The 115,343-nt window shown below is 37.6% G+C and carries 95 protein-coding genes, 17 tRNA genes, 3 rRNA genes, 1 other RNA gene, 1 pseudogene, 3 riboswitches and 1 other annotated feature (2 of these 121 cut by a window edge); of the genes and pseudogenes, 33 read left to right on the top strand and 84 right to left on the bottom strand.

What is annotated here, in order from left to right:
- A protein-coding gene (locus tag NP781_RS24425; RefSeq protein WP_257521027.1) for a zf-HC2 domain-containing protein crosses the window boundary here: on the top strand, nt 1-43 show its end. It extends 470 nt beyond the left edge of the window; the window shows 43 of its 513 coding nt (coding positions 471-513); the start codon falls outside the window, past its left edge; the stop codon is at nt 41-43.
- Between the two features lie 51 nt (nt 44-94).
- Here the strand turns inward: NP781_RS24425 and NP781_RS24420 are convergent, their stop codons facing one another.
- Nucleotides 95-433 carry a zinc ribbon domain-containing protein YjdM gene (locus NP781_RS24420; protein ID WP_048393229.1) on the bottom strand — a complete coding sequence of 113 codons (339 nt, stop codon included), beginning with the start codon at nt 431-433 and terminating at the stop codon, nt 95-97.
- 247 nt (nt 434-680) lie between these two features.
- On the opposite strand from NP781_RS24420, the gene ssrS reads away from it, so the two are divergent.
- A non-coding RNA gene (gene ssrS, locus NP781_RS24415) (6S RNA) lies at nt 681-873 on the top strand.
- Nucleotides 874-1,051: 178 nt separating this feature from the next.
- Nucleotides 1,052-1,516 (top strand): hypothetical protein, encoded by a 465-nt coding sequence (locus NP781_RS24410; RefSeq protein WP_232735603.1) that lies wholly within the window; start codon nt 1,052-1,054, stop codon nt 1,514-1,516.
- Nucleotides 1,517-1,538: 22 nt separating this feature from the next.
- On the opposite strand, the gene ytxJ is transcribed toward NP781_RS24410, so the two are convergent.
- The 5 genes from ytxJ to NP781_RS24385 form a co-directional block, all read right to left on the bottom strand.
- Complete coding sequence (gene ytxJ / locus NP781_RS24405) at nt 1,539-1,883, bottom strand: bacillithiol system redox-active protein YtxJ (protein ID WP_221679027.1); 345 nt, start codon at nt 1,881-1,883, stop codon at nt 1,539-1,541.
- A gap of 93 nt (nt 1,884-1,976) precedes the next feature.
- Nucleotides 1,977-2,390 (bottom strand): VOC family protein, encoded by a 414-nt coding sequence (locus NP781_RS24400; protein WP_257521026.1) that lies wholly within the window; start codon nt 2,388-2,390, stop codon nt 1,977-1,979.
- Nucleotides 2,391-2,460: 70 nt separating this feature from the next.
- Complete coding sequence (locus tag NP781_RS24395) at nt 2,461-3,102, bottom strand: 3-oxoacid CoA-transferase subunit B (protein ID WP_274771321.1); 642 nt, start codon at nt 3,100-3,102, stop codon at nt 2,461-2,463.
- Complete coding sequence (locus NP781_RS24390) at nt 3,099-3,806, bottom strand: CoA transferase subunit A (RefSeq protein WP_004229828.1); 708 nt, start codon at nt 3,804-3,806, stop codon at nt 3,099-3,101. The genes NP781_RS24395 and NP781_RS24390 overlap by 4 nt, the downstream gene beginning before the upstream one ends.
- Nucleotides 3,807-3,889: 83 nt before the next feature.
- Nucleotides 3,890-4,798 carry a LysR family transcriptional regulator gene (locus NP781_RS24385; RefSeq protein ID WP_221679024.1) on the bottom strand — a complete coding sequence of 303 codons (909 nt, stop codon included), beginning with the start codon at nt 4,796-4,798 and terminating at the stop codon, nt 3,890-3,892.
- A 241-nt stretch (nt 4,799-5,039) separates the two neighbouring features.
- Here NP781_RS24385 and NP781_RS24380 point away from each other — a divergent pair, with 241 nt between their 5' ends.
- Nucleotides 5,040-5,723 (top strand): hypothetical protein, encoded by a 684-nt coding sequence (locus NP781_RS24380; protein WP_004229831.1) that lies wholly within the window; start codon nt 5,040-5,042, stop codon nt 5,721-5,723.
- Between the two features lie 257 nt (nt 5,724-5,980).
- Here NP781_RS24380 and NP781_RS24375 read toward each other — a convergent pair whose 3' ends face one another.
- Nucleotides 5,981-6,619 carry a LysE family translocator gene (locus NP781_RS24375; protein ID WP_221679023.1) on the bottom strand — a complete coding sequence of 213 codons (639 nt, stop codon included), beginning with the start codon at nt 6,617-6,619 and terminating at the stop codon, nt 5,981-5,983.
- Between the two features lie 224 nt (nt 6,620-6,843).
- Between NP781_RS24375 and NP781_RS24370 the strand changes: the two genes are divergently transcribed.
- Entirely contained in the window at nt 6,844-7,266 is a 423-nt protein-coding gene (locus NP781_RS24370) for an SRPBCC family protein (protein ID WP_221679021.1), read from the top strand.
- Nucleotides 7,266-7,586, top strand: coding sequence for an ArsR/SmtB family transcription factor (locus NP781_RS24365; protein WP_257521025.1), 321 nt, complete (start codon nt 7,266-7,268; stop codon nt 7,584-7,586). Before NP781_RS24370 ends, NP781_RS24365 begins: the two co-directional genes overlap by 1 nt.
- Nucleotides 7,587-7,625: 39 nt before the next feature.
- Here the strand turns inward: NP781_RS24365 and NP781_RS24360 are convergent, their stop codons facing one another.
- The 3 genes from NP781_RS24360 to NP781_RS24350 form a co-directional block, all read right to left on the bottom strand.
- Nucleotides 7,626-8,405 (bottom strand): YqhG family protein, encoded by a 780-nt coding sequence (locus NP781_RS24360; protein WP_257521024.1) that lies wholly within the window; start codon nt 8,403-8,405, stop codon nt 7,626-7,628.
- Nucleotides 8,406-8,418: 13 nt separating this feature from the next.
- Nucleotides 8,419-9,933, bottom strand: coding sequence for a DEAD/DEAH box helicase (locus NP781_RS24355; protein ID WP_255600290.1), 1,515 nt, complete (start codon nt 9,931-9,933; stop codon nt 8,419-8,421).
- A 449-nt stretch (nt 9,934-10,382) separates the two neighbouring features.
- The gene (locus NP781_RS24350; protein ID WP_221679013.1) at nt 10,383-11,432 is read right to left on the bottom strand and encodes an NAD(P)/FAD-dependent oxidoreductase; all 1,050 of its coding nucleotides are present in this window, start codon (nt 11,430-11,432) and stop codon (nt 10,383-10,385) included.
- Between the two features lie 278 nt (nt 11,433-11,710).
- Here NP781_RS24350 and NP781_RS24345 point away from each other — a divergent pair, with 278 nt between their 5' ends.
- The 4 genes from NP781_RS24345 (at nt 11,711) to NP781_RS24330 (ending at nt 14,956) form a co-directional block, all read left to right on the top strand.
- Nucleotides 11,711-12,298 (top strand): dienelactone hydrolase family protein, encoded by a 588-nt coding sequence (locus NP781_RS24345; protein ID WP_221679010.1) that lies wholly within the window; start codon nt 11,711-11,713, stop codon nt 12,296-12,298.
- Nucleotides 12,299-12,300: 2 nt separating this feature from the next.
- The gene (locus NP781_RS24340; protein ID WP_257521023.1) at nt 12,301-13,257 is read left to right on the top strand and encodes a LytTR family transcriptional regulator DNA-binding domain-containing protein; all 957 of its coding nucleotides are present in this window, start codon (nt 12,301-12,303) and stop codon (nt 13,255-13,257) included.
- A 146-nt stretch (nt 13,258-13,403) separates the two neighbouring features.
- The gene (locus tag NP781_RS24335) at nt 13,404-14,252 is read left to right on the top strand and encodes an ABC transporter ATP-binding protein (protein ID WP_221679006.1); all 849 of its coding nucleotides are present in this window, start codon (nt 13,404-13,406) and stop codon (nt 14,250-14,252) included.
- A complete protein-coding gene (locus NP781_RS24330; protein ID WP_221679004.1) occupies nt 14,249-14,956 on the top strand; it encodes an ABC transporter permease in 708 nt (235 codons plus the stop codon). Before NP781_RS24335 ends, NP781_RS24330 begins: the two co-directional genes overlap by 4 nt.
- On the opposite strand, the gene NP781_RS24325 is transcribed toward NP781_RS24330, so the two are convergent.
- Together NP781_RS24325 and NP781_RS24320 are read right to left on the bottom strand one after the other, a co-directional pair.
- Nucleotides 14,953-16,125 (bottom strand): L-aspartate--L-methionine ligase LdmS, encoded by a 1,173-nt coding sequence (locus NP781_RS24325; RefSeq protein WP_257521022.1) that lies wholly within the window; start codon nt 16,123-16,125, stop codon nt 14,953-14,955. The genes NP781_RS24330 and NP781_RS24325 overlap by 4 nt on opposite strands.
- A 118-nt stretch (nt 16,126-16,243) precedes the next feature.
- Nucleotides 16,244-16,828 (bottom strand): GNAT family N-acetyltransferase, encoded by a 585-nt coding sequence (locus tag NP781_RS24320; RefSeq protein WP_257521021.1) that lies wholly within the window; start codon nt 16,826-16,828, stop codon nt 16,244-16,246.
- Between the two features lie 98 nt (nt 16,829-16,926).
- On the opposite strand from NP781_RS24320, the gene NP781_RS24315 reads away from it, so the two are divergent.
- The 3 genes and pseudogenes from NP781_RS24315 (at nt 16,927) to NP781_RS24305 (ending at nt 20,671) form a co-directional block, all read left to right on the top strand.
- Nucleotides 16,927-18,288: a MocR-like pyridoxine biosynthesis transcription factor PdxR gene (locus NP781_RS24315; protein WP_257521020.1), complete on the top strand. Its 1,362-nt coding sequence runs from the start codon at nt 16,927-16,929 to the stop codon at nt 18,286-18,288.
- Between the two features lie 105 nt (nt 18,289-18,393).
- On the top strand, nt 18,394-19,200 hold the full coding sequence (locus tag NP781_RS24310; protein WP_257521019.1) for an EcsC family protein: 807 nt from the start codon (nt 18,394-18,396) through the stop codon (nt 19,198-19,200).
- A 248-nt stretch (nt 19,201-19,448) separates the two neighbouring features.
- Nucleotides 19,449-20,671 (top strand): annotated as a pseudogene (locus tag NP781_RS24305) (IS110 family transposase).
- 332 nt (nt 20,672-21,003) lie between these two features.
- On the opposite strand, the gene NP781_RS24300 reads toward NP781_RS24305, so the two are convergent.
- Nucleotides 21,004-21,972 (bottom strand): quinone oxidoreductase family protein, encoded by a 969-nt coding sequence (locus tag NP781_RS24300; protein WP_221678998.1) that lies wholly within the window; start codon nt 21,970-21,972, stop codon nt 21,004-21,006.
- Between the two features lie 64 nt (nt 21,973-22,036).
- Here NP781_RS24300 and NP781_RS24295 point away from each other — a divergent pair, with 64 nt between their 5' ends.
- The gene (locus tag NP781_RS24295) at nt 22,037-22,660 is read left to right on the top strand and encodes a hypothetical protein (RefSeq protein ID WP_221678997.1); all 624 of its coding nucleotides are present in this window, start codon (nt 22,037-22,039) and stop codon (nt 22,658-22,660) included.
- A gap of 52 nt (nt 22,661-22,712) precedes the next feature.
- Nucleotides 22,713-22,977 (top strand) — a binding site (T-box leader).
- A 66-nt stretch (nt 22,978-23,043) separates the two neighbouring features.
- A complete protein-coding gene (locus tag NP781_RS24290; RefSeq protein WP_221678996.1) occupies nt 23,044-24,288 on the top strand; it encodes an MFS transporter in 1,245 nt (414 codons plus the stop codon).
- 97 nt (nt 24,289-24,385) lie between these two features.
- Here NP781_RS24290 and NP781_RS24285 read toward each other — a convergent pair whose 3' ends face one another.
- On the bottom strand, nt 24,386-25,114 hold the full coding sequence (locus NP781_RS24285; protein ID WP_257521018.1) for an IclR family transcriptional regulator: 729 nt from the start codon (nt 25,112-25,114) through the stop codon (nt 24,386-24,388).
- A gap of 437 nt (nt 25,115-25,551) precedes the next feature.
- On the opposite strand from NP781_RS24285, the gene NP781_RS24280 reads away from it, so the two are divergent.
- Nucleotides 25,552-27,156, top strand: a complete 1,605-nt coding sequence (locus tag NP781_RS24280; RefSeq protein WP_257521017.1) for a M20/M25/M40 family metallo-hydrolase — start codon at nt 25,552-25,554, stop codon at nt 27,154-27,156.
- A 100-nt stretch (nt 27,157-27,256) separates the two neighbouring features.
- The gene (locus tag NP781_RS24275) at nt 27,257-28,753 is read left to right on the top strand and encodes an alanine/glycine:cation symporter family protein (RefSeq protein ID WP_221683387.1); all 1,497 of its coding nucleotides are present in this window, start codon (nt 27,257-27,259) and stop codon (nt 28,751-28,753) included.
- A gap of 96 nt (nt 28,754-28,849) precedes the next feature.
- On the opposite strand, the gene NP781_RS24270 is transcribed toward NP781_RS24275, so the two are convergent.
- The 6 genes from NP781_RS24270 to NP781_RS24245 form a co-directional block, all read right to left on the bottom strand.
- A complete protein-coding gene (locus NP781_RS24270; protein ID WP_255601754.1) occupies nt 28,850-29,809 on the bottom strand; it encodes a methyl-accepting chemotaxis protein in 960 nt (319 codons plus the stop codon).
- 131 nt (nt 29,810-29,940) lie between these two features.
- Nucleotides 29,941-31,125, bottom strand: coding sequence for an NAD(P)/FAD-dependent oxidoreductase (locus NP781_RS24265; RefSeq protein ID WP_257521016.1), 1,185 nt, complete (start codon nt 31,123-31,125; stop codon nt 29,941-29,943).
- Nucleotides 31,126-31,170: 45 nt separating this feature from the next.
- Entirely contained in the window at nt 31,171-31,599 is a 429-nt protein-coding gene (locus tag NP781_RS24260) for a helical membrane plugin domain-containing protein (protein WP_004227758.1), read from the bottom strand.
- Between the two features lie 83 nt (nt 31,600-31,682).
- Nucleotides 31,683-31,814 carry a hypothetical protein gene (locus NP781_RS24255; protein WP_255349861.1) on the bottom strand — a complete coding sequence of 44 codons (132 nt, stop codon included), beginning with the start codon at nt 31,812-31,814 and terminating at the stop codon, nt 31,683-31,685.
- Between the two features lie 534 nt (nt 31,815-32,348).
- On the bottom strand, nt 32,349-32,645 hold the full coding sequence (locus NP781_RS24250) for a cupin domain-containing protein (protein ID WP_221683383.1): 297 nt from the start codon (nt 32,643-32,645) through the stop codon (nt 32,349-32,351).
- A gap of 193 nt (nt 32,646-32,838) precedes the next feature.
- Nucleotides 32,839-33,459 carry a TetR/AcrR family transcriptional regulator gene (locus NP781_RS24245; protein WP_257521015.1) on the bottom strand — a complete coding sequence of 207 codons (621 nt, stop codon included), beginning with the start codon at nt 33,457-33,459 and terminating at the stop codon, nt 32,839-32,841.
- A gap of 124 nt (nt 33,460-33,583) precedes the next feature.
- On the opposite strand from NP781_RS24245, the gene NP781_RS24240 reads away from it, so the two are divergent.
- The 3 genes from NP781_RS24240 (at nt 33,584) to NP781_RS24230 (ending at nt 37,963) form a co-directional block, all read left to right on the top strand.
- Nucleotides 33,584-35,770 (top strand): MMPL family transporter, encoded by a 2,187-nt coding sequence (locus tag NP781_RS24240; protein WP_257521014.1) that lies wholly within the window; start codon nt 33,584-33,586, stop codon nt 35,768-35,770.
- Nucleotides 35,771-35,913: 143 nt separating this feature from the next.
- Complete coding sequence (locus tag NP781_RS24235) at nt 35,914-36,774, top strand: PucR family transcriptional regulator (protein ID WP_257521013.1); 861 nt, start codon at nt 35,914-35,916, stop codon at nt 36,772-36,774.
- Nucleotides 36,775-36,880: 106 nt separating this feature from the next.
- Complete coding sequence (locus NP781_RS24230; protein WP_221683379.1) at nt 36,881-37,963, top strand: ABC transporter ATP-binding protein; 1,083 nt, start codon at nt 36,881-36,883, stop codon at nt 37,961-37,963.
- Between the two features lie 119 nt (nt 37,964-38,082).
- On the opposite strand, the gene NP781_RS24225 is transcribed toward NP781_RS24230, so the two are convergent.
- The 8 genes from NP781_RS24225 to NP781_RS24190 all read right to left on the bottom strand — a co-directional run bounded on the left by NP781_RS24225 (nt 38,083) and on the right by NP781_RS24190 (nt 46,808).
- Nucleotides 38,083-38,964: a MurR/RpiR family transcriptional regulator gene (locus NP781_RS24225; RefSeq protein WP_257521012.1), complete on the bottom strand. Its 882-nt coding sequence runs from the start codon at nt 38,962-38,964 to the stop codon at nt 38,083-38,085.
- A gap of 51 nt (nt 38,965-39,015) precedes the next feature.
- Nucleotides 39,016-39,921: an N-acetylmuramic acid 6-phosphate etherase gene (murQ, locus tag NP781_RS24220; RefSeq protein ID WP_221683377.1), complete on the bottom strand. Its 906-nt coding sequence runs from the start codon at nt 39,919-39,921 to the stop codon at nt 39,016-39,018.
- Between the two features lie 20 nt (nt 39,922-39,941).
- Nucleotides 39,942-40,940, bottom strand: a complete 999-nt coding sequence (locus NP781_RS24215) for an N-acetylglucosamine kinase (protein ID WP_257521011.1) — start codon at nt 40,938-40,940, stop codon at nt 39,942-39,944.
- Entirely contained in the window at nt 40,927-41,754 is an 828-nt protein-coding gene (locus NP781_RS24210; RefSeq protein WP_004227733.1) for a carbohydrate ABC transporter permease, read from the bottom strand. The genes NP781_RS24215 and NP781_RS24210 overlap by 14 nt, the downstream gene beginning before the upstream one ends.
- Before the next feature lie 12 nt (nt 41,755-41,766).
- Complete coding sequence (locus tag NP781_RS24205) at nt 41,767-42,714, bottom strand: carbohydrate ABC transporter permease (protein WP_257521010.1); 948 nt, start codon at nt 42,712-42,714, stop codon at nt 41,767-41,769.
- Between the two features lie 86 nt (nt 42,715-42,800).
- Nucleotides 42,801-44,114 (bottom strand): ABC transporter substrate-binding protein, encoded by a 1,314-nt coding sequence (locus tag NP781_RS24200; protein WP_221683374.1) that lies wholly within the window; start codon nt 44,112-44,114, stop codon nt 42,801-42,803.
- On the bottom strand, nt 44,111-45,130 hold the full coding sequence (locus NP781_RS24195) for a serine hydrolase domain-containing protein (RefSeq protein WP_257521009.1): 1,020 nt from the start codon (nt 45,128-45,130) through the stop codon (nt 44,111-44,113). Before NP781_RS24195 ends, NP781_RS24200 begins: the two co-directional genes overlap by 4 nt.
- Nucleotides 45,131-45,293: 163 nt before the next feature.
- A complete protein-coding gene (locus NP781_RS24190) occupies nt 45,294-46,808 on the bottom strand; it encodes a DHA2 family efflux MFS transporter permease subunit (protein ID WP_221683372.1) in 1,515 nt (504 codons plus the stop codon).
- A 157-nt stretch (nt 46,809-46,965) separates the two neighbouring features.
- Between NP781_RS24190 and NP781_RS24185 the strand changes: the two genes are divergently transcribed.
- Nucleotides 46,966-47,877, top strand: a complete 912-nt coding sequence (locus NP781_RS24185) for a TetR/AcrR family transcriptional regulator (RefSeq protein ID WP_009373341.1) — start codon at nt 46,966-46,968, stop codon at nt 47,875-47,877.
- Nucleotides 47,878-47,983: 106 nt separating this feature from the next.
- On the opposite strand, the gene NP781_RS24180 is transcribed toward NP781_RS24185, so the two are convergent.
- Nucleotides 47,984-49,627, bottom strand: coding sequence for a sensor histidine kinase (locus tag NP781_RS24180; protein ID WP_202342935.1), 1,644 nt, complete (start codon nt 49,625-49,627; stop codon nt 47,984-47,986).
- Nucleotides 49,624-50,325, bottom strand: coding sequence for a response regulator transcription factor (locus tag NP781_RS24175; RefSeq protein WP_257521008.1), 702 nt, complete (start codon nt 50,323-50,325; stop codon nt 49,624-49,626). Before NP781_RS24175 ends, NP781_RS24180 begins: the two co-directional genes overlap by 4 nt.
- A 103-nt stretch (nt 50,326-50,428) precedes the next feature.
- Here NP781_RS24175 and NP781_RS24170 point away from each other — a divergent pair, with 103 nt between their 5' ends.
- From NP781_RS24170 to NP781_RS24160, 3 genes are all read left to right on the top strand, one after another.
- On the top strand, nt 50,429-51,574 hold the full coding sequence (locus NP781_RS24170) for a DUF418 domain-containing protein (RefSeq protein WP_257521007.1): 1,146 nt from the start codon (nt 50,429-50,431) through the stop codon (nt 51,572-51,574).
- 207 nt (nt 51,575-51,781) lie between these two features.
- Entirely contained in the window at nt 51,782-52,336 is a 555-nt protein-coding gene (locus NP781_RS24165) for an SLOG family protein (protein WP_257521006.1), read from the top strand.
- Between the two features lie 100 nt (nt 52,337-52,436).
- Nucleotides 52,437-52,751: a hypothetical protein gene (locus NP781_RS24160; RefSeq protein WP_004227712.1), complete on the top strand. Its 315-nt coding sequence runs from the start codon at nt 52,437-52,439 to the stop codon at nt 52,749-52,751.
- Between the two features lie 41 nt (nt 52,752-52,792).
- On the opposite strand, the gene NP781_RS24155 is transcribed toward NP781_RS24160, so the two are convergent.
- The 3 genes from NP781_RS24155 to NP781_RS24145 form a co-directional block, all read right to left on the bottom strand.
- On the bottom strand, nt 52,793-54,187 hold the full coding sequence (locus NP781_RS24155; RefSeq protein WP_004227708.1) for an L-cystine transporter: 1,395 nt from the start codon (nt 54,185-54,187) through the stop codon (nt 52,793-52,795).
- 420 nt (nt 54,188-54,607) lie between these two features.
- Complete coding sequence (locus NP781_RS24150) at nt 54,608-55,558, bottom strand: GGDEF domain-containing protein (RefSeq protein ID WP_257521005.1); 951 nt, start codon at nt 55,556-55,558, stop codon at nt 54,608-54,610.
- The gene (locus NP781_RS24145) at nt 55,536-56,417 is read right to left on the bottom strand and encodes an EAL domain-containing protein (protein WP_004227704.1); all 882 of its coding nucleotides are present in this window, start codon (nt 56,415-56,417) and stop codon (nt 55,536-55,538) included. The genes NP781_RS24150 and NP781_RS24145 overlap by 23 nt, the downstream gene beginning before the upstream one ends.
- A gap of 296 nt (nt 56,418-56,713) precedes the next feature.
- Between NP781_RS24145 and NP781_RS24140 the strand changes: the two genes are divergently transcribed.
- From NP781_RS24140 to NP781_RS24125, 4 genes are all read left to right on the top strand, one after another.
- Nucleotides 56,714-56,899 carry a hypothetical protein gene (locus NP781_RS24140; RefSeq protein WP_009373346.1) on the top strand — a complete coding sequence of 62 codons (186 nt, stop codon included), beginning with the start codon at nt 56,714-56,716 and terminating at the stop codon, nt 56,897-56,899.
- Nucleotides 56,889-58,307, top strand: coding sequence for an amidase (locus NP781_RS24135; RefSeq protein WP_257521004.1), 1,419 nt, complete (start codon nt 56,889-56,891; stop codon nt 58,305-58,307). The genes NP781_RS24140 and NP781_RS24135 overlap by 11 nt, the downstream gene beginning before the upstream one ends.
- Nucleotides 58,308-58,468: 161 nt before the next feature.
- Nucleotides 58,469-59,629 carry a PucR family transcriptional regulator gene (locus NP781_RS24130; RefSeq protein WP_257521003.1) on the top strand — a complete coding sequence of 387 codons (1,161 nt, stop codon included), beginning with the start codon at nt 58,469-58,471 and terminating at the stop codon, nt 59,627-59,629.
- Between the two features lie 104 nt (nt 59,630-59,733).
- The gene (locus NP781_RS24125) at nt 59,734-60,630 is read left to right on the top strand and encodes a DMT family transporter (RefSeq protein ID WP_221683362.1); all 897 of its coding nucleotides are present in this window, start codon (nt 59,734-59,736) and stop codon (nt 60,628-60,630) included.
- Between the two features lie 33 nt (nt 60,631-60,663).
- Here NP781_RS24125 and NP781_RS24120 read toward each other — a convergent pair whose 3' ends face one another.
- Nucleotides 60,664-61,233: a YitT family protein gene (locus tag NP781_RS24120; protein ID WP_257521002.1), complete on the bottom strand. Its 570-nt coding sequence runs from the start codon at nt 61,231-61,233 to the stop codon at nt 60,664-60,666.
- Between the two features lie 181 nt (nt 61,234-61,414).
- On the opposite strand from NP781_RS24120, the gene NP781_RS24115 reads away from it, so the two are divergent.
- Complete coding sequence (locus tag NP781_RS24115) at nt 61,415-62,704, top strand: DUF2252 domain-containing protein (RefSeq protein WP_257521001.1); 1,290 nt, start codon at nt 61,415-61,417, stop codon at nt 62,702-62,704.
- Nucleotides 62,705-62,753: 49 nt separating this feature from the next.
- Here the strand turns inward: NP781_RS24115 and NP781_RS24110 are convergent, their stop codons facing one another.
- From NP781_RS24110 to NP781_RS24045, 13 genes are all read right to left on the bottom strand, one after another.
- A complete protein-coding gene (locus NP781_RS24110; protein ID WP_004227692.1) occupies nt 62,754-63,275 on the bottom strand; it encodes a DUF2179 domain-containing protein in 522 nt (173 codons plus the stop codon).
- Between the two features lie 308 nt (nt 63,276-63,583).
- The gene (locus tag NP781_RS24105; protein WP_257521000.1) at nt 63,584-64,882 is read right to left on the bottom strand and encodes a nucleobase:cation symporter-2 family protein; all 1,299 of its coding nucleotides are present in this window, start codon (nt 64,880-64,882) and stop codon (nt 63,584-63,586) included.
- On the bottom strand, nt 64,882-65,466 hold the full coding sequence (locus NP781_RS24100) for a xanthine phosphoribosyltransferase (protein ID WP_221683358.1): 585 nt from the start codon (nt 65,464-65,466) through the stop codon (nt 64,882-64,884). The genes NP781_RS24105 and NP781_RS24100 overlap by 1 nt, the downstream gene beginning before the upstream one ends.
- 135 nt (nt 65,467-65,601) lie before the next feature.
- Nucleotides 65,602-65,703, bottom strand: a riboswitch (purine riboswitch).
- A 164-nt stretch (nt 65,704-65,867) separates the two neighbouring features.
- Entirely contained in the window at nt 65,868-67,691 is a 1,824-nt protein-coding gene (locus NP781_RS24095; RefSeq protein ID WP_257520999.1) for an APC family permease, read from the bottom strand.
- Between the two features lie 118 nt (nt 67,692-67,809).
- A riboswitch (cyclic di-AMP (ydaO/yuaA leader) is annotated at nt 67,810-67,959 on the bottom strand.
- A 188-nt stretch (nt 67,960-68,147) separates the two neighbouring features.
- Nucleotides 68,148-68,672 carry a PepSY domain-containing protein gene (locus NP781_RS24090; RefSeq protein ID WP_054548692.1) on the bottom strand — a complete coding sequence of 175 codons (525 nt, stop codon included), beginning with the start codon at nt 68,670-68,672 and terminating at the stop codon, nt 68,148-68,150.
- A 90-nt stretch (nt 68,673-68,762) separates the two neighbouring features.
- The gene (locus tag NP781_RS24085; RefSeq protein WP_257520998.1) at nt 68,763-69,434 is read right to left on the bottom strand and encodes a PepSY domain-containing protein; all 672 of its coding nucleotides are present in this window, start codon (nt 69,432-69,434) and stop codon (nt 68,763-68,765) included.
- Nucleotides 69,431-70,726, bottom strand: a complete 1,296-nt coding sequence (locus NP781_RS24080; protein ID WP_221683354.1) for a HAMP domain-containing sensor histidine kinase — start codon at nt 70,724-70,726, stop codon at nt 69,431-69,433. The genes NP781_RS24085 and NP781_RS24080 overlap by 4 nt, the downstream gene beginning before the upstream one ends.
- Nucleotides 70,716-71,411: a response regulator transcription factor gene (locus tag NP781_RS24075; RefSeq protein WP_009373358.1), complete on the bottom strand. Its 696-nt coding sequence runs from the start codon at nt 71,409-71,411 to the stop codon at nt 70,716-70,718. The genes NP781_RS24080 and NP781_RS24075 overlap by 11 nt, the downstream gene beginning before the upstream one ends.
- Before the next feature lie 118 nt (nt 71,412-71,529).
- The gene (locus NP781_RS24070) at nt 71,530-71,814 is read right to left on the bottom strand and encodes a hypothetical protein (protein WP_257520997.1); all 285 of its coding nucleotides are present in this window, start codon (nt 71,812-71,814) and stop codon (nt 71,530-71,532) included.
- Nucleotides 71,815-71,912: 98 nt separating this feature from the next.
- Nucleotides 71,913-74,930 carry a leucine-rich repeat protein gene (locus NP781_RS24065; RefSeq protein WP_257520996.1) on the bottom strand — a complete coding sequence of 1,006 codons (3,018 nt, stop codon included), beginning with the start codon at nt 74,928-74,930 and terminating at the stop codon, nt 71,913-71,915.
- 150 nt (nt 74,931-75,080) lie between these two features.
- Nucleotides 75,081-77,522 carry an InlB B-repeat-containing protein gene (locus NP781_RS24060; protein ID WP_257520995.1) on the bottom strand — a complete coding sequence of 814 codons (2,442 nt, stop codon included), beginning with the start codon at nt 77,520-77,522 and terminating at the stop codon, nt 75,081-75,083.
- Between the two features lie 137 nt (nt 77,523-77,659).
- The gene (locus NP781_RS25580) at nt 77,660-80,182 is read right to left on the bottom strand and encodes a winged helix-turn-helix domain-containing protein (RefSeq protein WP_306829065.1); all 2,523 of its coding nucleotides are present in this window, start codon (nt 80,180-80,182) and stop codon (nt 77,660-77,662) included.
- 29 nt (nt 80,183-80,211) lie between these two features.
- Nucleotides 80,212-82,755 carry a winged helix-turn-helix domain-containing protein gene (locus tag NP781_RS24045; RefSeq protein WP_257520994.1) on the bottom strand — a complete coding sequence of 848 codons (2,544 nt, stop codon included), beginning with the start codon at nt 82,753-82,755 and terminating at the stop codon, nt 80,212-80,214.
- A gap of 221 nt (nt 82,756-82,976) precedes the next feature.
- Here NP781_RS24045 and NP781_RS24040 point away from each other — a divergent pair, with 221 nt between their 5' ends.
- A complete protein-coding gene (locus NP781_RS24040) occupies nt 82,977-84,242 on the top strand; it encodes an Nramp family divalent metal transporter (protein WP_257520993.1) in 1,266 nt (421 codons plus the stop codon).
- Nucleotides 84,243-84,287: 45 nt separating this feature from the next.
- On the opposite strand, the gene NP781_RS24035 is transcribed toward NP781_RS24040, so the two are convergent.
- The 5 genes from NP781_RS24035 to NP781_RS24015 form a co-directional block, all read right to left on the bottom strand.
- Nucleotides 84,288-84,977 (bottom strand): ABC transporter permease, encoded by a 690-nt coding sequence (locus NP781_RS24035; RefSeq protein WP_257520992.1) that lies wholly within the window; start codon nt 84,975-84,977, stop codon nt 84,288-84,290.
- Entirely contained in the window at nt 84,970-85,893 is a 924-nt protein-coding gene (locus tag NP781_RS24030; RefSeq protein WP_257520991.1) for an ABC transporter ATP-binding protein, read from the bottom strand. Before NP781_RS24030 ends, NP781_RS24035 begins: the two co-directional genes overlap by 8 nt.
- A 131-nt stretch (nt 85,894-86,024) precedes the next feature.
- Complete coding sequence (locus tag NP781_RS24025) at nt 86,025-86,960, bottom strand: sensor histidine kinase (RefSeq protein WP_257520990.1); 936 nt, start codon at nt 86,958-86,960, stop codon at nt 86,025-86,027.
- Between the two features lie 4 nt (nt 86,961-86,964).
- A complete protein-coding gene (locus tag NP781_RS24020; protein ID WP_306829059.1) occupies nt 86,965-87,657 on the bottom strand; it encodes a response regulator transcription factor in 693 nt (230 codons plus the stop codon).
- A 153-nt stretch (nt 87,658-87,810) separates the two neighbouring features.
- Nucleotides 87,811-89,274, bottom strand: a complete 1,464-nt coding sequence (locus NP781_RS24015) for an amino acid permease (RefSeq protein ID WP_257520988.1) — start codon at nt 89,272-89,274, stop codon at nt 87,811-87,813.
- A gap of 82 nt (nt 89,275-89,356) precedes the next feature.
- A riboswitch (Lysine riboswitch) is annotated at nt 89,357-89,533 on the bottom strand.
- 177 nt (nt 89,534-89,710) lie between these two features.
- On the opposite strand from NP781_RS24015, the gene NP781_RS24010 reads away from it, so the two are divergent.
- Nucleotides 89,711-90,919, top strand: coding sequence for a CynX/NimT family MFS transporter (locus tag NP781_RS24010; protein ID WP_257520987.1), 1,209 nt, complete (start codon nt 89,711-89,713; stop codon nt 90,917-90,919).
- 67 nt (nt 90,920-90,986) lie between these two features.
- On the opposite strand, the gene NP781_RS24005 is transcribed toward NP781_RS24010, so the two are convergent.
- From NP781_RS24005 to hutH, 31 genes are all read right to left on the bottom strand, one after another.
- On the bottom strand, nt 90,987-91,478 hold the full coding sequence (locus NP781_RS24005) for a hypothetical protein (RefSeq protein ID WP_257520986.1): 492 nt from the start codon (nt 91,476-91,478) through the stop codon (nt 90,987-90,989).
- Between the two features lie 88 nt (nt 91,479-91,566).
- Nucleotides 91,567-92,613, bottom strand: coding sequence for a nitric oxide synthase oxygenase (locus tag NP781_RS24000; protein WP_257520985.1), 1,047 nt, complete (start codon nt 92,611-92,613; stop codon nt 91,567-91,569).
- A 159-nt stretch (nt 92,614-92,772) separates the two neighbouring features.
- Nucleotides 92,773-92,943, bottom strand: coding sequence for a hypothetical protein (locus NP781_RS23995; RefSeq protein WP_257520984.1), 171 nt, complete (start codon nt 92,941-92,943; stop codon nt 92,773-92,775).
- 399 nt (nt 92,944-93,342) lie between these two features.
- Nucleotides 93,343-93,414 (bottom strand) — tRNA-Glu (locus NP781_RS23990).
- Between the two features lies 1 nt (nt 93,415).
- Nucleotides 93,416-93,492 (bottom strand) — tRNA-Asn (locus NP781_RS23985).
- A 7-nt stretch (nt 93,493-93,499) separates the two neighbouring features.
- Nucleotides 93,500-93,573 (bottom strand) — tRNA-Ile (locus tag NP781_RS23980).
- Nucleotides 93,574-93,577: 4 nt separating this feature from the next.
- A tRNA-Gly gene (locus NP781_RS23975) sits at nt 93,578-93,651 on the bottom strand.
- 5 nt (nt 93,652-93,656) lie between these two features.
- Nucleotides 93,657-93,732, bottom strand: a tRNA-Phe gene (locus NP781_RS23970).
- A 6-nt stretch (nt 93,733-93,738) separates the two neighbouring features.
- A tRNA-Ser gene (locus NP781_RS23965) sits at nt 93,739-93,831 on the bottom strand.
- A gap of 13 nt (nt 93,832-93,844) precedes the next feature.
- A tRNA-Ala gene (locus NP781_RS23960) sits at nt 93,845-93,920 on the bottom strand.
- A gap of 15 nt (nt 93,921-93,935) precedes the next feature.
- Nucleotides 93,936-94,012 (bottom strand) — tRNA-Pro (locus tag NP781_RS23955).
- Between the two features lie 15 nt (nt 94,013-94,027).
- A tRNA-Arg gene (locus tag NP781_RS23950) sits at nt 94,028-94,104 on the bottom strand.
- 18 nt (nt 94,105-94,122) lie between these two features.
- A tRNA-Lys gene (locus NP781_RS23945) sits at nt 94,123-94,195 on the bottom strand.
- Nucleotides 94,196-94,208: 13 nt separating this feature from the next.
- Nucleotides 94,209-94,283: transfer RNA gene (locus NP781_RS23940), tRNA-Gln, on the bottom strand.
- A 9-nt stretch (nt 94,284-94,292) separates the two neighbouring features.
- A tRNA-His gene (locus NP781_RS23935) sits at nt 94,293-94,368 on the bottom strand.
- A gap of 48 nt (nt 94,369-94,416) precedes the next feature.
- Nucleotides 94,417-94,490: transfer RNA gene (locus NP781_RS23930), tRNA-Trp, on the bottom strand.
- A 4-nt stretch (nt 94,491-94,494) separates the two neighbouring features.
- Nucleotides 94,495-94,578: transfer RNA gene (locus NP781_RS23925), tRNA-Tyr, on the bottom strand.
- 7 nt (nt 94,579-94,585) lie between these two features.
- Nucleotides 94,586-94,661 (bottom strand) — tRNA-Thr (locus tag NP781_RS23920).
- A gap of 8 nt (nt 94,662-94,669) precedes the next feature.
- A tRNA-Asp gene (locus tag NP781_RS23915) sits at nt 94,670-94,745 on the bottom strand.
- Between the two features lie 4 nt (nt 94,746-94,749).
- Nucleotides 94,750-94,825: transfer RNA gene (locus NP781_RS23910), tRNA-Val, on the bottom strand.
- Between the two features lie 11 nt (nt 94,826-94,836).
- Nucleotides 94,837-94,952 (bottom strand): 5S ribosomal RNA (gene rrf, locus NP781_RS23905).
- A gap of 67 nt (nt 94,953-95,019) precedes the next feature.
- Nucleotides 95,020-97,947, bottom strand: a 23S ribosomal RNA gene (locus NP781_RS23900).
- 181 nt (nt 97,948-98,128) lie between these two features.
- Nucleotides 98,129-99,680 (bottom strand): 16S ribosomal RNA (locus NP781_RS23895).
- Together the 16S, 23S and 5S rRNA genes with 17 tRNA genes alongside form the textbook arrangement of a ribosomal RNA operon.
- A gap of 390 nt (nt 99,681-100,070) precedes the next feature.
- A complete protein-coding gene (locus NP781_RS23890) occupies nt 100,071-101,924 on the bottom strand; it encodes an SLC13 family permease (protein WP_257520983.1) in 1,854 nt (617 codons plus the stop codon).
- Nucleotides 101,925-102,092: 168 nt separating this feature from the next.
- Nucleotides 102,093-102,707, bottom strand: a complete 615-nt coding sequence (gene nadD, locus NP781_RS23885) for a nicotinate-nucleotide adenylyltransferase (RefSeq protein ID WP_257520982.1) — start codon at nt 102,705-102,707, stop codon at nt 102,093-102,095.
- A 26-nt stretch (nt 102,708-102,733) separates the two neighbouring features.
- Nucleotides 102,734-104,209, bottom strand: coding sequence for a nicotinate phosphoribosyltransferase (locus NP781_RS23880; RefSeq protein ID WP_257520981.1), 1,476 nt, complete (start codon nt 104,207-104,209; stop codon nt 102,734-102,736).
- 1 nt (nt 104,210) lies between these two features.
- On the bottom strand, nt 104,211-104,765 hold the full coding sequence (locus NP781_RS23875; protein ID WP_221681387.1) for a cysteine hydrolase family protein: 555 nt from the start codon (nt 104,763-104,765) through the stop codon (nt 104,211-104,213).
- A gap of 80 nt (nt 104,766-104,845) precedes the next feature.
- A complete protein-coding gene (locus NP781_RS23870) occupies nt 104,846-105,646 on the bottom strand; it encodes an NUDIX hydrolase (protein WP_257520980.1) in 801 nt (266 codons plus the stop codon).
- A gap of 152 nt (nt 105,647-105,798) precedes the next feature.
- Nucleotides 105,799-107,076, bottom strand: a complete 1,278-nt coding sequence (gene hutI, locus NP781_RS23865; RefSeq protein WP_257520979.1) for an imidazolonepropionase — start codon at nt 107,074-107,076, stop codon at nt 105,799-105,801.
- The gene (gene hutU, locus NP781_RS23860; RefSeq protein ID WP_257520978.1) at nt 107,073-108,743 is read right to left on the bottom strand and encodes a urocanate hydratase; all 1,671 of its coding nucleotides are present in this window, start codon (nt 108,741-108,743) and stop codon (nt 107,073-107,075) included. Before hutU ends, hutI begins: the two co-directional genes overlap by 4 nt.
- Before the next feature lie 167 nt (nt 108,744-108,910).
- Complete coding sequence (gene hutH, locus NP781_RS23855; protein ID WP_257522572.1) at nt 108,911-110,416, bottom strand: histidine ammonia-lyase; 1,506 nt, start codon at nt 110,414-110,416, stop codon at nt 108,911-108,913.
- Between the two features lie 290 nt (nt 110,417-110,706).
- Here hutH and NP781_RS23850 point away from each other — a divergent pair, with 290 nt between their 5' ends.
- Both NP781_RS23850 and NP781_RS23845 read left to right on the top strand, forming a co-directional pair.
- Nucleotides 110,707-112,161: a helix-turn-helix domain-containing protein gene (locus NP781_RS23850; RefSeq protein ID WP_257520977.1), complete on the top strand. Its 1,455-nt coding sequence runs from the start codon at nt 110,707-110,709 to the stop codon at nt 112,159-112,161.
- A gap of 298 nt (nt 112,162-112,459) precedes the next feature.
- Nucleotides 112,460-113,965: a catalase gene (locus NP781_RS23845; protein ID WP_257520976.1), complete on the top strand. Its 1,506-nt coding sequence runs from the start codon at nt 112,460-112,462 to the stop codon at nt 113,963-113,965.
- A gap of 121 nt (nt 113,966-114,086) precedes the next feature.
- Here the strand turns inward: NP781_RS23845 and thiC are convergent, their stop codons facing one another.
- On the bottom strand, nt 114,087-115,343 hold the 3' portion of the coding sequence (thiC, locus tag NP781_RS23840; protein WP_257520975.1) for a phosphomethylpyrimidine synthase ThiC. 522 nt of this gene lie beyond the right edge of the window; 1,257 of the gene's 1,779 nt are visible here — the last part of the coding sequence; its start codon lies off the right edge, out of view — the gene reads right to left on this strand; the stop codon is at nt 114,087-114,089.

Raw genomic sequence — 115,343 nt, 5'->3', positions numbered from 1 at the left:
TGGCGCAGCTTTTGCCATTCTATTACGTAGGGTTTTTCAATAAACAAAAAAGCACCTCGAACTTTCTTACCAAAGTTGAGGTGCTTTTTGTTTGTTAGGCCTTTTTCACAAATTCTGATTTTAATTTCATGGCACCAAAGCCATCAATTTTACAGTCAATGTTATGATCGCCTTCCACTAAACGGATACTTTTTACCTTTGTCCCAATTTTTAAAGTGGAAGAACTACCCTTCACCTTTAAATCCTTAATAACAGTAACTGAATCGCCGTCAGCTAACAGATTACCATTTGCATCTTTTACAATAAGTGCATCTGATTCTTGTTCAGTTGCGTCCATACTCCATTCATGCGCACATTCTGGACATACATAGTTTGCTCCATCCTCATATGTATATTCAGAATGACATTTTGGACAATTCGGATAAGCTGCCATTTTTGCTTCCTCCTTTTACATTTTTACTAGGAAAATCCTCTTTATGCTCCTATCTTTACATAGTCGACCTTATTTAGCAAAGGTTGTTCGTATTTTACGTTCGCATTTGTGAAAAAAATATGAAACATCAGCACCCTTTTGAAGGTAGTGCAAGATGTTTATACCGCGATTTGGAACACTTGCCCATTGACTAATTTTCCATTATCATCTTACTTGCATGTTTATCGATCATGCTTTATTATATCCATAAAGGCTGCATTGTTCGTATAATATTAAGTTTTAACCTTTAAGCTGTAAAAGGGAGTTTTATTATTGGAGTTGGAATGACGGGCCTCACACTACGGTGCATGAGGATAAGCAGGAAAACTTCTGCGAACACCCACTTTGAGGAGTGGTGGTTTAAAACTTTCTATAATAACTACGGCATACGCGGCTTTTTATACATGATTGATACAGCACCTTAGCTATTTTGGTTAAGGTGCTTTTTTATATTCAGGCTATTCTCCGCTTCTCCTTATTCAATCACTTCCTAACCATTCATAAAAAGTAAGGATAACCTTCTTGTATTTTGTATAATTCCCTCCCATTTTGCACATAGATGGAGTAACAAGGGAGGTTATGACATTGAAGAAAATAATTTATCTATTGGTTTTTACTTCACTACTGTTAGTAGCTTGTGGAAAGAGTGCTGAACCAAAGGAAGTGGCAGTCGATCAAAATACGAATGTTGAAGATATTGTAGGCGCGATTGTGAAAAACGAATTCTCTGTGGATGAATCGAAAGACGGTGTTGTCACAATTTCCATTCAAGATACAGATGTAACAGAAGGATCGAAAAGCCAGATGCTAAAGGATTCTACTAAAATTTTCGCTGATTTGTCCAAATTAAAAAATGTGAAGACACCGGCTATTACTTGGTATGCTCCTCTCACTGAACCTGATGGGGACAAAACAATGACTGAGGTTTTGAATATTTATTTTAGTGAAGAGGATTTTCACAAAATAGACTGGGCCAATTATCTACAGGTCGATATCGAGTCTAGCGCTACAAATTATCATGAAGATGAGGCTTTGGAAGATTAATCACATAAAGATACCCCACAGCCTATTGTGGAGTATCTTTTTTTACATATTGTTCTATAGCGTTTTCTAAAAGAGAGTGCTTTATTTTGTAGTGAGTTGCTTGCCAAATTCCTTTCCCACCCTGCAGGATTATTAGTTGAGGTGATTCGTGCTTCACTTGAAGATCACAGGCAATAGCATTTGAAATTACCCGATCCATCTGCACAATGACAAGATATTTAGGCAATTTCGTTTGTAATACTTTATATTCCTTTAAAGCTGAAATACTACTTATACATGTCATGCTAATTTTTAACACAAGGCAAGGTTTGAACTTCGATTGCTCCAAAACCTCACACCATTTGTTTAATGTCATTATTCGTTGCATTTAGTAACCCCCTAAACAGATTATATACTACAAGGGGTATTTTAGGTTACAAAAAACACGAGACTACATACGTGCTCGTGCTTAAAATTTTGTTTAAATGCCTTCCGTATTCATGAATACTAGACGCCAGCCATCCGGGTCTTCAATGGTTACCCCTTTTTCAGCCCAATATGGATTTTCAGGCTCAACTTCGGGATATCCCATGACCGCAAGACGTTCGGCAATATGACGAATCGTATCTCTATTTGGGATATAAAGTACGAGTAGATTGTCCTTACTTGGTGCTGGACAAGGGCTACCGTCAATATGCTCTGTAAATTCTAAGTGATAACCTGCATTTGGAAGACCAATCATTAAACCATTATAGCCATGATGTTCTGTAAACGAACCAATTTTCTTTAATCCAACACCTTCACAGTAAAACCGTTCTACTTCCTTTAGCTGATCGGTTGGTCTTGCTACACGCACCTGTGCGACTGCTAATTCATTTGTCCATTGTTGTTCCATTGTTATGAAATCCCCTTTTAGATTATTGTAAAATGAGACCATAACGCTGAAAACAGTCCTAGGTCTGAAGTTATTGTATAAGAGCAACGCTAAAAGAAGCAGCTGTTTTCTCTTTTACTTCCTCTAAAGAAACACCATCTGCTAATTCTATCAGTTGCATGCCATCTTTCGTAAAATCAAATACAGCCAAATCTGTAATTAATCGATGTACGACACCTTTACCCGTTAGTGGAAGTTCACATTGTTTTTTAATTTTAGATTCACCATTTTTATTTACATGCTCCATGACGACAATCACTCTCTTGGCACCAACGACGAGATCCATTGCGCCACCCATGCCCTTCACCATTTTCCCAGGAATCATCCAGTTAGCAAGGTCTCCTGTTTCAGATACCTCCATACCTCCTAAGATGGCAAGGTCAATATGTCCACCGCGAATCATTGCAAATGATTCTGCACTGTCAAAGAAGGATGCCCCTGGAACTGCCGTAACTGTTTCTTTACCTGCATTGATTAAATCAGGATCTACTGCATCTTCTACTGGATAAGGACCAATACCGAGAAGTCCGTTTTCGGATTGTAAGAGTACGTCATAATCGGCTGGGATCGCATTGGCAACAAGTGTTGGAATACCTATGCCTAAATTGACATTCATACCGTTGGCTATTTCTTTTACTGCACGATTAACAATTTTTTGTCTTGTATCCATCATGCTTCCCCCTTTTTCACCGTTAAACGCTCAATACGTTTCTCGTAATTTTCACCTAATAATACACGTTGTACAAAAACCCCTGGTGTATGAATGTGATCGGGATCTAGCTCGCCTACTTCTACAATTTCCTCCACTTCAGCTATTGTAATTTTCCCTGACATAGCAGCTAATGGATTAAAATTGCGTGATGTTTTTCTATAAACTAAATTTCCTAGCTTATCGGCTTTCCATGCTTTGACCAGAGCAAAGTCAGCAACAATACCTTCTTCCAAAATATATTCTTTGCCATCAAAAACCTTCACTTCTTTTCCTTCAGCAATTGGCGTTCCAACCCCTGTAGCTGTGTAAAAACCAGGAATTCCCGCTCCACCTGCACGCAAACGTTCTGCAAGAGTTCCTTGCGGTGTCAACTCTACTTCTAGCTCACCACTTAAAAATTGTTGTTCAAAAATCTTATTTTCTCCTACATAAGAAGCAACCATTTTTTTTATTTGCTTGTTTGCTAATAGTAGACCCAATCCCCAGTCATCTACACCACAGTTGTTACTGACAACGGTTAAATCCTTTGTTCCCTGTTGCACTAATGCTGCGATTGATTTTTCGGGTATACCACATAGCCCGAAGCCACCTACAGCTAATGTATCTCCATCCTTAATATCCGCAATCGCTTCTTCAAACGAACTCCATACCTTACCATTCCCCATCTCGAAACCTCCCTGAATTGCTCGTTTATTAAGGAAAATTCTACATCATTGCTATTTTACAAGTAAAGGAATTAATTAGAATACTACTTATTCCTATATGGAATAAATCTATTTTCCCCATTCCTATCTATCATTTCAAGTAACTGTTTTAATGCATAAGATTGATATGTATTTTTCTTCGTAATAACCCCTAAACGCCACGGCATTTCAAAATCATCTAATGGAATTATTTTCACATTGGTATTTGTTTGCTTGGCTGCAATGGAATGGGGTAACAATGTAACCCCTAAATTGGAGGATACTAACTCTACAATCAAGTCCCACTGTGAACTTTTATAGCCGATTGTAGGTGTAAAACCAACACTTTCACAGGATTTAATTATATAGTCGTGAAGCGTGAACTCCTCTGCAAAGATAATGAACGTTTCATTTTTTAAATCTTGTAAAGCTATGGATTTCTGGTGTGCATAGGGGTGAGATTCATTCATAAAGACATAAAACTGGTCTTCTATAAAGGATTGAACAGCAAACTTCCTTTCATCTACTGGTAATACAACGATGCCCATATCAACATCACCATTTTCAACTAGCATTTCTACCATTTTTGCACCACGTTCGATAAGTGCTAAATGTACTTCAGGATATAGCTGATGAAATCCCCTAGCGATTTCAGGGAAAAATAATGTTCCAATTAAAGGTGGGATCCCTAACTTGATAGCACCTGTTTTAATATTTAATAAATCGTCTAGCAAAATATGTAGTTCTTGAACAGCATGCATTATTTTTTGTCCTTGATTATAAACAATACTACCTGCATCAGTAAGTTCTACATTACGCGTTGATCTGTTCAACAACTCAACTTGTAATGATTCTTCTAATTTTTTAATACTTTTGCTTAATGAAGGCTGAGATACAAAGGAATCATGTGCAGCCTTTGTAAAACTCCTATGCTCAACAACAGCCATAAAGGCTTTTAAATCTCTTAATTCCATCACTATCTTCTCCATTTATTTGTATTTGTTATAAAAGCAACTACAAGTACTACCCTTCAGCAATAAATTCTCCATTCTTTCTTTTTAATCCTTTGCAATGTGTTGAACTATAAAATTTAGATATTTTCACCCCTGCCATTATACGCATCTTTTCGACTTTTGGAGAGTTTTTTGAGAGTTATATGACCTACAATCAATTATAAATATTGTCATAATTTATCAAAGATTGGAGATGTAACAGATGTTGAAGCAATTGCTTGAAAATCGAATAGTTAATAGGCATTATTTAGGTCTTACATTTCAGCAACATGTTTATGAATTAAAGAACTGTGAGGAAGTTTTAGGAGTGAAAGCAAAATCGCTACATATTGAGAATCGTCATATTGCTGTTGGCTATATTGCTGATGACAGTATTTTCTTTAAAAGTGCTCATTTCGGAAATACCATGGTCACTTTAACAGATGGAATTCATCAAGCAATTATTCAGCTATTTGTACAACATTCTGGTGAAATCTGCATTGAGGTAAAGCCTTATATTAAACATGCCAACATCGTGCCTGTTTATTTTCGCACAATTCTAGCTGATACAGCCATCGCCATTGACCTAAAAGGCGCGTTAAAAAAATTTCTAGTAACTCATCATTATATGATTGAAGCAGATACGATCATGGAAGTTCATTATCAATCCATGCATCCCTATGTGCTCAAGAATTCTTACGCTGGGCATTTTGTTTTAGGGTGTACCCCCGATGGTAGACAGGTAACAGGAGCCGAGGAGTATACATTGGCTAACCGTATAGCTAATTTAAAGTTTTCTCACATTATTATTCAGCAACAAGGCAGACCAAAATTAATTGCTTTAAATATATTATTAACCTTTGTTATTACGAATAAAATTTTTGTTACTAACGAACTTTCTATGTAACTAATCGGATAGAGGATTTTACGATGTTATTTTCATTTATTTCATTGATTGTCATCATACTAGTTGCTTTATTTGTTATAAAATCTTTTTCTATCTATAAAAAGCGTGCAGAAAAGAAAAAATTTTTACAAGAAAGACTTAAAAATCTTCTACTGACAAATATAAGCCAACCTAAATAGAAATTTTTCAAAGAGAGAAACGACCCTATCTTAATAACTACCAACAAAAAATACACCACCTTTATAGTGGTGTATTTTTTAGTGCGCTTTTTCTAATGCTAATTTAATGCCAAACGCAATTAATATTGCACCTGTTAATCCTTCAATTACTGCCTTAGTTGATGGTTTTTTCATAAATGCACTAATTCGATCTAAAAGGTACACGTAGAAGATAAACCATAGCATTGTTAATGCTGTATAAATGAGACCCATTATTAAAAAGGGAAAAAATGTTCCACTATTTCCATCTACAAATTGAGGGAGAAATGTTAGGAAAAATACTGCGACCTTTGGATTTGTCACATTTGTGAGAAACCCTTGTTTAAAGCAGGATTGTTGAGAATATTTGTGTTCTATACTTGCTTCATCTTGTACAACTGGAGATTGTGTTCGAATTGCTCGCAGTGTCCACAAGGTCTTGATTCCTAAATAACATAAATAAACCGCACCAACATATTTTAAAACAGCAAATATATAGGCAGATTTCACAATGATCGCCGAAAGGCCAATAACAGCCGCACAAGTATGAATTAATAAACCGCAACAAGAACCAATGATTGTTTGTAAACCGCCCTTTCTACTTACAGTCAGTGTGTTTTTTGTTGCAATCGCTGTATCAGGGCCAGGTAAAATAATAAGTAAAATGCACATAACTAAGAATACAGATATATTGACCATATTACGCCACCCTTTCTGTCAGAAAATTATAAAAGTAATTGTAACATACGCCAAGACCAACAGAAAGATACGAAATTTTTCCGTTGACATATAACCATAAGGTGTTATATATTCATAACACCTTATGGTTATATTTTATACAGATTCCTCTGCTAGTGGACTTAATAACGTTGAATACCATTACACAGAGGTATCATTCATCAATCAAAAAGGAGTATTGGAACATGACTGAAAAATTACAGGATATTGTCAAAACAATTACATTGAATGCCCCTATCGAAAAAGTTTGGGAGACTGTCGCAACAGCTGACAAAATAGCTTCTTGGTTTATGCCAAATGATTTTCAACCTATCGAAGGGTACGAATTCACTATTCAATCACCGTTCGGCCCATCACCCTGTAAAGTAGAACGTGTAGATGCACCGCACTTTCTACGGTTTGCTTGGGATCAAGATGGCTGGTTCGTAACTTTTGAGTTAAAAGAAGTAGGCAAGCTTACTGAACTTACTTTAACACATGGTGGCTGGAAGGAAGCTTCACATATTATTCCTAAAGTAAACACTGCTACTGAAGCCGTACGTACTAATATGGATAACGGATGGACAATGATTATTAATCATAAATTAAAAGAGGCTGCTGAATTCTAATGACTGAAGCAGCCATAAAGTATGATGTTTTTCAAGCAATCGCTGATCCCACAAGAAGAAGTGTTTTACAGCTCCTTGCAGCAAGCGACAGACCTATTTCCAATATTACTGAGCATTTTACGATTAGTCGAACGGCTGTTGTAAAGCATTTAAAAATATTGGAACAGGCGGAGCTAATCTCTGCTCAAAAAAAAGGTCGTGAAAAAATCTATACGCTGCATAGTGAGCGTTTAAAAGAGATTGAAAATTGGCTCCAATACTTTCATTTATTTTGGGATAATAAATTGGCTCAGCTTCAAAGCATGGTTGAAGATCATTAAAGTAAAAAAGAGCTGTCCCTTTGTCAGACAGCTCCCCATTTAAAAGAGATAAAATAATCCCCCATTAATGACTTCTATTTTAATTTTTGCTTCATATTGCTCCTCTAATGCTTTTCTTTCAATTTCATAACACTCTGGTTTTTCCTCTATATCCTCATAAAAATAATCTAATACACGTTGATCACGTTGCCATCGTTTTTGTGCTTCCGTTGCCCAGAAATGATCATCCTGCTCAATAATTGACTCAATTGTAGCTTTCAATCTTTCCAGTGCTCTGGCAGGCTTAATAATATATTGCACATGAAATACATTTTCTTCAGGTTCTATGTTAAAGTCCGAAGAACAAATCGTTTCATGAAAATCCTCCTTGATGACGCCAGTCAATAAATTAATGCCAAATGAGTAAAGCATTTCTTTTGTACGATCACAGCAATACGAAACTTTAAAGTTAACACCTAACCAGGGCGTTAAAATAACCTGCCCCATATCACGATCCACTTTTTCATACAATTGAACATAGGCTCCTAGTTCCCTTGTAGCTAAAAATATCTGATTTAAACGTGGTGAGCCGTAATGAATAGCTTCCCCAAATAGGTTACCAGCCATTTCGGTTTGATTTGTAATGAAGGTTACTAGCGCTGGGTTTGGTTCACTATTTGTTGCTTCAACATATTGCCAATAAAATGGCCTATTCATAATTCTTTTATCTATGTCTATCGTTAATTGAACGGTTAGATAATGATTCTCTTCTCCTAAGATTTCACAGTCATTCTCCATAAAAAATTCCTTTAAATAGTGGTGAACTTGCTGCGGATACATAGCTGCACCTACCTTATACAGATTCTTTAAAGTTTGTTAAAATAGCATCTAAATCGCCAACCACCTTCTCGAACACATCAATCTTTGTATGAAGCAATTCCAAGATTTTCTCTTCAATTGTATGTTCAATGGCAAGGTTATAAATATGGACATCATGCTCCTGTCCCAAACGATGGACACGACCAATACGTTGCTCTAGCTTCATTGGATTCCAAGGTAAATCATAGTTAATCACATGATGACAAAATTGAAGGTTTATCCCCTCTCCTCCTGCCTCGGTAGCGATGAGCACCTGGGCTCTTTCTTTAAATAGGTGCTTCATATAATCTCGTTTACTTTTATTAAATTTACCATTAAACAGCACGCTTGATATGCCATTAGAATGTAAGTACCATTGCAAATATATTTGCGTAGCACGATATTCTGTAAAAATAATAACCTTGTCATTCGCTTGCTTAACAATTTCCAATGTCTTTTCCGCCTTTGAATTCACTTCCAAGGTCATTAATTTAGTAATAATCGCTTCAATTTCTTGTGGTTGCACATGATCCTCTAGCATATTCGTTAATGTTAAGGCTGTAGCTTCCTTACTACTACACATTTCTTTTTGCAACGTAATTAATGAAAATGACCCTGTGTTTTGAAGGTTGCCAAGCATTTCGTAAACTTCTCTTTCTTCGTTCGTAAATGTAATCGGTACAATTTGAACACGACGATTTGTCCAATCAATCCCCGTATCTTCCCTACGATTTCTGACCATTACCTGATTAACCAACTCTTTTAAATAATCATCATGTTCTAAATCATGCTTGCTAGCAGAGAAAGCCGATTGGAAGGCGTCATAGTTACCTAGATGTCCAGGCTTTAATAAGGAGATTAAATAATACAATTCAAAGATATCATTTTGAATAGGTGTGGCAGTTAATAATAAGCAGAACTTTTTCTTTAAGCCTTGTACAAACTCGTAAATTTGTGTTTTATTATTTTTTAATTTATGTGCCTCATCAATAATTATCATGTCATAATCCTGCTCATAAATGCGCTCTCTATGTGGACTCTTTTTTGCCGTATCCATACTCATAATGAGGACATCATAGCGCTCTATCGGGCAATTTTTTTTATATGCAACGGCAGGAATATGAAATTTTATGTTTAGCTCTTCAATCCACTGATTAATTAAAGAAGCAGGTGCCAAAATTAATGCTCTTTTCACAAGCCCTCTAATAAGGTATTCCTTTAAGATTAAGCCCGCTTCAATTGTTTTACCTAGCCCCACCTCATCAGCTAAAATAGCTTTCCCATTCATACGTTCAATAACTGTTTCGGCTGCTTCTAACTGGTGTTTCAAAGGTTGTAAATTAGGTAAATACTTTGTAGCCTGCAATCCTGTAAAATCAGGAATTAGTTTCATTTTCACAATATCATAGTTCATCTTGTACAATGTCCAGCTATCCCATTTTTCAAGATGATTTAATCGATCGATAAAGCCCTCTTCCCACTCGGACGACCTTTCTATTTTCATGATCATCACCCCATGTCATTTTTTCTAGTTTAGGGTGTCCAAAAAAGGAAAAGCTATGTTCTTTCTAGATGAAAAACACCTAATGAAAGTTATTTTTCATTAGGTATTTGATAATTCATATATTTACGGAAGCGTCTTGGAGATTTTTCAGCAAATTCTTTAATGGATAAATGAGATTTTCTCAGGTATATTTTAGATTTTTGATTAATCACATCCGTGAGATAAGCATTTGACGAACACTCATTTTTTTCTCAAATAAATAGGTTCTTTATAAAAATGTTTCGCGATATCCATGACAATCATATTCTCTGTATAATTTTCTTATATATACTCCATAATCAGCGATATGTTTACTTTTTTATATTGACAGTCCATCAGAAGTATTTCTTCTAAAATATATACATCAAGACAAAAAGAAAGGAACACCAACAATATATTAGTGCTCCTAAAAATGATTATTTTAAACTTTCCTGTAATAGTTTACGATTACGTTGTTTGAAAATGTCATTATGTGAGGAAACAATACCTCCCTCAGAAGCATCAGGTTGAATATACTTCTTCGCACTATTCACTGCATGAAGTGCATCATGAAAGGCTGCTGCAATTAAATGAATTTTACCATCATGGCTCAAAATATCACCAGCAGCATAAAGGCCTGGGATCGATGATTCACTATTAATCGTACCAGCGATAAAATAATCATTTTTGCGCTCAATGGCTAATGGACTATTATCTAACAATTCTTTATCACGCACATACCCATGACTAATAACAACTTCATCAATAGGAATTTCTGTTACAGTCCCTGTTTCATGATTTGTTAAAGCAATAGCTTTAATCATTCCTGCTTGATCATCTGCAATCAGCTTAGTAATTTCAGAATTGAAATGGCATTCGATCAAACTATTTGCAAGCTCTGTAATTTGAGCCTCATGTGCAGACAATGTATCTTTTCGATAAGTTAAATAGACCTTGGATGCCACCTCCGTTAATTCTAATGCCCAGTCTACCGCTGTGTTGCCACCACCAGAAATAATAACTGCCTTATCTTTAAATTTTTCATAGGATTTAATTGTGTAATTTAAATTAGATACTTCAAAGCGTTCAGCCCCCTCAATTTCAATTTTTTGAGGATTTAGAATGCCACCACCAATAGCAACGATAACCGTTTTGGAATAATGAATATTCCCTGACTCTGCTGCAATGACAAAAATGCCATCTTCATTTTTAGTAATGGACAGCACTTTTTCATTTGTATAAATAGAAGGATTAAAGGTTAAGGCTTGCTCAACTAATTGTTTAATTAGTTGTCCCCCTGAAATAGGCGTTACACCTCCAACATCCCAAATCATTTTCTCTGGATAAACATGAATTTTACCGCCTAGCTGTGGTTGTGATTCAATTAGCTTGGTTTTCATTTCACGTAAACCACAATAAAAGCTTGAATATAAACCCGCTGGCCCACCACCAATAATGGTTACATCATACAATTCTTGTTCTAACAATTCCTAACACACCTTTCATTTGGTCATTACTATCTCAACAATTGGACTAACTCTAAACTGCATGACAGCTCAATCGTAAATGTCTAAATGTAAATATTGCTTTGGAAAATCCTCCTTAACTCTATTATACGATAATGATAATCATTATCAAATAAAATTATAACAAATCGTGATATTAATAACAGATGTGGTCACCATTTACTGTTCATTCTAAAAGCAGATTATACGTTTTACTTACTTTTTGATACACTATTGGAAAAAAGATATTAGAGGGCACAATGAAAAGAAAAATTTTTATATTACATGAAATCTATGGAGTTAATCATTTTATTGAAGAACAAATACAAGTATACGGCAATGAGGACACTGCCGTTTCCCTTATTTCACTTTATCCAGCAGGGCTTTCCTTTCCATATGAGCAGGAAAAACAAGCCTATGACTTTTTCTTACAGACAGTTGGCTTTGATGCTCCTCTTGAGTTGCTTTCACAAAAAATATTGGAGGCTTGTGAAAATTACAACGAGGTAATACTAATTGGATATAGTGTAGGTGCAACTTTAGCCTGGAGATTAACTACACTCCCCCTATACCGTGTCATTTGTGTGTATGGCTCACGGATCCGCCAATACCTTGATCACATTCCATCTTGTCCAACTTTGGTTGTTTTACCTAGCCATGAAGATAGCTTTGATGTTCAATCATTGAAGGATACACTTGCAAGCATACCGAATGTTCAGATCAAACAATATCAAGGCTTACATGGCTTTATGGATGCCTCTAACGCAAATTATTGTCAAATGAGTCACTCACAAGCACACACTGATATCAAATACTTTTTACAAACTAGCAAAATTCAGGAGGAATGAACATGGAACAAAATATTGATATTCAGGTTGATCCATATATTGAAGCAGGCAATGTTATTTATCCAAGCTTCCATCTTTCTCTACAATCTGGCATGATTATAGGCATCTATACAGATGTTTCCAAAATACATACATTAATGCAATGGTTTATGAAACGAGATGATACTTATACTTCTTTTCGTGAAAGCGCATTATATGAGCGACTAACAGCTCGCGAATATATCCAATTCATTTTAAAGCTTTTTAACCGCCCAGCTAATGAAACAGAGAATATATTGAAGCTTTTTAAGCTTACTGAACAAAATAATAATAGAATTAGTAAGCTTTCTAATAGCGAAAAACAGCGATTAAAGCTATTGAATATGTACCTACATCCGACATCTATTCAAATTATAGAGGAACCCTTTCAAAATATAGATGAATTTTCGAAGCAAACTATCCAACAATTATTAAAAAATCTCTCAAAAGAGCGTAAAATTATTATTTTATTATCAAATAATCTCGAAGATTTAATGGTTTCAAGTACCACTATATATCGATTAGATGGGGCAGCCTTACATGCTTTAGATGTAAAAGAGGGTAGCCTTGAACAAGCTCCAAGGCCTCTTGAAAATGCACCAATTCGACTAGATAAAATCCCAACAAAGAAAAATGATAAAATTATTTTATTTAATCCACCAGAAATAGATTATATCGAAAGCGTAGAAGGAGAAGTGTCCATTTATGTAGCTGGTGAAGCCTATCCATGTACTCTATCACTAAACGAGCTGGAGCAAAAATTGACACCATTCGGCTTTTTTAGAAGTCACCGTTCTTATATTGTTAATCTACAAAAGGTTCGAGAGATTATTACTTGGACACGCAATAGCTATAGCTTAGCACTCAACAGTACAGAAAAGACAGTTGTTCCATTGTCGAAAAATAAACTTGCAACCTTAAAGGAAATACTCGGAATTTAGTAGATTTCCCAGGAAATAAACGACTCCTGTCACCTTCAATATTGTTCTTCTCATGCTTTTTTTTCTGCCATTCACCCAATTTTTACTGTACCCCTTTTACTTGTTGTTTATAGTGTAGACATCAACAACAAACAGGAGGTTTACACATGAATGCAGTGATTGAAGTACAAAACTTAAAAAAAACATTTAATAATGAAACAGCATTACAAGATGTTTCTTTTACCATTAAAAAAGGGGAAATATTCGGCTTTCTAGGGCCAAGTGGTTCTGGTAAAACAACTACTATTAAAATATTAACAGCACAAACTGATAAATCGGAAGGCAAGGTTCTGTTATTTGGACAACCAGCATCTATAATGAAGCAAAGTCAAAACCGTAAACGTTTTGGAATTTTAACAGATAATAGCGGCTTGTATACAAGACTATCTATTGAAGAGAATTTATTACTTTATAGTAATTTATATCAACTATCTCATTCTGCTGTAAAAGAAGCTTTAGAATTTGTAAATTTATATGCAGAACGTAAAAAGAAGATCAGTCAGCTTTCCAAAGGAATGATTCAACGTGTTACACTTGCACGTGCCATTATGCACAAGCCCGAACTGTTATTTTTAGATGAGCCTACTTCTGCTTTGGACCCTGTGAATACGCAGCATATTTATAATGGCTTACGAAGATTAAATGACTTGGGTACGACGATATTTTTAACTACTCATGATATGAGCGAAGCAGAGATACTTTGTGACCGTGTAGCATTCCTTCATAGGGGGAAAATCCGAGCAATAGGTGCACCAAAGGACTTAAAAAAGGAATTTGGTACTGATTCCATAACGGTTGAACTCAAAAATGGTATGCAAGAAATTATACAAAATGGTGCACAAGATGCAGAGAAGCTGTATCAATGGATGCATTCCAATGAAGTGACAAGAATTAATACAAATGAGCCAACATTGGGTGATATTTTTATGCAAATAACAGGGAGTGATTTAGTATGAACATTTCAATGACACGCATTCAAGCTATATTAGTGAAAGATTATAAAGAATTTTCTCGTAACTATGCCGTATCAACAATGATACTTCTACCACTAATTTTGGCATTTTTATACAACAAATCAGGAGCAGCTACTATCGATGCTTATTTCCTACCCATTAATATAACGTTTTCTATGGTAACAACTTATATACAATGCTGTTTAATCGCAGAGGAAAAAGAAAAGAATACATTACGCAGCCTTATGCTTTCCCCTGCTTCACTTGGAGATATTCTAATTGGCAAAAGTTTATTTGTTCTCATCGTGACCGTTGTTGTACTCGCACTTTCTATCTTTCTTGTTGGGTACACACCTGCCAATCTTGTTATCTTATCTATAGCCTTATTATTATCTACTGTATTTTATATTGCACTTGGAACAATATGTGGACTATTTGCCAAGTCTATTATGGAAGGCTCAATTATCGTTTTACCTGTTATCTTTATTTTCTCCTTCGGTCCACTTGCACTGACTTTAGCATCTACCTACCCTTTTCTAAAAATTGCAGAGTGGCTACCAAGCTCTCAATTATTACTTTTAGCAGAAGCATTAGAAGGAAAGTACTCCATGACAGATATGATCATTCCTATGGTGACGATTATAGCTTGGTCTCTTATTTCTTGGTTTTTAGCAGCAATTTTCTATAAAAAAAGAATGGTCGATTAAAGACCATTCTTTTCTTCAGATAATAATTCTTTCTCTCGATTTTCAATTTCTTCTAGCGTATCTGCATACCATACACCAACAAATCTTGAAGGGACGGAATCCTTGAAATAATCACCATCATAGAAAGATAAAGGAAATAACATCCCCTGCTCTATATATTTCTTAATTGTTTGATAGAAGTGATCATTCTGTTGTGGGCTTTGTGATGAATAGGAGCTAAATTTATTGATGGGCTTTCCTAAAGCATCATGAAACATCAGCATAGAGGTTGAACCATTTTGGCGGAAATTTAAGTCTATCGCTTGAACATCACCAGCTTCCGTGACAATCAAATCAAAGCCTGCCACACCGACAAAGCCTTCCTCAACGCCACGTTCCATAATATGCTTTCCTACTTCAATTACTTTTTCGGGTACTTTATCTACAATGATATTCCCTTCGTAAATCCCTTTATCATCCGTAATTTGCTGGGAAGCTCCTAAGTATTGAATACCTAGCTCCTCTGAGTAAACAAATTGACAGCTATAGTTGTCCTTTGTCTGTAAAAGCTCTTCAATAATTATACTTTCAGTTCCAGTCATGCGAAATTGTCGTAAACCCTCCGTCAACTCATCTTTATTATGACAAATGGTAACGCCATATCCTCCCGAAGTTGGCGAATCATCACCAGGCTTTAATACTACAGGGGGCTGCCAATTTTTAATGGCATCTGAAAGTCTATACGTCTCCACATTTAGACGACTTGGTACATATTTGCTATCAATTAAATGATCAATATAAGCTTTTGTATTCAACTCATTAAATTTCTCCGCATCCATCCAATAACATTGACGATCCATATGCTCCAGGTCATGTATATATTGACATACAATGGTTTTCCCCTCCTTACACCAAGTTTGGATCTGTGCCAGATATTCCTCTTGAGTCTCATAACTATAAGGCTGTTCGACCCATGGTAATCCTGCTAATTGATGAAGCTCTTGCGCCTTTTCTGTTTGTGTTGCTCGATGTACTAGCACGGGGATATCAGCAATAGCAACTTCTCTTGAGGTTAAAGCATCTAGCTTATGAGGATCATCCATCATCCACGGATTATCACTATACGGTGTTCTTGGTGTATACACAGCATTATCACCATAAATTTGTCTTAACGTGTATTTAGGTTTCAAGTAGATTACCCTCTTTCAATTTTTCGGTACTCTACTCTACCCTCCCCTTTATTTTTTGACACTTTTTATAAGAAAAAAAGGTTTTATGGATTATATAAATCCCTTTTTATACCTACAACTATCCTAATTGAACTAATAGCCTTTCTAAATGCTTTTTCACCTGTGGCCATTCTTCTTTTGTGATGCTATACATAACAGTATGCCTAGTTGTCCCATCCTTGCGAATCATATGGTTACGCAATATTCCCTCTTTTGTAGCACCAATTCGCTCAATTGCCTTTTGAGAACGGATATTATCATGATCTGTTTTTATTTGTACACGTTGTAAATGAAGATGTTCAAAAGAGAATCGAAATAGCAAGTACTTACAATTAGTATTAATAGCTGTACGCCAGTATGCGGGTGTTAGCCATGTATAGCCAATTTCTAATCGCTGATGCCTGTCATCAATATCCATAAAACGTGTAGACCCGATAATGTCCCCTGATTGTTTATCCACAATCACAAATGGAAATTCTGTTTTTTCGTTTTTTGCCTTTAATGCGTTTTCCACAAATTTATTCACATCCTCCTTTTTTTCTATCGTTGTGGACATATGTGACCAAATTTCTGGATAACTTCCTGTCTCTAAAATCCCAGGTAAATCGCTTAATTCTAAAGGTTTTAGTTTAACCACTTCATTTTCTAATGTTATAAATTCCATTACACTTCACTCCTTTTTACTTATTTAAAGGTAAAATTGATATGATATATATAACCAATTACTAAAAAATGAACCATACCAGAGGAGGAGGCAATTATGTGGAGCTTTCCATTATATTTACAGGCAATCTAGCGAAATACATTGAAATCTATGAACAAATAAAGCATGCTATTATCACTAAAAAATTACTTGCTCATGAACAACTGCCTTCTAAGCGAGCTCTCGCCCTAACATTAAATGTGAGTGTACACACCATAAAGGAAGCCTATGAGCAGTTACTTGCAGAAGGCTATATTTATAGTAAAGAGCGTTCTGGTTATTTTATTGCGCCCTTTGAATTTGATTGGCTAGAGCAAATACCCCAGCATGTATCTGTTCCAAGTATCAATATCCCTAACAATATACAATTTGATTTTACAAATGGACATGTGGACAACGAGGCTTTTCCCTATGCTGCTTGGCACAAGCTTATAAAAAAGCATTTTAATAGTTACAACTTATCAACAAGCCCTTGGGAGGGAGAGACATCTTTACGCACAGAGATTGCCCGCTATGTAGGGCGTTCTCGTGGGGTTAGTTGTGATGCTTCACAAGTATTTATTTATAGTGGTACACAAAGTCAGCTTCAGGCTCTTTGTCATTTTCTTGGGTCTGCGACACGCGTTGGATTAGAGGAGCCAGGATTTAAAAGAGTGCGTGCCGTTTTACAGCAATGTGGATTATCCACAGAGGCGATTCCTGTGGACTATTCAGGGGTTACACTCCCTTCAACACCGATTCACATGTTATACACAACACCAGCTCATCAATTTCCATTAGGCATGATTATGACCATAGAAAGAAGAGTGGCATTGTTACAATGGGCTAACTCGAACGCGGGTCTTATTATTGAAGATGATTATGATTCTGAATTTCGTTATAAGGGGCTACCAATCCCGTCTTTAGCAAAAATGGATCAGCTTCAGCGTGTCATTTATTTCGGAACATTTTCGAAAACATTGCTTCCATCATTACGCATTAGTTATATGATCCTTCCAAAGTCTCTAGTAGTGCCGTTTATGACTTTTCATTCTGAGCAAAAATCGGTTGTCTCCAAAGTAGATCAGCTTGTCTTAGCAGACTTTCTTGCACAAGGTCTATTCGATAAGCATTTGGCAAAAATGCGAACAATCTATCGTAAAAAGCTGCAAGCATTATTGACTGCCATCTCTACAAATTTTTCAAATGAATTTCAAGTAATCGGTGAAAAATCTGGACTTCATATAGTCATCAAACTACCACAACATCTTACCGAGAGTAGAGCGATCCAGCTTGCTCAAGAGGTAGGGATTCAAGTCTATCCATGCTCTACCTCCTATCAGAATGGAACAAAAGAAACAATGATCATTATAGGGTATGGTGGACTGACACTTCAGCAAATAAATGAAGGAATTGAACTCCTTGCGTCCGTTTGGCAATAGCATGTGATTCATTAGTTTGTCGAAATCTCATTTAAATAAAGCGAAACTTTATATAGTTTTTTACGTATTTAAAGTTAAATGGACACATAAGGGGATAAGACAATAATGGAGAATCGAGAATTATTAGAGCAGCATTTACAAGAGATTCAGGTGTGGGAAAAAGATCAAAAAGATTTATGGTTTTGGGAGAAATTAGGTAGAATACCATTTAAATTATTAGATAAAATGACACCTGCCTTTCTTCAAAATAAAATTGCCTTGTTGGTAGATGAACTAGGCAATTATATTCAGTCAGGTGGAAAGTATTTAATCAATGAACAAGCCATGATACAAAAAATTCGTGACCATTCTTCCACACAGCATATTATAACTATATCTGATATTGGTCAGATTCCTTTAGAGGACATGATCTCCCTCAGTGATAAATTACAAAATGAACGTGTGAAATTTGCTACTGTACAAGGAGCCTCTACTGGCTTTGGTGGCATCTTTACTTTAGCTATTGATATTCCAATGATTTTAGGGACTGCACTAAAAACTTTGCAAGAAATAGCAATTATTCATGGCTATGATCCGAACGATAAAATGGAACGTATTTTTATTGTAAAATGTCTACAATTTACCTCTGCTGATATTGTTGGTAAAGAAGCAATCTTACAGGAGCTTTCTACTATGAATAGCTCAAAAAAGGCTTCAGATAACATGATTTCTCAGCTTCAAGGATGGCAGGAAGTATTTTACACATATCGTGATCAGCTAGGCTGGAAAAAGCTGTTTCAAATGATCCCTATTGCAGGGATGGTTTTTGGAGCCTATGCTAATAAAGGCATGATTCAGGATGTAGCCGAAACTGGTATTATGCTTTATCGTAAAAGACGTATTTATGAAAAACTTACTGACCTAGATGGTTAATCAAAACATACTAACATTAGTAGTACAAACCAAGGCCATGGTTTGTGCTACTATTTTTTTATAGTAGAAGTGAAGAAAAGTCGACCAGCCTCTGGGACCCTTTGTGAGTCCGTATATAAAACCGGCTAACTTCACGCCCTTATATGAATCAGCTTAGTATGTTGGGTCCAAAGAGATCGTGTATAAGAAAGTGGAATCGATAAGGTACTGTGAAGACTTCTATGATTGGTCACAAGGAGAAGCATGAGATGAAACACGTTATTGCATTAGATGTCAGTAAAGGAAAAAGTACCGTTGCGATTTATGATGGTCATCGCCAATGTGAATTTGAAGGTGTGTTACTTCATACACGGGGTGATTTCGAGCGATTACACGAACGAATAGTAGAGATGTCAAAGCAAGATGGACAAGCACCAGCTATCGTATTTGAAGCAACAGGCACCTATTCAAAACCTATCGAAGCATTTTTCAAAGATTACGGCTATGCATACTGCCGCATGAATCCACTTGAAGCGAATTTACAGATGGCTTCGATGCGTCGTTATAAAACCGATATTAGTGATGCCCATGAACTTGCGAAGACTCATTTCAAAATGGAACGCGAAATAACGTACATACAAGATGAATATTATGAACAGATGCGTGCATTGACTCGTTATACGATGAAATTGATGAAGAAATCATTTTACTCAAAAGTAGAATGCATGCTATTTTACAGCTGAGTTTTCCAGAATTAGAAAAGCTGATTACACCAGGTTCAGCACTATTTTTAAATATTGTACAACTCTATCCACACCCCGCACTTTTACAAGCCCATTCAAAAACGATGATTAAAAATCGTTTAAAGGCCAATACGCGAAAAAAACTCTCGCTAATGCGTGCGGAGGCTAAAGCTATTACATTATTAGAAGCAGCTGAAAATAGTTACCCCGCGATTAAACCCACAGATATTCGTTGTAATCAAGCACGAGATTACGCAGCTCGCATTGCGGATTTATTAGAGAAGAAAGATACACTTGTGAAACAGATGGTGGAATTGTCTGAAGGACGAAAAGAATATTTAGTATTTCGTTCGATTCCTGGGATTGGCGATTCAACGGCGTGCCGATTAATTGGAGAGATTGGTGACATCCATCGCTTTCAAAATGCGAAACAACTGAACGCTTACGCAGGCATTGATATTATGCGGTACCAGTCTGGAAATACGCAATATCGGGACAGGATTAATAAACGAGGAAACAAACATTTACGAAAGATTTTATATTTTATGGTGTGTGCCATGCTTATGGCTAAAGGAAAACCGAATCATTTTGTGGACTATTACTACAAATTAAAAAAGCAACCTCAGAGGAAGCCTCATAAGGTTGCGATCATCGCCTGCATCAATAAGTTTCTGAAAGTGACATTTCAGTTACTGATGCGTGGCATTCTTTACGATTATGAGTCCGCACTACCAGCTCAGAAATCGTAATCACCTACATAGAACTATATCATAATGACCTTTCGAAAAAAATAAAAATCGTCAGGTCTTTTTGGCGTATCTAAAAAATGAGAGTGAAGTGGTGGAGGATATTCTTCACCATTTCACTCTCTCATAAAAATATAAATTATTCTTTAAATATGGTTGACTAATCGTAAGAAAAAGAGGCTGGGACATAACTCGATTATATTGAAAAACAATAAAAATGAATATTAACTTTTCCACTTCAAGCAGTTAAATATGCCTTCCTAAATCAAAAAAATGTTAGACCAATGATATCTTGGTCTAACATTTTTTCTTTTTGTCCCAGCCTCTTTGTGCTTTTATATTTTAATAAGTATCTTTCCTTGGTGCTGACGACTTTCCATAAATTCATGAGCCTTTTTCATTTCCTCTAAGGCAAATACTTTAGCAATTGGCACCTGAAAATTTTCTTCTTTTACTAAAGAGAAAATATCTTGTGCAACATGTTGTAACAGCTCTGGCTTCAAAGCTCTTGTCGTACCTAAGCTAAATCCTTTTATATTACGGCAGCTACTGTGTAAATCTGCTGTTTTTATATTTCCTGCTCTGCCTCCACTATTCCCGAATTGGACAAGAGTGCCATAAGGCGCTAAGCAATTTAAACTCTCCTCGGTGATAGCTCCTGCAATGGAATCGTACACAATTTCAACACCCCGACCCATTGTAAGTTCATTGACATTTGTACTAAATTGATCATATGTAAGTACATGATCCGCACCAAGCTGGTAAACGATTGGGGCTTTTTCTAAATTACTTACCGTACCTATAATCTGTTTAGCTCCAAGCCTTTTTGCCATTTGGACAAGCATTGTCCCTACCCCACCAGAAGCAGCATGAATTAAGACAGCATCCTGCTGACCAATTGCTGCTATTTGATGTGTTAACATATATGATAAAAATAAAACAGTCGGTACAGCTGCTACCTTCTCGATTGGTAAACCACTAGGAATTTTAAAAACTAGTTGTTCCTTTGCTACAACAAATTCTGCATAAGCACCGTTTTTCGGGAAGGCGATAACTTGGTCACCCTTTTGAAAACCACTGCTATCATTAAAAACTTCTTCAATCACCCCTGCAACATCTAAACCAAGAACCATCGGAAAATTTGCTTTAGCTTTATTACCTGTGCGATTTTTAAGATCTGCGAAATTTACGCTTGTATAGGTTGTCCGTATTAAGACTTCTCCCTCAGAAATAATCGGTTTTGGACAATCAATAAATGTTAAAACATCAGATGTACCAAATTCATTGATAATAATAGCCTTCATAAATTTCTCCCTCCTTGCTATAGTAAAATTATATACTATATATAGAAATGATGGAGGAATATTCATGAAAATCAAACCTAAGCAAGCCATGTATAATGGTATATCCTACAACTTTTTTGATAGAAAAAGCGATAAGATATGCTTTATGCTCTCTGGCACGGGCTATACCTATGATAAACCTATACTTTATTATTCTACAGCATTAATGCTAGAACTTGGCTATGATGTCGTCCAAATCAATTATACATTTGAGCAACAGCAATTCGAACAGGACTCCCAAGCCATATCAAAAATGGTCTATCGTGTTGCCAACCCGATTGTAGAGAACAGCTTGCAATCAAAGCCTTATAGAGAAGTCGTTTATCTAGGAAAATCTCTAGGTACTATGCCTATTGTCGATTATTATATGCAGCAGACCTCTTCTATCCCTGCTCGTTATGTACTTTTCACCCCATTACTTTCTCTTCAACATACAATGATAAATCTATTAGACAAGCATGCATTTTTGGCAATTGGTACAGCTGACCCTCATTATTCACAGGAGAAGCTAGCCCAACTTGCTACCCTTCAGCTTGCCGTTTTGGAGGACCTTAATCATTCACTTGAAAATCCTTTGAATGCTGTTTTATCCATACAGCTTTGCCAGTCGCTTATAACACAATTAAAAATCTTTCTACAAAATAATTAGTTAAATTTTTATAGTACTATTTACCAGAATTATGTACATATGTTACACTAGCGAAAATACATTGAAGAGAAGAGTAAATAAGGCTGTTCTTCCAAGAGAGCTCGGATTGCTGAAAACGAGTAAGAACGAATTATTGAAACAAGCCTCGGAGTAGCGCATTGGATTTTGTTTGAATGATGGTGCGACGGGAACTCCCGTTATAGAGTTACAGTATAAGCATAGGCTTTATGCCGTACTGAAAAGGCTATTATGGTGACATAATAGTGAACTAGGGTGGCACCACGTGAGTATATAAATTCTACAACCTCGTCCCTAAGACTAATCGTCTTGGGGGTGGGGTTTTTTATTTTGCAAATCGTCACTTTGCTTAAGGAGGAATTTATATGAGAAAAGCTTTAGAAAGCTGGCGCTATCCTGCCATTCTATTATGTAGTATTGGTGTTTCCAGTGTTGGCGAATGGATTTATTTTATCGCCTTAAATTTAATTGTGTTAAACCTCACAGAATCTGCTCTGGCTGTCTCTGGATTGTATATTGTAAGAGCGATCTCTTCCTTGTTCACTAATTTTTGGTCAGGGAGCCTAATCGATCGTTTTAATAAGAAAAAGCTAATGATTATTCTAAATATGATTCAATCTATACTCATTGTCATACTCCCCTGCTTTACAAGCCTCTTGTGGATGTATGTCCTTGTTTTTCTCATTACAGCAGCTAGCTCTATGTATCAGCCGACATCTATGACTTATATCACTAAGTTAATTCCTATCGATCAAAGGAAACGCTTTAATTCATTACGCAGCTTACTTGACTCTGGTGCATTTCTAACTGGGCCAGCAATCGCAGGTTTCTTATTCACAGTCGGAACACCCCATATGGCCATATATTTAAACGCGATTGCTTTATTTCTATCAGCCTGTATAACGTTCAAAATGCCAAATATTGAAGCCCTTGAAAAATTTGTTAACCGTACAGAAAAAACATCCTTTTATCGCGTATTGCTTCAGGATTGGCAGATGGTCATACGCTTTAGCTTAAAAAATTCCTATGTGATGGTTGTCTATTTGTTGTTTAGTGCTATCATCATCTTGATGACAGCTACTGATTCTTTGGAGGCTGCCTTTGCAACACAAATATTAGCTTTATCCGAAGGAGAATATGGTATTTTAGTCAGTATCGCAGGGGTAGGTGTTTTAATTGGCTCGCTAACCAACTCTGTTATTGTTGAAAAAATACCAACTTCTTGGTTAATAGGTATGGGGTCTCTCGTAACAGCATTGGGCTATTTAATATTTACATCCGCCTTTTCCTTTCTTATAGCTGCTTTAGGTTGCTTTGTATTATCCTTTGCTACTGCCTTTGCGAATACAGGATTTTATACATTTTATCAAAATAATATTCCTTCTGAGAGCATGGGTAGAATAGGAAGTATTTATGGATTTTTTGAAGCCCTTTTTATTATTATTTTTACTGCTATTTTTGGGATTTTTGCTGAATGGATAACTATACGATCAGTTGTCGTTAGCGCATCCTTTATGATGGTATTTGTAGCTATTATTCTACTATGGCTAAATATAAAACCTACGAAAGGCCACTATTATCAAAGGTTCATGAGTAGCAAGCAACAGTAATTAAAAAACTGTATTATCTCACTTTTCATAAAAAATCAACCATCTAATGTCCACTATTTTTTGACACTAGATGGTTTTTTATCGAAGGAAATAATTTTTATATATATCCTAATTCATAGGATAGTTGCTGTGCCGTTTTAATGACTTCCTGTGTTATATTTTCTAATTTTTCAGCATCTGTATCATATTCAAAGCACTCTGCACTAATGGCTGCAATTATTTGTTTATTTGAATCAAATATAGGAGCTGCTATGGATACTGTCCCCTTTGTTTTTTCTCCAACGCTTATGGCAATGCCTTTTTCTCTTACATCATTGAGGCTCTCTATCAATTTTTCTTTCTCAGGCTCCTCAAGTTGTTGGAAAAATTGTTGCTGTACATCGCTTTTAGAAAACGCAAGCAATACTTTATTTGGAGCTCCTATAGGATACGGGATTTTTTCACCAATCATATCAATAATACGGACATTTTTAGGACTATCAATTCGATCAATAATAATGGATGCAAACTGTTTCGCAATACTTAAATAGATTGTTTCGCGAACATTATATGCAAGGTTTTCTAATAGAGGATGTGCTTTTTCTCTAATATCCGTCTCATGATACATTTTCATGCCAAGTTGCAACCATGTATACCCTAATCGAAATTCTTTTTTATTCTCATTTCTCTCTACTAAATCAAAACTTTCTAATGTATATAGTAATCTGTAAATTGTGCTAGTAGGCAAGTCTGTTTCATTAAAAATTTCTTGCACAGTAAAAAAACGCTTCGGATGCTTCGCCAATATATTTATAACTAACATAGCTCTTTCGATTGATTGAATCATTACAATTACTCCCTTTCATTTCCCCATATGATCACTATCTTAAGGTTTTTATAGATCCAGTTAACTTTAACTAGGATCATTATGAAATTAAAATTCATGCAAATTATCAAATTTTTATGTACCTTCAATTTTTTACATGTAGCCCGCTTTTGAATATAGTTTCATTTTATTTTAACTAATTTTTATGCATATAAATAGATGCTACATGAAATATATACATAGTTCCACTCAATTAGTGTGGAAAATTACGAGTATTCACAAAAATTCAAATTGACAATTTGTTGTTTTGCATTTACGATGAATTTATATTCCACTATGTAGATTAAATTTCATATAGTGAAAAATAAATAACGATAAAAATATGTATTTCTCTTCTAATTATCTATTTACATCATCTTGAAAAATAAAATACTTTACTATCAAAAGGAGCAAAAATTATGAATACTTTTATGTGGGATACACCTGAAAAACTACGTGCCCTATTATGTGAACTTGTGAGCTGGGAAAGCCGAACATTAACGGCGGGCGAAAATAAATTTGCCTTTCGCTTAAAAGATAAATTGTTAACGCTTCCATACTTTGAAAAGCATCCAGACTTGATTGAATTACATGATGCAGGGCTTGGCAGAAATGCAGTGACAGCCTTCTATAAGCATCCCACGGCAACAGAAACTGTTGTGTTAATCAGTCACTTCGATACCGTGCATACGGAGGAATATGGTGAACTAGAGCCGTTAGCCTTTTATCCAGAAGAACTAACGAAAAAGCTAATGGAACCTAAATACCTAAAAGATTTACCAGAGGCAGCTCGCATTGATTTGGCATCTGGGAATTATTTATTTGGTCGCGGCACAATGGATATGAAAATGGGTCTTGCCTTACACATGCAGTTGATCGAAAAGGCAAGCTTAGAGCAATGGCCGATTAATTTGATTTTAACAACGGTCCCTGATGAGGAAGTCAACTCTGCTGGTATGAGAGCGGCTGTTGTGGAACTCGTGAGACTGCGGGAACAGCATGGTTTAACTTATAAATTATTTTTAAATAGTGAGCCATCGTTTTCACAAGGGCCTTCGGATACGAATGAATATATTTATTCAGGTACAATTGGTAAAATCATGCCTGCTGCTTTGTTCTACGGAAAAGAGACACATGTCGGTGAGCCATTAAAAGGGATGACAGCTACCTTTATCGCTTCCTATATGACACAGCATATGGAGTGGAATCCCCTTTTCCGTGAAACAGATTTAGGTGAAAGCACACCACTACCCGTTTCTCTACAATTAAAAGATTTAAAAATGGAGTATTCTACACAAACACCATACCGTGCGGCGGCACTTTACAATGTCTTTTTGTTAAAACGGACAGCGGCTGAGGTAATGGCTATTTTTGAGGAAGTTGCGTTACAGGCAATGGCTGCTTGCAATGCGCACTATCAGGACATTTGTACACGAGAAAATGTTCAGGGTGTGGGCAAGGTAAAGGTCTTACGCTACGAGGCATTATTGGAGCATGCGATCCGTAAATTAGGGGCTGAGGAAGTACAAGCGATTAAGCAGCAGGTTCAGCAGCATCCTGCATGGGATGATCGTGAAAAATCGATTCGTATTGTGGATCAGCTCATGATTCGCTGTCAGGAATTAGCACCTGCCACAGTCCTGTTATATGCGCCACCTTACTATCCAGCCATTAATTCATCCAACCATCCATTAGTGAAACAGTCGATTGAATTAATGAAGCAAACAGCTCAAACATTTGATATTGAGGTGGAGCAGATCCACTACTTTAACGGAATTTGTGATTTAAGCTATGTCAACTATTCAGATGCATCTAATGAGTGGCTAGCATTTGAGCGGAACACACCCGTATGGGGCGATACGTATCATATTCCATTCAAAGAGATGGCGGCATTACAAGGTCCTGTCTTAAATGTCGGCCCATTTGGTAAGGATGCCCATCAAAAAACAGAGCGATTACATGTGGATAGTGCGTTTAAAGAGATGCCTATTATGATTGATACATTGATTAAAAGTTTATTTTAAGTAAAAGAAACTTCATTCAAAATAGCTTTCATATCCTCTCATTTAAATTGTTACCTAATAATCTAAGATGACACAGTACAAAATAGAAAGAGGTTGTTATATGGATTTTGCCGCTTTAACAGGTAAAATAGCAGGGATTATCTGGAGTAATGCATTAGTTTATCTTTGCTTAGGAGCTGGCGTTTACTTTTCGCTTATTATGAAGTTTCCACAGCTACGTCTCTTCAAAGATATGATTAAACAATTATTTAATAGAAAAACTTCGGCAAATGGCGTTTCATCTTTTCAAAGCTTTGCAATGGCATTAGGTGGACGTGTCGGTATTGGGAATATCGCTGGTGTAGCTACAGCAATTTATTTTGGAGGACCAGGGGCTATCTTTTGGATGTGGGTCATAGCCTTTTTAGGAGCTGGTGCTGCCTATATTGAGTCCTCGTTAGCCCAGGTTTGGAAACAAGAAATCGCAGGAGAGTATCGTGGAGGACCCGCATACTATATTGAAAAGGGTTTGAAAAATAAGCCATTTGCTATATTATTTGCTATCGCTACTATTATAGCAACTGGTTTCACTGGTTCAGGTGTTCAAGCCTTTAATATTGCTGATTCTACAAAAAATGCCTTCGGGATTTCACCAATAATTACAGGTATTATTGTTTCCGCAATATTTGGATTTGCTATTTTTGGCGGTATTAAAAGGGTTGGAAAAGTTGCTGAATATGCTGTACCGTTTATGGCAACTGCTTACATACTTCTTGCATTCATTATTTTATTTATCAATATAAAAGATGTACCTGCAATATTTGCTTTAATTTTCAGCTCTGCCTTTAATTTAAATGCTGCATTCGGTGCTGTTTTTGGAAATGCAATTATGTGGGGTGTAAAAAGAGGGGCTTATTCAAATGAAGCAGGTCAAGGTACTGGAGCACAGGCAGCTGGTACCGCAGAAGTATCTCATCCTGCTAAACAAGGGCTTGTCCAAGCATTCTCGGTCTATGTTGATACACTACTTGTATGTACAGCTACAGCCATTATGATCATCTCCACAGGCAGTTACAATATTGCCCATCCTAATGGGGGATTTTTGGTTGAAAATCTACCAGGAGTTGAAGCAGGTACGGCATTCGCACAAGAAGCAATTAACTCATTCATTCCTGGTTTAGGAAGTCCTTTCGTGGCTGTCGCTGTATTTTTCTTTGCAATAACTACTATGCTTGCTTTTGGGGTATACACGGAAAGTAATGTTGCTTACTTATTTAGAAACAATAAAAACTTTGCTACTATTGCTATTGTCGTAAAAGTACTACTAGTTATCTCAATCTTTTTTGGAACAATTCGTTCCTCATCAACTGCTTGGAATCTTGCTGATATCGGTGTAGGTACACTTGCATGGTTAAACCTAATTGCTATTATCTTATTAACAAAGCCAGGTTTAGCTACATTAAGAGACTATGAAGAGCAGAAGAAGTTGGGTCTTGACCCAGTCTTTATTCCCGAAAGATGTGGAATTAAAGATGCAGAATTGTGGAATGAAATCACTGAAAAAAACTATCCAGATCAATTAGCCGCATTAAAAGAAAAAGTTGGCGACTTGAAATAATTAAATGAACCCTGTAGTAGTCACTAAGAAGTTGAAAAGTTGCAGCTATGCAGGGTTCTTGCTTTTTAGATTTCCATAGAATTCAAGTTAGATTATCTATCTTTCAGTTGGGAAATGCTTTACTTGATCAACTGCCTCTAATAATTTTTTTGTTACCATTTCTGATTCATCAATATGGCTTGTTAGAACGCGATTTGTTTCATCAAATAAGGCTGTCGTCCTATTAAATTTATGCATAACGTCTTCGTTTGATAGCTTCTGCTCTTTAATTGAAGCTAATAGCTCATTTATTCCCGTTTGAACATTTGTCATAATATGCAGCAATTGATCAATTTTTACTGATGTTTTAGCACTTTTATCAATGCCTTCCGTTACTAGCTGCATATTATTTTTATTATCCTCGTAAGCAAGTCCAATTTGTTCTTCTATTTTCTTTGTTAAATTAGCAATATCTTCTGTGCTTGTTTTCGTATTTTCAGCTAATTTGCGAACTTCCTCGGCAACAACCGAAAAGCCTTTACCATGCTCCCCTGCTCTTGCTGCCTCAATAGATGCATTCAAAGCTAGTAAATTGGTTTGATTTGATATTTCTCCAATAACATTAACAATTTCCGCTATTTGCTTTGAGCGCTCACTTAAATTACTCATGCTTAAAGATGTTTTTTGAGACTGCTCTCCTAACGCATCAATCAAATGCTCTACCTCCTGAACAGCCTGCTTACTTTCAACCGATAATGTCATCATTTGATCCGAGGAAGAGATTAATAAATCGCCTTTATCTAGGGCATTTTCAGAAATTTTATTGGATTGAATTGTGCTATCCTCCACTTTATTAAACTCTCCTACAATATTTGCGACCATTTCTCCTAAAATAGTATGCTGGTCATTTACCTTGTTATGTTGTTCAATAGTTTCAATGATTTCCTTATGTAACTCATTTAAAAAAATTTGAAATTCATGATCTTTCTTATCCAGCTTTGCATTCAGTTCATCAATTTTAGCCTTAAATTGCTCTATATCTACTTTTTTTGATTGAAACATTGTTAACACAGCCATCACCTCAGAAAATAGAATATGAATATGTATTTATTTTACTGGATTTAAAGTAATTAATATACATTTTAAGAAAAAAACAAACACTCACTACTAACAACGACATAGCGTGATAGTAGTGAGTGTTTTGTTTTTTAATAGGCTAAACCAAATAAAGCTTTAATATGTGTTAAGTAACGAATATTAGAAGCTTCTTTCATTAATGTTGCAGGAAGGCCTTTAAGCTCTGTGTTGCTCGCACCAATTGTAGCAACAGCATCTTTACGACCTAAGCTTGCAAGTGTGCCAGAGTTTACAGCTGAGAATGCTTTCATGTCTTGGTTTTTGTATTGTGCAAATACATTATAACCAGCACATTCACCCATTTGCCATGCAACTTGTGCTGTTGGAGCGTATAGTGGACGACCTCCATCAGCTGGTAGGGCAACCGATGCATCACCAATAACAAAGACATCTTCGTGAGATGTAGATTGTAAGAATTCATTAATCGTTGCTTTGCCACGATCAGCAGCTAGACCTGATTCGCCTACGATTGGAAGTGGAGCTACCCCACCTGTCCAAACAAGTGTATTTGCAACAATTGGTTCACGATCTTTTAAAGAAATAACGTTGCCGTCAACACCTGTTACTGGTGTACCTGTAATAAATTCTACGCCACGTTTAGTTAAGCTTTCAGTAGCACGTTGGATAAGTGTATCTGGAAGAACTGGCAAGATTTTCGGACCAGCTTCAACAAGTTTAATTTTAAGATCAGCAAAATTAACACCATGTTTTGCAGCGATTTTCGGGAAGTTGTCCACGATTTCACCAACAAGCTCAACACCTGTTAAACCGCCACCACCAATAACGATTGTTGCATCTGCTTCATCTTTAGATTGTGCATATGCTTCAATGCGGTCTTCAATATGTTTGTTGATTTTATTGGCATCATTTACTGATTTAAGAACCATAGAGTTTTCTTCTAATCCTGGGATACCAAAGAATCCTGTTTGGCTACCTAAAGACACTACAAGTGTGTCGTAAGTTAATGTATAACCATTATCTAGATCAACTTTTTTAGTATCAACATTAAATTTGGATACTTTCGCAATGTGTAGGTCAATATCTAAACCTTTAAAGATTTTTTTAAGTGGTAATGCAACAGCACCTTCTGCAATTGTACCACCAGCTAAACGGTGAAGCTCAGTGATAATTTGGTGTGTTGGGAATTGGTTTACTACAGTGATTTTAGCTTCATCAGCTGATAGATACTTACGTGCTGTTAATGCAGTTAAAACGCCAGCGTAACCTGCACCTAAGATGACGATTTCTTTTGACATGATTAATTAATCCTCCGTCCTTACGAATTGAATTTACCTTGAGTCTTATTTGGCTTTGCGTTCTGAGCTTACTTGTAAGAAAGCATTAACAAAACGGAAAACATTTTGAACTTGAGGGTCTTTTAACATTTTCACAAGACCGAATAAACCAATTACTTCATGGCTTTCAGATGCACGGTCTTTCGCTTCAATTGCAGTTGCTGCAAGGTTTTTCGCAGAGCCAACTACAGGACCAGCGATTTCTGTTACTGCTCCAACAGTATCGTTTTTAAGCACTTCGTCTGTTGCAACAGCTTGAGCAAACTCATATGATTTCGTTAATAATGTCATCATTTCAGTTAACTTCGGTAATTGCTCAACTAAAGTTGTAAGTGATTCTTGAACTTCAGGCTTTAATAATTGATCTAGTACATCTAATTGCTCTTTACTCACAGTTACTTGTTCAGCCTGTGTTTGGTTATTCGTTTCTGACATTTTGAACTCTCCTTTGCCATCACTAGTACTATTTTTTATTGCTTACATGTAAAAAAGACCATTAAGGTAAAACTTAACAGTCGTTACAGCGTATATCTTACACAATCACCAGTCACAAGGGCTGGATAGCGATTCGTATGACTTGTTATTACAATGTTTACTTTAAATCGCAAAAAGCGCATCATAATACCATCCTTATCTTGTCTTGGTGACATTACAACCTTCATTATAAGACTGTTTGTACATTATTTCAATGAGCTATATCACAATTTCGACAATCTTTTCAAAATTCATTGATTTCATCAACTATTAACTGTCTTGCTATAATAAATTTTCCAACGCATCATAATTTTTATTGACAATTCTTTTTCCTGTCATCTCTATATACCCTTAGTTTTGGAAAGCAGATAATCGACGGCTTAAGGTTTCTCTAGTAGTATTCATTAAGGAAGTTAAATCTTTTTTGTTAGTGTCAATAGAAATGTATCATTCTTGGCTAACGAAGCAGATTTTAGAATAAAGGAAGCAAGTCTTTCACTCACTTCTTTAGAAATAGCTTCACTCTAATGATTTTTCGTCTCCTCTATACGAGCAGAAAGCTGGGCTTGTGCAACTGTTGTATCAAACGTTTATGAAGCATAAACAGCTTCTACAAGGCATCTCTATCGTTGCACGTCTGTCACCACATAAAATTATAGTTCTTCAAAAATGAGCATATAAAAAACTCCATATAAAGTAGGAGCTTTTCTTTATTTTAATTTAATTACAATAACACGAACGTCTGTAATTGCTTCTAAGCTGTGCTTTTCAGATGGTTTTAAAGCTAAAATTGTATCTGGTGTCAAAATTTCCTCCACACCTTCAACGATAAAGCGAGCTTCACCAAATTGAACAATAATTAGCACTTCATTGTCCGCATGATGCTCAGGAATTTTTTCACCTGCACGCAATTGAATGTTCAAAATATCTGCACCAGCGATACTCCCTAATTTACCAATATGTTTAGTCTTTTCTTCTAGCATTGCTTGGATTGATATAATTGTCATTGTCATTCCCCCATTACTGTTGTCCCTAGTTTTAGGCTAATATAGTTTCTTTTTGAGTTACGATGTTCCACTACTTTCTAGGCCACACCCCTACTATAATAAAAAGAATCGCTCTAATTGTCTGTGACTTACATCACTAAAAAGAAGTATCCCAAATACAATGAGATAACTCCTTTTAAAAACCTATTTTGTGTTAACGTTTTTCAACAGAAAGCCAGAAGAAATTTGTTACTTCCTTTGCCGTCACATCTACTGAGCCTAGCAAAGTTTTACCATCGCCATCTTTAAAATACCCTACAGTCATTAATGCCATAAAGTTATGAGCGAAAAACTTTGCATTTCCTTTTCGAATTGTGCCCTTTTCCATCTCTTCTTGCATAGACTGCTCTATTGTTTGATACATACCATTTTCGGATGCTTGAACTTGTCTCAGCTGCGTTTCCGAAAGATTGATGGTAGCCTCTTTCATAAAATTTTTCATATCAATATCGATCGTGGCTGATAAATGAACTTCAACGAGCTGTTCGAGTCGTTCTTTAAATGGTTTAGGCTGCTCTAAAATTTGTAGAATAGATAGCTTGATACGATCCATCATAGCAATTAAAGCAGATGTATATAAATCCCCTTTAGTTGGGTAGTAGTAATAGACAGTCGCCTTTGTTACGTTACAAGCCTTTGCTACATCATCCATTGAAATATTTTTGTAGCCCTCTTTAATAAAAAGTCTTGTGGCCGTTTCAAGGACAATATCTTTTGTAGGTTTCGCATTTTCATCATGGCGAGGTCTTCCGAGAACACGCGGTGATTGTTTCAACAAGTTCGCCTCCTTAATTAAGCATTCTTTTTACGCATATTATAACATATTAATATTTATGGATTGATTAATTAACCTTCTAGTATATATAATTAAGTCACTTACATGAAATGGGGGTCTTTTGATGAAAAAACATCCACTTGAGCAATGGGGCTCAATGGTTGCAAGTAAAAAGGGAAGATTATTAGCACTAGCTTTTTGGGTGTTATTAGTAGTTGTATTCTCATTTGCTTGGCCACAAATCAATAGCATAGAAAGTGAGTCAGGCAAAAACTTACCTGACACGGAAATGTCTGAGCAAGCTGCGTCCATTATTGCAGAGCAATTTCCTAATGATGCTGGAACACCTCTATTGTTGGTGTGGCATCGCGTAAATGGCTTAACACCTGATGATTTTTCGGCTATACAGGGTGTATACAAGGAGCTGCAAGCAAAGCCCTTAGCCCATCAAACAATGGTTCCACCATTTGATCAAATGCCTCCTCAGGCTTTAATGGCTTCCGCTTCTGAAAATGGTACAACAATTGTTACACCTGTGTTTTTTGAAAAAGGTGTCGCTACAGATATACTACAGGATAGTTTAGATAAGCTGACAAAAATAATGGAAGGTTATCAAGTCCAATTAGATGATAAATTATCAAGCGATGCACTTCATGTGCGCTATTCTGGACCAGTGGGAATTGCCACTGATGCTGTCAGTTTATTTTCACAAGCAGATGTGAAGCTATTAATCGCAACTGTATTACTCGTTTTGGTATTACTTATTATTATTTATCGTTCGCCATTGCTAGCTATTATTCCTTTAATTGTTGTAGGGCTTGCCTATGGTGTAATTAGCCCGACACTTGGTTTTTTTGCTGAACAGGGATGGATAGATAAAGATTCACAGGCTGTTTCCATTATGACTGTTTTACTTTTCGGTGCAGGTACTGACTATTGTTTATTTTTAATTTCAAAATATAGAGAAATACTCTTTGATGTTGAGGATAAAACTGTCGCAATGAAGCTAGCTGTTAAAGAATCGGGTGGTGCTATTTTAATGAGTGCCCTAACAGTGGTTATAGGTTTAGCGACCCTTAGTCTTGCCCATTATGGCGCATTTCAACGCTTTGCCGTACCATTTAGCTTTGGTGTGCTTGTCATGGGGGTCGCAGCACTTGTTGTCCTACCAGCAATTCTTGTCCTTATTGGGCGAGTAGCGTTCTTCCCCTTCACTCCTCGGACGGAGGAAATGGCCAAGAAAAAGGGCAAGAAACAGCATAAGCCTTCACATAAGGTCAGTCATAAAATTGGTCATTTTGTTACCCATAAACCTTGGGTCGTTATCGCTGTAACTGTCATCTTGCTTGGGGGGTTGGCGGCATTTGTTCCGCGTATTCAATATACATTTGATTTGCTTTCATCCTTCCCAAAAGATATGCCGTCTAGAGAAGGATTTACATTAATAGAAGAAAATTTTTCGCCTGGAGAGCTAGCACCTGTTCAATTAGTAATAAACACAGAAGGTACTGATATTAATATACAGCAACAACTTGAAGCTATCTCTTATATTGATAGTGTGGCAGATGTACAAATTGGCGAAAAAAATAAAAATATACACTTGTATGAACTCAATTTCAATGCCAACCCTTATGCACAGGAGTCATTAGCTCATATTCCTGAACTACAAAAAGAGGTTATTAAAATACTAGAGGAACAAGGTCTCAACAACGCTGAGAAACATGTTTGGCTTGGTGGAGAAACAGCTAGTCAATATGATACACAACAAATAACTAAGCGAGATGAAACAGTAATCATGCCAACCATGATTGCCTTAATCGCATTATTATTATTTGTCTATTTACGTTCTATTACAGCAACTGTTTATCTATTAGCCACTGTTATTATTTCTTATTTTGGGGCATTAGGCGCTGGATGGTTAATTTTACATCATATTATGGGGGCCGAAGCAATTTCTGGAGCTATTCCATTGTATGCTTTCGTGTTCTTAGTAGCTCTCGGAGAGGATTATAATATCTTTATGATCTCAGAAATTTGGAAAAAGCGTAAAACCACTGATCATTTAACAGCAGTAGAAGAAGGTGTTGTCCGAACAGGAAGCGTTATTACGTCTGCTGGACTCATCCTAGCAGGTACATTTGCGGTGCTGGCAACATTACCGATTCAAGTGCTTGTTCAATTTGGTGTTGTGACAGCAATTGGTGTATTGCTCGATACATTTATTGTACGACCATTACTTGTACCAGCTATCACAACAGTATTAGGTAAATATGCTTTCTGGCCAGGTAAGCTATTTAAAAAAGATGCCTAAATAGATAACATGGACATTAGCTAGGTATGATTGTCATACATGCTCATGTCCGTGTTTTTTTTATATTAATACTATAAGCATTTCATCATATAATTATAGTAAATTGACCTTATTACATTCTATTTAAATAAGGAGTGGCATGCATGGATCTTCAAAAATTACAGCAACGTTTCCCATTATTAAGCCCCTTCTCAGGTAGAACTGATGGAAATTATGTATTTAATTTTGACAATCAGCTTTACGAAATTCCAATACACACAATGACACAAAATGAATATGAGCTATTGCGAATATTCTCAGAACCCACTGTCTTATCCGATAACTATGATATAGTTTGGCTTGACTATTTAACAGATAAAACAGATATTGCTCCAACTACTCTTCCTATGCATCGTTTGTTATTTCTTCACTTTGATAAAGACTTTACAACACCTACATTATTGCGTTCAGTCTTCGAAGCTTTACTCGGGAAGGATATTATACTGCTATCGCTTCAGCCACAATTATTTGTCATAATCGAATGTATCGACTGCCATGAGTTTTTAGATTTGGCTCATTATGTTAACCCCATAATGGCAGACTTAGAGGCTCATTTTAAGATTTTTGTTTCTGATGTTATACACAACATCACCACGACCAAGGAACGATTTAACTGGTATGTTCACCTTCTACCATCCATTTGGACTTATACACCAAAGCATATACTCACACAGCAAGAGCTTTTAGTGCCATATGTAACGCAGCATCTAGCCTATCAAGAGAAAGAGATTTTTATCTCCTCTATCCTAAAAAGAGCCACTTCTCAGCCAGAATTACTCCATACAATCAAGAAATTGATTGAATGCGATGGAAATATTACATTAGCCTCTAAAAAAATGTATATGCACCGTAATACCTTACAAAATCGCCTAGAAAAATTTCAACAAATGACGCAAAAGGATATTCGGCAATTTTCTCATCGACTAGAAGTTTATCTCGCAATTATTTTCTTAGAATCACTTTAAGACCAACTGCACAAATTATGCCTTCAACACTGTGCAAGCTTTCCATATCACTCTATTCGAAAGTCATTTACAATGAAAATATGACTTGAAAAGGGGTGCAGTATGTATGGCGGAATTACGGTTAGAGCATATCTATAAGATTTACGATAAAAATATCCAAGCCGTAACTGATTTTAATTTGCATATCCATGATAAAGAATTCATTGTGTTTGTAGGTCCTTCTGGCTGTGGTAAGACCACAACTTTACGTATGATTGCTGGCTTAGAGGATATCTCAAAGGGAGAACTATACATTGACGATGTTTTCATGAATGATGTGGAATCAAAAGATCGTAGCATCGCAATGGTATTTCAAAGCTATGCTTTATATCCACATATGACAGTCTATGATAATATGGCATTTAGCTTAAAGCTACGAAAGGTCGATAAAAAGGAAATAGATCGTCGTGTTAAAGAAGCTGCTAAGATTTTAGGATTAGAGGATTATTTAAAAAGGAAGCCGAAAGCTCTATCTGGTGGACAACGTCAACGTGTTGCACTGGGAAGAGCACTTGTCAGAGATGCTAAGGTATTTTTAATGGATGAGCCTCTTTCGAATTTGGATGCCAAATTACGTGTACAAATGCGAGCAGAAATACAGAAGCTCCATCAACGAATTCAAACGACAACGATCTATGTCACACATGACCAAACAGAGGCTATGACGATGGCTACCCGTCTAGTAGTGATGAAGGATGGCCTCATACAACAAATCGGGACACCTAAAGATGTATATAATACACCCCTAAACATGTTTGTGGCAGGCTTTATTGGTTCACCATCCATGAACCTCTTCCACTGTCGCCTAACAGATACCGAGATCCTTTTAGGTGAGCAAAGCTTCCCTATTCCCTCCTTATACCTGTCATTATTAAAGGAAAAAGATTATTTAGGGAAAGAAATTGTTATGGGTATACGTCCTGAGGATTTACAAATTACTGATATTATTTCTCCTTACACGTTCACTGCAACAATTGATGTTGCAGAATTACTAGGAGCAGAAACTTATCTCTATTGTTCTTTAGCAAATCAAAACTTTATTGCTCGAGTACAGGCTGATAGCAATTTGCATCCAACTGACAAGGTTTTCCTAGTTATGAAGGAAGAAAAGATCCATTTCTTCAATCCTCAAACAGAGGAGCGTCTTTGATAAAAACATGCATTGCTCCCACTTGAAAGAAGGGAATTTTTATATCTGACTCGTCAAATAACTTTGCTGAATTAAGATAAAAAACGAAGACGGTGCTATAGCTAATAGCATCGTCTTCGTTACTTTATTTTATTTTTTCGTTTAGCCACTTTTTTATGCAATCTTTGTATAACAGAACGTGTTTCATCTAAATAATCCACTGTCTGCTCATAGGCACTCGTTACTACTCCTATAAATAAAATGTCAATGACAAGTAACTGCGCTAGACGTGAGGAAGTGGCACCACTTCTAAAGGTTGCTTCAACATTGGGAGATACATATAAACAAATGTCTGCTAGGCTAGACACTAGTGAACTACCATAGCGCGTTAAACTGATTGTAGTGGCTGGTGTTTGGCTAGCTATTTCAAGGATTTTAGCCACTTCGTGCGTTTCTCCTGAGAAGGAGATACCTACTACCACATCCCCCTTCTGTGTATTGACAACGGCTGTAGCTCCTAAATGCAAATCCACAAATGCCCTACTATTTTTATTGATTCGTAAAAATTTTTGATCTGCATCCATTGCTGCTATACCTGATGCACCCACTCCAAATAATATAATTTTATCGGCTTGTGATAAGGCCGTTATGGCACGTTCTAATTCAGCAATATCTATTAAATTAGCTGTTTGTGTCAAAATTTCACTACTTTGCATCGTTACCTTCTCTACAATCGATGGCAACGCTTCATTCGCCTCAATATCCCGATCTTCAATTTTAGCATGTTGTAAATCACCAGCAATGCGCAATTTCAGCTCTTGAACACCACTAATATTTAACGATTTACACAGCCGAATAACTGCTGCACTACTTGTTTGACTTGCCTCTCCTAGTTCAACCGCAGTCATTTTTATAGCCTGTGTTGGATGTGCTAATATATAGCTGGCCACCTTTTTTTCGGAGAGTGGAAGCTTTTCGCACATTTCAGCAAGCATAATTAAACCCGCATTTATTTTTTCCATTTTTCCAGCTCCATCTCTAGATAAAAGGAAGTTATCCACGCACCTCCTTCCTCAATATTTCTTTAGTGCCACCGCTCTACGCACATGCCCTTCTGATTGAGCAAGTAATTCCGTTGCCTCTTCAATCGTTGCATTCGTTAGTAGCACCACAATCGCGAGCTTTACTTGATAATTGTTTTGCTCTAGAACACTTTCAGCCTGACTATAAGAAACACCCGTTACCTCACAGACGATTTGTTTGGCTCTCTCACGCAATTTAAAATTACTAGCATGAACGTCCACCATTAAATTTTTATAGACCTTTCCAAGCTTAATCATGGTTGTCGTTGTAATCATATTTAATATTTGTTTATGAGCTGTTGCAGCCTTTAGCCTTGTAGAACCTGTTAAAATTTCTGGTCCTGTAATCACCTCTATAGCAATATCTGCATGCTTACTAATAATAGAATGAGCGTTGCTGACTAAGCTGATTGTTTTTGCCCCTAGTTGTTGAGCATAGTTTAATGCCCCTTTGACAAAAGGCGTTCGACCGCTTGCTGCAATCCCTATTACTACATCTTGGTTTGTTAGCTGCTGTTTCTTTAGTTCAACCTCTCCTAATGAAAGATCATCTTCTGCACCTTCTATGGCAATCATTACTGCATCTACTCCTCCAGCCAATATTGCCTGCACAAGCTTTGGTGACGTACTAAATGTAGGTGGACATTCTACGGCATCTAGCAAACCAATTCGCCCACTTGTCCCTGCACCAACATAAAATAATCTACCGCCATTCTTTAGTGCATGCACAACAGCTGTGATAGCTTGCTCGATTTCAGGTAAAACCTTTGCTATGGCTAATGGTACTTTTTTATCCTCTTCATTCATCAGCTTTACAATTTCAATAGTGGACATTAAGTCTAGGTTTGTCGTATCTGGATGATAGCCTTCAGTCGTCAGTTTTGTCATTCGTTCCATTGAAATCAAATCCCTCCATACTATTTTTCATGGATACTCATCCAAGTTCCTTTTACCTTTCGTTGTAAAGTCTCTGTGATTGGAATTCCTTCACTGAAAAGTCCATTAACGAAAGCTCCTATAACAGGTGGCACCTCTGGCTGTATTAGTCGATTAAGTATTTTAGCAAGCTGTAATTTTTCTCGAAAGCATTGAACAAAATATAAATTTTCGAATAACCCTCCACATAGGACAATAGAGTCACCTTTTAGCTGCGGCTCTTTTTTCAATATTATTTGGATGAATTGAGTTAAATGATGTATAGCGTGTTCAATAATTTTTTGTGCCCTATCATTATTTTGCTCTGCTAAACACAACACTACACGAGCTATAGAGGCTATGAGTACACGTGGCTGTGGATGCTCATAAACATGCGTAATAATTTCACTAGGATCTTTTAACGCTAGCTGCTCCAAAATAGTCGCTGTAAACAGATCCTCATTCACGCCAATAGCATCATAATGTCGCGTAATAAATCGCAATGCCTCTTGCCCAATATAGTACCCACTGCCCTCATCCCCTAATAAATAACCCCATCCTCCAACACGACTAACTTGATGATTTTTTCCAACCGCATATACGATGGAACCCGTTCCTGCTATCACAACAAGCCCTTGCTGTGTAAATGTGCCGCTAGTAAGGGCCGCTACCGCATCATTGGTGATGGTTATCTTACAGGAGCTAGCAGGGAAAAGGAAGCTAATCCATTGCTCCCATCGTTCTTTATCTAATTGGCGATCGCCCCCTGCCACACATAAGAACACCGTAGCAATATCATTATTTGTCGCATCTATCTTTTGTAGTAACGTGGCAAGAAGCTTGATAATATGTAGCCTTACCTCGTCTGGTGAGGTTGATTTTATATTCGTTCCAGCTCCTTCAACAAAAGCTAGCACTTCCCCATTTCTTGTCCCAATCACTGCACGGGTTCTCGTCCCACCACCATCGATCCCAATAATATATTGCCTATTTAATGGCACCAGCCGTCAGTCCCTCCATAAATTGCTTTGAGGCAATAAAGAATAATAGGATCATTGGTAATGAAGCTAATGTTAAACCTGCAAAAAGAGAGCCCCAATCTGCCGAATGCTCCCCAAAAAGTGACATCATTCCAACAGGTATCGTCCGTTTCATTTTTTCTGTAATAAAAATAAGAGGAAAGAAGAAATCATTCCATGAAGCAATAAAATTTATAATCACCACTGTTCCAAGTGCAGGTCTCATTAACGGTAACATTACATGCCAAAGAACCCTTAAGTTCCCCGCCCCATCTATACGGGCTGCTTCCTCCAATTCATAAGGCATCGTTTTAAAAAAGCCAGTTAAGATCAGCATGGATAGTGGAATACCTGTCGCCATGTTCATCAAAATTAAAGACCATAAGGAATTTATCAGCCCTAAATCACGCATTAAAATAAAGAGCGGTACAATCCCCAACTTTATAGGAATCATCATGCCTAATAAAAAAATAAAGAACAATGCCTGATTCCAAGAGAATTTAAAGCGAGCAATATAAAATGCAGCCAATGAACAAACAACCACTATTAGTACAACAGATACAATACTGACAAATAGACTGTTTAGAAAGTACGTGGTAAATGGAATTTTTGCTAATAATGTACGGTAAGTATCTAAGCTAAAGCTAGTCGGTAAACCCAATGGATTTTTATAGATGTCCACGCTCTTTTTAAATGAAGATAAAATCATTAACAAAATTGGATATAAACTAATGGTCGCCACCGTAAACACCACAAGATAATAAAATGGTCGAACCCAAATAGCGCCTTGCTTCACTAGACTCACCCCTTACATTTGAACATCCCTTTTATTGGCAAAGCGTAAAAATAGCGTGGTACAAACTAATATAAATAAGAATAGTACTGTAGCCAACGCCGAACCCAACCCAATAGCTGTTGTGCCAGAAGCGGTAGAGCTACCAAATGCTAAGCGATAGAAAAACACTGCTAACGTATCTGTAGAATAGTAAGGCTCTCCCATGGAGCCCTGCATTGCATATACTAATTCAAATGCTTCAAACGACTGGATAAATGTTAAAATGCCCATGATCATTATTGATGGCACCATTAAAGGTAAGTAAATCGTACGCAATAAAGTAAAGCCCTTAGCGCCATCTAACTTTGCAGCTTCGACTAACTCACTTGGGATCCCTTGAAAGCCAGCAAGAAAAATTAAGACACCAAAACCTAATCCAAACCAACAATTGACTAAAATAATGGCGATTAATGCCGTTTTGGGGTCACCAAGCCAAGCCTTTTGTAAGGTCTCAAGACCTAATTTCTCCAAAATGACATTTAAAGTACCAAAATTAGGATTGAGAATGAGCTTCCATAAGAAACCTACAACAATAACTGATAATAAACGCGGTAGAAAGAAAGCAGCCTTAAAAAACTCTGCTCCTTTAATTTTTTGATAAATAATAAAGGCAAGAAAGAAAGCTAATCCATTCATAACAATCATTTGCACTACAAAATAGAGGACATTATGTTTAAAGGCATTCCAAAACATAGAGCCATAGGGTTCTGTCGTAAAAAGCGTCACAAAATTTTGGAAACCAATAAAATCACCACGAGCCATCCCTTTCCATTCAAAAAAACTATAGGATAATGCCGCTATTATCGGATAAAGTACAAACAACCCATAGATTATCAGTGCAGGGATAGGAAAAAGATGGATAGTCCATCTTACTCTCGATTTCCTTCTTCTTACTGATAAAGCTGTATATTCCCTTATCATGAGTAGCCTCCTTTTACTAATCATGAAACAACAAGACCCCTAAACTCCTTATAACACTTTAGGGGTCTGCTGACTTGATGCTTTCATTATTTTTGAAATGGCGTAAACCAAGTTTTAGCGTTTTCCTGTACTTTTGTGGCAACCTCTTCAGGCGTTACTTGATCTAAATACATACCTTGTAGCTCACTTTCAAGCAAGCTCTTTGTTGTTGGGTCCCCACCAGTAAAATTAGTTACCCACATATATGGCGTTGCTTCATTTGCAGTCGATTGACTAATAGCATTTAACAATGCATCGTCAGAGGTAATACCAGGAATAGCACTGATCATAGAAAACTCTTTTACAAACAACTCCCCAAATTCCTTAGTTGTTAAAAATTCTAAAAATACTTTAGCCGCTTCTTTATTTTTCGAATTAGCATTGATTGCAAATGAGCCATCTACCCAAGTCGTCACTGTTGTATTACTCTCTTTAGATGGAATAGGAAAATAACCTAAATCTAAATCTGGATTCATTTCTAATACAACAGGAATTTCCCAGCTACCTAACGGGAACATAGCCGCGTCTTCTAGCGCAAACAAAGTCCGGATATCATCCATTCCTAAGCCTTCAGAATTGACAGGAAAATACTTTTTCAAGTCATTCATTACTTGAATGGATTCAATAAACTGCGGATCTGTAAAATCCTTTTCTCCTGCGAGCACTGCTTGATAAAAGTCATTACCCTCATAAACAGCAGGACCGACAATACCGTGTAGCAACGATAATAGCCAGCCTTCTTTTGTACCCATTGCAATTGGTGTAATACCCTTTTCTAATAATTGGTCATTTAATGCCATGAATTCATCCCATGTAGTAGGAATGTCAAGATTATTATCTTTAAAGATCTTCTTATTATAGAAAAATTGTGTAGAGCTTAAGTTAATTGGTACACCGTACTGATTCCCTTCGTCATCGCGAGATGCCTTTAATGCTTCTTCAGGAAATACATTCAATCCATTTAAGCCGTTTATTTTCTCAACATAACCTGCCTCCGCAAGCTTCAATCCAGCTGCATAAGGACGTAAGTGAAAAATATCTGGACCCTCTCCAGCCTGTAATGCCGTATTGAGGACTGTATTATATTCAGTATTTTTAGTTGGGTTAAATGAAACATGTATTTCAGGATGTTGTTCATTGAATAAAGCAATCACTTTTTCATACTTGGCAACATCTTCTGTGCGCCAACTCCCTATTGTTAGCGAAACCTCTTCAGTTTTCGGTTTCTCTTTATTATCAGGTGTTGTTGAGGTCGTTATTTTCTCATTCGTGTTACAGCCTACTAAACCCACAACGAGTAATAAAAGAAGCAGCAATAACCATTTACTCTTTTGTCTCATGCCAGCAGATCCACCCTTCATATCAGTAATTTTTCATAAATCATCGTATGAAGCTTCTCTCTAATCCTTCCCATGTTTGTATTTCTCCCATAATGCACAGCATTCGTTAGTAAAATGACAAATGCCTTTTTTACAGGGTCCATCCAAATACTCGTGCCTGTAAATCCTGTATGACCAAATGAACCCTTGCTCCACCTCCTACCAAAACAAAATGATGCTTCATCTCCTCCCCATACCTCAAACCCAAGACCCCTCGTTTTAAAAGTTTCCGTATAGGCAAGCTCTAACCATTCATATGGAATCACACTTTGTTGCTTGATCCCCAACCAAATTTCCGCATACTTTGCTAAATCCTCTACACATGAAAATAAACCTGCGCTACCAGCAATACCATCTAGTAATAAAGCTTTCTCATCATGGACTATTCCCTGCACAAATTGACCTGCCACCATTTCTGTAGATGCTGCAAGCCTTCTTGTATGCGCAGGCAGTTGAAAAGATGTATGATGCATGCCCCATGGCTTAAAAACTGCTTGCTCTACAAAACTTTTTAACGAAATGCCAGTAACTTTCTCAATCACCTTTCCTAGAATAATCATACCTAAATCACTATATTGCACTTGTTCATTTGGCTGCCAAACTACATCACTTGCCAGTACCTCCTGAAGGATGTCACGCTTATGATGTCTCTTAACTACAGGTGTTAAATCTGCTGGCAATCCTGAGCAATGCTGCAATAAATGCTGGATTGTAATAAGGGGATATTTAAAATCAGGCAAATAGGTTTGAACTGGATCTGTTATATAAACTTGATTTCGACTCATCAGGAGTAAAACAGCCGGGAGTGTTGCGACAACTTTTGTTAAGGAGGCTAAATCAAACAACGTATTACTTAAAATAGCCTGCTCGCTGCCATCCACAGCTGTATAGGCTCCATAATTGCCTGAAAATAGCCTTCTTTCTTGCTGCTGAACAATTAATACAGCACCTGGAATTTTCTGTTCTTTCACTAAGCCAGTTATATATGCATCTACCAAGGAAGCACCCCACTATGAAATATCTAAATTTTCTGTAAATTATTATTATCATATAAAATAAAATGATGAAAAATAACTCCAATCCTAAAATTTTTTTTCATTTGGGCTCAATAAAAAAAATCCCTAGCTAGTAAATTTTTACTTACTGGCTAGGGATACTTGTTTATTTAGTTGGTTTTTTTAAATCCATTGACGCTGCTGCGCTTTCAATTTTTACGCGTTTTAAGAAGAATGCAAGCACGACTGCAATTACTGTTATACCAGCGGCAATTAAGAATGAGTGTGTAATACCATCTAATAAGGCCGTTTGCATAATTTGATCTTGCATTTGTTGCATTTGCTCTGCTGTAGGTGCTGCACCTGCTTGTGCCGCATTTGCTTTTGCCTCGACAATTAATTCCTCAGCTTTGGCTTTTGTACGATTATTCATGAATGTAACTAAAATTGCACTACCAATTGCTCCTGATACCTGCTGTAATGTGTTGTTAATAGCTGTACCATGTGGATTCATCATTTGTGGTAGTTGGTTTAAACCGTTTGTCATAATAGGCATCATGACCATAGACATACCGAACATACGGATTGTGTACATCGATACGATAAATGTGTAGCTTGAATCAATTTCTAGCTTTGTTAAACCGAATGTTGCGATTGTTGTAATCGTTAATCCAATAATGGCCAACACACGTGGACCAAATTTATCGAAAAGCTTACCAGTGATTGGTGACATAATCCCCATGACAAGTGCCCCTGGAAGCATCATCAAGCCTGCTTCAAATGGTTCGATACCACGAATAGACTGTACATATGCTGGTGTTAAAATCATCCCTGAGAACATTGCCATAGAGACAATAACTGAGATAACTGACCCTAAAGCAAACATTGGGTATTTATATATACGTAATTCCAATAATGGCTCATCCATTTTCAGCTGTTTAACAACGAAAATAATTAAAGCAATGAAACCGATTGTAATCGTGCCATATACCCACGGACTTGACCAACCTTTATCCCCTGCTGTACTAAAGCCGTATAAAATACCACCAAATGCAACTGTTGATAAAAGTACTGAAAGGAAATCTAAGTGAACTTCACGTGTCTCCATCACGTTTCTTAGTTTCCAAACGCCAAATAATAAACTAATTAAAGCAAATGGAATAATCATTTGGAAAAGCATACGCCAATCATGATGTTCCACAATATACCCTGATAATGTAGGACCAATTGCTGGCGCCATAATCATAACTAAACCAAAGATCCCCATTGCTGCTCCACGCTTTTCTTTCGGGAAACTTGTTAGCATAACGTTCATTAAAAGTGGTGACATACTAGAAGCTCCTGCTGCTTGCACCATACGACCTGCTAACAGCACGCCAAAATTAGGAGCGAAACCTGCCATAATTGTACCAATTGTAAAGATAGACATCGCTGTAATAAATAAATGCCTATTTTTAAAGCGTGTCACAAAAAATGCTGAAGCAGGCACTAAAATACCGCTCACAAGCATATACCCTGTTGCTAACCATTGTACTTTTGAATAGGTGATCCCAAAATCTTTCATGATTGTTGGTAATGCCACATTCAACAATGTGTTATTTAGAAAAGCAACAAAAGCACCCACAAATAGAATAGCTATCATGCCATAAGGGGGCTTTTTCATTGTTTGCTCACTATTCATTTATATCCCTCAATTCTTTCTTGTGTTTTACGATAAAACTTATTTTATACTCGTAGTCTACTTTTTTCAACAAATAAGTTTATATTTTTTATAAACGTTGATATATAAGCGTTTCAAGTGTAGAATAAGAGTATAATATTATAAAAAAGGTGAGGTTATGAACAAAAGAAAAAGACAAATTATAACAGCAGCACGTGAACTTTTTATTGAAAAAGGCTTTCTAGATACATCGATTAATGACATCATCAATGCAGCTAAAATCTCTAAAGGTACATTTTATAATCATTTTACTTCGAAAAATGAATGCTTAATCGCCATTTTAGATGAAGGTCGTGAAGAAGCTAGTAATCGTCGCCATGAGCTCATTTATGGCAAAGACCCTACAGATTTAGAGGTATTGACGCAGCAAGTCGCTGTTCTCATGTATGTCAATCGTGAACATAATTTAGTACAGATATTCGAATCCATCTTCCAATCAAGAGATAAAGAACTAAAAAAAATTATTATTAATTACCATTTACAAGAACTAGAATGGCTCGCCAATCGTCTAGTACAAGTCTTTGGAGAAGAGATTAGCCCTATTAGCTATGAATGTGCAGTTCAAACACTTGGAATGATTAACCTCACTCTACGCGCTGTCTTTATTGCCGATTATAAATATATCAATCGAGAAGCTATTGTACGTGTAGCATTGCGCAATATTAGCGTAATTATACCCACTATGCTTGAGTCGAAAGAGATTATCGTAAGTGTTGAAATGATTAATACCATTCAAAATGTCGTGAACTATAAAACCGTTACAAAAGAAATGGTTATTGAACAACTACAAGGATTTACAAAGGGATTATCAAATAATGAAACAATGGAAGGTTTGGAGTATGCACAATTCTTATTAGAAGAATTGCAGAAAGAAAAACCAAAGCTTTTTATCATCGAATCACTTCTAACACCTTTTCGTAAGGCTTTCGTCGGCACTGAACATATCGCAGAAGCCCGTGACATCGCCAATAACTTATGGCGTTACGTAAAAATTGAACAGCCCGCTGAACGCTGTACGAAAAATAAATAAAAAACGAGGTATCAAATGAATACTTTGATACCTCTTTACTCTGTTGAATGAAATTAAGTTCTATGACAGACTTTTGTCCAGTATTAAGAAAACACAGTGATTCACCTTAATGACATTGAAATTTTAGCACAAAGATTGTCCCATTTTGACCTGAACGAACACTAATTGTGCCATTGTGTAAATCAATGAGCTGCTTCGTAATGGCTAGTCCTAGCCCTGTTCCTGTAATATCGTCTGTTGTATTCGTACCTCGATAATAGCGTTCGAATAGATTATCGAGCTCCTCCTGAGGAATACCTGGTCCTTGATCAGCAATGGTAAGCATCACTTCTTTACCAGTATGTTGTGCTTCCACAATTACCTTCGTTCCTTCAGGTGTATATTTTTTCGCGTTAGTAATTAAATTATCCATTATTCGCTTGAGTAAAAGCTCATCTGCTTGTAACAACACATCACCATACACCTTCACACACACCTGTTCGTCTGCAAATTGTGGTAGCCATGTTGCTAGCGGCAGTACCACTTTATCTAGCTGTATGGCTTTATTTTTTAATTGATACGTATATGTCAAATCCTGAATCAGTGCATCCATATAGGTTGCCTTTTCCTGCATGGTTGTTGCAAAAATACGCATCTCTTCCTTTGTCCACTCATAATCCTCCGATGCCAGCATCGTTGAATAGCCGTAAATTGAGCTTAACGGGGTCTTTAAATCATGCGATAAACCTGTTATCCACTCCTCCCGTAATTGCTCTGCATGCTTGATTTGCCTTTCATTTGAATCAAGTCGCTCCGATAAGTGATTGAGTGACTCTTCTACAGGTTGGAACAGTTTAAATTTTCTTTTCAACTTCCCTGTCTTTTTATGATGGATTTTTTTGTCACTAATCTCTCTGTAATCGAATTGGGTAAGTCGCTCAATGCGCGATATCACATAGACAAGTGGTCGCACGAATTGACGTGAAATACTAATAGATAAGAAAATAACACCCAACAGCAAAATAACATGTCCCCCAAAGAAGATAGAAACAAACAGTACCATTGCCTTATTAAAAGGCTCTTCAAATGGCTTATACGATGGATTAGGCATTCTTACAACAAATGTCCTATCGTTGGCTAATGTTGTACTTTGCTTTAACTCCGCATGCTCGAAAATATCGTATTTTTCCTCTAGTAATTGTGGCTTATTTAGCTTCTCATAACGTTCGCCTATGACCTCAATCCGATTCCATTGCTCGTCATAAATTTCAACACTAGCTTTATTTTCTTTTAGACGTTGTCGTGTTACAGCTGAAATGTCCCCTGTTGCTGTCCAGTTTTCAAGTGCCTCCTCAAAAAGTGGTTGCACAGGAGTAGTCGGAAGAAATAATAAGTAGTAATTCGGCAATTCCCATGTATGCATGCCTGGTTGCTGCAATGCCAATATTTCACTATCTGACTTTCCACATAGACCACAGGTATCTCCTGTATAATCAACAATCGTCATGGTTGGATCAAATAAATACAGCTGTCCAACATTTTCTTCAGCTCTCTTCACTAAATAATCAGCAATTTTAACTGTCTTCCCTTTCTCTACAACTGCATCATCTTCGATTTCAAAGGAGCTCATCACATGAATGTTGTCACCAACACGGTCATTGATAAAAATGGCAAAAAACACCAAGCTTATAATAAAACCTGAAATGATCAATAGATAGAATATGATGAAATACGAAACAAAACGGAGTGTTAATTTTCCAGCTGGCTTCATGAAGAAATGTCCCCAACAAGCTTATAGCCAATGCCTCTGACAGTAATAATGCATGTCGGCTTTCCAGGATTTTTTTCTATTTTTTCTCGCAGCTTTCTTATATGTACCATCACTGTATTATCATCAAATAAGCAATCACCCCATACACGTTCGTATATTTGCTCTTTTGATAACACTTGCCCTGCATTGTCACATAAATATTTTAATAAATGAAACAACCGACCACTGATTATTTCCTTTACACCATCTACCTCGATTTCTGCTGCATCACTGTCAAATGTAAAACGTCTGCAAGTAAATATGTGATTTTCTGGTACACTTTTTTTCTTCATATAACGGACTAGCTGCACTTTTACTCTTGCTACAAGCTCTAAGGGGTTAAACGGTTTTGTAATATAATCATCTGCACCATTCATAAAACCACGAAGCTTATCTGCATCACTACTTTTTGCGGTTAAATAAAAAATAGGGGCATCACTTTTTTCTCGAATACTATTCGCCATATCCAGCCCACTTCCATCTGGTAGCATGATATCTAATAGATAAAAGTCAAATGTTTTAGTATTCATTTCATCTTTTGCTTCTTCAATTGTATTACATAAGGTAATATTGTTAATTCCTTCTTTTCTTAAAATGATTTCAATCATTTCAGCAATGGCACGTTCATCCTCTAACACTAAAATTGATGCTTCCTGCATTTCCTCACCTACTTTTAAGATTACTTTAAGGTAGTCATTATTTCACCATAAGCTTCCCTATTTATTATATGTATAAGATAACCAATTAAGGAGATAAAACGCAATGACAACTAATCGTGTTACTTTCATTGATACAATGCGTGGATTTAGTTTATTTGGCATCTTAATGGCAAATTTGCTAATCTTCCAATTCGGGATGTATGGCAAAGATGAATTAAAAAATCTTTCTACCTTAGATAACGGGGCTTTATATTTTGTAAAAGTTGTGATTGAAGGCTCATTTATGCCCATCTTCACTATTTTATTCGGCTTCTCACTTATTAAATTAATTGAATCCATCCGCAGAAAAAAGAATAAAAGCCGCTGGTCTATTTTACGTCGTGCAACAGGATTAATTGCCCTTGGCTTATTACATTCTATTTTATTGTGGGAAGGCGATATTCTATTTTCTTATGGCTGTATGATGTTATTTTTAATCCCATTTATTAATCGTAAACCAAAAACTTTATATATTTGGGCTGGCATCCTATTTGTATTAACTACGGCGTTAACATACGGCTCTATGGAAACATCTAAAAAAGAACAAAAAGAGATAGAGACATACATCGAGCAAGCGGATGATGTTTACGCTAACGGAAGCTACTTAGAAATTTTTGATTTTAGAGCTAATGCTGAAGTACCAGGAATGGAGGATTCTTCATTTATTTTCATTATATTAATTTTTGCACCTATGTTCTACGCACCACTATTCCTGTTTGGGATGGCGCTCGCTAAAAAGCAAGCCTTCGTGGAGATGAACAAGGAAATGAAATGGTATAAGCTAGGTGCTCTTCTTGTACCCATAGGACTCGTATGTAAAAGTTTAAGTTTTATAGAAAGTAAAAGTGCATTTTCTTCTATCTTATTAATGGGCGGCTCCCAGTTATTAGCGATTGGCTATGTTTGCCTCGCAGCATACATTTATAACACCCGTCCAGTTCAACTACTAGCTCCTGCATTTGAGAGCGTTGGCAAACTATCACTAACCAATTATTTACTACAAACCATCATTTGTACAACTGTTTTTTATGGCTATGGCCTTGGCTTATATGGCAAATTAGGAGTCTTTGGCGGAATCCTTTTTGGAATCATTGTTTATAGCTTGCAATGTGTTTTCAGCCTTGCCTATTTAAAGAAATTTAAACGTGGTCCCTTTGAAACAATCTTACGAATATGGACAAATTGGTCTTGGACTGGGCAAGTAAAGTAACATCCCTCAAACAAGCAAATTAGAAAGGAATATTTTTTATGAATAGTGACACAAAAGAAGACTTTACAGACTCATGGTGGTTTTTAGGCATTTGTGCAGCTGTAGCAGTAATTTTAACACTATTTGCCTTTTCATAGACAACATCGATTTCATTTGCCCCCTTGCTGTATACTAGTATTACAACTATACAGCTTAGGGGGTATTTTGGTGTTACAGCGTATTATGATTACTGGCTATAAACCACATGAGCTTGGTATCTTTAATGATAAACATCCCGGTATTGTCATCATAAAGAAAGCACTGGAAGCTCGCCTACGTACACTGCTTGATGAAGGACTCGAATGGGTTATTATCAGCGGTCAGCAGGGCGTAGAAACTTGGAGTGCTGAAGTCATTTTAATGTTAAAAAAAGAATTTCCTCATTTAAAATACGCCGTGATCACACCCTTTTTAGAGCAAGAGAAAAATTGGCAAGATCATAAAAAAGAAAAGTATCAGGCATTAATTGCCCAAGCTGATTTTGTCACAAGCGTGACCAAAAAACCGTATGAAGCTCCTTGGCAATTTATTGAGAAGGACAAATTTATTATCCAAAATACAGATGGACTCTTATTAGTTTATGATGAAGAAAATGAAGGTTCACCGAAATATATCAAACGACTTGCAGAAAAATATATGGAGTCCCATGAGTATAATCTTTTAACAGTAACTGCCTATGACTTACAACTTATAGCAGAAGAAATTCAACAGCAAAACTGGTAGAAAAATATTGATATAATTTTCTGACAATTATATACTAGAAGTAATAAAAGCTGATTGTTCTTATGGTTTTTACCTATAATTTGAAAGGAGCTGTCATCATTTGAATAAACATATTGAAATGATTCTTGAAGCTTCTCCCGTAAATGTGTCACATGATACGTATCGTAGAGAATGTCGGTATACACGGGGAATTCATATTGAAGAACAAGAATTTCTTGCTATTTTAAATTCAATGAGTCATGATTCACGCTTATATTTTGATTTCCATAATCCACGTAAAGAAATTAAAAAGGGAACCTATTTGAATGGACACTCCGGTTTAGCCTACAATATTTATGATTACTATAAACAAAATTATAATATTGAGATATCTGAATTAATCAATGGTAAGGATTTTTATGTGAAAATCGTATAAAGCTGAAGCCCCGTTAAAATTTTAACGGGGCTTCTTCGATCTTATAGGTCTGCTACTTGAGCACCTAATTCTTTATTATTATACATTTCTGTATCTAATTCTTTAGTAATACGCGCTGTTGTAACACCAGCAGTCATTGAACCACTTACATTTAACGCTGTACGACCCATATCAATTAAAGGCTCAACAGAGATTAATACACCTGCTAGAGCAATTGGTAAATCAAGTGCTGATAATACAAGGATAGCTGCAAATGTTGCACCACCCCCAACACCTGCTACACCAAACGAGCTAACCGCTACTACTGCGATAACTGTAATAATAAACACAGGGTCAAGTGGATTAATGCCGACTGTTGGTGCAATCATAATGGCTAACATCGCAGGATACACACCTGCACAACCATTTTGCCCGATTGATAATCCGAATGAGCCTGAGAAGTTTGCAATCCCCTCAGATACCCCAAGGCGACCTGTTTGCGTTTTAATATTCATCGGTAAAGTACCGGCACTAGAACGTGATGTAAAGGCGAATAATAATGTTTCTGCCGATTTTTTCAAATACGTAAATGGATTTAAACCACTTAATGTAATGATTAATAAGTGTACGATTAAAACAATAAATAGCGCTACATAAGAAGCAATGACAAACTTACCTAAATTGTAGATCGCTCCAAAATCAGATGTTGCGACAGTACGAGCCATAATCGCTAGAATTCCGTATGGCGTTAAGCGTAATACAATTGTTACAACACCCATTACAAGGGCATAGATGGCATCTAAGCCTTTTTTAATTGTAGCTGCAGTTCCCTCATCCTTACGTGCCACACGTAAATAAGCAAAACCTAGGAATGCTGAGAAAATTACAACCGCAATCGTTGAAGTAGAACGAGCACCAGTTAAATCAAGGAACGGATTTGCTGGGAATAACTCAATAATTTGTGTTGGTAAATCAGGAGCCGCTAAGCCCGTTGTTTTTTCTTCAAGGTATTGACCACGTGCAGTTTCAGCATCACCTTGTAAAATTTGTGTTGCATCTAAATCAAAGACTGTTGCAGAAAGAATACCTACAGCTGCCGAAACGGCTGTTGTACCGATTAAAATGGCTAAAATAAGTGCTGCCATTTTTCCGAAATTTTTACCAATCTTCATTTTAGTAAATGCAATTAAAATGGAGATAAATACTAATGGCATTGCTACCATTTGCAGCAGTTTCACATACCCAGTACCGATAATATTGTACCAAGATGTTGTTTTGGCTAATACTTCAGAATCGAGACCATAAATAAAATGAAGTCCAAGACCAAGTACAATCCCTAAGCCTAAACCGGCAAAAACACGATTAGAAAACTTCACGTGCTTTTTATTCATAACATATAAAATTCCAACGAACACAAGTAACACTGCTACGTTAAGAATGATTTGTAAATTCGACAATGGAATGCCTCCTAAGATGTTTTATAATAATGTAATCGAATTATATACCCATAATCCCTATAATTCAAGTATGTTTTATTAAGATTAATAAATTCCTATAAAAGAATGCTTTCTTGCTAAGAATTATACCCCGAATAATGGCGTAACAATCATCCTCCGACAAAGGAAAGAGTGTAATTGTATAGCTAGTTTAATCAATTGCACTACATTTGGTGACAAATGATTAACTGCCCCTATACTGTTAGTTTTTAACAGTGTAGGGGCAGCCTTTTAAGCATTTTTCTAAAATTCAGGCTTTTTCTAAGCAAGTGACAGGTTGCCAAATGTGTAGTCTTCTTGAATCCATCTAAGCCTCTTGTAACCAAATTTTAATTTTTCATATATTTTACATATTAGTTCCACAAATCTAGCATAATTTGTCTAATGAACAAAATAGTTTTGTTGTTTATTAATGAGGTAACAACTACCAGCGATTTTTTTACACTGTTTTTTCACATGTGTTACCGCATTGGATAATTGTTCGACAGAGTCAAAATACTGATTTTCATTCGTAATTATGGCAATGGATAAGGAGGTACATGTTAAAGGTTCCAATTCGCCTGATCTACTAGCTACCTGAACATATGCTAAATCCTCTAACTCGTAAAAACTAAGTATGTTGGCATCAAAGTCATCAATAATCTTTTGACACATCTTTTCTACCTCGTAATACGGCAGAATAGCTACAAAATCATCTCCACCAATATGTCCTAAAAAATCTTCTACGCCGCAGATATGTCTTTTTAGTATTTCTGTTAAATACCGTAAAATTTTATCGCCTTTATTAAAGCCATATGTGTCATTGTAGGATTTAAAGTGATCTAAATCAAAATAGATTAAACTATATTGCGATAGCTGTAATGCTTCCTCTAATTTGTCATCGATTAATTTATTGCCAGGAAGACTACTTAATGGATTCAGGAAGCTTGCAATGGCTACTTGTGTATCAACAAGCTTTAACAATAACTCTCGAATACTAACCATGCCATAATAAAGATTGTTTTTCGTGACGATGACATCATCATATAAATCCTCAGGAGGTCTAGCCATAGCTAATGTACTAACCTCTGTGATTGGTGTATTACGATCAACGATTAAAGGATTTTTCTTGATCATCAGCTGATTTTGACGTTCCATTAATAAATGATAGCCATACCGAGTACCGATTTTTTGATAGAAATGTGTGCGTGTAATATGGCCAATTGGTTTTTCATCACGCACAACAACAACGCTACGCAACGATGGATTACTTGTAAAAAGTACATCTACTTCTTTATTTTTCACAAATTCATCAATACATGGAACTTTCTCAATGACTTCCCCTATCTTCATGGTCACCCACCCTTATTTTCCCCATATATATTTCCTTTGCAGGCTTTCCTATCGCATACCCCTGTGCATAATGAATGCCAATACGATGGAGATAATCAAGCTCCTCTTGTCGTTCAATCCCTTCAGCGATGATTTTAGTATTGGCTTGTTCTGCATATTTCATTAACAATGTGACGAGCTGCTGTTGTTCATTATTTTGGTCTATGAATTGAATTAATGAACGGTCTAGCTTAATAAATTCTGGCTTTAAATAGATGAGCGTTTTTAAACTATTATAGCCCGATCCCACATCATCTACGGCAATGCGATAGCCCTGTGATCGATAATGCGATAATACACGTTCAAACTCCATAAAATCTATTACCGCACTCCGCTCAGTCAGTTCAAAAACCACTTGCTGAGGCTTAATACCAAGCTCCTTCAATAATTGTAACGTTTCGCCACTGTGATATTTTTTATCTAATAAAACATTCGGATGTATATTAAGGAACACTAAAAAGTTTTTATTCACCAAGTCTTTGTGTAAACGTTCCTTGAAACGTTGCAAGGAAAGATTTCTACAAAAACATTCAAATAAAAAAACACAATCTGTTTGTCCTACAAACTCATAAAACTGATCCACACTGTTAAATAATGTTGAGGGTAATGGTCGATTTAATGCTTCAAATCCTATTGTTTGCTTTGACTGTAAATCTACAATAGGTTGAAAGTATGTATGTAAATCGTTATGCTGAATAATTTGTTTCAATGCCTTTAAACGTTTCATATATAACGAACTGCTTTGATGCTGCCCATATAAATATTTAAAAAAAGAAAATATATTACTTGTTTTTATACTTTGTCCCACTGCAGACTCCATTCTTGCACCTCTTCAATTTGGTTATTATGGTTCATTGTACGCTTTGATTGTAAATAGACTGTGAATCGAATGTAAAAAGAGCCAGTTCTAGCAATAGGTTTTAACAAAACTCTTTCCTAGTCAATATTTCTTAATATTAAGACAATTACAAATAATTTATTTGATATAAAATAATATTAGTGTATGATTGTAATAATAGGTTTATATTACCTATTATATTTTTTTGTGTTTTTACTGTATCGGTCTTAATAGGGAAACCTATTTAGATAAAAATTATTCAAGGGAGGATCCTGTTAATGAGCTTGTCTATTCAACAGTTATTGGAGAACAAAGGAATTACACCGAAACCTGAACACCTTGAACTATTAAAAACACGCTGGGAAGGTATGCAGTCACTTCGCAGCAATTTAGAAGGTATTGCGATTGATGATGCGGACATCGCTGTACGTAGTATTCCTGGAGGTGATCACATTGACAACTGATTTACATTTAAAATCTGTTGAAGAATTGGCACCTTTACTTGCATCAAAGACGCTATCTCCCGTGGAATTAACGAAGGCTATTTTAGATTTTGCTGAGGAAAGTCAGCCTAAAATCAATTCCTATATGGCTTTTTATCGGGAAGAAGCTTTAGCAAGGGCAAAAGAAGTTGAACAGGAGATTCTCCAAGGCCATTATAAGGGTATGTATCATGGAATACCTATGGCCTTAAAGGACAACTTGTATTTTAAAGATAAAATAACAACGATGTCCTCAAAAATTCATAAGGACTTCGTTTCTGATTATGATGCGACAGTAGTTGAAAAGCTTCGTGACGCTGGTGTTATTTTCACTGGAAAATTAAGCATGCATGAATATGCTTGGGGAATTACCAATAACAACCCTCATTACGGCCCTGTCCGTAACCCATGGGATTTAGATAAAATTCCTGGTGGTTCAAGTGGAGGCTCTGGTGCGGCTGTTGCAGCTGGAGCAAGTGTTGCTTCACTAGGGACAGATACAGCAGGCTCTATTCGAATTCCATCCTCTGCTTGCGGCATTGTAGGTTTAAAACCTACACACGGTCGTGTAAGTAAATACGGCTGCTACCCGCTAGCATGGAGCTTAGACCATATTGGCCCGATGACAAAGACCGTTAAGGATGCAGCGGGCTTGCTCGAAGTTATCGCTGGTTTTGATCATCGAGACCCTACCTGCATTGATATTCCAATAGACAACTATGAGAAGCAGCTTACTGGCAATATCAAGGATCTAGTGATTGGTATCAATGAAGAGTACTTCTTTAATAATGTTGATATTGATGTAGAGAAGGCTGTTAGAGCAAGTATTCAAAGCTTAGTGGATCAAGGCGCTAAAGTGGAAGTGGTGCGTATTCCTTCCCTACAATATGCAGAATGGGCAGAGCTTGTGACGTCTCTTTCAGAGGCAGCAGCTATACACCATTCAGATTTACAAAAGAGACCACAAGACTTTGGTGACGATATTCGTCTGCTATTTGAGCTTGGTGAATTGCCTTCTGCAGTCGATTACTTGCAGGCTCAGCAGGTACGTCGTCAAATAAAGCAGGAGTTTACAGAGATTTTTAATAAGGTAGATGTGCTCATTTCCCCTACCCTACCTGTTGTAGCTAGTACTATTGGGGATGATTTTGCAGAGTTAAACGGTCAAAAAGTAGATTTAATTGATAATATTATCCGCTTTACAGGCCCTAGTAACTTAACAGGCTTACCTGCCCTCTCAGTTCCTTGCGGCTTTAAAGGAAACTTACCAATAGGTCTACAAATTATTGGACCAGCCTTTAAAGAAGGACGCATTTTAAATGTAGGATATGCTGTTGAGCAAGCAAATCCACAGAGAACTAGAAAACCAAATATTTTTGTTAATATCTAGACGTTAAGCACTGGAAATCTGCTCAATTCACGGTATACCGCTGAATGAGCAGATTTTTTTGCGGGAGAAACCTGCTAGCATTTATAAAAATGGTTTTTTATGTACAAGTAATTTTATAATAGAAGCAAGAAGCTTACTACAGGAAAGGCAATGATCCACACATGAATGTAGAGAAATTTTTACAACTACCTATTACAAAAGACTTCACTGTTATTGCTGGTCACAACGGCTTACATAAAGCTGTTCAAAATGTAGAAATATTAGACTTTGAATTTTCACCTGACATCCACCATGTCAGAGATACCATCTTTACCCCCAACAGTGTTGTGTTAAGTAGTTTATTATTTGCTAAACAAAAGCCTGAGTATTTATTCAATGCTGTTAAAAATCTAATTGAGCTTGGGGCGAGTGCTTTAGCTTATAAGCCTGTTATTTTTAAGGAATTACCGAAAGAAGTTTTGTCGTATGCAGAGCAGCATAATTTCCCTATATTACGCTTTGGTGGAGATGAGTTTTTTGAGAAAATCATTTTAGAAACAATGGCTTACGCTAAGACACAGGATTATTCCTATTTTATCGAAACGATTTTACGAAGGCTAATGGAGGAAGATGTGACACAGGAGCAAATTAAATCCATTTTACAACAGCTCAATAAGCCCTTTGAAAAATATGTATTTATAGCAAATTTACGAGCTGATGACACAATCCATCAGAGCTGGATGCTGCCCTTTTACTCGTTGGAGCCGCTATTAAAATCGGGTATGATTTGTTCTTATAAAAAAAGTCTATTTGTCATCATGACACATCCATCTCAGAAATTTCAATTTGAAAGGGTTTTACATGAATGGCTAGCATTATACGCCATACCCACTGATACCATCACTTTCGGCTATAGCAGTTGTAATGATACCCAGACTGGATTCCCAATGGCATTACGCGAAGCTTTTTTTGCCAATATTTTTGCTGAAATCGATACGCTTCCTAGCTGTCATTATAAGAATCTCGCGTCCGATTGTTTATTAATCGAGTTATACCGTAAAGATACAACATTCGCTATGGACTTTGTTACCTCCTTTTTAGCCCCTCTACTTGATGATAAGGCTGATCCAGACTTAATGGAAACCGCCATAACCTACATCATTAAAAAAGGAAATATTAAGGAAGTTGCTGTAGCACAATTCTGTCATCCAAATACAATTCGCTATCGTATGGCTAAAATACGTCAGCTAGTAGCACCCATAGATAATGATTATGTTTTTTATGAACGCCTAGCTGCAGCCGTTAAATTGTACTTATTACATAGCAAAATGAACAATGACTAATCGCTTTGGAATAAGTACAAAAAAACGCCTGAATATTTAGAAATAAAATCAAATTCTTTTCTTCTCTCTTATGCTATTCTATTGAAGTTAGGAGGAAGAAAAACATGAAAACTTACATAGCTGATGGCATGTTACTAGTTACTGCAATCGTGTGGGGCAGTGGATTTGTTGTAACGGCCATTGCTCTAGAATATTTAACAGCTTATCAAGTAATGGCTGGCAGATTTTTAGTAGCTTCAATCATATTAACCGTTTTATTTGGCGCCCGATTAAAAAAGGCTTCGAAATCAGTAATTTGGAAGGGAGCTTTATTAGGTACGATTTTGTATATAGCGTTTGCCCTTCAAACAGTCGGACTGCAGTATACAACACCTTCTAAAAATGCCTTTTTAACCGCAGTAAATGTCATTATTGTTCCTTTAATAGCATATGCCGTTTATAAACGTCGTATCGATGGCTACGAAATCATTGGTTCGATAATGGCGATTGTGGGCATTGGCTTTTTATCATTACAAGGCTCCTTGACAATGAATATAGGTGATGCCCTATCATTAGCTTGTGCTGTTGCTTTTGCCTTTGATATCTTTTGTACTAACCTTTTTGTTCAAAAGGAAGATGCCATTGCTCTAACTATTATTCAGTTTCTCACAGCTTCCTTTATAGGTGTTCTAGTTGTCATTAGCCAAGGTGAAATTCCTACGTCACTTGAAAAAGAGGCAATTTACTCTCTTGTTTATTTAGGGATTTTTTCTACGACCATAGCTTATCTTTTCCAGAATGTGGCCAATCAATATACAACTGCCACAAAAGCTGCGATTATACTATCAACTGAATCTTTTTTCGGCATGGTTTTATCCGTTATCTTCTTGCATGAAATGCTAACAAGCCGTATGGTCGTTGGTGCCGTACTTATTTTACTAGCTATACTAATTGCCGAAGTGAAACCCGCACATCCAAAAAAGAAGCTAATGAAAGCACTCGATAATCAGACCCCCAAATAGTTTCAGTTTATACTGGAACTTTTTTTATGTTTATTAAACTCGACTAGTAATAATGCTTGTCGTAATCCCCACAACTAGCACTGTAATTATAGATAATAGCAAGGTCGAGGTGGATAGGAGGAAGCCGCCTATAACAATCACGATGGAATCAATAAAAAATATCAATACCCCAACATTGATACCCGTTTTATCACAGATAAATTGTGCTATCAAGTCAGTCCCCCCTGTGCTTGTCTGAAAACGCAGCATTAGACCAATACCAAAGCCTACAAGTATTCCTCCAAGAATGGCACTGTAGAGCGCATCAATTTGCACAAGATTGCGGACAGGCTTTAAAAAATCGATAATGAAGGAAGACGTTATTAAGCCATGTATACTATTGTAAAAATAGGTTTTATATTTAAACCACGCAATAATAAAAATCGGAATACTAATGATAATAATCATTAAACCTATTTGGAGCTTATATAAATAATGTAATATTAGCGCTAACCCTACTACTCCCCCATCTAAAATTTCATAGGGCGTTAAAAATAAGTTTATTCCTAACGACAATGAAATACTTCCTATTATAATGACAAGACTTTTTGTAAAGAAATACATACAACCCCCCTCCGTGTCTATGCATGTCTTATAGTATGAAAATAGGTTATTGAACATGTTATGAAATAACCTTAGATGACTAGCCATTTTTATCGAGTACATTTGCTAAATTTCTTCGAAACTTATTCAATTTATTTCCGTATATACAGATAAATTTTAAAATAACAAAGGGGATAATGATATGGAGCATGCTTTATTGGAACAAGTAAAACATACTAGAACTTTTTTAAGACAAGAACAATTGGAGACAATCTTTGAAGAGTTTGATGTTCAACGAATGCGTTTAACTGAGGTACAGCGCTTGGAGAAATACCGTAAAATGCTTGAAAGTCCATTTCGCTTTTTACGCGGAAGTGCCTATCTCTTTTATTTTGATATGACAAAATCCGCTTCAATCTTCCATACTCCTGATAGAAAACCGACTTGGATTCAAGGTGACATGCATATGGATAACTTCGGTGCTTTTCAAAATGAAGCAGGCTCCATTGTTTTTGATGTCAATGATTTCGATGAGGGCTATGTTGGCTCTTATTTATACGATATTGTTAGAATGAGTGTTAGTATTGCGCTCTATTTAGAGGAACAAGGCTTACATAAGGTAACCCAAGAAACGGCTATTCAACATTTTCTTAACAGTTATATTGATCAGCTAAAACGATTTGAGCGTAAACAGGATGATCCTCTAACACTCATTTTTACAAAAGATAATACAAAGGGACCCGCAAAGAGGTTATTGAAAAAGCTTGAGAAACGCCAAAGGTCTTACTTCTTACAAGATATTACGTATCACAATGAAGATGGCGAACGTGCTTTCTTATGGAATGAAGAAATTCAACCAGTCACTGCTGAGGAATACAGTGCCATTTCAAACGCACTTTCTACTTATAAAATTAGGGACATAGCTTATAAGTATGGCTCTGGGACAGCTTCTATCGGTTTAAAACGTTACTATATTTTAGTGGAAGACGAAAAGGGTGCATCAGGAGTTGAAAATTTAGTGTTAGAAATGAAAGAAGTACGCACAGCCATCCCTGCCTACTTTCTTCCCTATCAGGATCTATTTTGGGATCACTATGAACACCAGGGAGCCCGTGTAGTCGGAACTCAAAAAGCCATGCACCATTTAGAGGACCCCCATTTAGCCTTTATCACGATGAATGGACAGGAATTTTATATTCGTGAACGTTCTCCTTATAAAAAGAAGATTAAGCCTAAAAACTATAAGGATATAGAGGATTACTTTACTACAACATCACTTATGGGGAAAATTGCTGCTAAAATACATGCCCGAGCTGATATCGATTATTCTCCTGTTTTTACCTATCACAGCGAGGAGGAGATTTTAAAAGCGATCGGCAAAGAACGGAATGTATTTATAGAACATACAATTTTACAAGCAATGAGCTACAAAGAAATCGTCTATACAGATTTTGACTTATTCAAAAATTGGGTTGAAACAAAATTTATGTAACATGTAGAAAGGGACCATCGCTTTTAGCGAGGTCCTCTCATAATGAATATTATTTTTGCTTAGCCTTCATACGAGCAAGTAAAAAGCCGCCCTTAAATGATTTAGGCTCATACGAGATAATAAACGCATTCGGTTCAAATTGCTCTACTATTTGAAAGAGCTCTCCTTCACGATTCCTCTTCGTTAAGATCTCATATTTATAGCGGTTACTATCTCGCCCTTCTCCTATATAAATCGTGACTGCAAACCCTTCGTTGCGAAGAAATTTCACAAGCTCTTCATTCTTATTTTGTGTATTAATGGTTGTATAAACATAGCCTATCGCTAGCTTTCGTTCTATTTTTGCTCCTAAAAATATACCTAATCCAAACCCAACTGCATAGACAACCATAGATAACATACTTTGCTTCCCACTGAAAACGAGTGAAAGGCCAAATACATACACCAACATCTCCAGCATCCCAAATATCGCAGCAAGGAACGTGATATTCTTTACTAAAAATATTGTTCGTAATGTTAAAAAAGGTACATATACTAATTGTAGGATTAAAATTAAAACAATACTTTGCATTTGTACTAGACCTTTCTGAGAGTAGTTTTATATAAGTATATGTTGAAAGAGAGAGTTACATGCGATTTCAACAACTCTATTTTAAATTCCCTTTTAGTTCTAATGTTAAACATTCCATATGACTGTCTAGAGTTATGTTAAAGGAACAAATTTCAACTAAAGTTATTATCAATAGTTTAAAACATACAGTCCATAACGACAAAAAAGTGGCACCTCCTCAAATCTAAATCAATAGATAAAAGTAGGTGACACTATTCTTTTCATCAAAATATGTAGAATATTTTGATGAATGTTATTTAATTATCTTTTTATACTCCCCCATGCATCGGGTCTTTTTTATGCTTTGGCCCAATCATGTTGAATAAAATATTAAGGATAATCGCTGTTACAGAACCACAAACGATACCATTAGATGTTAAGATTGAAACGCTTGTAGGCAGTGCATCAAAAATGCCAGGAACCACTGATACACCGACGCCTAAACTTACTGCAATCGCAGCAATCATCGCATTTTCTGCTGACTCGTTCATAACTGGTACAAGCATACCCATACCTTGCGTAATGACCATACCGAACATCGCAAGCATCGCTGCCCCTAATACAGACGTTGGAATAATCGTTGTTAACGCTGCGATTTTTGGTAGGAAGCCAAGTGCTACAAGTAAGCCACCTGTGATGTAAATGACTTTACGGTCTTTTACACCTGACATACGCGTTAGTCCCACATTTTGTGAGAATGTTGTGTATGGGAAGGCATTGAAAATACCACCAATTACTGAAGCTAGACCTTCTGAACGATAGCCACGAGCCAAATCTTTTGAATCTAATTTTTTATTACAAATATCACTTAACGCAAAATAAACACCAGATGATTCTACTAAAGATACCATTGCTACAAGTGTCATGGTAATAATCGCCGTTACATCAAATGTTGGCATGCCAAAGTAGAAAGGTTGTACCATGTGAAATACATTAGCATCTGCAACTGGCGTGAAATCTACCTTGTCCATGAAGGCACCTAAAACGGTACCTACTACTAATCCTATCAGAATAGAAATAGCACGAACAAAGCCTGTAGAAAAGCGATAAACGACTAAAATGATAACCAATGTAATGAAGGCTAAGGCTACATTAGAAGCAGAAGCAAAATCCTCAGCCCCTTGTCCACCTGCCATATTGTTTAATGCTACTGGTAATAAGGAAATACCGATAATTGAAACAACTGACCCTGTTACGACTGGTGGGAAGAATTTCACAAGCTTACCGAAGAAGCCCGCAATTATCATTACAATTACACCAGAGGCAATAATAGAACCATAAATGTCCGTAATACCCTGCTCTGGGTTTGTACCAATCGCAATAATTGGACTTACCGCTGTGAATGTACAGCCAAGTACTACAGGTAAGCCGATACCAATGAATTTACCTGAATAAACTTGTAAAAGTGTAGCGATCCCGCACATCATAATATCAATCGCTACTAAATACGTCATTTGTGTTGAATCGAAGCCAATTGCCCCACCGATAATCAATGGCACTAAAATGGCTCCAGCATACATTGCAAGTAAATGTTGAATCGCTAGCGCAGTCGATTTAAAGGTATTCATTACGCGCGAGCCTCCGTAGCAAATGTTACTTTGCCATCTTCAAGAGAATCTACAATTGCCAATGACTCAACGCGAACACCTTGCTCACGCAATAATTTTCCGCCATCTTGGAAGCCCTTTTCAATAACAATTCCAACTCCCACAACATTTGCACCCGCTTGTGCAGCAATATCAAGTAAGCCTTTGACAGCCTCACCATTGGCTAAGAAATCATCTACAATTAAAATATTGTCATCTTCGCTTAAGAAATTACGTGAGACTGAGATCTCATTTGTTTCATTTTTTGTGAATGAATGTACCTTTGATGAATAAAGGTTATCTGAAAGCGTTAATGATTTACGTTTACGAGCAAACACGACAGGCGCGCCAATTTCTAAGCCTAACATCACGGATGGGGCAATACCTGAAGATTCTATTGTTAAAATCTTTGTAATCACTTGATCAGAGAAACGATTTGCGAATTCATGACCAATTTCCTTCATTAGAATGGGATCAATTTGATGGTTTAAAAATGTATCAACCTTTAATACGGATGAAGATAATACTTTACCCTCTTGCATAATTTTGTCTTGTAATAACTTCATTTCTTTCATATCCTTCTTTCGTAAAAAATTATAAAAAAACGCTGAATACTTTGATTCCATTCTGCTACGAGTGGAGCAAAGCATTCAGCGCAAAAACGTCGAAATGAATAGAAAACATCATTAAAATAGAAGTTCTCTAAAAGCATTGCTACCCATAGTCGATTCATTTACGGTAAATCGGTAGAAACTTGCGAGCCCTATTCTCGCTATTATATGAGTGAATTTGTATGAAACTATCAGAATAACCAATTTATCACTTTATTCGGCAAGAGCTACTATCTCTCACCAAAAAAAGTTTGATTTTTCGGAATTTAATGGTATTCTGTAACTTTTTAATTGTAAACGTTCGTGTTTTCAATCAACGTACTGATTATAACAGACTATTTTCTAGCTTGCTAGCATTATTTTGATAAATGGAACGGTACTGTCATAATGACGACATTTCTGTGAAATAACAGTGATGTACGAATGAGAAGACTCGATTGGTTGTGTAGCATATGATGCCACCCTTTTTTCGGTAAGAATTGAGGGATAACAACCGTTACTTTATGACCTGTCTTCGTACATTGATGTTCTACTTTATCAATAAATTTAATTAATGGCTGTGTAATGCTGCGATATGGTGAATAGTAGGTAACTAATCGTACATCAGGTTGCCAGGCATTCCACTTCTCTTCAAAAGCTTTTGCATCTGCTTGGTCAAAAGCTACATAAAAGGCTATCACTTTATCAACCTTAAGTGATTTGGCATAATGTAGGGAGTTTTCAACCACCTTTGTTATGCCAGCTACTGGCACAATGAAAACATTCCCCTCAATAGTAGCCAGTTCCTCATGATTTAACCTTAACTGTTCTCCAACAGCTTGATAATGTTGCTTAATGCGATGGAATACAAAAATAATAATTGGTAAAAAGATAAACACCGGCCAAACTTGAGGCATTTTTGTCACAAAAAACATCATTGCCACGATGAAAGAGATAGCGGCCCCAATTGTGTTGATCGTAAATCTTGCTACCCAGCCTTTAGATTTTTCGCGCCACCATTTTCTCATCATCCCCGTTTGCGCTAATGTAAAGGGAATAAATACGCCTACTGCATAGAGCGGAATTAAATGCTCTGTGGCCCCGTCAAAAAGTATAATTAAAACAATGGTAGCAATACCTAGCATTAAAATACCATTTGAATAGCCAAGACGGTCCCCTCGGATTTGGAAGATTCTTGGGATAAAACCATCCTTCGATAAATTCACAGCAAGCAAGGGAAATGCTGAATACCCTGTGTTTGCGGCAAGTACTAAAATCATTGCAGTTGTCCCCTGAACAATATAATAAAGAAAATTCCGACCAACACTAGCTTCTGCTAGCTGGGAAACGACTGTTGCTTCTGCTGTTGGTGCAACGCCATAAAAATAAGCTAGACTAACAATCCCGATGAATAAAACGGCTAAAATGGCGCCCATTGCTAAAAGCGTTTTAGCAGCATTATTTGGAGCAGGATTTCTAAAATTAGGTATGGCGTTAGAAATAGCCTCTACTCCTGTTAACGCTGAGCTTCCTGATGCAAATGCCTTTAATAAAATAAATAGGCTAATCCCTGCCACTGGTGTCCCAATCTTTGGATGTAACTCTGCAGGCACCTGTCCAGTTGCCACATTATAGAGCCCAATCCCGATTAGCAACAGTATAACGCCTACAAATAGATAAACTGGGTAAGCCAAGATAGAGGCTGACTCTGTTACACCTCGCAAGTTTAAAATCGTTAAGAAAATCACAAATATAATAGCAATGGGTACATTATAAGCATGAAGACTTGGAAATGCAGATGTAATAGCATCTGTCCCGGCCGACACACTTACTGCTACTGTTAAAATATAATCAACAAGCAAAGAACCCCCTGCAACAAGACCTGCATTCACGCCTAAATTTTCTCGTGATACGACATAGGCGCCTCCCCCATGTGGATAGGCGAAGATAACTTGACGATAGGATAAAATCAGTGCCACGAGTAGAATAACCACTCCAGCGGCAATAGGTAAAGAATACCAAAACGCCATTGTACCTACCGTCATCAGGACAATTAAAATTTGTTCTGGTCCATAGGCTACTGATGACAATGCATCTGATGATAATATGGCCAGTGCCTTTGTTTTACTTAGCTTTTGTTCCCCTAACGCATCGGATCTTAATGGTTTGCCGATTACATAACGTTTGAATGAGGATTTCATTGATAAACACCTTCTAGTTTCATAGAATGTGTTTCGCCTTTCTAAATTACATCAAAAAACGCCTACAAGTCATCACTAAATAAGACTTGTAGACGCTCATCCGTCTGCCAAGCTCCACTTTTCTGCTCTTAACGCTTACGAGGTTAGCTGTCGGATTCGGGCCTGAGTAGCCCTACTCCTCCAAAAGGAAGAGATTCACCCCAAGAATGGCTATGCCATCCATCAAAATTGGTTCCCCCGCGTTTAGTTGCTTCAGCGATTTAGAAATTTGAAACTTTTATAATGATGTCATAGTACGCCTGCTAATTGAAAAAGTAAAGAAGAAAATTTTTTCTTTTTTGAACATATAAATAACCACTTCTTAAAGTAAATTTCCTGAATACCTAGTAAATACCCACAATAAAAACAATAAAACTGCCTTAAAGGTATGTTCTCCCTTTAAGACAGCTCATTAAATTAGTCATCAAAGCCTTGTTCAAAATCTATAATGTTTCCAGAGACTGCATCCACATCTACTTCGTATTCATATTGACCGTCTTTTAATTCAATTTCATATACACCATCATCAAGCTTAATTTTTGTCACTTTACCCTTTGCTTTTGTTTGGGCTGTCTTGATAGCCTGCTCTTTTGTAATTATTTTTGTTGTAGCAGTCGTAGCAGGAATATGATCATCCCAATCATCGTCATCTAAACGTTCCTTTTTCTGCTTGAGTAATTTCCCACTATAAGCATCAAATTTTAAATCATATTCTTCTGTATCTGTATACACCTCTACTTCATAAATAGAGCTAAACTGATTTTGGTCAAATTCGATATTTGCAACTGTACCATCCACTACCGCTAGCGCTTTCTTCTCAATTTCCTGCATGGATAAGACCTTTTTTTCTTGGGCATTTCCTGATAATAAAGTCGTCGAGCCAATCGCTGCACCCACTCCAAGAGTAATTACTAATGCTGGAATCATTATCATTTTTTTCATGTTCATCTCTCCTTTGTTTTATCTAAACTTAGCTTACCAAGTGAAGATGATAGAACTATAAGAGGAACATTAGAATTTCATGAGAATGATTTAATGATCGTCATCCCATGTTACAGACAGTACTTTTCCTGAAACAGCATGAATTTGAAATGTAGCTTCGTCCTCCTGCGTTTCAATCTCAACTAAATAGTAACCACCCTCTGAGGTTTCTTCAAAATCAACTGAATCCACTTCACCCTTTAATTGCTTAAGAGCTATTTGAATAGCCTGTTGCTCAGTAATAATAGGCTCTTCGATAGGTTGTTCTTGTGGCTCAACCTTTTTCTCTGCCAGTAGTTCGCCTGTATAACCATCAAGGGTTAAATCCTTTTGAATTTTCTCATTTTCAACACGTACAGTATAAACGGAGTCTGTAAGCATAACGCTTTCTACATCTCCATATTCCTTTTTAACCATTTGTCTGATCTGCTTTTCTGTTAATAGTAATTTACTTTGTCCTTCTTTCATGATTAGAGCAGTTATCTGTTGTGTCGTAACGTCAAGTATAGCTGCATACTTGACATCCTCACGCGTAAAAAGCATTTCAAAGGTATTTCCTTGTTTTTCAACTTGTGTAACATCACCATTGTAGATAGTCTCAATATGGCGAATAGCCTCCGCTTCACTAATAGGTTGAACGTAAAAATAACGATGTTGAACAAACCAAATTACTCCACTACAAAGAAGGATAATAACAACAATTACTAACATCCACTTTTTCATTGCTGTCCCTCCTTTGGTATACATAAAGTAAAGCTTGAGCCTTCCCCTAGCTTACTTTTCACATCGATCGTTATACCTAATTGTTGTGCCAGTTCATGTGCTATTGCTAGCCCTAGCCCTGAACCACCTGTTTTACGATTACGATCCTCTGTTACACGATAAAAACGCTCAAACAAATGAGGAATATGCTCGATTGGAATACCAATACCAAAATCTTGGATGGTAATACGTACATGATTGGTTGTTTCAGTGGCTTGAATACGTACTTCATCCTCACTATATTTCCTAGCATTATCCAGCAAAATAAAAAGTAGTTGCTTCAATATTTTTTCATCACTATAAATAAACTTTGGAATCTGCTCATCAATTCTAAATGTTCGATGATAAGCCTGTTCCATTTGTAAAGCTACTTTATTTAAGAACGGGGCAAGCTCTAGTTGTTCGAAATGAACGTCCAATTGCTCTTTATTTTTAGCTAGTTCTAGCAATTGCAATACCATTTCATGCATACGAGATGATTCATTGGCAATAGCTTGCAAGGATTCCTGAGCAACCTCCCGATTATCAAACCCCCTCCTTAGGAGTAGTTTTGCATAGCTTTCAATGACAGTTATAGGAGTTTTTAATTCATGGGAGGCATTTGATACAAATTCTTGTTGCTTCTGATAATGTTGTTCAAGCTTCTCCATCATCATATTAAAAGTGCGGTTAATGTTTGTTAATTCGTCCCCACCTTTTTCTGTGGTATCTATTTTTTCATATTTCCCAGTAGATGCACTTTTGCGCATGGTCTCATTTAAACGTTCTAACGGTAATAAAATAAGTCGCCCAAGTACCAAGCTCGCTAGGAAAATAGGAATCGATGCCACAACAGATACAACAACTAAGATGACCTTTAACAAATCTAATGTCCGTTCTACTTCTTCCATAGATTGCTGCAATGTTATGTCCACCACCGTTCCGTCGATCCAAATGGCAGGCATTGTGTAGGTAATAGAAGGGACCTCTTGCATTTCAAGTGTAGCCTGAACCTTCGTTTTCAAAAGTTCGCCATCATAAATATAAACGGCACCATCTGTTGGCATATAGGCTCTTAATACTTGCTGTAGGTTGGTTTGTGCATTTAACTGACTCAGTGTAGAGCTTAACTCATTTGCCCGTGACTGAAGCTGATTATATTCCGTATCATAGGCAAATTTCTCATATAACAAATAAATTCCACTATTTGTTGCCACTACTATAACTAGCATAAGCAATGTTGTTAGTAGATGGATTTTTGTTTTAAGTCTCATAACTATGTTCCTTTAGCACATATCCAACACCTCGAATTGTCTGGATAAGAGGTGTTGGATTAGCAGCCTCAAGCTTTTGTCGTACATAACGTATATAAACATCCACAACATTTGTATCCCCATAATAATCATAGCCCCACACAGCCTCTAATATTTGCTCCCTTGTCAGTACTTGTTTAGGATGCTTTAGTAAATAGAACAACAAATCATACTCACGAGGTGTCAGCTGAATTTCCTTATCAAAATATACAACTTCCCTTGTTTGCTCGTTTATCGATAAATGGCCAAATGAAAGTGCAACTTGCTTTGGACTTACCTTCTGCGAAAACCGTAATGCATTGCGAATTCGTGCCAGTAGCTCCTCAATTTCAAAAGGCTTTGTCACATAATCATTGGCTCCTAAATCCAAGCCCTTTACCTTATCCTCTACCTCGCTTTTGGCAGTTAGCATGATAACAGGTGTTTGAGATTCTGTTGCACGAATACGCTTTAGCACATCAATACCGCTCATCTCAGGTAGCATGATATCAAGTAAAATTAAATCCCATTGCTGCTCACGGTATTGTAGTAAGCCTTCTGTTCCTGTATGGGCCATTGCTGCCTCATATCCTTCAAATTGAAGCTCCAGTTGTAGCACTCTCGCAATATTTTCTTCATCTTCTATAATTAAAATTCGATGTGTCATGTCGAATCCGTCCTTCGCCTTTTCTTTTCATCGTATACGATACAAGTGGTGAAAGTCTAATTAGAAAATGATGAGAAAGACAATACATTTCTTTTTTTGACACAGGGTACGTCTTTAATTAATAAACTTTCGGTAAAAAGCTGTAAATATCCCTTTTTTCAAAAATTCCTGAGCTTACCCTAGCAACTTTTTTGCCATTTAAACGGTTTGGAAAGGGAAACTCCATATGTGGACCATTGTAATGAATAATTGTCACTGTACCATCAGAGTTATTACGCCAATCATAATTCCTTTCATCTGTTTTAATTGAAAGTTTAATCGAGACAAAAGCTAAACTTAAGAATAATATGAAGAAGATAAGACGAACGATTTTCAATAGAAACACTTCCTTTTCTATTAGCATAATAATTTACATCCTTACGCACTATTGAGTAATGTTAATAATTTGAACAAAAAAACCTCACCATAAGCTTTATGGATAGCCATTGGTGAGGTTTTTAATTATTGATGCAAAGCTCTATACAAAAATGCTACAAACTCTGCACGCGTTACAGGATCATTTGGTCTAAAGTTGCCATTATCTCCAATTGTGATACCATTTCCTGCGAGTATAGCAATAAAGTTGTATGCCCAGTGTGTTTTTGGCACATCTTTGAACGTATCTTTATTCGTTGAAGTTAAATTAAAGGCCAGAACTAATACTTTTGCCATTTGAGCGCGTGTCATATTAGTAGTTGGCTGAAAGTTCCCATCTATGCCTTCAAACAGACCTGCTTGTTGTACCTGATCGATTACCCCAAAATAGAGATGGCTTTTAGGTATATCATTAAATTCTCGCGCATCTTTTTTCGGTTCTAGCTCTAATGCCTTTGTTAACATCAGGGCAGCATGCTGGCGTTGAATTGGGGCATTCGGCTTGAACGTGCCATCTTGATAGCCTGTAATAATGCCCTGTCTTGCCATCTCCTGAATCATCGTCCATGCCCAATGTTCTTGAGAAATATCTGAGAAGATGATATCTGGCTCTGGTTGGGGTCTTGACTCTGTAGGCTGTGGATCAGTTGGCTCTTCAGGTTTAGGCTCTGGTTTTATAGGTATGGTAGGCTCTGGTATTGGGGCTGGATTCGGAGATATACTTCCTCCACCACCCGTTGAACCGCCTGTTACCCAATTGGCATATAATGTAATATTAGCCTTCACTACATCTTTGGAAAAATCCCATGGTGTTGTAAGATTAATATCCTTATACCAGCCTGTAAATGTATAACCAGCCTTTGTTGGGTCCGTTGGCTTTGTTGCCAAGGTATTTTCAGTTACCTTTTGTGATGCTACTGCACTGCCACCATTCGTTTCGAAACCTACCGTATACTGTGTGACGACCTTTTCCCACTTTGCATACAAGGTTGTATTTTGGGTTACCTTATCTGCTGTAAAATTCCATGGTGTTGTGAATTGAGCATCCTTATACCAGCCTAAAAATATATACTCTGCTTTTGTTGGGATTACTGGTATACTTACTAGTCCATCATACATTACGGTAATAGGATTTATTGCTGTTCCCCCATTTGTATTAAATGTGACAATATATGAATTTGCTATCCATTTCGCATACAACGCAAGATTGGATTCTTCAATATCAACAATACTATTTACTGCATAATCTATACCATCCCCCGCGTTAGTGCTGTTCCAACCACCAAATATATAGCCTGCTTTTTCTAACGATCCTGTATTATCTACTATCGTTGCTGGCGTATTTCTTGGGTACATATTCATATCTACTGGCGGATTTCCTTGTTCAGCTCCATTTCCATGATAGATAATTCGATAAGTAAGTAACTCGAACTGGTGGTTATTTTGATTGGCATAGGCTTGTGCAGTCGATGCATCATGACCATAAATAATTAAATTACTTGGATTTGCATTAAAAATATCTTCTAAAAGAATCGTTGCATCCGATAATATTTTCACATGATTAAGATTATTGTCATTAAAGGCATTATCCTCTACAGTCATTACATTTTCAGGAATTTCTAAACTACTAAGTCTATTCTCGCCAAAAGCCCATCTACCAATATTCGTTACACTACTAGGAATCTCTATACTTGTAAGCTGATTATCGAGAAATACACTTTCCGCTATACTTGTTATACTGAATGGAATCGTTACATTTGCAAGTTGATTTGTAGCAAATGCATACTCTCCTATACTTACGACATTAGAGGGTATCACTAGAGAGGTCAGGTGATTATTTGAAAACGCCCATTCTCCTATAGTCTCCAAAGTTGCTGGTAACTCAATGTTTGTTAATTGGTTCTCCATAAATGCGAAATCCCCAATTGTCTTAAGTTGATTTGGTAGCTTTACTGTAGCAAGCGTATTATCTAAAAATGCATATGTGCCAATTTGAGTCACTTGATCTGGTATTTCTATTGCAGTAAGTTTATTTGTAAAGAATACACCTTCACCTATCTTTTTAAGGGTATTTGGTAGTTTCACATATGTTAATTGATTTTCTGCAAATGCCAGATCTCCAATACTTGTTACACTGTCTGGTATAATTACCTGTGTAAGACTTTTTTCACCAAATGCTCCACTGCCTATTGCAGTTACTACCCTGCCGTCTAGCTGACTTGGAATGGTTATTGCAATATCAGTACCTATGTAATCTATAATCGTTACTGACCCATCCCTATTTTTTGTCCACTCATAATCCGCTTCATTGACAGGATCTGGAGAATCTATTCCTTGGAAGTTTATATTCAACCTATCTGCATACTCTTTTACAGAAGAATTCCCTGGAGCATAAATAATGAGGTTAGGACTATGCCCTATAAAAGCATCATCACTTATTTCAACATCTTTTGAATGTATAATGATTTCCTTTAGGTAATTATTAGAAAAGGCTCCATCTCCAATGCTTTTCACACTTTCTGGTATCTCTAAACTTTCAATATCATTCCTTGCAAATGCATTTGACCCTATTATTTTTACACCCTCTGGGATTTTCACATTGACAATATCATTCGTTGAAAATGCGTGATCTCCTATACTAATAACACTATTAGGTATATCTACGCTTTCTAGCAAATTTCCGGAAAATGCATAATTTCCGATACTACTTAGATTATTTGGAAGTATCACATTTGTTAGTTGGTTTAAGGAAAATACACCATCACTAATGTTCGTTAGATTACTTGGCAGTGTCACACTTGTTAACTGATTTTGATAAAAGGCATATGCACCAATTGTTGTTATTGTTTCTGGTATTGTGAGGCTTGTCAGCTTTTTATTAGTAAACACCCAAGGATCTATCCCTGTAACTATTTTCCCTTGTATTTGATGAGGAATTACCATATCTCCGCCAGTACCTGTGTATGTCTTTATAGTTATCGATCCATCAGGACTATCTTCAACATCATAATCAGCTTCATTAGCAAAAGTAAAAGGGATTTTCAATAACATAAGGAAGATAAATAGTGTAAACCATATTCCATATCTAACACTTTTTGCTTTCATATAGTCTCTCCTTTCTTTAAAAATGAAATAATTCTTCTTCATCTTAAAGGTAATTATTTACTCCTACTATTGAGGAATGTTAATTATTTTTAGGTAAATACAAAAATCCCATCATTGGTAGTCTTATCACACCAGTGATGGGATTTATTCTTATTGAGAGAGCGCTCTATATAAAAAGGTTGCGAATTCTGCCCGTGTAACAGCATCATTAGGTCTAAAATTACCTTGATCACCTATTGTGATACCGTTTGACGCAAGAATAGCAATATAATTGTATGCCCAATGAGCAGCAGATACATCATTAAATGTTTCTTTCTTAAGGGCTGTTAAGTTTAAAGCCTCTATCAATACTTTTGCCATTTGTGCACGTGTCATATTAGATTTTGGTTGGAAGTTTCCATCTATGCCATCAAACAGTCCTGCTTGTTGCACCTGCTTAATTACCTCAAAATAGAGATGGCTTTCAGGAGTATCATTAAATATAAACACCTCTTTTTTCGGCTCTAGCTCTAACGCTCTGGTAAACACCAGGGCAACATGCTGGCGCTGAATAGGTGCATTTGGCTTGAAGGTGCCGTCTTGATAGCCTGTAATAATGCCCTGTCTTGCCATCTCCTGAATCATCGTCCATGCCCAATGGCCCTGAGGAATATCTGAGAAAGTAATATCTGCCTCTGTTTGGGGTGTTGGCTCTGTTGGTTGTGGCTTAGCTGGCTCTTCAGGTTTAGGTTCTGGTTTTTTAGATAAGGTTGGCTCTATCCTTTCTGGCTCTGTTAGTGTTGGGGAGGAACTTCCTCCACCACCTGATGAATTGTTTGCTAGCCATTGCCATTTTGCATATAAAGTAGTATGAGCTGTCACTATATCTGTATTAAAATTCCATATTTTTGTAAATTGAGCATCTTTATACCAACCTGCAAATGAATAGCCTACCTTTATTGGGTTTATTGGTTGCATTGCGGTTGTATTAGCAGTAATCCTTTGGGACGATATAGCACTCCCACCATTTGATGCAAAGTCCAGAATATAATGTACAGTTTCTCTTTCCCATTTCGCATAAAGTGCTGTATCTTCTGACACTTTATCAGTATCAAAGCTCCATGGTTTGGTTAGCTCTTCATTCTTATACCAGCCTACAAATTTATAACCTGTTTTTGTCGGGGACAGTGGTTCATCTATTACCTCATGATACTTCGCTGTCACAGGAGAAATTACTGTCCCCCCATTTGTATAAAAGGTAATGATGTATTCATTTGCTATCCATTCTCCATATAATGTCATATTTTCTGTCGCTTTATCTATATCGAAGTTCCAAGGAACCATCAGCTCTTTGTCTTTATACCACCCTGTAAATGTATAGCCGATTTTGGTTAGATCTGATGGCTTGGTTAATAGCTCTCCATTCAATACCTCCACTGTTGTTGTATCTGTATCTGTATGAAATACAACAGTGTATGGTTTTTTCACCCATTTTCCATATAAAGTTAGGTTTCCCATTACAACATCTGTATCAAAGTTCCATGGCATAGTCAATTCTTCATCTTTATACCAGCCGATAAATTGAGAGCCTTCTTTTATCGGAGTTGCGGGGACAAGTGCCTTTTCTCCAGACAGTATTTTCTGTTCATCAACAGTTGTACTGCTATTTGGGTTAAATGTAAGTGTATATGTTTGCGCATTTCCCTTTGCATAAATTCTTGTTGGCTGTGTGACATTGCCATCCCACGGGTTTGCCCATGCCAAATCGCTATACCAACCATCAAACCTGTCACCTTGGTTCTTAAATGTATTAGGTTGCAACACTAATGATCTATTAAAGTAAACCCAATGTAACTGATTATAGGCAAATGCCCATTCATCTATATATGTAACTGCTTCAGGAATAGTTACCTCTTTCAAGTTATTACCATAAAATGCATAGAACCCTATCTTCTTTAAGTTATCTGGTAGAATAATGGTTGTAAAGTGATTATGATAAAATGCGTAGTTCCCTATACTTGTCACGCTACTGGGGATGGTTACACTTTCTAATTTATTCTTGAAAAATACACCGTTCTCTATTTTTGTTATACCATCTGGAATTGTCACATCTGTTAGCTGATTATATGCAAATGATTCTGCGCCTATTGTTTTTACGCTATCAGGAATATAGATAGTCGATAACTGGTTTTCAAAAAACGCCAGATTCCCTATACTCTCTAATCTATTAGGGAGAGACACAGTCGTGAGCTGATTCATCGAAAATGCTCTGTCCCCTATTTTAGTCACACTTTCAGGGATAGTTACACTTGTCACATTCTTATTAAAAAATGAAGATTCCCCTATTATTGTAACGGGCTGTCCATTAATAACAGCTGGAATATCAACATGTCCTCCTGCCCCTCCATAGGCTAAAAGTGTTATGCCCGTGTCATTGGGCGCTGTATAGAATTCCTTTACATTACCAACTAGATTTTTGTTAAGGCTCTTTTTAGCATGATTATCTGCTCCTTCTTCTATAGCATTATGCTCATCCTCATAAGAGGCTGGAATTTGCCCACATTGGAAAAAGAGCAATATTAGAAAGATCATCATGTTCGAGATTCTTTTCATTCCTCTCGCTCCTTCCTCTTAAAATCAAGTATTCTCCTCCCTTTATCTTAGAAAATTCAAGATGCTTCCACTATTGATGAATGTTAATTGTTTTATGTAAAAAAAAGACCGCTACCTAAAAAAGATAACGGATAACCTTATTCCAGCGTGTTTAATAATATTGCCTGGGCTCGATTTTTAACACCTAACTTACTATAAATTCCCGAGAGATAGACTCTTACTGTACCTTCAGATAAAAATAGCTGCTCGGCTATTTCCTTATTAGAAGCACCTTCTGATAATAAGGAAAACATTTCCTGTTCACGAGTTGTAAGGGACGCCAATGGTGAAATTTGCTTATGCTTTTGAGCGCTTTCCAGCAAGTGCTCAACATAGCTCATTGAAACCTCTCTCCACTCCTTTTCAGAAGATTGCTGTCGAATAACGGCATATTTTTTTAATAATGCGTATGTTTGAGGCTCATCCATAAAAGTTCTGATATATTGATAAGGTTCAGCTAATTTCACTGCTTGATGTAACGACCTCAACGCCTCATCTGCTTGTCCTTGCTCCGCCAAACATATGGCTAATAAAATTGTAGCTTCTATCCGCGTAGATAGCTGTTCTTGTTGTTGTGCCTGTGATTGCACGTGTATAATCAATTGCTGTGCTGCTAGTAAATGTCCTGTCATGAGTAAATAACGTGCTTTTACTAGCAAATAAAATGGAGAATCCTTATACACATTTTCTTTGATCTTGGTTAACTCCTGTTCTGCTTGGACAAGATTGTGTTCACGTAAAAATAAAAGTGCCTTCATCACTCTTATACTATCAATCCAATGATGTTCGTTGACCGTTTCAATTGCATGATCTAAAACGCCTTGAGCAACAATATACTGCTCTTTTAACACAGCTATTTTGCTTTTTAGAATGTACATCGGTACTAACAATCCTGCATCTTGAAATTGATGTCCAGAACGTATAGCTTCCTCTAATTCTATTGATAGCTCTGCAAATTGATTCCACTCATATAATTTTTCTGCACGCACGCCATAGCTATAGCCCGTCATACTTAAGTTTTTAAATTTCCCTGTTCTAAACTTAGCAAAAAAGGACATAGCCTGTTCATCTGAAAGCAACTTTCCTCGAGATCCGATATTTGTTCTAAACAACATAGGCTCTGTTTGATTATATTGTATAAATATTGCGTCCCATTTGGACCCGACTGGATTTCTCTCCAGTCTTTGTCGAATAAATTCCCCAGCTTGAGAAAGACCTCCATTTTTCATGACAAAAACATAGGCTTTCACACCTAGAAAATCATCGACAGCGGATGCATACTCGCTTTTATTCATCCATTGATTGGACCTATGCTTTTGCTCTAGGTTTAATATTGTCTGATAAGCATCTTCTAAATTGTGTAATGCTGCGAGTGTATAGGCATACATTACCATCAACTCTGGGTGTACCTCATACCCGTTAGACAAAAATGTATCAATCCATTTTACATAGGATGAGGAATGACCACAGGAAAGGAATGTTACAAGATGCTCCTGAATCCATTGTTCAGCATAAATAAACAAGTTGCCGCTTAAAGCAAGCTCTATTGCAGATAAAAAACTCCCATTATTATATAAAGCAACAGCTGCTTTTTCATATAAATTCAAAATATCATGCTGAGTAAAACGATTGCTCAATTCTTGACACAATGCTTCTCTAAATAAATTATGATATCGAAAAACCTGCTCTTTTGCTTCTACTCTGCTAATAAATAGTCCTTGTTGATCAAGCTCTAATAATACTAGTTGAGCATCAGTACGGTTTGTTAGGACATTACATGTATCTGCGGTCAATTGTTCCAAAAGTGAAGTATAAAGTAGAAAGATTTGGAGAGGTGGTGCTAGTTTTGAAAAAACTTCATTCATTAAATAGTGAATCACATATGAATTATTTTCCCTAAACTCTTTGTCATCTACATTGCGGAAACCTGCTAAATTGGTTAATTGTAACCCTGTAGCCCAACCCTCTGTTATCTCAAAAACCCTTTGAAGCTCCTTTGCATTTAGCTGTTTATTTAAATTTTTATAAAATACTTTTGCTTCTTCATATGTAAAAAGTAGATGCTCTACACCAATTTCAAGCAAGCAATGGTTTAATCTCCACTTTGCAATAGGTAATGAAATAGTTGATCTACTAGTCAAATAAATAAAGCAGTGTTCAGGTAAGAAATCAATGAGGCGAGTCATCGTTTGATGGATAGTGACATTATAAATATGATGATAATCATCAATCATAATATGAACCTTTTCAGTAGATAGCGATAATTCGTTTAATAAAGAGTCCACTAAATATTCTAAAGGTAACTGTGGTTGAGCATGCAGTATAGAATCAATCCGTGAGGAAGCTTCAGGCTGCAAGGAATGACCAATAGCGTGAATTAAATACTTCCAATAACGAATGGGATCATTGTCTGTTTGGTCCACTGTATACCATGCAACTGTCGTTTCAAGTTGCTGAAACCAACTACTTAACAAAGTGGTTTTACCATACCCTGCTGGCGCTTGTACTACTATAAGTTTTGCTGTTGACTGATGTAGAATGGCATTTAATCGTTCTCTTTCAATAACTTGCTTGCCCGTTTGAGGGACTGTTGTTTTTGAGGCTAATAAAATATTTGGCATCATGTAAACCTCCTTTCTCTTTAACAACTTTAAAAGCCTAGCCATTCTTTTGCCCATAAAATGGCCTTTGTGCGAGATTTCACACCTATTTTACTGTAAATCCCTGTTAAATATATACGAATAGTTCCCTCTGTCAGCTGTAATTGATGAGCAATCTCCTTATTAGAAGCACCTTCTGCAAGTAATTTTAGAACATCTTTTTCTCTTGCAGTAAAGTTAGCAAAAAATTCATCTTCTGAGCTGTCATTCTGCAATAGTTTATTTACATATGCTAATGGCACTGACTTAAATGTATCTCCCTTTCTATGCTGACGTATACGCCAGTATTTATTTAGTAATGGCCAGATAGAATCCTCTTCTATAAATGTACGGTAATAACCATATACAACTCCATGCTCAAGGGCATCGTGTAATCCAGTTAAAGCGAAATCCTCTTTACCAAGTGAAAAATGACAAATGGCTTCTAGCAGACCCGCTTCAATAAGCGTAACGATTTGCTTCTCCTGAATTGCTCCTTCTTTTAAACGAATAGCAATTTGCAATGCTTCCTCTAGTTGATTTTTAGCATATAGGATTTTACCTTGAACTAATAAATAAAAGGGATTTCTTGATGCAATTCTATAATTGATAAAATCCGTCACTCTAAAAAATTCCTGTTGCGCATATGAAATATTACCTTCCAATAAATAAGATTGTGCTTTCATAACATAGAGCATACCGACCCAATAAGGTTTATCGGTTTCCTTCATAGCTTCTATCAATAACATATGTGCTTCTTCGAATTGTTTTTTAGTCATATAAATACGTGCCTTTAACAAGTACATTGGTATAAATAATCCTGGATCTTGAAAATGTAAACCATATTGTAAACCGATTTCTAACTCTTTACTTGCCCTATCTAAATCATTTATTTCATACAAAATTTCAGCTAGTAATCCATAGGTAACCCCTGTAATATTTCGCTCCCTTATTTCACTTTCATTCAACACGTGAATCAATTCATCCATTTTTTCTACTGATAAGAATTTTCCTTTTGCTCCTACAAAGGTACGTAAAATTCTAGGCTCAAATTGATTATATTTTAAAGAAATACGATATAAAGAGGACTTATTTTTTCTTACATTTACGCGTGTCTGTAAACCTATTTTTGCTTTTTCAAGATCTCCATCTTCCATATAACCTATATAAGCATTGATAATTTCGAAAATTTTTGTTACAGCAATAAATTGAAAACCATCCATCCATTTCAACTTATTTTGTTTAAAAAGTAGTTCCTCTATGATTTTATTTGCTTGATCCATTTCATGGGTTGAAAATAGTGTAGTAATATATAAGACAAGCAAATTAATATCTACTGTAAACTGAGCACTCCTTAATTTCTGTATCCACTCCCCAAATAATAGAGTATGTCCCTCGGCAAATATTTCGACTAAATATTTTTGAATCCATTCATGTGCAAGCTTGTATAATTCGCCATTTAAAGCAAGCTCAATTGCCGCTACATAGTCTTCTCTTTGACATAAATTAGTGGCTGCATCGTAATAAATAGAGGTAATCATTTCATTGGATTGTTGCCTTTGAAATTCTACCTGTAGAGCATGCCTAAATAAAGTATGGTAACGATAAACGGGTGGATGAGCTTGTACTTGTTCAATAAACAAACAATTTTTCTCCAGCTCTGAGAATGTAGTTAAACTATCTAATCCGTTTGTGATATATGCACAAACATTGGGATCTAAGTAGTTTAAAATGGAAGTTCGTAGTAGAAAGTCCTGCAATACTTGAGGTAATATTAAAAGAATTTCTTGTATGAAGTACTCATGTATATATGAACTAGCTTTGGCTAAAATTTCTTCACTACTAAGATTACCTATCATTCCACCTGTTGATAGCTTTATCAGTTGGATACCTGCTATCCAGCCCCCTGTTGTCTTTAATAAAGGCTTTAGCGTATCCTTCTGTTCATCATTAGTAACAGAATTAAAGAAAGATTGTAGCTCTTCTAAATCAAAACATAATTGACCCATCCCCACTTCTAGTATCCAACCCTTTACACGCCATTTTGCTAGTGGAAGTTCTAAATTAGTTCGCGTCGTTATATAGATCCGTGCATTGGCTGGTAAATATTCAATAAGTCGATTGAAAATTTGATGAATTTGAGGGTTGTGGATTTCTTGAAAATTATCAAAAACAATATGAATATTTTCTTTATATGTATCCAAATCGTTTAACAGTGTATCTATAATTGTTTCAAAGGGGGGTGTTTCATCTAGTATATTGTTTAACTTTTTTTCTACATTCAATATGCTAAAAGATAATGTATGTATTAAGTACCTTAAAAATCGTACAGGATCATTGTCATTCTGATCGATTGTAAACCATGCTACCGATTTATCAATATGCTTCAACCATAGGCTTAAGAGTGTTGTTTTTCCATATCCTGCTGGTGCCTTTATTATGGTTAGTTTCTTCATTCTACTGTTAGATAAAATAGAAAATAATTTCTTCCTCTCTATTACATCAGGCACTGTACGTGGAATTGTTACTTTTGATTTTACCCATACCATGTCCATCACCTTGTCTCCCTTCTTCATTCATTAGTTCTATATATTTTGAATTTTTCCTGCAATTTAATTTTTCTACTCATTCACTTCATCCAAAAGAGCATACTTATTTTAGAAGGATAAAGCAAACCACTTCACTTTTTTTATTCCTAGCGTTAGAATACTAATATCTTATTTTCCTATAGGAAACTTTATTTCATTGATGATACTTTTTGAAACGAGGGAACAATATGGTTTACAAACGAGTCACAAAATCGTCAGCAGAGGCGGTTTTAGATGGAGATATAAAAGGTTGGCGAAGATTTTTACCATTTTTAGGACCTGCTTTCATTGCAGCAGTCGCCTATATCGATCCTGGTAATTTTGCTACAAATATTACAGCAGGCTCTCAATACGGCTACCTACTACTTTGGGTTATAGCCTTTTCTAATTTAATGGCTGTGTTAATTCAGTCTCTGTCTGCCAAGCTTGGGATTGCGACAGGAAAAAATTTACCTGAAGTCGCACGCGAGCATTTTTCTAAAAAAACTTCTATCTTTTTGTGGATACAGGCAGAATTGGTCATCATTGCCACTGACCTCGCGGAATTTATCGGAGCAGCATTAGGGCTTTATTTACTTTTCAATATCCCAATGCTTCCCGCCGCATTAATTACAGCAGTGGGTTCATTTGCTATTTTAGAGCTGCAAAGAAGAGGATTTAGAGCCTTTGAAGCAGGTATTTCTGGCATGGTTTTAATTGTTGTATTGGCATTTGCCTTTCAAACATTTTTAGCGCAGCCAGCATGGGGCGATGTAGCGATCGGCATGTTCACGCCACACTTTGAAGGTGTAGATTCACTATTATTAGCAACAGGTATTTTAGGTGCAACCGTTATGCCTCATGCTATTTACTTACATTCCTCTTTAACACAAAGTCGTATTATTGGTCGGAATGAGGCAGAAAAAAAACGTATTTTCCGTTTTGAATTTATCGATATTATCATCGCTATGATTATTGCTGGTGCCATCAATATGAGTATGCTCATAATTGCCGCAGCAGTATTCCATACCCAAGGCGTTGTAGTTGAAGATTTAGATGTTGCTTATAATGGCTTAAAAGATGCGCTCGGCCCACTGGCTGCCATTTCCTTTGGTCTTGGTTTACTTATTGCAGGGCTTGCTAGTTCCTCTGTAGGGACTTTAGCCGGTGACGTAGTGATGCAGGGCTTCATTCAAAGAAAAATACCTCTTTATTTACGTAGAGCGATTACCATGGTGCCACCACTTGCAATCATTGCCTCTGGTGTGAATGCTACCTATGCTTTGGTTCTTAGCCAGGTTGTTTTATCATTTGGTATTTCCTTTGCACTTGTCCCTCTTGTTATGTTTACAAGTAAACGAGACATCATGGGAAGCCTAGTTAATCACCGTATTACAACTGTTTTAGGTTGGTTTGTCGTAGTCATTGTTGTTACGTTAAACATTTACTTACTGTGGGAAACAATTTTTGGATAACAAAAAGCCAGGTACTCTAGGAATGAGCACCTGGTATTTTTTTGATTAAACATCCACCTTTTCGATATTTCTAATGGCTAAATAAGCAATACCCAGTCCCACGATTGCTAAAGTAATTGGAATAATAATTATATCGTTTAAAGTAAAGTTACCTGAATTTGACGAAGTTACAGACACAATTATAATAGATGAAATGATAGTTGTCGGTATAGAGTATTTTCTCATCCCAAAATACAATGGGATTAAAGCTATGCCTGAGGCAGCTATCGCATTCATCAATACAGAAGGTATATGCTGAATAATTAAAGAACTTGATAGTACATCTGGAATTAATTCATATCGATCGCTTACGACACAAAAAATGGCTGTAATAAGAGCATTGGAGATAATGATCATACTGAAAGTAAATAGCATGATAATAGCAAGCTTTGCGACCATTAATTTCTTTCTACTTATCGGATACATAAAGGCTAATGTAATGGTTTTAAATTTATATTCTCCGATGATTAACTTAGCTATTAACGTAGAAGCAAAAATAATAAAAACTGCTCTTACAAATGAATCAATGACACTTAAAGCAACCTTGTAATTTTCAAGCCCTGGATCTCCTTCTACTTTAGAAATAAATAAAATCATAAACAGAAACCCGAGAATGACTAAATTAGCAATGATAGCTCCTCTAACATATGATCCTAAATGGAATTTTTTCATTTCTAAACGCATTAAATTAAGCATGAACAACGCCTCCATTGATTAGCTTTAAGAAATAATCCTCTAATGAACTTGTTTTTTTACTAATCTCTTCAATCTCAACGTCATGTTCAATTAATGCTCTTGATAGGCTTTGTTGGGATACAGTTGAGTCGTATATACGTATAGAGTTATCATCCATCAGCTTAAAATTAGTAATGTTTAATTCGTTTTCAATAATAAACGCTGCCTTTTTCCCATCACTTACGATCACTTCGGTATAATTGACCTGATCACGATTAATAGTATCCATTGCTACCTCAGTGATGAGCCTTCCATTCTTAATAACACCTATTGTATCGACCAATTGTTCTATTTCAGCCAAAATATGACTTGAGATAATAATGGTTATGCCGTACTCCTTACAAAGCATCTTGAAAAGCTCTCTTAACTCCTTTATTCCTACTGGGTCCAATCCATTAATTGGTTCGTCTAATATAAGTAACTCTGGCTTTGTAATAATGGCCCTTGCGATGCCTAATCTCTGCTTCATCCCTAGAGAAAAATCTTTAACCTGCTTATTCTCTGTATTCGTTAACTTTACTAAGTTAAGAACATGTGTAATTTCTTTCTTATCATAATAACCCATGTATTCACAATGTAATTCTAGGGTCTCACTAGCCGTTAATTTTTCATAAAAAATAGGATATTCAATAATTGTCCCCATTCTTTTTAGTATTTCATAGGATTTGTCGGTCAATTTCTCCCCTAATATTTCTACATCTCCACTTGTAGGCTTCGTTAGATTAGTTAGCATCTTCATAACAGTGGTTTTACCTGCACCATTGGGACCTAAAAATCCATAAATCTCTCCCTTCTTAACGTTCATATTGACAGCAGAAACAACTTCCTTTCCATCGTACACTTTCGTAAGCTGATTTGTTTTTACAATGTATGTCATGTAATTCGCTCCCTCAATTGTGACTAGCTTCATTATAAAAAATGAAACTCTCTATTTTATTACTGCATTCTTACAAATTTCTTAAGTAAAAAAGCCTGCAAAGCATTGAAGCTCTACAAGCACAACTGGATTCAATACATCATTCGTTTTAGCGAAATGGTAAAAGTAGTTTTTTCATTAGGAATACTCGATAACCGGATGGAGCCATTCATTATTTCTACTAGCCGCTTTGTAATCGTTAGTCCCAAACCACTGCCTTGAAAAGATTTATTTCGAGAATCCTCAAGTGTATACATCCTTTCAAATACGCTATCAATATGATATTCATCAATACCCTTGCCACAATCCCACACATCAATATCAATATTGGCTTCTTCATGTCTTACAGTAATTCCAATTACATTGCCATCTGCTCCATATGCAATAGCATTAGACAGTAGATTGTTTAGCACTCTATTTAATGCTTCTTCATTACCAAGGGCATACATGGGGCTTGCAGGAATATCAATATTAATATCTAATCCCATTGAAGTAACCAGATCGTAAAAAGACAAAATATTTTTACGGCATATTTCACTGACATTGATTTTAGTGATTGGGTAATCTGTATCTCCAGCCTCTAATTTCGCCAAGTCAAAAAATGTATGGATAATTTTTAACACTTCTAATGTTTTAGCATGTACACCTGTAAGTAATCGTTGGCGTTCTTCGTCACTCATCGCATTTTGAAGTTGAAGCATTTCAATATAGCCAAGTACAACGGTTAAAGGTGTTTTAAGATCATGCGAAATATTGGCCAACATCTTTTTCATGGAATTTTCCATTTTTCGATGTGTAGCCTGGATTTTTTGATGTTGATCTAGCAACGTATTCAGTTTAATAAGTAACTGTTGAATTTCTGAATTTGTAGTTGTTACTAGAATCTTTTCATACGTCTGTTCATTCACAATTACGTGTAGTTTACTATGAATGTATTGGATAGCGCGTTCTTGTTCCCTCTTGACTTTCCATTGAAAAATTAGGACCCCGATTAGCAATACAATTATTATTAATAGAAATATCATCATATTTTTATCCCTCAAACTTATAGCCGATTCCCCATAGAGTTTTAATATACTGAGGATTTGATGGATCATCTTCTATTTTTTCACGTAGTCTTCTAATATGTACATTTATAATATTTTCATCTCCGTAATAGGCATCTTTCCATATCATCTGATAAATTTGCTCTTTGGTAAAAACCCTGTGACGATTTGTCACAAACAATTTTAAAATGGAAAATTCCTTTGATGTCAGCTTTATCTCTTGTCCGCTCTTTGTTATTGAGAAATTAACGATATCTATCTTTAAATTATCAATTTTGAGGACCTCTTGCTTTTGTTCAGCTTGACTAGAGTATTTCGTAGCTCTTCTGATAACAGCCTTTACACGTGCTGAAAATTCCAGCATAGAAAAGGGTTTAGCAATATAATCATCTGCCCCCAATCCTAAGCCCAATGCTTTATCAACATCACTGTCTTTTGCAGACATAATAATGATAGGAAGTGCTGCCTGCTCTCTAATAATCTTTAATACTTCCAAACCATTTAATTTAGGAATCATAATATCTAAGATGACCAAATCAAAGGTATTTTGCAAACAATTATGTAATGCCTCTTCGCCATTAGTCGCTGTTGTGACATTGAAACCTTCCATCGTTAAGTAATTATCAACCATTTCACGAATGGCTTCATCGTCTTCTACCAGTAAAATATGTTTTTGCACTATCATGCACCTCTCCTATCAAAACCCAATTTCCATATGTATATTACATTACCATATTTATGATGTTTGATTAGAGAGATTTTGTTTATGAGTGTTGAAAAAAGAACTGCCTCATAAACCATCGCTCTTAGGTTTACAGAACAGCTCTATTATTTAATCTTCAACTTTTAAATCACAATCTTTAAGTGGAAGCATTTTTGTTTTGTGCTTTATTTTATAGCCCAACCATAATGCTAAAAATAATGGAATCCCAATATACGAAACAAGGATACCGTACCAATCAATCTTATCGCCTGTAAAGGCTGTGTAATTTTGTCCAATGACTACAATCATACAAACTGTAAAAGCAAATAGTGGTCCAAACGGATATAATTTGGCTTTATAAGGTAATAACTTTGGATCTAAGCCCTGTGCATCAAACGCTCGGCGGAAACGATAATGACTAAACGCAATACCTAGCCATGCAATAAAGCCAGACATTCCAGAAGCATTTAATAGCCAGATATAAACCACTCCATCGCCAAAGAAGGATGCCAAAAATGCTAAACAGCCTACAGCTAATGTTGCCATAAGTGCATAAATCGGAATACCTCTACGACTTAGCTTTGCAAAAAATTTAGGAGCATGTCCATCCACTGCTAATTGCCATAGCATACGAGAAGATGCATATAGTCCTGAATTTCCTGCTGACAGCATAGCCGTTAAAATAATGGCATTCATTAAAGAAGCAGCAAAGGCAATACCTAGACGGTCAAACACTAGTGTAAATGGTGATACTGCGATATCTTCTGATAACAAACGTTCGTCTGTAAATGGAATCAACATCCCGATTGCACCAATCGCTAAAATATAAAACAAAAGAATACGCCAAAATACAGATTTAACAGCCTTCGGAATATTTTTACCAGGATTATCTGTTTCACCAGCTGTAATTCCTAGTAATTCTGTCCCTTGGAATGAAAATCCTGCAGCTAGGAAAATACCAAATGTAGCAAGGAAGCCACCATGGAATGGCCCATCACTAACAAAGAAATTAGTAAAACCTACAGGAGCCTGCCCACCTAAAATACCAAAAATCATTAGTAAGCTAATGATAATAAAAACAATAACCGTTGCTACTTTAATCATGGCAAACCAATATTCACTTTCACCATAACTTTTTACGGATAGTAAATTAAACGTCAATACAACAGCAATAAATAATACTGTCCAAAGTGCTGATGAGCTATCTGGGAACCAATATTTCATAATTAATGACACAGCAGCAATTTCGGCAGCTATGGTGATTGCCCAGTTATACCAGTAGTTCCAGCCTAATGCAAAGCCCAAAGCGGGATCTACAAATTTGGTTGCATACGTACTAAATGAACCTGATGATGGCATATAGGCAGCCATTTCCCCTAAGCTTGTCATTAAAAAATACACCATAATACCGATTAAAGCATAGGCAAGCAAAGCTCCCCCAGGCCCTGCCTGAGCAATAGCACCTCCACTGGCTAAAAATAGCCCCGTACCAATTGTACCGCCTAAAGAAATCATTGTAATATGACGGCTTTTTAATTCTTTTTTCAGCTTCGGCGCTTTATGTCCGAGCTGATTTACTTTTATTTCACTCACGATATAGCTTCCTTCCTATTTATGAGGCAAAAAAATGCCATCACATATACACTGTGATGGCTACGTTAATCCTCAGTTTTTCCTACATGATAGCTCAACACGTTGTACAAACGTGACAGTTCTGTTCCTTTCGGAGACAGCCCCAGCATGAGGTTTTCAAGTCCCCTCACACTTCGGCAATATTTCCTTTCAGCTAATCTCATCAATGCTTGTCATTTCAATTAGCATACTTATAAATATCGCGACCTCTACCTCAATACAAACATGAGGCATATAATTATTAAATTTATGATGTTTATTATACTAACATAAGACCATAGACATTTCAATACCGTAAGAAATGTTCCGTATTTTATGAATCTTCTACTATTTTTAATAGTGTGATAAAGTGTGATAGTAGTTCAATTAGAATGGTTATTATTAGGGGGGATTTATTTTGACTACAAATGATCATACCACTAGTTATCCAAGTAAAAAAATTAGCTGGAAAGGAACAACCTTACTTTTAGTCTTTGGCGTTATCTTTATAGCCTCTACATTACGAATGCCACTAACTGTTGTTGGTCCAATTATATCCTTTATCCGTGAAGATCTTGGAATATCTAATGTATTGGCAGGCTTTCTAACAACAATTCCATTGCTGGCTTTTGCTATTATATCTCCATTTGCACCAGTTGTAGCACGCAAACTAGGGCTTGAGCTAACATTATTTTTATCAACTTTTCTCTTGGCCTTAGGAATTGTCCTACGTTCACTTGGTACGACAGAATTACTTCTATTGGGTACTGTGTTAATTGGCGTAGCCATTTCTTTTGGAAATGTACTAATTCCAGGATTATTAAAATTAAAATTTCCATATCATGTGGGTTTATTAATGGCCTTTTTCACCATGTCCATGAATTTTACTGCTGGCCTTGGAGCTGGTATTAGCTATCCGATAGCTAATTCATCGTTAGGCTGGCAAGGTGCGCTTTCCATTGCACTCATACTCGTTCTAATTACAATCCTAATTTGGATACCTCAACTAAAGTCAAATTACCCAGAACCAGTTACTACATCTAAAAAGACCAGTACACCTTTATGGAAATCACCTGTTACTTGGGCTGTCACAGGGGCAATGGGTTTACAGTCTTTATTATTCTATACAACAGCAGCGTGGATACCTGAGATCTATATTGCTCAAGGTTTAGCGCCTGATAAAGCTGGCTGGATGTTTTCAATCATGCAATTCTCACAAGTACCAATGGCTTTGGCAGTGCCTATTATTGCAGGTAAAATTACTTCTCAACGCCCACTTGTATTGATGTTTACATCCTTCTATTTAGTAGGCTTTGTTGGAGTTGTCATGGAATGGACAAGTCTTGGGGTCCTGTGGATGGTTCTTCTAGGGTTAGCAGGTGGTTCTTCATTCGCCCTAGCAATGATGTTCTTCACTCTCCGTACTCGTACTGCATTTGAAGCAGCAGATTTATCAGGCTTTGCACAATCTTTGGGTTATTTATTTGCCGCAATTGGTCCTATTCTTTTTGGCTACTTGCATGATTTATTTGGTGGTTGGAATATTGCGGGATGGCTCTTTGTCGTTGTGGCAATTTTACTCTTCTTTTGCTCAATGAGAGCTTCTAAGGATGAATATGTGCATTAAAATTAAATAAAGCAGGTGGTTCAGCTTCCTCCATCTGCTTTTTTTCTATATAGTGTTTACACATTACTTAATTGTCGAGTTGCTGGATTAATGTTAGCAATTCAGCAAGGCATTCTGATGCTTCATTATTACGAGCTGTTATAGTAGAAAAAATAGGAACAGCCTCTTGTAAAAGCAAATAACTATAATAGTAATAGCCTACAAAAGCTTGCTTTCCATAGCCCTTTGGCGTTTCTTCCTCCCACTCCTGCTCATCATTGTCCTCATTTTCTACCCATAAATAGTTGACGTCTAATAGCTCCTGCATATTTTTAACAGTATTGACTGGGTCGAGATAATCTTTCGTAATAGCATGTGCCACAGCTAAATATAATTGTATTTCTTGTAAGGAGACAAACTCCAATTTTTTACTAGTAAGCTTTTTTAACAGGACAAGCAAAACCCATGGTGTCACCTGCCACAGTGTACCTTGATGTTCGATTAATTCAGCTAGTTGTGTGTATTGCTCCTGTTCTATCAGCTTAGGAATGGCTGTACCTCTACCATAAGGTGTCGTCAATTGTCTTCAGGGGATATTGGGAATTTGCTGATCTAACATAGTAAGCCCTCTCTCATCAAAAGTGTTGAAAGTAAACAATTCCTTTACACTAATAGCATGGTTTTTGATAAAAATAATTTGGTGTATGATATATATTTACATAGGGTTTATGGAATATGTGAGTTGTGGCAGGGGAAAGTGGTGGGATTAACCATGTCCAGTTGCCAGTAACTTCTCTTCCTGTTGATTTTTCAGCCTCCTCAAACAATCTAAACTGCTGAGCTGCTGTATGATGATCAACAATGCTCACACCCTCTTCTTTAAATGAGTGAAGAACAGCAATATTAAGTTCTACTAAAGCGCGATCACGCCAAAGAGACGCTTGTTTGGTTGTATCAAGATTAAAAATCTCTGCAATTGCAGGTAACATATTATAACGATCATGATCTGCTAAATTTCGTGCACCAATCTCTGTTCCCATATACCAGCCGTTAAATGGAGCTGCTTGAAAATCAATTCCAGCCATTTGAAAACGCATACTCGAAATAATAGGTACAGCATACCACTTCATTCCTAATTTCTCCACATCGATTGACTCTGGATGGCGGATTGAAACCTCTACTACATTTTCTTCAGGAATTACAAACATTTGAGGAGCACGATCATCCACCTGTATAACGATTGGTAGTACATCAAAATCAGTTCCTTTACCTTTCCATCCTAACGACTCACACACTTTTGTAAATTTAGTGGACTGCGAATCTCCAATAATGCCTGCCTCTGTTTCATAGCCTGCATAACGAATTAGTTGATGATTCCAAATCCGTACTCTATCTGAAGCAAACACTGTTATAGTTGGACGGATTTTCCCATGATTTGTCGCATAATCAATATGTTCTAGTAATTTTTGAAAAATAGCCTTTTCATCTAAAACATCACGTGCATCTACTACATGCAGTGACTGCCAAAACAGACGTCCAATACACTTATTGCTATTTCGCCATGCCACCCGTGCGCCAAAAACTAGCTCCTCTGTTGTTGGGTGATATTCACCTGCATCCTTAACTGCCTGTAATCTATTCTTTAACCAAAATTCTGATTCATTTTGTTCTGTCTGATATAGACTTAAAAATTGCTGTATCTCCTGTATATTCATATCGATTCCTCCACTTATCCTCATATTAGAGGAACAAAACCACAAGCACCACGAAAATAGTAATTGAAAAAACATACATATTTTATATATGAAATAGTTTGTTCAAATTTACTCTATAGACTCTCTTTCTTAAGAGAATGTAAGGGAGAGGGATCCTAACTATTGTAAAAAGTCTACATTAATCATGTAACCTTCATAGTGTTGTAGCAAAGCAATCAATAGAATTTTTTGTGAAAGATAAAAGTCTTTCCATTTTAGGCTACTTACATGCTGCTGACGCTTGGCTTTCACGCTGCGGTTAGCCTCTTTCTGGCTAACCCCGGCAATCAAGTAGTCTTCCTCATTTATCCCACAAATAAATTGAAGGTGTTCACTTATGGATGGCTGTTGTAACTGATTCCCTACTCCACATTGAAAATAAGAGCTTATCTCCTCTAAGCATACCGATAATGGGCTTTTTGATCGCTATGCTACTATGAAAAAAGTAAAGTAAAGACACTTTGCAGAAAAGTTAATTGTAGTGGAGCCAGCGTCACAGATGAGACCCTGGAGCAAACGTAAATGAGTGAAGTGGCTCATCGGACGCCCTCTGGAAAGGAAACTGGCGGAACGGAAATCAACCTCTTACCTTGCTAATAGGTGTCTTTTTCTGCTAGTGATCTTTTCTCAACAACATGAAAAAGGAGAATAGAAAAAAGCATGTAACACACATCTGTGCTACATGCTTGATGACCCGTACGGGATTCGAACCCGTGTTACCGCCGTGAAAGGGCGGTGTCTTAACCACTTGACCAACGGGCCGTGGCTCCGAAGGCAGGACTCGAACCTGCGACAACCTGATTAACAGTCAGGTGCTACTACCAACTGAGCTACTTCGGAATAATGATGGGCCTAAATGGACTCGAACCATCGACCTCACGCTTATCAGGCGTGCGCTCTAACCAGCTGAGCTATAGGCCCATTTTGGAGCGGGTGATGAGAATCGAACTCACGACATCAGCTTGGAAGGCTGAGGTTTTACCATTAAACTACACCCGCAATAATGGTGGGTCAGGACGGAATCGAACCGCCGACACTTAGAGCTTCAATCTAATGCTCTACCAACTGAGCTACTGACCCGAAAAATGGAGGAGGTAGAGGGATTCGAACCCCCGCGCGGTGTTACCCGCCTGTCGGTTTTCAAGACCGATCCCTTCAGCCAGACTTGGGTATACCTCCAAAAATATTACAATGGTGGAGCCTAGCGGGATCGAACCGCTGACCTCCTGCGTGCAAGGCAGGCGCTCTCCCAGCTGAGCTAAGGCCCCATTTATCATGAAAGATGGTCGGAATGACAGGATTCGAACCTACGACCCCTTGGTCCCAAACCAAGTGCTCTACCAAGCTGAGCTACATTCCGTAAACATGATTTTATTGGCGCGCCCGACAGGAGTCGAACCCATAACCTTCTGATCCGTAGTCAGACGCTCTATCCAATTGAGCTACGGGCGCATGCTAATTAAAAAATGATGAGCCATGAAGGACTCGAACCTTCGACCCTCTGATTAAAAGTCAGATGCTCTACCAACTGAGCTAATGGCTCATGAAATTAAAAATGGCTGGGGTACTAGGATTCGAACCTAGGCATGACGGAATCAAAATCCGTTGCCTTACCGCTTGGCTATACCCCAATTTTAAAATGGGGCGACTGATGGGAATCGAACCCACGAATGTCGGAACCACAATCCGATGCGTTAACCACTTCGCCACAATCGCCACTATATAAATTATATTAGCTGTATTATGAACGAGTACCTCAATACCTGGCAGGGGCAGTAGGAATCGAACCCACACCAAAGGTTTTGGAGACCTCTATTCTACCGTTGAACTATGCCCCTAAAATGGTGGAGGGGGACGGATTCGAACCGCCGAACCCTAAGGAGCGGATTTACAGTCCGCCGCGTTTAGCCACTTCGCTACCCCTCCAAGGGAATGGTGCCGGCGATAGGAGTCGAACCCACGACCTACTGATTACAAGTCAGTTGCTCTACCAACTGAGCTACACCGGCAATAATAATGGCGGTCCCGACCGGGATCGAACCGGCGATCTCCTGCGTGACAGGCAGGCATGTTAACCGCTACACCACGGGACCAAAATGGTGGAGGATGACGGGCTCGAACCGCCGACCCCCTGCTTGTAAGGCAGGTGCTCTCCCAGCTGAGCTAATCCTCCACAAAAAATAAGCGAAGCGACGTCCTACTCTCACAGGGGGAAGCCCCCAACTACCATCGGCGCTAAAGAGCTTAACTTCCGTGTTCGGTATGGGAACGGGTGTGACCTCTTTGCCATCATCACTTCACTTATTCAGCTGAAAGACTTATTCTTTCAAAACTGGATAAACGATACATTGAATGTTTCAAACTTTTTTGGTTAAGTCCTCGATCGATTAGTATTCGTCAGCTCCATGTGTCACCACACTTCCACCTCGAACCTATCTACCTCATCGTCTTTGAGGGATCTTACTTACTTGCGTAATGGGAAATCTCATCTTGAGGGGGGCTTCATGCTTAGATGCTTTCAGCACTTATCCCGTCCACACATAGCTACCCAGCGATGCCTTTGGCAAGACAACTGGTACACCAGCGGTGTGTCCATCCCGGTCCTCTCGTACTAAGGACAGCTCCTCTCAAATTTCCTACGCCCACGACGGATAGGGACCGAACTGTCTCACGACGTTCTGAACCCAGCTCGCGTACCGCTTTAATGGGCGAACAGCCCAACCCTTGGGACCGACTACAGCCCCAGGATGCGATGAGCCGACATCGAGGTGCCAAACCTCCCCGTCGATGTGGACTCTTGGGGGAGATAAGCCTGTTATCCCCGGGGTAGCTTTTATCCGTTGAGCGATGGCCCTTCCATGCGGAACCACCGGATCACTAAGCCCGTCTTTCGACCCTGCTCGACTTGTAGGTCTCGCAGTCAAGCTCCCTTGTGCCTTTACACTCTACGAATGATTTCCAACCATTCTGAGGGAACCTTTGGGCGCCTCCGTTACCTTTTAGGAGGCGACCGCCCCAGTCAAACTGTCCGCCTGACACTGTCTCCTGCCCCGCTAAGGGGCATGGGTTAGAATTTCAATACAACCAGGGTAGTATCCCACCGACGCCTCCTTCGAAGCTGGCGCTCCGAGATCTCTGGCTCCTACCTATCCTGTACAAGTTGTACCAAAATTCAATATCAGGCTACAGTAAAGCTCCACGGGGTCTTTCCGTCCTGTCGCGGGTAACCTGCATCTTCACAGGTACTATAATTTCACCGAGTCTCTCGTTGAGACAGTGCCCAGATCGTTACGCCTTTCGTGCGGGTCGGAACTTACCCGACAAGGAATTTCGCTACCTTAGGACCGTTATAGTTACGGCCGCCGTTTACTGGGGCTTCAATTCGCAGCTTCGCTTGCGCTAACCACTCCTCTTAACCTTCCAGCACCGGGCAGGCGTCAGCCCCTATACGTCACCTTACGGTTTTGCAGAGACCTGTGTTTTTGCTAAACAGTCGCCTGGGCCTATTCACTGCGGCTCTCATGCGCTTGCACGCTCAAGAGCACCCCTTCTCCCGAAGTTACGGGGTCATTTTGCCGAGTTCCTTAACGAGAGTTCTCTCGCACACCTTAGGATTCTCTCCTCGACTACCTGTGTCGGTTTGCGGTACGGGCACCTCTCACCTCGATAGAGGCTTTTCTTGGCAGTGTGAAATCAGGAACTTCGTCCATACGGACTCGCCATCACAGCTCAACGTTACAGTGTGCGGATTTGCCTACACACACGCCTTACTGCTTGGACGCGCACAACCAACGGCGCGCTTACCCTATCCTACTGCGTCCCCCCATTTCTCAAACGGTGAGGAGGTGGTACAGGAATATCAACCTGTTGTCCATCGCCTACGCCTATCGGCCTCGGCTTAGGTCCCGACTAACCCTGAGCGGACGAGCCTTCCTCAGGAAACCTTAGTCATACGGTGGACGGGATTCTCACCCGTCTTTCGCTACTCATACCGGCATTCTCACTTCTAAGCGCTCCACCAGTCCTTCCGGTCTGACTTCAACGCACTTAGAACGCTCTCCTACCACTGACATCGTAGATGTCAATCCACAGCTTCGGTGAATCGTTTAGCCCCGATACATTTTCGGCGCAGCGTCACTCGACCAGTGAGCTATTACGCACTCTTTAAATGATGGCTGCTTCTAAGCCAACATCCTGGTTGTCTGTGCAACGCCACATCCTTTTCCACTTAACGATTACTTTGGGACCTTAGCTGGTGGTCTGGGCTGTTTCCCTTTTGACTACGGATCTTATCACTCGCAGTCTGACTCCCGTGTATAAATATCTGGCATTCGGAGTTTGTCTGAATTCGGTAAACCGGGATGGCCCCCTAGTCCAAACAGTGCTCTACCTCCAGTATTCTCATCACGAGGCTAGCCCTAAAGCTATTTCGGAGAGAACCAGCTATCTCCAAGTTCGATTGGAATTTCTCCGCTACCCACACCTCATCCCCGCACTTTTCAACGTGCGTGGGTTCGGGCCTCCAGTAAGTGTTACCTCACCTTCACCCTGGACATGGGTAGATCACCTGGTTTCGGGTCTACGACCACGTACTATTTCGCCCTATTCAGACTCGCTTTCGCTGCGGCTCCGCCTTCTAAAGCTTAACCTCGCACGTAATCGTAACTCGCCGGTTCATTCTACAAAAGGCACGCTATCACCCATTAACGGGCTCTAACTACTTGTAGGCACACGGTTTCAGGATCTCTTTCACTCCCCTTCCGGGGTGCTTTTCACCTTTCCCTCACGGTACTGGTTCACTATCGGTCACTAGGTAGTATTTAGCCTTGGGAGATGGTCCTCCCGGATTCCGACGGAATTTCACGTGTTCCGCCGTACTCAGGATCCACTCAGGAGAGAACGAACTTTCGACTACAGGGCTTTTACCTGCTCTGGCGGACCTTTCCAAGTCGCTTCATCTAACTCGCTCTTTTGTAACTCCGTATTGAGTGTCCTACAACCCCAAGAGGCAAGCCTCTTGGTTTGGGCTCTTCCCGTTTCGCTCGCCGCTACTCAGGGAATCGATTTTTCTTTCTCTTCCTCCAGGTACTTAGATGTTTCAGTTCCCTGGGTCTGCCTTCAAGACGCTATGTATTCACGTCAAGATACTACGCGATTAAACGTAGTGGGTTCCCCCATTCGGAAATCTCCGGATCAAAGCTCACTTACAGCTCCCCGAAGCATATCGGTGTTAGTGCCGTCCTTCTTCGGCTCCTAGTGCCAAGGCATTCGCCGTGCGCCCTTAATAACTTAACCAAGTTATTAAGCCTATAAAAAACTTAAAAAATAAATGTGTTTGTTACAATTTCAATGTCGTTTTATCCAGTTTTCAAAGAACAAGTTTTGAAGTGTTTCATTCAGATAGAATGAACCTTCAAAACTGAACGCAAAACGTAATCGTACAAACCCAAGGTTTGTATTCCGAAATAATCCTTAGAAAGGAGGTGATCCAGCCGCACCTTCCGATACGGCTACCTTGTTACGACTTCACCCCAATCATCTATCCCACCTTCGGCGGCTGGCTCCAAAAGGTTACCTCACCGACTTCGGGTGTTACAAACTCTCGTGGTGTGACGGGCGGTGTGTACAAGGCCCGGGAACGTATTCACCGCGGCATGCTGATCCGCGATTACTAGCGATTCCGGCTTCATGTAGGCGAGTTGCAGCCTACAATCCGAACTGAGAACGACTTTATCGGATTAGCTCCCTCTCGCGAGTTGGCAACCGTTTGTATCGTCCATTGTAGCACGTGTGTAGCCCAGGTCATAAGGGGCATGATGATTTGACGTCATCCCCACCTTCCTCCGGTTTGTCACCGGCAGTCACCTTAGAGTGCCCAACTAAATGATGGCAACTAAGATCAAGGGTTGCGCTCGTTGCGGGACTTAACCCAACATCTCACGACACGAGCTGACGACAACCATGCACCACCTGTCACCGTTGCCCCCGAAGGGGAAACTATATCTCTACAGTGGTCAACGGGATGTCAAGACCTGGTAAGGTTCTTCGCGTTGCTTCGAATTAAACCACATGCTCCACCGCTTGTGCGGGCCCCCGTCAATTCCTTTGAGTTTCAGTCTTGCGACCGTACTCCCCAGGCGGAGTGCTTAATGCGTTAGCTGCAGCACTAAGGGGCGGAAACCCCCTAACACTTAGCACTCATCGTTTACGGCGTGGACTACCAGGGTATCTAATCCTGTTTGCTCCCCACGCTTTCGCGCCTCAGCGTCAGTTACAGACCAGAAAGTCGCCTTCGCCACTGGTGTTCCTCCAAATCTCTACGCATTTCACCGCTACACTTGGAATTCCACTTTCCTCTTCTGCACTCAAGTCCCCCAGTTTCCAATGACCCTCCACGGTTGAGCCGTGGGCTTTCACATCAGACTTAAAGGACCGCCTGCGCGCGCTTTACGCCCAATAATTCCGGACAACGCTTGCCACCTACGTATTACCGCGGCTGCTGGCACGTAGTTAGCCGTGGCTTTCTAATAAGGTACCGTCAAGGTACAGCCAGTTACTACTGTACTTGTTCTTCCCTTACAACAGAGTTTTACGATCCGAAAACCTTCTTCACTCACGCGGCGTTGCTCCATCAGGCTTTCGCCCATTGTGGAAGATTCCCTACTGCTGCCTCCCGTAGGAGTCTGGGCCGTGTCTCAGTCCCAGTGTGGCCGATCACCCTCTCAGGTCGGCTACGCATCGTCGCCTTGGTGAGCCGTTACCTCACCAACTAGCTAATGCGCCGCGGGCCCATCCTATAGCGACAGCCGAAACCGTCTTTCAGTCCTTCACCATGAAGTAAAGGAGGTTATTCGGTATTAGCCCCGGTTTCCCGGAGTTATCCCAAACTATAGGGTAGGTTGCCCACGTGTTACTCACCCGTCCGCCGCTAACGTCAAAGGAGCAAGCTCCTTTTCTGTTCGCTCGACTTGCATGTATTAGGCACGCCGCCAGCGTTCGTCCTGAGCCAGGATCAAACTCTCCATAAAAGAAATTTGATTAGCTCAAATTGTTTTGCTGGCATCATGTTTGATGTCCAAAATTGTGTTTCGTTCACTAGCTAAACTAGTTACTTAAAACTTTATTGATTACGTTTTGCTTGTTCAGTTTTCAAGGTTCATGTTTTGCTTTATTTTAGCGTGTCACCCTGGCGACTTGTATAATACTACACCCTTATTTTTAAAAGGTCAACACTTTTTAATAAAAAACTTTAATTTTTTTATTATCAAAGTAAAACTTCCTATATTAATAACTACCAAATCTATTCACAAGCTAGCTCAATGTTAGACCATGAACTAGAAAATAATTTTATCATAATTTCCTACAAAAAAATAATAGATCTTTAAAAAAACAAAAAACTCGGTAAAGAAACCGAGTTTTTAAAATGGGAAAAAGAACGGGATGGCTATCATCATCACAATAAACATAACAAGTTGTAACGGAACCCCTATTCTTACGAAATCCATAAATTTATAGCCCCCCGCCGTCATTACCAGTGCATTCGTAGGGGAAGCAATTGGCGTAGCAAATGCCATACTTGCTGCAACTGCGACTGCAATCATAAATGTTGTGGGACTAACTTCCATTGCAATGGCTGCACTCATGGCAATGGGTGCAAACAATACAGCAGTTGCCGTATTACTAATAAATTGACCAAAAACAGCTGTCAAAATATAAACTCCTATGAGTACGCCGTATGGTCCGAAACCACCTAAAGCATTAATAATACCATCAGATAAAATGGTCATGCCCCCTGTTTTTTCTAACGCTGTTGCCATTGGTAACATGGCAGCCACTAGCACAATACTTTCAAAATTCATATTGCTATAGGCATCTTCCATGTTTCTCAAGCAACCTGTTAAAATCATAAGTACAGCACCAATCATCACAGAAATGACAGCAGGGAAAATTTCAAATGCCATCAAAATAATCATGAATAACATAATAATCCCGGCAATTCCAGCTTTGCCTGTAGCCGCTGCCACACTTGCGTGTTCTTTCGGCTGTCCGACAACCACGACATCTTGCGTTTCTCTTGCTAACAAAAGTATTTCATCCCATGCTCCCTGTACTAATATTGCGTCTCCAAATTTTAATTTGTGAGATACCATATCCTGAAGCTTGTAACCACCCTTACGATTAATACCAATGATATTTAGATTGTATTTTTCCCGGAATCCAAGGGAACTAACCGTTTCATTGATAAAGCTCGAATTGGGGGTAAGCAATACCTCAGCAATACCCAGATGCTTCGATACCAATTCATCGGCTTCTCCTTCAACTAATCCTTGCATCTCAAGATGATAGTCCTCAACAAAACGACGGATATCCTCTATTTCTCCTTGAACATATAACTCATCCATGGCATGAATGACACTAGTTGGTCCTGCCATTTCTTGATAAGTCATCGGTAGTAAATTAATGCCCTCCTGTGATTTCCGATGAATTTTCATCATACAAAGCATATACTTAGCTGGTAGTTTTAATTCCGCTAACGATGTTTCAATAATAGGTGACGCCTCAGGAACGGAGATTTTAAATAGACGATTATTTAAATCATATTGCTTAATAATTTTTTTTGGTGAAAGTTTATAACCTTCATTGGTCTGTGTACGGTTTTGATCCTTTGGTAATAAAATATTTCTTACAATTACTAAGTAGATAATGCCAGCAATCATCCCCACGATACCAATAGGAGTTACTTCAAAAAAGCCAAGTTTGTTATAGCCTCGATCAACCAATAACTGACTGACAATTAAATTGGTTGGGGATGCAATCAGTGTCATCAAACCAGAAAGACTTGCTACATAGGAGAGTGGTAGTAGAAATTTAGAAGGGCTAATTTTCATACTAATTGCTATACTTACAACGATTGGCATCATTAAGGCGACAGTACCCGTATTACTCATAAATGCACCAACCGATCCTACAATAATAAGTAGTAGCACAAATAACTTCAGCTCACTATTGCCTGACCATTTTAGTAAGAGTTGGCCCGCCATGCCTGCCAGGCCCGTACGTAGGATCCCTGCACCCACGACAAATAACCCTGCAATCATTAAAACTACAGAGTTTGAAAAACCAGCTAATGCCTCCGCGGGCGTCAAAATATCCATAATGACAAATGCTAAAAGTGACACAATTGCTACAAGATCTGCTCGTATTTTATTGGTCACAAATGCGAAAATTGTTGCTCCTAAAATAAGAAATGTTAATGTAAGCTGCACATTCATGAATTCCTTTCTAACATTAATCATTATTAAAAATTGACAGCAAAAAATTTGTACCCATTACTATTTTTATTATAGCTTACCCTGAGCTCTATATGATAAAATTCACCATCTTTTCAAAATTAAAATAAGTGTGGTAGTATCCACACTTATAATGATAGCTACTCTATTTTATTTTTGATAAAGATTATGTTCTTTAATATAGTTGTAACAAGCAGTAGGCAAGAGGTATCTTGGTTCTCCCCCCATTGCAAATTCTTCTCGAATATAGGTAGAGCTAATTTCCATCGCTAGCCCTTTATCTATAAGATGGAATCTTCCATCATCATTATTTCTTAAAATTGGAGAACGACTAATGGTTGATAGCATATCGATGCCATGTCGTGCCATTACAATAAATTTATTCTCCGCTACTAATGCGTCGCCCTTTTTCCATAAACCTGCACCAATATCCACTAGTAAATCAGCACCCATAATAAAATGGACCTCATCCTCCGGGTTCTTCACTCTAAAGTATTTCATGGTGTCATATGTGTAAATATTCCAGCCTTCTTGATCCATCTCATAGGAATCTGCAATAAAACGATCGTCCTTAGCAATAGCTAACTGAAGCATATTCCAACGATGTGTATCTGCTGTTTTTATGGTTTTATCTTTGCGTTTATTTGAACAAGGCAAAAAAATAACCTTATCTAACTTACATCGATGTGCCACAGTGCTTGCTGTCCAAAGATGGACATTGGTAATAGGATCAAATGATGAACCATAAATGCCTATTCTCGCCATCGTCTCTACCCCCTAGCAGTTGACTTTTAAATACGTTGTGAAATCTTTTCTTTTATTGCCTGTATGCTTGCCAGTTTATTGTCCCAACATGCTTGACTTAAATCGACTGGATATTCTTCCGGATTCATTGTTCGTTTATACTCACACCACAATAAATGTAAGTTTTCCTGTACATATTTTTGTATTTCTTGAATAGTTGGCTCCTCATAAACAATATTTCCATTTTCTATAATACTTTCATGTAACTCTTTTGCCGTAAAATTTGTAACAAATTTACTAATATACGTATGAATAGGGTGGAACATTTTCAATCTTTCTTCTTGCTGGATATTTTCCTCATCTAACGCTATATAGTCTCCCTCAGCATGACCATTCTCCGCATTAATAATACGGTAAACACGTTTACGTCCAGGTGTAGTCACTTTTTCAGGATTTGCTGAAATTTTAATGGTATCAATCAGTTCTCCACTTTCGTTTTCTATCGAAACTAATTTGTATACTCCACCAAGAGCTGCTTGATCATAGGCTGTAATCAGCTTAGTTCCGATTCCCCAAGCATCAATTTGCGCCCCTTGTGACTTTAAATGCATAATTGTATATTCATCCAAATCATTCGAAGCCATAATTTTAGCTGCTGTAAATCCTGCATCATCTAGCATTTTCCTCGCCTGTTTTGAGAGATAGGCTAAATCTCCACTGTCTAAACGGATACCAATAAAATTAATTTGATTCCCTAACTCCTTTGCTACGCGGATAGCATTAGGAACACCAGAACGTAGTGTGTCATAAGTATCTACTAGGAAAACACAGTCTTTATGGGCTGCTGCATATTTTTTAAACGCTGTATATTCATCTCGATAGGTTTGAATCATCGCATGGGCATGTGTTCCTGACACAGGAATACCGAATAATTTTCCTGCTCTTACATTGCTTGTTGCAGAGAATCCACCTATATAAGCAGCACGAGTTCCCCAAATAGCAGCATCAAATTCGTGTGCGCGGCGGGTTCCAAATTCCATTACCACATCCTCACCCGTCACTTGTTTGATACGTGAAGCTTTTGTCGCAATCAGGGTTTGGTAATTAACGATATTTAACAACGGCGTTTCAATTAATTGAGCCTCTGCTAATGGTGCTTCAATTCTCAGGATAGGCTCGTTAGCAAAGACCAGTTCTCCCTCTCTCATCCCCTTAATTGTCCCTGTAAATTTAAGTTCTTTTAGATATTCAAGAAATTCCTCGGGATACTTCCCCTCTTCTCGTAAATATTGAATATCGCTTTGAGAGAAACCAAAGTTATTAATAAACTCAATCACTTTTTTCAATCCAGCGAAAACTCCATAGCCATTGCCAAATGGAAGCTTTCTAAAATATAGTTCGAAAACAGCTTTACGTTGATGAACACCATCTTGCCAATAAGTTTGAACCATATTAATTTGGTATAGGTCCGTGTGTAACATGAAACTATCATCTACATATTTCACATTTTCCCCTCCATTCATGTTAAATAATAGTGGCACCTAGAGTATGCTCGAAATGATTTAACGCCCACTCATGTCCAGCTTGATTAAAGGAGGCGACAGCATTTTTATGAATAACGATATCGAACCCTTTATTATAAGCATCTACTGCTGTATGAAGAACACAAATATCTGTACAAACGCCGATTAAATGCAGCTCAGTAATTCCTCTTTCACGCAATTTCAATTCTAAATCTGTTCCTGCAAAAGCAGAATAACGCGTTTTATCAATGTAATAGACGAAATCTTGGTCTTTATTTTCTTCATATAATGAGTTTAATGCACCATATAACTCTCTACCTTCTGTATGACGAATATTATGAGGTGGGAATAGCTTTGTTTCTGGATGATAAACATCTCCCTTTTCATGAACATCTATCGCAAATACTGTAAAATCCCCGCTCTTAATAAACTCCTTTGTTAAATCAACATTTGCATGTTCGAGCAGTTGCCCAGGCTCTCCACAAGTAAGAGCCCCATCCGTCGCAACGAAATCCACTGTATAATCAATATTAATTAATGCACGCTTTTTCATCATTTCATCCCTCCATTTTTTAATTAGTAATACTTAAATTACAAATTACTTTCTTTAAAATAAACAGGAAAGACGGATCTTTCCTAATGATAGATAGACTCTACCATTTCGAAATCATTAAATGTATAGAGCTGGGAAGGCCGAAACGAATTTCTTTTTGTTTTCTTCGGTTTTCCTTCTTCATCCAATGCTTTTTCGATAAATGGTAATTTAGGTGCTTTTGTAAAGAATACGGAATCGTTAGAGATTCGTGGATCTTCTCCAACTGTTAGAAGTACTCGTTGCAATTCGGACAATGTAAACTCTTGTGGTAAAAAGTTTTTGGCAACAGTTGTTTGTATCATATCCCTTTTAATAAAATGCAACGCATCGGAAATGATTTTTCGATGATCGAAAGCTAATGGAAGCGTAAATACACTTTCTATATCGAACAATTCTACATCATCTGCATCATCATTCGCTTGTCGTTGCTCAATATATGTCTCAGGAACAATGGCATAAAATGCATTCGAAATCATCCAACCACGTGGATCTCGATCAATCTCATCATAAACACCAAAATGTTGAACATGTAAACCTTCTACATTTGTTTCTTCTTTTAATTCTCTCTTTGCTGCAATAAAGGCAGTTTCTTTTTGATTTGCATCTACAAAGCCACCAGGAAGCGCCCATTTCCCTCCTTCAATATTGGGATTTCCTTCAGCATCCTTAGTAGCACGCTTAATTAACATAATCTTTAGCGTCATGTTTGGCGGTGCTTTTTCCTCTGTTTTCTCTGAGGTAATTGTAAAAATAGCAATATCTGCGGTATATCCATCAGGTGTTAGATATTTTGAAGAATCATAATGTGCAAGCACTTCATCTTCGGTACGAAACTTTTTCATTGTATAACCCCTTCTATAATTACAAGGTTTAAGTAATTTGTAATTCTATAATTACTATTTATTAGAATTATAATCTTTCAGAAAAGCATTTGCAACTAATTTACAAAAAAAGCATAAATAAAGCTACTCAGCCTTATTTATGCCCATTATTATTATTGATCTTTCAGCAGAATTCCGTTATGTACAACAACTTGCCCATTTTTGATTACTGTATGTGTATGGTTCATGCCGTAGAAATATTGCAGTTGTTTGTAATTCGCAACATCAAGGATAAGTACGTCAGCTTTTTTATGTGCTTCAAGGGAACCAATTTGCTCGCCTCGATTTAGTGCATATGCTGCATTAATTGTTGTTGCCGTTAATACTTCCTCCAATGTCATACCCATATGCATACAAGCTAAATTCATAATGAAGGGTAGACTCATTGTTGGGGATGACCCAGGGTTAAAATCTGTTGATATCGCCACAGGTACTCCCTCGTCAATCATTAGACGCCCTCTTGCAAAAGGTGCACGTAAAAAGAATGCAGTACCGGGCAGCAATACAGCAATTGTACCCGCTTCAGCCATTTTTCGAATTCCCTTATCAGAAGCAACTAATAAATGCTCCGCAGAAATAGCCTCTACTTCCGCAGCCAGCTCGGCGCCTTGATAAGGTTCGATTTCATCCGCATGTATTTTTGGGGTTAAGCCTAGTGCTTTTCCAGCCTCTAAAATGCGTCGGGATTGGTCGGGTGTAAAGACGCCCTTTTCACAAAATACATCATTAAATTCAGCCAACTCTAGTTCCGCCACTTTTGGCAACATCTCATGGACCACAATATCCACAAATTCATCCTCACGCCCCTTATAATCACGAGGAACTGCATGGGCTCCCATAAACGTGCTAATGACATCAATATGATGTGTAGCTTGTAATTCTTTTGCGACCTCTAGCTGTTTCTTTTCCGTTTCCCAGTCCAAGCCATAGCCTGATTTTGCTTCAACTGTTGTTACGCCATGCTTTAAAAATACATCTAAATGCTGCATCGTCTTTTCATATAATTCATCAAAGCTTGTTTCTCGTGTACGCTCTGTTGTAGCATGAATGCCGCCGCCTGCATTCATGATTTCCATATAGGTAGAACCATTTAATCTCATATTAAACTCTTGCTCGCGTGTTCCACCATGCACTAAATGTGTATGACAATCCACTAAGCCAGGCATAACAATCTTACCAGTAGCATCAATCGTTTTTGCTTTCTTTATTAATTCTGGGTAGTCGGCTTTTATTTGTTCATAAGCTCCTACTGCTACAATACGCTCTTCTTCAATTAGAACACTGCCATATTCTATTACTGCAATTTCCTGCATTTGTTCTTTTGTACGTGGCCCTTGTGCATTACTTTTCAGTGTAATTACTTCATTTGCATTTTTTATTAGAATGGTCACTTCACATCACCCTTTAACATTGGTATATGGACACCTTTGTTTTTTGCTGTATTGATAGCAATATCGTAGCCTGCATCAACATGACGAGCAACGCCCATTCCAGGGTCTGAAACTAATACCCGGGCAATTTTTTCAGCGGCAAGCTCTGATCCATCTGCTACTAAGACTTGACCTGCGTGCTGTGAATAACCCATTCCTACACCACCACCATGGTGTACGCTCACCCAGCTTGCACCACTCGCAGTATTAACAAGAGCATTTAATATTGGCCAATCCGATACCGCATCCGAACCATCTAGCATCCCTTCTGTTTCACGATTTGGTGATGCTACAGAACCTGAATCTAAGTGATCACGGCCAAAGACAATTGGTGCTGATAATTCACCATTTGCAACCATTTCATTTACTTTTAATGCAAAACGATGACGATCACCATAGCCTAGCCAGCAAATGCGTGCAGGTAACCCTTGCCATTTTACCATTTTTTGTGCCATATCAATCCAATTGACTAGCCCCTCATCTTCTGCGAACATCTCTTTTGCCAGTGCATCTGTTTTATATATATCCTCAGGGTTTCCTGAAAGCGCCGCCCAACGGAATGGGCCCTTTCCTTCACAGAATAAAGGACGAATATACGCTGGTACAAAGCCTGGGAAATCAAAGGCATTTGTCACACCCATTTCTTTGGCATAGGCGCGGATGTTATTCCCATAATCAAATACTTCTGCGCCTGCCTCTTGGAACTCTAGCATTGTACGAACATGCTCTGCCATTGTTTCTTTTGCTTTACGCTCATATGTTTTTACATCCTCTTTGCGAAGTTTTAGCGCTTCTTCAAAGGTCATGCCATTAGGTACATAACCATTAATCGGATCATGTGCAGATGTTTGGTCTGTCACAAAATCTGGAATAATTCCACGATTCAACAACTCACGATTAACATCAGCACAGTTACCAACAAGGCCAATGGATGCTGGCTCATTTTGGTCACGTAATTTATTAACTAATGCAATTGCTTCATCTACAGTCTCTACAATATAATCACAGTAGCCTTCTTTGATTTTACGTTCAATGCGCGCACGTTCAACTTCAACAACTAAAATTACAGCTCCAGCCATTTTCCCTGCTAATGGCTGTGCACCACTCATACCGCCCATCCCACCTGTAAGGATGAATTTACCACGCAAATCAGCAGTGCCAAATACCTTTTTGCCTGCTTCTACAAAGGACAGATAAGTGCCTTGTAAAATTCCTTGAGCACCAATATAAATCCAACTCCCAGCAGTCATTTGACCATACATCATTAAATCTCTTTCTTCTAATTCATAAAAGTGATCCCAATTTGCCCATGCTGGTACAAGGTTTGAGTTGGCAATCAACACTCGAGGGGAATGCTCATGTGTACGGAATACAGCTACTGGCTTTCCAGATTGGATTAATAGAGTCTCATCATTCTCTAATTCTTTCAAAGATGCAATGATTTGTTCATAGCTTTCCCAGTTACGAGCAGCCTTACCAATACCCCCATAAACTATCAGTTCATCTGGATTCTCTGCCACCTCTGGGTCAAGATTGTTCATTAACATACGCATTGCTGCTTCCTGTGTCCAACCCTTACAAGTTAGTTCATTTCCACGTGGTGCACGAATATCTGTCTTAAATACCATTCAAAACACGCTCCTTTTCCTATTAAAAATAATGTGAATATTACTGTCTAAATCTACGGATAACTGAATATTCAGACTTAAAAACATATAAATATTTTTAAAGCAGAGGCTACTCGGTGTTAACCGAGCGACGCCTTTGCTCTTTCTTATCAAAAATTCAATGCAATTTACACATACTCATTTACTAAATCATTACTTGATAGTAGATATTTAGCCAATGCTTCAATTTCATCGCCAATTGGTTGATCGGCTAGCAATGGTGGACAGAATTCACGCACCTTCTTTAAGAATTTACTTGTAGTAGGAGATAATTGCTCTTCTGCCTTGTCTAAATGAATAGCCTGTGATGCACAAATCAATTCGATAGCTACAACGCGAGCAGCATTATGAACAATCTGACGTACTTGACGTGCCGAAGTTGTTCCCATACTTACATGATCCTCTTGGTTACCTGACGTAGGAATAGAATCCACACTCGAAGGATGTGCTAAAACTTTATTTTCTGAGACAATAGAGGCTGCTGTATATTGAGCAATCATAAGCCCACATTCAATCCCAGGGTTTGTTGCTAGAAACGGTGGTAGCCCTTCATTAAGTTGAGGATTTACCATGCGTTCTGTACGGCGTTCTGAAATATTGGCCCATTCACATACACCTATTTTCAAAAAGTCCATTGCCAAGGCTATTGGCTGTCCATGGAAATGCCCACCCGATAAAACCTCCCCGCTTTCTAAAACGATTGGATTATCAGTTGTTGCATTCATTTCAGTTTGAACACGGTCCTGTGCGTAGAAAAATGACTGCCAAGAAGCACCATGTACTTGCGGTATACAACGTAGTGAATAAGCATCCTGCATGCGAATTTCACCCTGCTTTGTCACACGTTTACTGCCATCAAGCCACTTACGAATACGCCCGCCCACTAATTCTAACTCTGGATGTGGTCTTACTGCTAAAAGTGCTGGATCAAATGCCGAGGTAATGCCCTTTAAAGCTTCCAGTGTTAAGCTAGCAGCCATATCCGCTGCAAGACCAATTCGTTCAGCTTCATTGACCGTTAATACACCTATACCCGTCATAGCTTGTGTACCGTTAACTAACGCTAGCCCCTCTTTAGCTTGAAGTCTAACAGGGGTTAATCCTGCTTGCTTTAGCGCTTCACTACCACTCATGAGTTCTCCGTTAAACTCAGCCTTTCCTTCTCCCACTAATACTAATGCCAAATGTGATAAAGGCGCTAAATCACCACTTGCGCCAACTGAACCTTGTGACGGAACAATTGGATGAACACCTTTATTAATAAGATTCAACAGTAGTTGGACAGTTTCCTCACGAATGCCAGAAAATCCTCTGGCTAAAGCATTGGCACGTAACACCATCATTGCACGTACAACATCTGTTGGGAATGGTTCGCCAACACCTGTTGCATCTGATCGTAATAAATTTAGCTGCAATAGCTCAATGTCTTCTTCTTCAATTTTTATATTGCTGAGTTTACCAAACCCTGTATTCACACCATAAATTGTTTGGCCTTCAGCTAAACGCTTTTCGATACGCTCTCTACTTAAACGAATACGTTCTAAACTCTCTGTAGCAAGTGCAACTGTTGCTTGCCCCTTCACGATTTCCTCTATTTGTTGTCTTGTTAATGTATTGCCATCAAGCTCGATGATTGACTTCACATGACATCCCCCTATTCCCTATATGGCTATGTAAATAAATTATCTTCATTCATATTTTCGTAATTTGAAAACATCAGTATCAAATTTTTTAAGCGTTTTCATAACTAAAGTTGGCTTCTGCTGATGATCAATTACTCTATTTACATTGTACTAACTACCTTTTTCAGAATATAGAGAATTTTAATAGAGAAAACAAGACTTTTTTCAGATTACTATGTTATTTTTATTAATATAACCGTACTTTTGTATGAAACTTGAATATTTTAAGAAAGGCTGATGGTATGAAGCTGTTATTAATTGATCGCGATCCAACTGACCTCGCAGGAATAAAATGGTTTTTACATACATATTTCCCTGGAGATGTTTTGATTGAAATGTGTACAAGTATTTCAGAGGTGTCTCAAATCATTCGACAATTTGAACCTGACGCCATACTGTTAAATATCGATTTATTTCCTAATAATCGCTTAGCTGCTCTTTATCGTGATTTACAAAAGCTTTCTGGTGCCATTTTAGCCATGACAACAGAGCCATTATTTAAAAATGCGCTGAAAGCTATTGACTTACAGGTAGCACATCTTTTTGTGAAGCCTATTGATTTAGAGCTATTAAAGAAAAAACTCACAACCATTTCTCTTCGCACACCACAGATTACAGAAGATGCTCAAGAGACTACAGACGATTCCTTTTATAATCAATTATTTTTAGATAATAAATCAAGTTCAATTGAGACAACATTACATTTCACAATGATTGAACCCGAGCATACTGAAACCTTTAATAAGCTTTACAATTGGCTTCAACAAACACCGATTCACTTTCATATGAAAACCTACCCTCTATCTAATAGAATCGTATGTCTTTTTCAAACAAATGATATAAGGATTGTGGAAAAGGATGTACGTACACTTATGAAGGAATGGCGATTGATTAGTAATAGTTCTTTAAATATTGGGATATATGATGGAACACCTACAACCATTAAAAATATGTATACATTAACAAAGCGTGCACTACATCAAAGTTTTTATGAGGGCTTTGGCCATATTTTTTACGCGAGTAAACAATATGAAACTCAGCCCTTTGATCCCTTACTGACACCAGAAGAGCAACAATTACTAATAAGTAGTTTGGAAGATGGAAACCTAGAGGCCGTTAAAACATTTTTATACCAGCTTTCTAATGAAGGCATATATTATGAGCAAGATGATTTACGCATTCATCTGACGAGTGTCTTAGCACAAATTAGACGCTTTATGCTGAAATATAAATTACATGAAAAAGCGGTTATCGAACAAAACTACCGTCAGCTATTTCATTTAATCATTGAGCATCCTATATTTTATACGATACTCAATGGGATTATTTCTTTCACGCAGACATTAATTGAGTTAGCAAAGGAAGCTCGAATAGAGAAACGAGCTGATTATGTTGAACTAGCTATAGAAATAATTGATCAACAATTTAAAGATAGCGCACTGTCTCTTCCCTTTGTCGCTCATAAGCTTGGAATAAGCCCCAATTATTTAAGTACGATTTTCTCAAGAAAACAAGGTTTACCATTTAAGCGCTATTTACAGCAAGTAAGAATTCATCATGCCACAAAAATGCTGCTAGAAACAGATTTTGCTATTAGCGAAATCGCTCATTTAAACGGTTTTGATGACCCAAATTATTTTATAAAATTATTTAAGCAACAAATTGGTATTACGCCTAACCGATATAGAAAAAATTAAAAGATTGATTAAAATAATTTTCAATTAGTTGATTTCATTTTCAATAAAGATTTTTATCATACAGTCATTATCTTGATCTTAATGTGACTATTATCTATAAAATTGCGATCAGATAAAATAAATTAAAGCTAGAAACTATGTATAATTTCTATGTCTAGCGCATATATTTATAGTTTATACTTAAATATAAAAATTCTTTAACGATAATTATTATAATGTACTAGCAATTCTATTTTATATTTGTTATAGTTATAGACGAAGAGTTTGACTCACATTTTTTTTCAGGAGGTAAACTAATATGACAAACGCAAATGATCGTAGCCGTCGCTTTACAACAGCAGGTGGTGCTCCAGTAGTAAGTAACCATGACTCTATGTCAGCAGGTCCACGTGGCCCTCTTTTACTTCAGGATGTATGGTTAGTTGAAAAACTAGCAAACTTCAATCGTGAAGTAATTCCAGAACGTCGTATGCACGCAAAAGGATCAGGTGCATTTGGTACTTTTACTGTAACGCATGATATTTCACAATATACTAAGGCGAAAATCTTCTCAGAGATCGGCAAGAAAACTAAAATGTTCGCACGTTTCTCTACAGTAGCGGGTGAGCGTGGTGCAGCAGATGCAGAGCGAGATATTCGTGGCTTCGCCCTTAAATTCTATACAGAAGATGGAAACTGGGATTTAGTAGGGAACAATACGCCTGTATTCTTCTTCCGCGACCCATTACACTTTACAGATTTAAACCATGTGGTAAAACGTGACCCACGTACAAATATGAAAAATGCCAATTCTAACTGGGATTTCTGGACTTCATTACCTGAAGCACTTCACCAAGTGACAATTGTTATGTCTGACCGTGGTATTCCAGCTGGTTATCGTAATATGCACGGATTTGGTTCTCATACGTATAGCTTTATCAATGCTAATAATGAACGTGTTTGGGTTAAATTCCACTTCCGTACAGAGCAAGGCATTAAGAACTTAACTGGTGCCGAGGCAAATGAGATTATTGGTCAAGACCGTGAATCTTCACAACGTGATTTATATGAAGCAATTGAAAAAGGCGATTTCCCTAAATGGAAAATGTACATTCAGGTAATGACAGAGGAACAAGCTCGTGAGCTACCATACAACCCATTTGATTTAACAAAGGTATGGTATAAAAAAGATTTCCCATTAATTCCTGTAGGTGAGTTCGAGTTAAACAAAAATCCAGACAACTACTTTGCAGAAGTTGAACAAGCTGCATTTGCACCTTCTAACATTGTTCCTGGTATCAGCTTCTCACCAGATAAAATGTTACAAGGTCGTATCTTTGCATATGCGGATGCACAACGCTATCGTCTTGGTGTAAATCACTATATGCTTCCTGTCAACGCACCAAAATGTCCATTCCGTACTTTCCACCGCGACGGAGCAATGCGCTTTGATGGCAATCTCGGTTCGACATTAAGCTATGAACCAAATAGCTATGGCGAGTGGGAGCATAATTTAGACCATAAAGAGCCTGAATTACGCATTGATGGTCATGCAGGTATTCATGACTTCCGTGAAGACGATAATAATTACTTTGAGCAACCAGGTAAGCTATTCCGTCTATTGACGGTGGAAGAGCAACAACGTCTATTTGAAAATACAGCGAATGATATGGCTTCTGTTGAAGAATTCATCAAACGCCGTCACATTCTTCACTGCTATCTAGCTGACCCAGCATATGGTGAAGGTGTCGCAAAAGCGATGGGTCTTTCATTAGAAGGTATGGACCTTACAAACCCATATGTAAAACAACCAACAAACGTTTAATATTCCACTTTATTATTGATATCCAAATCCAACTTTTACTCCATGTGAATCCACTATTCACATGGAGTTTTTTGATTAAAAAAGGCCTATGTCTATTTTTTGACATAAGCCTTTTCTTTCATTATTGGTAAATTCGACTGCCTGCTTTTTTAAACTCCTCTGCCTTTTCCTTCATACCTTGATGGATCGCTTCAGTCGTATTCAAATCCTTATCTTTCGCATAATTACGAATGTCCTGTGAAATTCTCATGCTACAGAATTTCGGCCCGCACATAGAACAAAAGTGTGCTGTTTTTGCTCCCTCTGCTGGCAGTGTCTCATCATGATATTCCACTGCACGCTCTGGATCTAGGGACAGATTAAATTGATCACGCCAACGGAACTCAAAGCGGGCTTTAGACAGTGCATCGTCTCGTTGTTGTGCACCTGGATGACCTTTTGCTAAATCAGCAGCATGTGCAGCAATTTTATAAGTGATAACGCCCATACGAACGTCCTCGCGATTTGGTAAACCAAGATGCTCTTTTGGTGTCACATAACAAAGCATCGCTGTACCAAACCAACCAATCATGGCTGCCCCAATGGCTGATGTAATGTGGTCATAACCTGGAGCAATATCTGTTGTGAGTGGTCCTAATGTATAGAAGGGCGCTTCCTTACAAACCTCTAATTGCTTGTCCATGTTTTCTTTAATCAGATGCATTGGTACATGACCTGGTCCTTCAACCATCACCTGAACATCATGCTGCCAAGCAATTTGTGTTAGCTCGCCTAGTGTTTCAAGCTCTGCAAATTGCGCCTCATCATTGGCATCTGCAATTGAGCCTGGGCGTAAACCATCACCTAAGGAAAAAGCAACATCATAAGCTTTCATAATTTCACAGATTTCCTCAAAGTGTGTATACAGGAAATTCTCTTGATGATGATATAAACACCACTGTGCCATGATAGAGCCCCCTCGAGATACAATACCTGTCACACGATTTGCTGTTAGTGGTACATAGCGTAAAAGGACACCTGCATGAATGGTGAAGTAATCCACACCCTGCTCAGCTTGTTCAATGAGAGTATCACGATAAACCTCCCACGTTAAATCCTCTGCTACACCATTTACCTTTTCTAAAGCCTGATAAATTGGCACTGTTCCCACTGGCACTGCAGCATTTCGAATAATCCATTCTCTAGTTGTATGAATATGTTTACCAGTCGATAGATCCATAATATTATCTGCGCCCCATCGAGTTGCCCAGGTCATTTTCTCAACTTCTTCCGCAATGGAAGAAGATACAGCAGAATTCCCGATATTCGCATTGATCTTTACATGAAAATTACGCCCAATAATCATTGGCTCTGCCTCAGGGTGATTAATATTAGAAGG

The organism is Lysinibacillus sp. FN11, from assembly GCF_024628845.1.
Taxonomy (GTDB): domain Bacteria; phylum Bacillota; class Bacilli; order Bacillales_A; family Planococcaceae; genus Lysinibacillus; species Lysinibacillus capsici.
Note: the sequence above shows the minus strand (reverse complement) of the source record. Positions and strands in the feature narration are given on the sequence as shown.

Excerpts from the sequence above, each read along its gene's own strand:
- NP781_RS23870 (WP_257520980.1), bottom strand. The coding sequence starts at position 105,646 with ATGAAAAAGTTTCGTACCGAAGATGAAGTGCTTGCACATTATGATTCT.
- NP781_RS24185 (WP_009373341.1), top strand. The coding sequence starts at position 46,966 with ATGAACAAAAGAAAAAGACAAATTATAACAGCAGCACGTGAACTTTTT.
- NP781_RS24125 (WP_221683362.1), top strand. The coding sequence starts at position 59,734 with ATGAAAACTTACATAGCTGATGGCATGTTACTAGTTACTGCAATCGTG.
- NP781_RS24080 (WP_221683354.1), bottom strand. The coding sequence starts at position 70,726 with ATGAGACTTAAAACAAAAATCCATCTACTAACAACATTGCTTATGCTA.
- NP781_RS24035 (WP_257520992.1), bottom strand. The coding sequence starts at position 84,977 with ATGCTTAATTTAATGCGTTTAGAAATGAAAAAATTCCATTTAGGATCA.
- NP781_RS24045 (WP_257520994.1), bottom strand. The coding sequence starts at position 82,755 with ATGGACATGGTATGGGTAAAATCAAAAGTAACAATTCCACGTACAGTG.
- NP781_RS24075 (WP_009373358.1), bottom strand. The coding sequence starts at position 71,411 with ATGACACATCGAATTTTAATTATAGAAGATGAAGAAAATATTGCGAGA.
- NP781_RS24000 (WP_257520985.1), bottom strand. The coding sequence starts at position 92,613 with ATGAATATACAGGAGATACAGCAATTTTTAAGTCTATATCAGACAGAA.
- NP781_RS24320 (WP_257521021.1), bottom strand. The coding sequence starts at position 16,828 with ATGGAATTTATAACATTAGAAAATGAAGTGGTTAAACTAAAACCTTTA.
- murQ (WP_221683377.1), bottom strand. The coding sequence starts at position 39,921 with ATGGAACGAATGACAAAACTGACGACTGAAGGCTATCATCCAGATACG.
- NP781_RS24090 (WP_054548692.1), bottom strand. The coding sequence starts at position 68,672 with ATGAAAAAAATGATAATGATTCCAGCATTAGTAATTACTCTTGGAGTG.
- NP781_RS24240 (WP_257521014.1), top strand. The coding sequence starts at position 33,584 with ATGAAAAAACATCCACTTGAGCAATGGGGCTCAATGGTTGCAAGTAAA.
- NP781_RS23845 (WP_257520976.1), top strand. The coding sequence starts at position 112,460 with ATGACAAACGCAAATGATCGTAGCCGTCGCTTTACAACAGCAGGTGGT.
- NP781_RS24410 (WP_232735603.1), top strand. The coding sequence starts at position 1,052 with ATGACATTGAAGAAAATAATTTATCTATTGGTTTTTACTTCACTACTG.
- NP781_RS24270 (WP_255601754.1), bottom strand. The coding sequence starts at position 29,809 with ATGGCTGTGTTAACAATGTTTCAATCAAAAAAAGTAGATATAGAGCAA.
- nadD (WP_257520982.1), bottom strand. The coding sequence starts at position 102,707 with ATGGCGAGAATAGGCATTTATGGTTCATCATTTGATCCTATTACCAAT.
- NP781_RS24230 (WP_221683379.1), top strand. The coding sequence starts at position 36,881 with ATGGCGGAATTACGGTTAGAGCATATCTATAAGATTTACGATAAAAAT.
- NP781_RS24140 (WP_009373346.1), top strand. The coding sequence starts at position 56,714 with ATGAGCTTGTCTATTCAACAGTTATTGGAGAACAAAGGAATTACACCG.
- NP781_RS23880 (WP_257520981.1), bottom strand. The coding sequence starts at position 104,209 with ATGAATGGAGGGGAAAATGTGAAATATGTAGATGATAGTTTCATGTTA.
- NP781_RS24030 (WP_257520991.1), bottom strand. The coding sequence starts at position 85,893 with ATGACATACATTGTAAAAACAAATCAGCTTACGAAAGTGTACGATGGA.
- NP781_RS24335 (WP_221679006.1), top strand. The coding sequence starts at position 13,404 with ATGAATGCAGTGATTGAAGTACAAAACTTAAAAAAAACATTTAATAAT.
- NP781_RS24375 (WP_221679023.1), bottom strand. The coding sequence starts at position 6,619 with ATGGTCAATATATCTGTATTCTTAGTTATGTGCATTTTACTTATTATT.
- NP781_RS24145 (WP_004227704.1), bottom strand. The coding sequence starts at position 56,417 with ATGGAGTCTGCAGTGGGACAAAGTATAAAAACAAGTAATATATTTTCT.
- NP781_RS24280 (WP_257521017.1), top strand. The coding sequence starts at position 25,552 with ATGAATACTTTTATGTGGGATACACCTGAAAAACTACGTGCCCTATTA.
- NP781_RS24355 (WP_255600290.1), bottom strand. The coding sequence starts at position 9,933 with ATGATCATGAAAATAGAAAGGTCGTCCGAGTGGGAAGAGGGCTTTATC.
- NP781_RS24225 (WP_257521012.1), bottom strand. The coding sequence starts at position 38,964 with ATGGAAAAAATAAATGCGGGTTTAATTATGCTTGCTGAAATGTGCGAA.
- NP781_RS25580 (WP_306829065.1), bottom strand. The coding sequence starts at position 80,182 with ATGCCAAATATTTTATTAGCCTCAAAAACAACAGTCCCTCAAACGGGC.
- NP781_RS24200 (WP_221683374.1), bottom strand. The coding sequence starts at position 44,114 with ATGAAGGGTGGATCTGCTGGCATGAGACAAAAGAGTAAATGGTTATTG.
- NP781_RS24400 (WP_257521026.1), bottom strand. The coding sequence starts at position 2,390 with ATGGAACAACAATGGACAAATGAATTAGCAGTCGCACAGGTGCGTGTA.
- NP781_RS24085 (WP_257520998.1), bottom strand. The coding sequence starts at position 69,434 with ATGAAAAAGTGGATGTTAGTAATTGTTGTTATTATCCTTCTTTGTAGT.
- NP781_RS24105 (WP_257521000.1), bottom strand. The coding sequence starts at position 64,882 with ATGAATACCTTTAAATCGACTGCGCTAGCGATTCAACATTTACTTGCA.
- NP781_RS24065 (WP_257520996.1), bottom strand. The coding sequence starts at position 74,930 with ATGAAAGCAAAAAGTGTTAGATATGGAATATGGTTTACACTATTTATC.
- hutU (WP_257520978.1), bottom strand. The coding sequence starts at position 108,743 with ATGGTATTTAAGACAGATATTCGTGCACCACGTGGAAATGAACTAACT.
- NP781_RS24100 (WP_221683358.1), bottom strand. The coding sequence starts at position 65,466 with ATGAAGTTATTACAAGACAAAATTATGCAAGAGGGTAAAGTATTATCT.
- NP781_RS24310 (WP_257521019.1), top strand. The coding sequence starts at position 18,394 with ATGGAGAATCGAGAATTATTAGAGCAGCATTTACAAGAGATTCAGGTG.
- NP781_RS24040 (WP_257520993.1), top strand. The coding sequence starts at position 82,977 with ATGGTTTACAAACGAGTCACAAAATCGTCAGCAGAGGCGGTTTTAGAT.
- NP781_RS24170 (WP_257521007.1), top strand. The coding sequence starts at position 50,429 with ATGACAACTAATCGTGTTACTTTCATTGATACAATGCGTGGATTTAGT.
- NP781_RS24385 (WP_221679024.1), bottom strand. The coding sequence starts at position 4,798 with ATGGAATTAAGAGATTTAAAAGCCTTTATGGCTGTTGTTGAGCATAGG.
- NP781_RS23850 (WP_257520977.1), top strand. The coding sequence starts at position 110,707 with ATGAAGCTGTTATTAATTGATCGCGATCCAACTGACCTCGCAGGAATA.
- NP781_RS24420 (WP_048393229.1), bottom strand. The coding sequence starts at position 433 with ATGGCAGCTTATCCGAATTGTCCAAAATGTCATTCTGAATATACATAT.
- NP781_RS24290 (WP_221678996.1), top strand. The coding sequence starts at position 23,044 with ATGAGAAAAGCTTTAGAAAGCTGGCGCTATCCTGCCATTCTATTATGT.
- NP781_RS24120 (WP_257521002.1), bottom strand. The coding sequence starts at position 61,233 with ATGTATTTCTTTACAAAAAGTCTTGTCATTATAATAGGAAGTATTTCA.
- NP781_RS24095 (WP_257520999.1), bottom strand. The coding sequence starts at position 67,691 with ATGAAATCCTCATTCAAACGTTATGTAATCGGCAAACCATTAAGATCC.
- NP781_RS24285 (WP_257521018.1), bottom strand. The coding sequence starts at position 25,114 with ATGATTCAATCAATCGAAAGAGCTATGTTAGTTATAAATATATTGGCG.
- NP781_RS24380 (WP_004229831.1), top strand. The coding sequence starts at position 5,040 with ATGTTGAAGCAATTGCTTGAAAATCGAATAGTTAATAGGCATTATTTA.
- NP781_RS24390 (WP_004229828.1), bottom strand. The coding sequence starts at position 3,806 with ATGGGGAATGGTAAGGTATGGAGTTCGTTTGAAGAAGCGATTGCGGAT.
- NP781_RS24235 (WP_257521013.1), top strand. The coding sequence starts at position 35,914 with ATGGATCTTCAAAAATTACAGCAACGTTTCCCATTATTAAGCCCCTTC.
- NP781_RS24370 (WP_221679021.1), top strand. The coding sequence starts at position 6,844 with ATGACTGAAAAATTACAGGATATTGTCAAAACAATTACATTGAATGCC.
- NP781_RS24150 (WP_257521005.1), bottom strand. The coding sequence starts at position 55,558 with ATGAAGATAGGGGAAGTCATTGAGAAAGTTCCATGTATTGATGAATTT.
- NP781_RS24025 (WP_257520990.1), bottom strand. The coding sequence starts at position 86,960 with ATGATGATATTTCTATTAATAATAATTGTATTGCTAATCGGGGTCCTA.
- NP781_RS24060 (WP_257520995.1), bottom strand. The coding sequence starts at position 77,522 with ATGAAAAGAATCTCGAACATGATGATCTTTCTAATATTGCTCTTTTTC.
- NP781_RS24070 (WP_257520997.1), bottom strand. The coding sequence starts at position 71,814 with ATGCTAATAGAAAAGGAAGTGTTTCTATTGAAAATCGTTCGTCTTATC.
- NP781_RS24340 (WP_257521023.1), top strand. The coding sequence starts at position 12,301 with ATGGAACAAAATATTGATATTCAGGTTGATCCATATATTGAAGCAGGC.
- NP781_RS24110 (WP_004227692.1), bottom strand. The coding sequence starts at position 63,275 with ATGCAAAGTATTGTTTTAATTTTAATCCTACAATTAGTATATGTACCT.
- NP781_RS24130 (WP_257521003.1), top strand. The coding sequence starts at position 58,469 with ATGAATGTAGAGAAATTTTTACAACTACCTATTACAAAAGACTTCACT.
- NP781_RS24360 (WP_257521024.1), bottom strand. The coding sequence starts at position 8,405 with ATGTATCCGCAGCAAGTTCACCACTATTTAAAGGAATTTTTTATGGAG.
- NP781_RS23875 (WP_221681387.1), bottom strand. The coding sequence starts at position 104,765 with ATGATGAAAAAGCGTGCATTAATTAATATTGATTATACAGTGGATTTC.
- ytxJ (WP_221679027.1), bottom strand. The coding sequence starts at position 1,883 with ATGCAACGAATAATGACATTAAACAAATGGTGTGAGGTTTTGGAGCAA.
- NP781_RS23890 (WP_257520983.1), bottom strand. The coding sequence starts at position 101,924 with ATGAATGTGCAGCTTACATTAACATTTCTTATTTTAGGAGCAACAATT.
- NP781_RS24205 (WP_257521010.1), bottom strand. The coding sequence starts at position 42,714 with ATGATAAGGGAATATACAGCTTTATCAGTAAGAAGAAGGAAATCGAGA.
- NP781_RS24260 (WP_004227758.1), bottom strand. The coding sequence starts at position 31,599 with ATGTCAGAAACGAATAACCAAACACAGGCTGAACAAGTAACTGTGAGT.
- NP781_RS24265 (WP_257521016.1), bottom strand. The coding sequence starts at position 31,125 with ATGTCAAAAGAAATCGTCATCTTAGGTGCAGGTTACGCTGGCGTTTTA.
- NP781_RS24180 (WP_202342935.1), bottom strand. The coding sequence starts at position 49,627 with ATGAAGCCAGCTGGAAAATTAACACTCCGTTTTGTTTCGTATTTCATC.
- NP781_RS24330 (WP_221679004.1), top strand. The coding sequence starts at position 14,249 with ATGAACATTTCAATGACACGCATTCAAGCTATATTAGTGAAAGATTAT.
- NP781_RS24295 (WP_221678997.1), top strand. The coding sequence starts at position 22,037 with ATGAAAATCAAACCTAAGCAAGCCATGTATAATGGTATATCCTACAAC.
- NP781_RS24300 (WP_221678998.1), bottom strand. The coding sequence starts at position 21,972 with ATGAAGGCTATTATTATCAATGAATTTGGTACATCTGATGTTTTAACA.
- NP781_RS24175 (WP_257521008.1), bottom strand. The coding sequence starts at position 50,325 with ATGCAGGAAGCATCAATTTTAGTGTTAGAGGATGAACGTGCCATTGCT.
- NP781_RS24255 (WP_255349861.1), bottom strand. The coding sequence starts at position 31,814 with ATGTCACCAAGACAAGATAAGGATGGTATTATGATGCGCTTTTTGCGA.
- NP781_RS24190 (WP_221683372.1), bottom strand. The coding sequence starts at position 46,808 with ATGAATAGTGAGCAAACAATGAAAAAGCCCCCTTATGGCATGATAGCT.
- NP781_RS24395 (WP_274771321.1), bottom strand. The coding sequence starts at position 3,102 with ATGATGGATACAAGACAAAAAATTGTTAATCGTGCAGTAAAAGAAATA.
- NP781_RS24365 (WP_257521025.1), top strand. The coding sequence starts at position 7,266 with ATGACTGAAGCAGCCATAAAGTATGATGTTTTTCAAGCAATCGCTGAT.
- NP781_RS24345 (WP_221679010.1), top strand. The coding sequence starts at position 11,711 with ATGAAAAGAAAAATTTTTATATTACATGAAATCTATGGAGTTAATCAT.
- NP781_RS24115 (WP_257521001.1), top strand. The coding sequence starts at position 61,415 with ATGGAGCATGCTTTATTGGAACAAGTAAAACATACTAGAACTTTTTTA.
- NP781_RS24250 (WP_221683383.1), bottom strand. The coding sequence starts at position 32,645 with ATGACAATTATATCAATCCAAGCAATGCTAGAAGAAAAGACTAAACAT.
- NP781_RS24275 (WP_221683387.1), top strand. The coding sequence starts at position 27,257 with ATGGATTTTGCCGCTTTAACAGGTAAAATAGCAGGGATTATCTGGAGT.